Below are 82,416 nucleotides of genomic sequence, written 5' to 3'. Positions count from 1 at the left end.
CCCTTGGCCATCGTGATCAGGTCCGGCTCGAAGCCGAAATGCTGGTGTGCGAACCATTCGCCGGTGCGGCCGAACCCGCCGATCACTTCGTCGGCGACGAGCAGGATGTCGTACTTGCGGCAGATCCGCTCGATTTCCGGCCAGTACGTCGACGGCGGGAAGATCACGCCGCCCGCGCCCTGGAACGGCTCGCCGATGAACGCCGCGACGTTCTCCGCGCCGAGTTCGAGGATCTTCGCTTCGAGCTGCTGCGCGCGTGCGAGGCCGAATGCGTCGGGCGTCTCGCCCGGCTGCGCTTCGCCGAAGAAATACGGCTGGTCGATGTGCACGATGTGCTCGACCTTCGACGGCATCTGCTCGTGCATGTAGCCCATCCCGCCGAGCGTGCCGCCGGCGATCGTCGAGCCGTGATAGCCGTTCTTGCGCGAGATCACGTATTTCTTCTGCGGCTTGCCCTGCACGCGCCAGTACTGATGCACGAGCCGCAGCACGGTGTCGTTGCCTTCCGAGCCGCTGTTGCAATAGAAGAAGTGGTTGAAACCCGCGGGTGTCACCTCGGCGAGCATCGCCGACAGCTCGATCACCGGCGGGTGCGTGGTCTTGAAGAACGTGTTGTAGAACGGCAGTTCCTGCAACTGGCGATACGCGGCGTCCGCGAGCTCCTTGCGGCCGTAGCCGACGTTCACGCACCAGAGCCCGGCCATCCCGTCGATCACCTTGTTGCCGTCCGAGTCCCACAGGTAGACGCCGTCGGCCTTCACGATCACGCGGCTGCCCGCGCGATTCAGCGCGCCCATGTCGGAAAACGGGTGGATGTGGTGCGCGGCGTCGAGCGCGCGGTATTCGGCGCTCGAGCGTGCCTGCGTTGCGCGCGGCGCGGCGGCCGCGGCGGTCGGCGAGGCCGGCTGGATCCAGGCAGATTCGTTGCGGTAGGTCATGTTTCCTCCGTATTTCGGTAGTGCGTTGTGCGCGCGCTTATACGTGCAGCAGCAGATGGCGGCGTTCCCACGAGCTGATCACGCGGAAGAACGCTTCGTATTCGGTTTCCTTCAGCGCGAAATACGCCTTCAGGAACTTGTGACCGAGAATCTCGCCCAGCGGCTCGCACGCGGCCATCAGCGTGAGGCCTTCCTCGAGGTTGCGCGGCAACTGGTACGGCAGGCTGTAGCCGTCGCTCACCAGCGGCTCGGTCGGCTCCAGGCGCTGCGTCATCCCGAGATAGCCGGCCGCGAGCGTGGCCGCCAGCGCGAGGTACGGGTTGCAGTCGACGCCCGGGATCCGGTTCTCGATGCGGCGCGCGGCCGGGCCCGAGTGCGGGATGCGGAAGCCGACCGTGCGGTTGTCGTAGCCCCACTGCACGTTGATCGGCGCGGCCATGAAGCGCGACAGCCGGCGATACGAGTTGATGTACGGCGCGAAGATCGGCATCAGCGCGGGCGTGTATTTCTGCAGGCCGGCGAGGTAGTTGTAGAACACCGACGTCGCGCCGCCGGTTTCCGGCGACGTGAACAGGTTGCGGCCCGTTTCCTCGTCGACGATGCTCTGGTGCACGTGCATCGCGGAGCCCGGCTCGTTTTCCATCGGCTTGGCCATGAACGTCGCGTACATGTTGTGACGCAGCGCGGCCTCGCGCACCGTGCGCTTGAACAGGAACACCTGGTCGGCCAGCGACAGCGCGTCGCCGTGCATGAAGTTGATCTCCATCTGCGCGGCGCCGACTTCGTGGATCAGCGTGTCGATGTCGAGGTTCTGCGCTTCGCAGTACTCGTAGATGTCCTCGAACAGCGGATCGAATTCGTTGACGGCCTCGATCGAATACGACTGGCGGCCCGTCTCCGGGCGGCCCGTGCGGCCGACCGGCGGACGCAGCGGCAGATCGGGGTCCTTGTTCATGTCGACCAGGTAGAACTCGAGCTCCGGTGCGACGACCGGTTTCCAGCCCTTCGCCTTGTACAGGTCGAGCACGCGGCGCAGCACGTAGCGCGGCGAGATCTCGACCGGCGAGCCGTCGAAGTGCACGCAGTCGTGAATCACCTGCGCGGTCGGATCGACGGCCCACGGGATCAGGCGGATCGTCGACGTGTCGGGCACGCAGACCATGTCGGGATCGGTCACGCCGGTGAGCGAACCGTCTTCCGGATAGTCGCCGGTGACGGTCTGCACCATCACCGCCTGCGGCAGGCGCATCGATTCGCCGGACGTGAACTTGTTGCGCGGCGTGATCTTGCCGCGCGCGATGCCGGCCATGTCGGGAATGATCGCTTCGATCTCGGTGATCCGGTGCTGCTTCAGAAAGTCTTCGATGTCTTGCATGTCTGTTCTCGTTATGTGGGTCGGTGCGCTCAGGCGAGCGCGGCGGCGGCCGTGGCGCGCGTGCGGGCATTGCGGCGGGCGCGGCACGCGTCGCCGAACGCGCGGAAGATCGCGCTCGACAGCGGGTCCTGTGCATGCCGCCATTCCGGATGCCATTGCACGGCGAGGGCGAACGCCGGGGCATCGACGACGCTGACGGCCTCGATCAGGCCGTCCGGCGCGACGGCCTCGACGGCGAGGCCGGAGCCGAGTTGCGCGATGCCCTGCTTGTGCAGCGAGTTCACGTGCACGTCGTCGCGGCCGCCGGCGAGCGTGTGCAGCATGCCGCCCGGCGTCAGCCGCACCGTGTGCGCGGGGCCGTATTGCGTGTCCATCGGTGCGTCGTCGTCCTCGCGGTGATCGGCGAGGCCCGGCACGTCGTGCACGCGCTGATGCAGCGTGCCGCCGCAGACGACGTTCAGCTCCTGGAAGCCGCGGCATACGGCAAGCACGGGCACGCCTGCGGCGATCGCCGCGCGCAGCAGCGGCAGCGTGGTCGCATCGCGCGCAGGGTCGTGCTTCGTGCCGGGCGCGCTCGGCTCGCCGCCGTACAGGTGCGGCTCGACGTTCGAATAGCTGCCGGTAAACAGCAGCCCGTCGACCGTATCGAGCATGTCGTCGACCGACTGGCGATCGCCGAGCGCGGGCAACACCATGGCGAGCGCATGCGCGCCGTCGACGATCGCGGCGACGTACTTGTCGCCGACCGTATGCGACGCGTGTGCGCCGATCTGCGTGAAGTCGGCGGTGATGCCGACGAGGGGTTTCCTTTCCATGACGTCAATCAGTTGTCCGTAGGGCTGTCGCGTGCATCGTGCGGATGACGGCAAAACGCAGGCGCGACACGACCCCGCAGCCTGGCGAAAAGCGCAAGGCCGCTGATGAATGGGCGCAACGGGACGGTGTGGCGATCCGCGCTGCGCGCGACGGTCAGGCCGTCGTTCGTCTCATTGCGCGCGCTGCAGCAACGAATGCGCGAACGCGTTCCGTCACCGCGCAGACGATGCGCGTCGACGAACCGGCAACAGAAACGAACGACGAGAAAAGGGGAGAGGCGCTATGGCAGCAGCGACGCGACTTCGTCGGTATCGACGGCCACGAATGCGCGTGCGGAAACAGCGTTGTGACGCCGAACGGAACGACGGGACAGAATGGTGTAGATCGACAGGTGCAGCAGGCGAGGACTATGCCAGCCGCAACTGCCATCGGAAGCGGGAGCAGCGCTGCGCAAACTTCGCACATCGCCTCGATCCCACCTCACCAGAGGGCCACGGACTCTCACGATTACACTCGACTGGTTTGTTGAAAGTATTGAACACCTGATCGTTTTGGCGCGCTGGGCGTTTAAAATAATCGAGGTGCCGGACCTGCGTCATTTACATTGATCGGCATCAATCTGGTGTTGCGATAACGTTTTCTGCTGCCGATGAATGGCCAATGACGCTGACCTGAGAGCCAGCATATACGAGCCAAAAACGGCGTCAAATGTTTTTTGAGACTCGTATGTCAGGGCTTTCCCGAGCACTTCGAACAAAATATTCGTAAACGGAATGATGCGCGGGGTGTTCATTATTTCGAACACCTTGCAGGGTTTTCCCCTCTGATGCGCGGGATAAAGTGATTAGAATATTCAACGGCTACCTAATGCGTCGTTTCACTTTTTCACCGCACTACTATCGTGTCCGAAACCGAATCGATGTCCACCGAAGTCGCCGAGCGCCTGCGTTTCGTGCGCAACAAGCATGGCCTGTCGCAGCGCGAACTCGCGAAGCGGGCCGGCGTGACCAACGGCACGATCTCGCTGATCGAACAGGGCCGCGTGAGCCCGTCGGTCGGCTCGCTGAAGAAGCTGCTCGAATGCATCCCGATGAGTCTTGCGGAATTCTTTACGTTCGAGCTGGTTGAATCGCGCTCGATCGTGTCGCGCCGCGACGAGATGCCGAACCTCGGCAACGATGCGCTCGCATTCCATCTCGTCGGCGCGGGCGTGAAGGATCGCAACATGTGCATCATGCGCGAGGTCTATCAGCCGCTTGCCGATACCGGCCCCGAGATGCTCGTGCATGCGGGACACGAGGGCGGCATCGTCGTATCGGGCCGGCTCGAGCTGACCGTCGACGGCGCGACCTGGCTGCTCGACCCCGGAGACGGCTACTACTTCGAAAGCCGTTTGCCACACCGTTTTCGCAATCCCAGCGCGGAACGGCTCTGCGAGGTCGTGTCGGCCAATTCGCCGGCGACCTTCTGACCGCGCATCCCCGCATTCGCCGCCGGCAGGTTTGCCGTTGCGCGGCATGCCGCAGCGCGAATGCCACAACCATTGAGGCATCCTGAATGAACAAGTTGACTTTGGCTGACTGGCAAAACAAGGCGGCGTCGCTCGAGATCGAAGGGCGCGCATTCATCGACGGCGCGTCGCGCGACGCGCATGGCGGCAAGACGTTCGACTGCGTGAGCCCGATCGACGGTCGCGTGCTCGCGAAGGTGGCCGATTGCGGCGAAGCCGAGGTGAACGCAGCGGTCGCCGCCGCGCGCCGCGCATTCGATGCGGGCGTATGGGCCGGGCTCAACCCGCGCGCACGCAAGGCCGTGCTGCTGCGCTGGGCCGCGCTGATGCGCGAACACCTCGACGAGCTGTCGCTGCTCGAAACGCTCGACGCGGGCAAGCCGATCGGCGACACCACGACGGTCGACGTGCCGGGCGCCGCGTACTGCGTCGAATGGTTCGCCGAGGCGATCGACAAGGTCGGCGGCGAGGTCGCGCCGGCCGATCATCATCTCGTCGGTCTCGTCACGCGCGAGCCGGTCGGCGTGGTGGCCGCCGTCGTGCCGTGGAACTTCCCGATCCTGATGGCCGCGTGGAAATTCGGCCCGGCGCTCGCGGCCGGCAACAGCGTCGTGCTGAAGCCGTCGGAGAAATCGCCGCTGACCGCGATCCGCGTCGCGCAGCTCGCGTACGAGGCCGGCATCCCGGCCGGCGTGTTCAACGTCGTGCCCGGCGCGGGCGAACCGGGCAAGCTGCTCGCGCTACACCGGGACGTCGACTGCATCGCGTTCACCGGCTCCACGGCGGTCGGCAAGCTGATCATGCAGTACGCGGCGCAGTCGAACCTGAAGCGCGCGTGGCTCGAACTCGGCGGCAAGTCGCCGAACATCGTGCTGCCCGATTGCCCGGATCTCGACCGCGCGGCGCAAACGGCGGCCGGCGCGATCTTCTACAACATGGGCGAGATGTGCACGGCCGGCTCGCGGCTGCTCGTGCATCGCGACATCAAGGATGCGTTCATCGAGAAGCTGGTCGCGGCCGCGCGTGCGTACGTGCCCGGCAATCCGCTCGATCCGTCGGTGTCGATGGGCGCGATCGTCGACGGGATCCAGCTCGAGCGCGTGCTCGGCTATATCGATGCGGGGCGTAGCGAAGGCCGGCTCGTCACGGGTGGTGCGCGGGTGAAGCAGGAGACGGGCGGCTTCTACGTCGAGCCGACGGTGTTCGAGGTGAAGGCCGATGCGAAGATCGCGCGCGAGGAGATTTTCGGGCCGGTGCTGTCGGTGATCGTGTTCGACGACGTCGATGAAGCGGTACGGATTGCGAACGATACCGAGTACGGGCTCGCGGCGGCCGTGTGGACGTCGAACCTGACCACCGCGCACGACGTGTCGCGCCGGCTGCGGGCGGGCACGGTATGGGTGAACTGCTACGACGAGGGCGGCGACATGAACTTCCCGTTCGGCGGCTACAAGCAGTCGGGCAATGGCCGCGACAAGTCGCTGCATGCGCTCGAGAAGTACACGGAACTGAAGTCGACGCTGATCCGGCTGCGCTGACGCGATGCCGGGCGCGGGCGCGGCGCCGTCCGGCGGTGCGCCCGCAGCCGTCGGCGCGCGTTACGCGGCGCGCAGCGCGGGATGGAAGCCGGCGGCCTCGATGATCGACTGCACGCGCTCGGCGCCATGCGCCGAGTCGACCTTGACGATCTTCGCGGCGACGTCGATGTCGAGCTTCGCGGCGGGGTCGGCGGCCGTCACCGCGCGCGTGATCGCGTTGGCGCAGCCGCCGCAGGTCATGTCCTGGACTTCGAATTCCATCGTGTTCTCCCGGGTTGATGGTTGAAGAATGCGCACAGGATGAAGCTTGCCATGCTGGGAAGGTCAAGCGCCTCCCGCAGCGATGTGCCGTATTAGCTATTTGTAATGCTGAAGTCTGATGAATTGCCATCCGCTTGCGTGCGTCAGTCCGAATTTTTCCCGATTGACGGCTGCGCATTATGGAAGAAATCCGGCGGAGCCTTGCGCGGCAATGCGCGCGTAACGCCGACGCCGCACGATCCCCATGAGCCAAGTAAGGGTACTTCGCGGTGAAAATGCGAATCGATCTTACTATCGATTCCCTTCGATATTTCCGTTCATTACGCACATGACCCGTTTCGCTATCGGTTTCGCACTGGCCCTGCTGGGCGCCTCGGCAACGTCCGCATTCGCTGCCGACGACGTCGTCAACCTGACGTTGAAGGACCACAAGTTTTCGCCCGATGGCGTGACGATCCCCGCCGGCAAGAAAGTGAAGTTCGTCGTGAAGAACCTCGACACGACGCCCGCGGAATTCGAGAGCGACGACTTCAAGGCGGAGAAGGTCGTGCCGGCCGGCAAGTCGGTCGAAATCCTGGTCGGGCCGCTGAAGGCCGGGACCTACGAGTTCCACGACGAGTATCATGAAGCGCAGTCGAAGACGCACCTGACCGTCAAGTAAGCCGATACCGATATGCTGTCTACTGCCCTGATCGTCTTTCGTGAAGTGCTCGAGGCCGCGCTGGTGGTCTCGATCGTGATGGCCGCCACCAAGGGCGTGCCGCGGCGCGGCTGGTGGGTGGGCGGCGGGCTGGTCGGCGGCGTGGTCGGCGCCGGGCTGATCGCGGCGTTCGCCGACGTGATCTCGCAATGGGCGTCCGGCATGGGCCAGGAAGTCTTCAACGCGGGCGTGATGTTCGTCGCGACGCTGATGCTCGCGTGGCACTGCATCTGGATGAGCCGCCACGGCCGCGAAATGGCGCTGCACATGGGCCAGGTCGGCCGCGCGGTCGCGGCCGGCAGCCGGCCGCTGACGGGGCTGGCCATCGTGGTCGGCGTCGCGGTGCTGCGCGAGGGCTCCGAGGCCGTGCTGTTCCTGTACGGCATCGCGGCGGGCGATCCGGGGCAGACGCCGCAGATGATTGCCGGCGGGCTGCTCGGCGTGCTCGGCGGTGCGGGGCTCGGCTACGCGATGTATGCGGGCCTGCTGCAGATTCCGTTGAAGCGGCTGTTCTCCGTCACCAACGGGCTGATCGTGCTGCTCGCGGCGGGCATGGCGAGCCAGTGCGTCGGCTTCCTGCTGGCGGCCGGCCTCGTGCCGTCATGGGGCGATGCGATCTGGGACACGTCGTGGCTGCTCAAGGAGTCGAGCATCGTCGGCAAGGCGCTGCATACGCTGATCGGCTATACCGCGCGTCCGGCGGGCATCCAGATCGCCGCGTACGTCGCGACGCTGGTGACGATCGTCGTGCTGGCACGGGTTGTCGGCCGGCCGCAGCAGGCGATGAGGCCGCCGCACGCCGCTGCGTGAGTATTCCGGGTTTCAATGCACAAGGGGCGTCATGGACGCCCCTTGTTGCATGTGCAGTGCGCGCCGCAACCCGAGCGGCCCCTGCGATGGCGGCCGAGGATGCGCGCGGTTGCGGTGGGTCAGCTGTGGTTGTCGATCCACGCGCGCGCCCATTCGAGTCCCGCATCGCGCGCGTCGTCTTCGGTGTCGAACACGCCGAGCACGCCGGACGCCTCGACGAGCCGGTTGTTCTGCGTGATCGTGCCGCTTGCCGCGAAGCGCTCGGGCTGCATGATCTCGTCCTGCTGCAGGATCGCGTGGCCCCAGATCTGGTAGCCGTGGTAGGTCTGCGCTTCCATTATCGAGTCACCTCCGCGGAGCGGCCGTGCGCGCCGACTTGCAGCACGTTGCCGTCCGGCGTGTATTGACGCGGGATATCGCAGAAGGTGAGCGCAGGCGTCGCGTCCGGTGCGGCTGGCTGCATCACCGTGAGACGCCCCGGCGCCGGGTGCGCGACAGGGCGCGGGGCGGCCCGCGTTTCGGTCGCGGCTGCGGCCGGCCGGTGCGAGCCGGCCTTCACGGCCTGCGCGACGCGGCGCTTGTGCGGTTTCGCGGCGGCTTTCGGCGTGGCGCTCGCGTGCTTCTCCGCGCTCTTGCCGGTGCGCGCGTCGGCGCTGGGGCGGGCGGCTGGCGTACGGGCATCCGGCGTACGGGCATCCGGCGTACGGGCATCCGGCGTACGGGCGTCTGGCGTACGGGGCGCAGGCTGCCGCGCCTCGGGCGGGTTCCAGACCTCGACATAGTGCTCGGCGGCCCAGCCGGCCGACGCGAAGGTCAGCGCCAGCAATCCGCATCCAAACAGTTTTACCATTGTCTCTCCGTCATATTCGTTGCGGCGCGCGTCCGGTGTATGCCGTGCATGTGCATTCGGGGAAGCCGGCTCAGGAGAACACCTCGAGCCCATGTTTCTCGACGATCTGCAGCATGCGCGCAGCGATGCCGCTGGGCCGCTTGTCACCCTGTTCCCATTGACGGATCGTCGATGTCGTGGTGTTCAGGTAGAGCGCGAACACGCTCTGGCTGACGTTGACCGACTTGCGGATGCGGGCGATCGCTTCCGGATCGAATTGCGGCGCGGCTTCGATGCAGAGATCGTCGTATTCCCGCATCGTCTTCTTGTCGATCAGGTTGGCGCGATAAAGCCCCGACGCGGCGCTGTGGATCGCCTCCGTCGCGTCGCTCTTGAATCGACTCTTAGCCATTGCAAATCTCCACCCACTCTTTCAGGGCAACCAGCGTCGCGATGTCGCTGTCGGTGTGTCGGCCGACATCCGCGGCGAGCTTTCTGAAGGCGCGCAGTTCGCGTGCGTCGATGTTGTCGCGGTCGCATTTTGCGAACTGGAACACGAACACCCACGTGTGCCCGACCTTGCCCAGCACGATCCCGCGCTGCCGATTCCCGTCGAGGCGCTTCTTCCAGACGTTCCCGCCGAGATCGATGCCCTGGCCGCGGGCCAGTTCCCGCGCCGCGCGGCAGAGCTCGCCATCGGCGATTCCCGCTTTCCCGGCTGCCTTGTGAAACCACTTCGTCTTGAAGACGCGTCGTACGGAAGCAGACATGTCGAGCCGGTCGAGTTAGCACAGGATTATATACCACTACGTGGTACATATTTCGACCTGGCCGAATGGCCGGCTGCACGCCGATACGACGTCCGGACGGCCCGACGACGGCCCGTCCGGCCAGGCAGCCTTACTCGACCGTCACCGATTTCGCGAGGTTGCGCGGCTTGTCGACGTCGGTGCCGCGCGCACACGCGGTGTGATACGCGAGCAGCTGCAGCGGCACGACGTGCAGGATCGGCGACAGTTGCCCGTAGTGTTCCGGCATCCGGATCACGTGCAGGCCGTCGTCGTTGACGATCTGCGTGTCGGCGTCGGCGAATACGTACAGCTCGCCGCCGCGCGCGCGCACTTCCTGCATGTTCGACTTCAGCTTCTCGAGCAGCGTGTCGTTCGGCGCGACCGTGACGACCGGCATCGCTTCCGTGACGAGCGCGAGCGGCCCGTGCTTCAGTTCGCCGGCCGGATAGGCCTCGGCGTGGATGTACGAGATTTCCTTCAGCTTCAGCGCGCCTTCGAGCGCGATCGGGTAGTGCAGCCCGCGGCCGAGGAACAGCGCGTTTTCCTTGCGCGCGAATTCCTCCGCCCACGCGATGATCTGCGGCTCGAGCGCGAGCACGCTGTTCAGCGCGGTCGGCAGGTGGCGCAGCTCCTTCAGGAATTGCGCTTCCTGCGCGGCATCGACGTGCCCGCGCAGCTTGCCGAGCGTCGCGGCCAGCACGAACAGCGCGACGAGCTGCGTCGTGAACGCCTTCGTCGACGCGACGCCGATCTCGGTGCCTGCGTGCGTCAGGAACTGCATCTCGGTCAGGCGCACCATCGCGCTCGTCGCGACGTTGCACACCGCGAGCGTATGCGTGTGGCCGAGCGACTGCGCGTGCTTGAGCGCCGCGAGCGTGTCGGCCGTCTCGCCCGATTGCGAAATCACGAGCACGAGCTGGCGCGGGTTCGGCACCGACTCGCGGTAGCGGTATTCGCTGGCGATCTCGACCTGGGTCGGGATCTTCGCGATCGATTCGAGCCAGTACTTCGCGGTGAGGCCCGAGTAGTAGCTGGTGCCGCACGCGAGGATCAGCAGGCTGTCGATGTCCGCGAACGCGGCGGGGGCCGCATCGCCGAACAGCGTCGCGTCGAAGGCTTCCGTCTGCGGCACGGTGTCGCCGATCGCGCGCGGCTGCTCGAAGATTTCCTTCTGCATGAAGTGACGATAGGGCCCAAGCTCGACCGCGCCGCCGTATGCGCTGACCACGCGGATCTCGCGCTGCACGGTGGCGCCGTGACGGTCGACGATCGTCACGCCATCGAGCGACAGCTCGCACACGTCGCCTTCCTCGAGGAACGTGAAGCGGTCGGTGCTGCCCGCGAGCGCGAGCGCATCGGACGCGAGGAAGTTCTCGCCGTCGCCGTGACCGACGACGAGCGGCGAGCCTTGGCGCGCACCGACGACGGTGTGCGGCTGGTCCTTGTGGATCACGGCGATCGCATACGCGCCGTGCAATTGCTGCACGGCTTCGCGCACGGCTGCGAACAGGTCGCCGCGGTACAGGCTGTGCACGAGGTGCGCGATTACTTCGGTGTCGGTCTGCGACACGAATTCGTAGCCCTTCGCACGCAGCGCTTCGCGCAGCGGCTCGAAGTTCTCGATGATGCCGTTGTGAACGAGCGCGAGCGCGTTCGACGAGAAGATCGGGTGCGCGTTGTGCGTGACGGGCGCGCCGTGGGTCGCCCAGCGCGTGTGCGCGACGCCCGTCATGCCTTCGAAGTGCGACTCGCGCACCTGTTCGTCGAGATCGGCGACGCGCGCGACGCTGCGCGCGCGCTTCGGTGCGCCCGGTTCGAGCACGGCGACGCCGCACGAATCGTAGCCACGGTATTCGAGGCGCCGCAATCCTTCGATCAGCACCGGAACGATATTACGCTGCGCAACTGCGCCGACAATGCCGCACATGAAAATCTACCCTCTATGTGGAAATGGGCGCCGCGCGGCGCCCGCATGATGTTAATTTTTCTTCTTGACCGGGCGGACGTAGCCGCTCTTCGCGGTCTGCGTCTTCTCGTTCAATGCGAGGACGCCTTCGGCGACGTCCTTCCAGATCGTCGTGCCGGCCGCGATCGTCACGCCGCGCCCGACGCGCACCGGCGCGACGAGCTGCGTGTCGGAGCCGATGAACACGTCGTCCTCGATCACGGTGCGGAACTTGTTCGCGCCGTCGTAGTTGCAGGTGATCGTGCCCGCGCCGATGTTCACGCGCGCGCCGATGTCGGCGTCGCCGATGTACGTGAGGTGATTCGCCTTCGAGCCGTGGCCGATCACCGCGTTCTTCACCTCGACGAAGTTGCCGACGTGCGCTTCGTCCGCGAGCTGCGCGCCCGGGCGCAGCCGCGCGTACGGGCCGATCACGGTGTTGGCGCCGAGCTCGGCGCCGTCGATGTGCGTGAACGCGTCGATGCGCGTGCCCGCGCCGATCGACGCGTTGCGGATCACGCAGTTCGCGCCGATCGTCACGTTGTCGGCGAGCGTCACGTTGCCTTCGAACACGCAGTTCACGTCGATCGACACGTCGCGGCCGCAGCGCAGCGTGCCGCGCACGTCGACGCGGGCCGGATCGGCGAGCGTGACGCCGTCGACGAGCAGCGCATCGGCGACGTTGCGCTGATGGATGCGCTCGAGCTCCGCGAGCTGCGTCTTGCTGTTCACGCCGAGCGTTTCCCACTCTTCGTCGGGCTGCGCCGTGACGACCTCGAAGCCGGCCTCGATCGCGAGCTCGACGACGTCCGTCAGGTAGTACTCGCCCTGCGCGTTCTCGTTCTTCAGCGCACCGAGCCACATCGACAGCTGGGCCGTCGGCGTGACGATGATGCCGGTGTTGATCTCGGCGATCCGCAGCTCTTCCGGCGACGCATCCTTCTGCTCGACGATGCGCGTGACGAAGCCGGACGCGTCGCGCACGATGCGGCCGTACCCGGTCGGATCGTCGAGCGTGACGGTCAGAATCCCGTAGCGGCCCTCGCGCGCGGCGTCGACGAGACGCCGCAGCGTGGAGGCACGCGTGAGCGGCACGTCGCCGTACAGCACGAGTGTCGGTTGGGCGGGATCGAGGAGCGGCAACGCCTGGCGCACCGCGTGGCCGGTGCCGAGCTGTTCGGCCTGCACCGCGAACTGGACGTCGGGCGCGGCGACCGCGGCCTGGACCTGCTCGGCGCCATGACCGACGACGACGACGAGCCGGGACGGCTGCAGCGTGCGCGCGGTGTCGATGACGTGGGAGAGGAGCGGCCTGCCGGCCAGGGGGTGAAGCACTTTCGGCAGCGCGGAACGCATGCGCTTGCCGGTGCCTGCCGCCAAAATCACGATATTCATGGCGCCAGCTTGTCTGAGGAGTTTGAAGCCGTCCATTTTAGCATGCGGCCCCTGGCGTTCCGGGCGTGTCGCGGCGCGGCGACACTGCCGAAAAGGGGCTCGCTTCGCCCCGTTCCGGCCGGCGTTCGGGCCCTGCTTACAGATCGTCGAACTGGACGATCGAGATCGGTCGGGCCGCGCCGGGCTTCGCGGCGCCGGGCGCGCCCGCGTCGTCGCCCGATCCGCACGGCTCCTCGTCGAACGCGATGTCGCCCAGCGGATCGGCCTGGCCTGTCGCGCGCAGCGACGCGAACGGGAACTGGGTCGTATCCATCAGGTGCGACGGCACGACGTTCGACAGCGCGCTGAACATGTTGTCGACGCGGCCCGGGAAGCGCTTGTCCCATTCGCGGATCAGCGCCTTCATTTCCGCGCGCTTCAGGTTCGGCTGGCTGCCGCACAGGTTGCACGGGATGATCGGGAATTCGCGCAGCTCCGCGTATTTCTCGAGATCGGTTTCCTTCACGTACGCGAGCGGCCGGATCACGACGTTCTTGCCGTCGTCCGACTGCAGCTTCGGCGGCATCCCCTTCAGCTTGCCGCCGTAGAACATGTTGAGCAGCAGCGTCTGCAGGATGTCGTCGCGGTGGTGGCCGAGCGCGATCTTGGTCGCGCCGAGCTCGCCCGCCACGCGATACAGGATCCCGCGGCGCAGCCGCGAGCACAGCGAGCAGGTCGTCTTGCCTTCCGGCACGAGCCGCTTGACGATGCTGTAGGTGTCCTGGTTCTCGATGTGGAACGGCACGCCGACCTGCGTCAGGTACTCGGGCAGCACGTGCTCGGGGAAGCCCGGCTGCTTCTGGTCGAGGTTGACCGCGACGATGTCGAAGTCGATCGGCGCGCGCTCGCGCAGGCGCAGCAGCACGTCGAGCATCGCGTAGCTGTCCTTGCCGCCCGACAGGCACACCATCACCTTGTCGCCCTGCTCGATCATGTTGTAGTCGCCGATCGCCTGGCCGACCTGGCGCACGATCCGCTTGAACAGCTTGTTGTTCTCGTACGCTTCCTTCTGCTCGCGGCGCGTCAGCGCGCGGCGGCCGGTGTCGGCGACGGTGGCTTCGATGGCGACGCCATCGGCCGCCGTGTCATTCATGTGGGGGGCGTTCATTGGCGCTCCTCGTCCTTGATGCGAAAGACTTCGACGCCGACGGCGTCGCAGTCCGGATAGGCGTCCGGTTTCTCGGTACAGACGCGTACCGCGCGCACGGTGTCGTGCGCCAGCAGGTGCGCGGCGATCGAATCGCACAGCGTTTCCTGCAGATGGATGTGGCCGCGCGCCAGGCTCTGCGCGACGCTCTGTTTCATCAGGTCGTAATCGACGACTTCATGCAGCCGGTCGTCGACGGGGGTGGACAGCGCGAGCGGTACGAACAGGTCGATGTTGATGACGACGCGCTGCTCGCCGCGCTTCTCGTGTTCGAAGGCACCGATGTTGATGTGCACCTCGTAGTCGCGCAGGTAGAGCCTGCGGCAATCCGCGAGGCGGGGGTGCAGGAGAGCGGAAAACATGGTCGTCCCAGTCAAATTGGCGTGCGCGCACGCAAAGCGGTGCGGGCGGCGGTGATCAGGCCGCGCGCCCGCGCGGTTCATTCATTCGGGCCGGCGGCAGGCGGCACGAGGTGCTCGCCGCCGTCGACGGTCAGCGTCGCGCCCGTCACGCCGGGCGCGCTCGCGAGATAGCAGGCCGCCGCCGCGATGTCGTCCGCGTGCGGCGCGTGGCCGCGCACGAGCGCCGCGACGCGCACCTTCGGTGCGAGCGCCAGCGCCAGCGCGGATGTCGCGCGGTTCAGCGCGGCCTGCATCAGCGCGTGCGACAGCTGCGCTGGTGCAGGATGAAACAGGGCCTGATCCAGTACGTGGATCGCGCACGCACGCAGCGTTTCGTCGTCGCGCGCGGCGTCGGGGGTCGCGTCGGCGAGCGCGCGGGCCAGCGCGAGCGGCGCCGTCACGTTGCGCGCGAGTGCGGCCGCGAGCGACGCGCCGTCGACCGTGTGCGCGTCGTCGGCGCCGGCGCACGCGCTCACGAACACGGCGCACGCGGGCCGGCCCAGCGCCGCGCGGCATGCTCCGACGAGCGCGGCCGCATCGGCTTCCAGGGCCAGATCGGCGTCGAGCACGGCCGCGCGGCGGCCCAGCGCGGCGACGTCGGCGACGACAGCATCGGCGGCCGCACGCGGCGTGCCGGGGCTGCACTGCAGTGCGACGTCCCAGCCGCGCCGCGCGAACGCCGTCGCGAGTGCCCGACCGATCGGCGCGGCATCGGCCGCGCTGTCCAGTGCACCTGCGACGAGCGCGACGCGCGGGGGAGACGTGTCCGGCGAATCGGCTGAAACGGTCATTTACAATGCCGGGATGAACCCGAAAGCTCACGAACCCGCTAGTTTACCTGCTCCCGGCCCTGACGCGCTCGCGCAGTCCGAAACCCTTGCCGCGCAATTGCGCGACGAGATCGCGGCGGCAGGCGGCTGGCTGCCGTTCGACCGCTTCATGGAGCGCGCGCTATACGCGCCCGGCCTCGGCTATTACAGCGGCGGCGCGCGCAAGTTCGGGCGCCGCGCCGACGACGGCAGCGACTTCGTGACGGCCCCCGAGCTGTCGCCGCTGTTCGCGCAGACGCTCGCGAATGCCGTCGCGCAGGCGCTCGCGGCGAGCGGCACGCGCAGCGTGATGGAATTCGGCGCGGGCACCGGCAAGCTCGCGGCCGGCCTGCTCGCGGCGCTCGACGCACTCGGCGTCGAACTCGACGAATACCGGATCGTCGATCTTTCGGGCGAACTGCGCGAGCGGCAGCGCGACACGATCGCGGCCGCTGCGCCGGCGCTGGCGGACAAGGTGCGCTGGCTCGACGCGCTGCCCGTGCGTTTCGACGGCGTCGTGATCGGCAACGAGGTGCTCGACGCGATGCCGGTGCGGCTGTTCACGAAGGCGGGCGGTGCGTGGCTCGAGCGCGGCGTCGCGCTCGACGCGCGGCACGCGTTCGTGTTCGACGACCGGCCCGCCGGGCCGGCCGGCGTGCCGCCGGTGCTCGCGATGCTCGACGTCGACGACGGTTACCTGACCGAGACGCACGAAGCCGCGCTGGCGTTCACGCGCACCGTGTGCACGATGCTCGGGCGCGGCGCGGTGCTGCTCGTCGACTACGGCTTTCCCGCGCACGAGTACTACCACCCGCAGCGCGATCGCGGCACGCTCATGTGCCACTACCGGCATCACGCGCACGACGACCCGTTCCTTTACCCGGGCCTGCAGGACATCACCGCGCACGTCGAATTCACCGGCATCTACGACGCGGGCGTCGGCACCGGCGCGGATCTGCTCGGCTACACGTCGCAGGCGCGCTTTCTGCTGAACGCGGGCATCACCGACGCGCTGGGCGCGCTCGATCCGTCCGATATCCACAGCTTCCTGCCGGCCGCGAACGCGGTGCAGAAGCTGATCTCGGAGGCCGAGATGGGCGAGCTGTTCAAGGTGATCGCGTTCTCGCGCGGCATCGACGGCACGCTCGATGCGTTCGCGCGCGGCGACCGCTCGCACACGCTCTGATCGGGAGCCCCGCATGCTGCGCTGGCTGATGATGTCGTTCGTCGCGGTGATGATCCTGTCGCGCTGCTGGCCGTGGCTCGGCAAGCTCGGCGTCGGGCGGATGCCGGGCGACGTCACGCTGACGCTTGGCGGGCGGCGTTATCCGTTCCCGTTCATGTCGACGCTGGTGCTGACGATGCTGGTGTCGATGGTGGCGCGGCTGCTCTGAGCCGCATCGAAGCAGGCGGCGCGTCGCGGGCAGGCCGCGGCGCGCGCGTGACGGTGCGGCGCGTTACAGTTCGATTTCGCCGAGGATCCGGTGCGCGAGCGCCTTGGCCTCGTCGAACGCCTCTTCCTCGCTTGGGCTCGTGCTGTGGACGTCGTAGCGCATGTTCTCCGTCTCGTCGCCGTCGTCCCGGGCGAGGATCACGTAGCCCTGGAACTGCCCGTTGCCGGCGTGCTGCGTATGCGCCTTGGCCGTGTAGATGCCTTTGGTGAACGTGTTCGTGTCCATCGTGCCTCTCCCGCAAAAGGACACTTCATCGTAGCACTGCGGCGCAGCATGTACAGCGCCGCTAATCGGCGACGGATCAGTGCGCCATCATCATCATTGCGTCACCGTTCGAGCAGCGCGACGACTTCGTCGAGCGTCGGCGCGTGCGCGCCCGTGTGCCGGCACGCGGCAGCGCCCGCGGCGAGCGCGAACGCGAGATGCTCGGGCCACGCGCGTTGCGGCGCGGCCATCAGGCTGAACAGCATGCCGCCGATCGATGCGTCGCCGGCGCCGACGGTGTCGACCACCTCGACGCGCGGCGGGCTGGCTTCGTGCACGCCGCCGTCCGCGTAGAGCGTCGCCGCCTGCGCGCCGCGCGTGACGAACACGGCTGCCCGCGGGTTCAGCGCGCGCACGGCTGCGACCGCGTCCGTGCCGTCGCCGCCGAACAGGTGGCGCAGGTCCTCGTCGGACACCTTGATCAGGTCGGCGAGGCTCGCCATCTTCTCGAGCGTGGGCCGGTACGCGGCCGTCATCAGGTTCCGGTAATTCGGATCGAAGCTGATCTTCACGCCGCGCGCGTGCAGGTCGGCCGCGAGCGCGACGAGCGTGCCCGCGAGCGGCTCGCGCACGAGGCTGATGCAGCCGAAATGCGCCCATTTCACGTGCTCGGTCCAGCCGGCCGGCAGGCGCGCCGGGTCGAATGCAAGGTCCGCGCTTGCTTCGCCGATGAAGAAATACGCGGGCGGCCGCGTCTCGTGGACGATCGCGAGCAGCGGTGCGCGCGGCACGCGCTGCAGGAAGCGCAGGTCGAGCCCGGCCGCTTCGCTGGTGCGCCACAGAACGTCGGAGAAACAGTCTTCGCCGATCGCGCCCGCTAGCGCGCTCGGCAAGCCGAGCCGCGCGACCGCGCGCGCGACGTTCCAGCCGGCGCCGCCCGGCACCGACGTCCATTGCGCGTCGCCCGCGCGCACCATGTCGGTCAGGATGTCGCCCGCCGACACGAAAGCCGGAAACGCGCCGCCGCTCATTGCGTCGACTCGCTGCGTGCGCCCATGCGCGCGAGGGTCGCGAGCACGTCGTAGCATGCGCCCATCGTGTGATAGTCGGTCTTGCCGGCCGGGCTCTTCTCGTCGCTGTACTTGCGGTTGTCGCACGTGAGGATCCGGTACCACGCGCCGTAGCGGTGATCGACGAAATGCGCCCAGCTGTAGCGCCAGATCTCGTCGTACCAGTCCCAGAAGCGTTCGCTGCCGGTGCGCGCGCCGAGCATCGCGGCGGCCGCGAAGGTTTCCGCCTGCACCCAGAAATACTTGTTGTGGTCGCAGATCGTGAAGTCGGGGCCGAAGCCGTAGCACAGGCCGCCGTGATCGGTGTCCCACGCGTGCGTGAGCGCCGCGTCGAACAACTCCGCCGCGCGCGGCACGAGCCAGTCGAGCGGGCGATGCCGCTCGAGGATCAGCAGCAGCTTCGCCCATTCGGTCTGATGGCCGGGCTGGAAGCCCCACGGACGGAAGATGTTCGAGCTGTCTTCCTTGTTGTAGTCCCAGTCGACCGACCAGTCCGCGTGGTAGTGCTCCCACACGAGGCCGCCCGACAGCGCGGCCTGGCGCTGCGTGATGTGGGTCGCGAGCTTTTCCGCGCGGTCGAGGTAGGTGACGTGCCCGGTCGCCTCGTAGGCTGCGAGCAGCGCTTCCGTCATGTGCATGTTCGCGTTCTGGCCGCGGTACGACGACACGATCCAGTTGGGTGTCGCGTCGTCCGCGTAGAGGCCCGCCGCCGCATCCCAGAAGCGGTGTTCGGCGAGCTCGTAGGTCGACGCGATCAGCGCGCGCGCTTCGTCGATGCCGGCCATCGTCGCGTGCGCGGCGGCCAGCAGCACGAACGCGAGCCCGTAGCAGTGGCGCGTGCCGTCGAGCGTCGCGCGCTTCGCGCCGTCGCGCCAGTCCAGTTCCCAGTCGTAGCCCTTCAGTTCGTCGTCCCAGTGCGCGTCGCGCAGGAAGCGCAGCCCGTGGCGCGCGTAGTCGAGATCGCGCGGATCGCCGAAATGGCGGTACGCCATCGCGTAGTTGAAGACGAACCGGCAGCTGCTGACCAGGTGCCGCGACGTACGGTTGTAGACGCTGCCGTCGTCGCGGAAGTAGTGGTGGAAGCCGCCCGTCGGATCGAACGCGTTCGCCGCGTAGAAGCGCAGCGTGTCCTCGACGTGCGACAGCAGGAACGACGGATCGCGGAAGCTCGCGACGAACGGCGCCGCTTGCGCGTGGGCGGCCGGCGCGGCCGTGCGGGATTGGACCGGGGGCATGTTCATGATTCGGTGACCGTGGCGGTATCGAGTGCCGGCGCGCCGGCGGGCTGGCTGCTGGCCCGCACGATCAGCTCGACGGGCAGGGAGAGCTCGGTGCGCTCGGGCGCTTCCGCGAGCAGCAGTTCGACGCCGCGGCGGCCGAGCGCTTCCTTGTCGACGGCGAGCGTCGTGAGCGGCGGATTCGCATGCGCGGCGGCCGGGATGTCGTCGAAGCCGACGATCGCGATGTCTTCCGGAATCCGCACGCCGCGCGCGATGCACACGCGCTGCGCGGCCAGTGCGGCCGCGTCGTTGTACGCGAATACGGCGTCGGGGCGCGGGCCCGGCGCGTCGAGCAGGCGCTGCATCGCACGCGCGGCGCCCGTGTCGGGGTCGAGCCCGGCGTCGATCGTCACTTCGTAGGCCGGGTCGAACAGCCGGCCGGCCTCGAAGAACGCGCGCCGGTAGCCGATGGCCCGCTGCGCGATGCTGTAGTGCGCGGCCGAGCCGCCGATGAACGCGATCCGCGAGCGGCCGATGGCGAGCAGGTGGCGCATCGCGAGCGCCGCGCCCGTCGCGTTGTCGACGTTCACCGAGCGCAGGCCGGGCGCCCACAGGTCGATCAGCACGAGCGGGCGGCCGGTCGCGGCGAGCGCCTCGATCGTCTCGGGCTCGATGAAGCCGGCCACCGCGATCGCGTCGGGCGCGTGCGGCCGCATCTGGCGCAGCACGTCGTCGTTCGGGCCGACCGTGAGCAGCGTCGGCACGATGCCGCGCTCGCGGCACGCGTCCTCGACGCCGTGCAGCACGTGCGAGAAGAACGGGCTGGCGGGAAAGCGGTTGTGCTGGCGGTGCAGCAGGAAGGTGAGCCGGCGGATCCGGGGCCGCAACTGGGCCGGGTCGTAGCCGAGCCGTTGCGCGATCTCGACGATGCGCGCCCGCGTGGCCTCGGACAGGCCCGGCTGGTTTTTCAGCGCGCGCGAAACGGTGCCGATCGAGACCTCTGCCGCCCGCGCTACGTCGCGAATGGTGGTGCCCATCGTTCGGGGTCCGGTTTGTTTAGGGTGACGGCGATTGTATAGTAAAAACCAGCGCGTAATTCGGGCCGGATAACCGGGGAATACCCGAAAATAGCGGGCTTTTAGGCGCTAATCTGCGAAAACATCGTTACTAAAAATACTAAACAAAACGCGAAAAAGGCAAGGTTGTCGCGAGGAGGCGCCGTCGGTCGTTCAGGCCGTCGCCCGCGGCGGTCCGCCGCGATCGCGCAGCGCCGCGCGGCCCTCGTCGAGATCGACGACCGCGAGCCCGCCCGGCTGCTGCTTCGCGCGCCGTTTCGCGAGCGCCGCGACCGATGCGATCTCGTCGCTGCCGTAGCGCATCGCGCGGTGCGCGCCGGCCGGCACGCCGACCGCGCCGATCGCCATCGTGACGAAGCCGAAGAACGCGGGATTGCCGTGGCGGTCCTCGCCGCTCAGCCCGCCCGCATGCCGGTCGGCCTGCGTGTAGAAGCGTTGCGCGCCGTCGTTGAAGCGCGCGATCGCGTCGACCGCGCGTACGTGCCAGTCGTCGCGCTGAAACAGCACGAGGAAATCGTCGCCGCCCACGTGCCCGAGGAAGTCGCGCTGCGGATCGCACACGCCGGCCAGCACCGTCGCCGCGAACTTCAGCACTTCGTCGCCCTGCCAGTAGCCGTACTGGTCGTTGAACGGCTTGAACTGGTTCAGGTCGACGTAGCACGCGTGGAAGCCGGCGTCGTGCGCCAGCAGGCGGTCGATATGCGCGCTGATCGGGATGTTGCCGGGCAGGAACGTCAACGGATTCGCGTAACGCGCGGCCTCGATGCGCATTTCGGTCACCGCCCGCACGAGGCTCTCGCCGGTGCCGAGCCCGACGTAGCGGCCGTGTTCGGTGATCACGAAGCCGTCCGCGAGATAGCGCTGGTCGTGGCTCGCGAGCAGCAGCGCGAGCTGCTCGACCGTCGTCGCGTTGTCGATCATCAGCGGCGCGTCGTTCGCGAACTGCAGGCACGGCTTTTTGCCGAACACCTCGCGGTGATACGGCAGCGCGAAGCGGTCGATGAAGCCGCGCCGGTTCACGAGGGCGACGGGCCGCCCGCGTTCGACGAGCGCGAGCGCGTGCAGCTCGGGCATCCGGTTGAAGAGGTCGAGTGCGTCGTTGCTGGTGGCGTCGCGTGGCAGCGCGGGCGCGGCGACCAGCATCTTCGCGGCGATCGTGCCGGCCGGCCGCGCGGTGCGCGTCGCGCCGGGAAACACCGCGATGTGCGGCGTGCCGATCGCGTCGCGTGCGGCCGGCGCGACGACCGGCGACGGCCGTGCTTCGGGCCGGCCGAGCAGGAAACCCTGCACGCAGCGGATTCCCATGTCGCGCACGACGATCAGGTCGCATTCGTTCTCGATCCCTTCCGCGATCAGCTCCGCGCCGCTGGCCTGCGCGAAGCGCTGGATTGCACGGACCGCTTCGAACTTCAGCGGATCGTGCGCGATGTCGTGGATGAAGAAGCGGTCGATCTTCACGACGTCGGGGCGCAGGCGTAGCCACAGGCTCATGCTGGCATTCGCGGTGCCGTAGTCGTCGAGCGCGAGCTGGATGCCCGTGTCGCGCAGCGACGCGACGGCCGGCTCGATGCGCGCGACGTCCGGCATCGCGATCTGCTCGGTCAGCTCGATCACGATGCGCTCGGCGCCGATTCGCGCGCGGCCGAGCAGCAGCCGTACGCGGTCGCGATCCTGCGCGAGCTGCAGGATCGTGTTCGCGCTGAAGTTGAGGAACAGCTTGCCGCCGCAGTCGAGCGCCGCGAACGCGTCGAGGCAGGTGAGCGCGGCCGCCTGCTCGAGCGCGACCGTCGTGCCGTCGCGGGCGGCCTGCGCGAACAGGGCGGCGGGCGACTCGAGATCGGCGCCGCGCGGGCCGCGGATCAACCCTTCGTAACCGACGACCAGGCCCGAACCGAGATCGACGATCGGCTGGAACACGGCGGCGAGCCCGCGTTCGGCGATCAGGCGTGCGGTCGGGGTGGCGGTAGAGTCGGAATGGGGCGCGGACATGGGCAGGGCGGCCGAAGCGACGGGACGCCAGACTTTAACGGCAGCGCGCGCGAAGAATTGAATGAAGATTTTGTGACGACGGGGTGATGTGGGTCCGTGCGAGCGTTTGATAGTGGCGCGGCAACGCGAACGGCGAACGGCGAACGGCGAACGGCACACGGCGAACGGCACACGGCACACGGCACACGGCGAACAGCGAACGGCAGAAGGCAGAAGGCAGAAGGCAGAAGGCAGAAGGCAGAAGGCCGAAGGCAGAAGGCAGAAGGCAGAAGGCAGAACGCCACAAGCCCAAGGGCGCGGCCGGCCACAGCCGCGACGCACTCGTCAGATCAGCGCTTGCCCGCGTTCAGCGCTCCGCGCCGGCGGGCGGCCCCGACCGCGCCATCCTGGCCGTCCTGCTCGCCGCTCAGGTCGCGCGCGCCCCAGCGCTGCGCGAGCGCCGCGCACGCCATCAGCTGGATCTGATGGAACAGCATCAGCGGCAGCACGATCGCGCCGACCGCCTGCGCGGAGAAGATCACCTTCGCCATCGGCACGCCGGCCGCGAGGCTCTTCTTCGACCCGCAGAAGATGATCGTGATCTGGTCGGCCCGGTTGAAGCCGAGCCGCTTGCTGACGACGGTGGTCAGCACCAGCGCGATCACGAGCAGCACGATGTTGACGACCAGCAGGCCGCCGAGCGCGCGCGCCGGAATCTGGTGCCACAACCCCTGGTTCACGGCCTCGCTGAACGCGACGTAGACGACGAGCAGGATCGAGCCCTGATCGACGAAGCGCAGCACGCCGCGATTGCGCTCGATCCAGCCGCCGATCACGGGCCGCAGCAACTGGCCGGCGATGAACGGCACGAGCAGCTGCATCACGATGCTGCCGACGGTGCTCCACGGCGAGGCGGCCGCGCCCGGCTGCGACGTGATCATCAGCCCGACGAGCGCCGGCGTCACGAAGATGCCGAGCAGGCTCGACGCGGACGCGGCGCACACGGCGGCCGGCACGTTGCCTTTCGCCATCGACGTGAACGCGATCGACGACTGGACCGTCGACGGCAGCGTGCACAGGAACAGCACGCCGGCATACAGCGCCGGCGTGACGAGCGGCTGCAGCACGGGTTTCAGCACGAGGCCGAGCACGGGGAACAGCGCGAACGTGCTGAGCAGCACGACCGCATGCAGCCGCCAATGCGTCGCGCCCGCGATGACGGCTTCGCGCGACAGCTTCGCGCCGTGCAGGAAGAACAGCAGGCCGACGGCGATGTTGGTCGCCCAGTTGAACGCATGGGCGGCCGGGCCGCGACACGGCAGCACGCTTGCGAGCACGACGGTGCCGACGAGCGCGAGCGTGAAGTTGTCGGGAAGGAAACGGGGACGGGCCATCTGGAACTCGATTCGGAAACGGTGCGCGCGCACCGCGCGCGCGAATGGCGTTATTGTCCGGGCGGATCATTCAATACACAAATTCATTGTGCGAATCGATTGATGAACGAGATGCATGTCGGGGTGCGCCTTCGCACACGCCACCGCGGCGCATGACGGCGGAAGAATGTTCTGCCACAAACGCCCCCGGAAGTGAAAAAACCTAGCAGTAACATGGTGTTACACCGATGCCGGCGACCTAACACTTTTTGGCTCGACACCGTTTCGGACCGCTCATAAATTACTGCTGAAAGGCTTGCGTTGGCCGGGAGCAGTCGGTAGCGCGCCGCAACAGGCAATGAATGTGATGACGGAACGGGTGAAACTGAAGGTCGGACGATGGGTGGCAGGCGCGCTGTGTGCGTTGCTGATGCCGCTCGCGCTCGCACAGCCGCCGCACGGCGGCGGTCTTGCGTACGGCGGCCACGGCTTCGGCAGCCACGGTTTCGGCGCCCACGGTTTCGGCGGTGGCGACATGCACGCGTACGGCCAGCCGGCCGGCGGTGCGCCGGTCTGGCGCCGCGCGGCGCCGTCGGGCGGCGCCCGTGCCGGCGGCGTGAACGGCTACGGTTCGCGCTGGGGCCTGCGCCCGACGCCGTCCTACGGCCACTACGCCGCACAAAGCCCGTATCGCCCGATCAGCGCCGATTCGCGCCAGATGCCGCGCCCGTCGGGCGGCGGCGGCAACGTGCCGCTGCGCGCCGGCTCGATCCGTGCCGACGTCGCGCGCTACAACGAGGAGCGCGGCGGCCGCCCGCTGCCGCCGCCCCGCGCGCAGGAAGAGCCTGCACACTCGCCGTTTTTCTCCCCGTTCTACCGAAACTGAGCGCCCGCGCGCTCGTCCCCCCGCCGGCTGATGCGAATTCACCACAGTCGCGCATAGATTTCCGCTGATTTTCCCGCCGCATTGCGCTATCTTTCGCGCCCGGCGCGCGCACGCCAGGCGGCCGTCCCGCCGCGTGCCCGCATCGCGCGGGGCCGCCGCGCCGCGTCGGCCCATGCATGAATTCCGCGAAGTTAAGGCTGCCGCTATACCCGCAATAAGTGTGCGCAATTTTGACCGGACCAATGATCCGTAAAGATGGCTGCGCCCCATACGACGCTAGCACTCGGCTCCAAACAACAACGCTCGCGCCACTTATCGACTATCCGACAAAACCTGGAGATCCCATGAAAGCATTCGCCCGCCGTGCGTCCCGCACGTCCGTCAAGCTGATCGCCGCAGCCGCCTGCGTGGCGGCAGCCGCACCCGTCTACGCGCAGTCGAGCGTTTCGCTCTACGGTCAGGTGGACGAATGGGTCGGCGCGACCAAGTTCCCGGGCGGCGATCGCGCATGGAACGTGAGCGGCGGCGGGATGTCGACGTCGTACTGGGGCATGCACGGTGCCGAGGATCTGGGCGGCGGCTACAAGGCGATCTTCACGCTGGAGAGCTTCTTCCGCGCACAGAACGGCCAGTACGGCCGCTTCCAGGGCGACACGTTCTTCGCGCGCAACGCATACGTCGGCATCAGCGCGCCGTTCGGCACGGTGACGGCGGGGCGTCTGACGACGCATCTGTTCCTGTCGACGATCCTGTTCAACCCGTTCTACGACTCGTACACCTTCTCGCCGATGGTGTACCACGTGTTCCTCGGCCTCGGCACGTTTCCGACCTATCCGAGCGACCAGGGCGCGGTCGGCGATTCGGGCTGGAACAACGCGCTGTCCTACACGTCGCCTTCGTTCGGCGGCCTGAATTTCGGCGCGATGTACGCGCTCGGCAACCAGGCCGGCGACAACCGCTCGAAGAAGTGGAGCGCGCAGTTCAACTACGCGAACGGTGCGTTCGCGGCGACTGCCGTCTACCAGTACGTGAACTTCAACAACGGTCCGCAGGATCTGAGCGCGCTCGTGACCGGCATGAAGAGCCAGGGCATCGGCCTGGTCGGCGCGACCTACGACCTGAAGTACGTGAAGCTGTTCGGCCAGTACATGTATACGAAGAATGACCAGGTCGCGGGCAGCTGGCACGTGAACACCGCGCAGGGCGGCGTGTCGGTGCCGCTCGGCGTCGGCAACGCGATGGCGTCGTACGCGTATTCGCGCGACGCGGGCGGCCTCGACCAGACGCGCCAGACCTGGGCCGTCGGCTACGACTATCCGCTGTCCAAGCGCACGGACGTCTACGCCGCCTACATGAACGACCACATCAGCGGCCTGTCGAGCGGCAACACGTTCGGCGCAGGCATCCGCGCGAAGTTCTGACGATTCGGTCGGGGGACGCGCGAGCCTTTCGCGCATTCGTCCGACAGTTGACCCCCCATCGGCGCCGCCATTTGCGGCGCCGTTTTGCGTTTGTTGACGTTTTTGTTTCCTCGCCTTTGTTACCCTATCTCGTAATTGCATGATTCCCAGGAATTGCGAGCTAGTTCGATGGATACCCTCGTCAGCATGAATGTGTTTCGCTACGTCGTCGAAGTGGGCAGCTTCGTCGGCGCGGCCGAGCGCATGCAGATGTCGGCCGCGATGGCGAGCAAGCACGTGATGCATCTCGAGCAGCAGCTCGGCGCGCGGCTGCTGCATCGCACGACACGACGTGTCGCGCCGACCGAGGCGGGACGCGAATACTATGAGCGCCTCGTGCAGGCGCTGTCGGAACTCGACGAAGCCGGACAGGCGGTCGGCGCCGCGAGCGTCGTGCCGCAGGGCCGCTTGCGCGTGACGTCGCTGTCCGCGTTCGGATTGCGGCACGTGATGCAGGCGGTCACCGAGTACGCGGGCCGCTTCCCCGACGTGACCGTCGACATGACGCTGTCCGATCGCGTGGTCGACCTCATCGAGGAAGGCTACGACGTCGCGGTCCGCGCGGCCCCGAACGGCTTGAAGTCGTCGTCGCTGGTCGCGCGGCAGATCGCGACCGCGCACATCCTGCTGGTCGCGTCGCCCGAGTATCTCGGGAAGCACGGCACGCCGCAGACGATCGCCGATCTCGCGCACCACAATTACCTGCGGCGCGATTCGAATTCGACGATGCTCGATTCGCTCGTGATCGACGCGGCCGCCGCGTCGCGCGTGAACCTGAGCGGCAACCTGATCGTGAACCATCTCGAAGGGCTGCGCGCGGCCGTGCTCGCGGGCGCGGGCATCGCGCTGCTCGGCACCGAGGTGGTCGGCGACGACATCGAATCGGGCCGGCTCGTGCCGGTGCTGCTCGACGCCGTGCCGCCGCACGAGGCGCCGATCTACGCGGTGTACGCGAGCCGCCGCCACGTGTCCGCGAAGGTGCGTTCGTTCGTCGACTTCCTCGCCGCGCGTTTCGAAGGCGAGTCGCTGTGCCCGTCGATCGAGGCGCGCCTGCGCGTGCTGCCGATCACGCGGATCAAGCGCGCGGGCTGACCGGTGCGGGCCGCCTGCGTGCGGACGTGAAAAAAGCGCGAGCCGTTGCGGTTCGCGCTTTTTCGTTTGGTGAGACCCCGTGCTCGGCGGCGGAGCGGCCCGCCGCCGCGTGCGTCACCGCGGGATCCCGAGCCGCGCCTTCGCGTCGTCGTATTCGCGCTTGAGCCGCTCGACGAGCGCGCCGACGCTCGGCAGGTCGTCCATCAGGCCGACGCCCTGGCCCGCGCCCCAGATGTCCTTCCACGCCTTCGCCTTGTCGCCGCCGAAATTCATCTTCGACTTGTCGGATTCCGGCAGCGCGTCCGGATCGAGGCCGGCTTTCTCGATGCTCTCGCGGATGTAGTTGCCGTGCACGCCCGTGAAGAGGTTCGTATAGATGATGTCGGACGATTTCGCGTTGACGATCGCGTGCTTGTAGTCCTCGACCGCGTGCGCTTCCTGCGTCGCGATGAAGCGCGTGCCCATGTACGCGAAGTCGGCGCCCATCGCCTGCGCGGCGAGGATCGAGCCGCCGTTCGCGATTGCGCCGGACAGCACGATCGGGCCGTCGAACATCTTGCGCACTTCGCCGACGAGCGCGAACGGCGAGGTCGTGCCCGCGTGGCCGCCGGCGCCGGCCGCCACCAGGATCAGCCCGTCGACGCCGGCCTCGAGCGCCTTCTGCGCGTGGCGCAGGTTGATCACGTCGTGCAGCACGATGCCGCCGTAGCTGTGCACCGCGTCGACGATCTCGCGCGCCGGCGCGCGCAGGCTCGTGATGAAGATCGGCACCTTGTGCTCGACGCACACGCGCACGTCATGCTCGAGCCGTACGTTGGACTGGTGGACGATCTGGTTGACCGCGATCGGGCCGATCACCGCGTCCGGGTGCTTCGCCTTGTGGTCGGCGAGCTCGGACTGGATCTGCGTGAGCCACTCGTCCAGCAGTTCGGCCGGACGGGCGTTGAGCGCGGGAAATGACCCGACGATACCCGCCTTGCATTGCGCGAGCACGAGTTCGGGGTAGCTGACGATGAACATCGGCGACGCGATGACGGGCAGCGTCAGATTCTGCAGGACGGCGGGCAATGCCATGGGGTGTCTCCAGTCTCGAGGGGCGGCCGGACGCGGCGCGGTCGCGCCGACGCCGGCTTCATGCTTGGCGATCGAACGGTGTGTCGAGTGTACCTGTACGACGGTGTGTCGATATTAATACGAACGGTCGTGCGATTCTACGCGAGCTTAGCAAAATGCGCGGCATGGCGACAATCGAGGGAGTGTTCTGTTTCTACGTTTTCGGGCATCTGCCGCGCGCTGAATCCGGGCCGGCGCTCCTACAATGATCGCCATAACAGACCAACGAGAAACACATCATGTCGTTTGAGGCGTTTGCACCGTTTCGCGTGACAGTGCAGGACACGGAAATCTTTGGTGTCAAAGGTGGCGCGGGGCCGCCGCTTCTGCTGCTGCACGGCCATCCGCAGACCCACATGATCTGGCATCGCGTCGCCGCGACGCTGGCCAGCCATTTCACCGTGATCGCGACCGACTTGCGCGGCTACGGCGCGTCGGGCAAGCCGCCGAGCGACGCGCAGCACGCGCGTTATTCGAAACGCGCGATGGCGGCCGACCAGGTCGCCGTGATGCGGCATTTCGGCTTCGAGCAATTCCACGTGTGCGCGCACGATCGCGGCGCGCGCGTCGCGCACCGGCTCGCGCTCGATCACCCGGCGGCCGTCGAGCGGATGATGCTGCTCGACATCGCGCCGACGCTCGCGATGTACGAGAAAACCGATCGCGCGTTCGCGACCGCGTATTTCCACTGGTTCTTCCTGATCCAGCCGGAGCCGCTGCCCGAATCGCTGATCGAAGGCCGTACCGACGCGTACATCGAGCGCGTGATGGGCAACCGTTCGGCCGGCCTCGCGCCGTTCGCGCCGGAAGCGCTCGCCGCCTATCGCGCCGCGCTCGCGCAGCCGGGCGCCGTGCATGCGATGTGCGAGGACTACCGCGCTTCGGCGACGATCGATCTCGAACACGACCGCGCGGATCTCGAGCGCGGCAACAAGGTCGCGTGTCCGCTGCGCGTGCTGTGGGGCGCTAACGGGATCGTCGGCCGGTGCTTCGATCCGCTCGACGAATGGCGGCGGGTCGCGCGCGACGTCAGCGGCCGCGCGCTCGAGTGCGGGCACTACATTCCGGAAGAAGCGCCCGACGAGCTGGTCGACGAGCTGCTCGCGTTCTTCGAGGCGCGCGACGCGGCTGCGTAAACGGCGCCGGTGGAGCCTCGGTGGAACCCGGCGGAACCCGGCGGAACTCAGGCGGAACCTCGGCGGAACCTCGGCGCCGCGCGTCCGGCGTTCAGCGGTGCGCGGCGTCGTCTCCGGCGAGCGGCGGCAGGCGGCGCGGCACGGGCGTCGATTTCACGATCGCCGTGCTCGTTTCCGCACGCTCGGTCACCTTCGCGAGGATGTCGTCGAGCTGTTCGATCGTGCGCAGGTAGAGCCGGCAGATGAAACAGTCGTCGCCGGTCACCTTGTCGCATTCGACGAATTCCGGAATCCGCCGCAATACCTCCTCGACCAGATGCAGCTGCCCCGGCAGCGGCTTCACGCGGACGATCGCCTGCAGCGTGTAGCCGAGCGCGCGCGGGTCGAGCTCGACGGTGAAGCCGGCGATCACGCCTTGCGCTTCGAGCCGCCGCACGCGGTCCGCCGTGGCGGGCGCCGACAGCCCGATCTGGCGCGCCAGCTCGCTGGTCGCGACGCGGGCATCCTCGGCGAGTGCGGCAAGGATCGCGCGGTCGGTCGCGTCAAGCGACGCGACGGCGGGCGGGGAAAGGCGTTTCGGCATGATCGCTTTGCTTTCGAAGGTGAATCGGCTGTTTCGCTTCAGTTTAGCCGTGGAAGCGCGGAAGGCAAGTTTCTAGAATCGAAGTCATCTTCTCTCGTCGAACGGAGTCCATGATGGCCTCGAACGAAACCCGCCGCGGCGCCGCCGAGATGGTCGTCGCGATGATGATGTCCGGCACGATCGGCTGGCTGGTGATGTCGTCGCAGCAGCCGCTCACCAATGTCGTGTTCTTCCGCTGCCTGTTCGGTGCGGCGACGCTCGCGATCGTCTGCGCGGCGCTCGGCTTCCTGCGCCGCGCGCTGTTCTCGCCGCGCATGCTCGCGCTCGCGACGCTCGGCAGCGTCGCGATCGTCGCGAACTGGCTGCTGCTGTTCGCCGCCTATTCGCGCGCGTCGATCTCGATGGCGACCGCCGTCTACAACACGCAGCCGTTCATGCTCGTCGCGCTGGGCGCGATCGTGTTCCGCGAACGGATCGGCGCGTCGACGATCGCGTGGCTCGCGCTCGCCTTCGTCGGGCTCGTGTGCGTGGTGCGCGTCGAGCCCGCCGTGCTCGCGGTGCCCGGCGAATACCTCGAAGGCGTCGCGCTGTCGCTCGGCGCGGCGTTCCTGTACGCCGTGTCGTCGATCGTCACGAAGCACCTGAAGGGCACGCCGCCGCATCTGCTCGCGCTGCTGCAGGCCGGCCTCGGCATCGTGCTGCTCGCGCCGTTCGCGCAGTTCGGCACGTTGCCCGCGACGCCCGTGCAGTGGCTCGATCTCGTCGTGCTCGGTGTCGTGAACACGGGGCTGATGTACGTGCTGCTGTACGGCGCGATCCAGAAGCTGCCGGTCGCGATGACGGGCGCGCTGTCGTTCGTCTATCCGGTCGTCGCGATCATCGTCGATCGCGTCGCGTTCGGGCAGACGCTTGCGTGGACGCAGGTGTTCGGCGCGCTCCTGATCCTGCTCGCGGCGGCCGGCGTGAACCTCGGCTGGCGCATCGTGCCCGCGCGTCGCGCGGCGGTGCGGAACTGAAACGCGCGTTTGGTTTGCCGCTACGATTCATCACGGTGCGCTGCCACGGCTCGTGCGGACGGTGCGTCGCGGCTGCCGCGGGGCATCGAAGAATGCGCGCGCAGGCGGCCTGCGCGCGTGCGTGAGAAACGCTGTAAGAAGTTGTAGGGAAACACCCGATGCGACGCTGCAGCGTCGCTCGTATGATTCGGGCTGTGACGTTGATCACGTTCACAGGATTCCGATCTCGATGCCGTTCGCCCGCGAGGCTGAACGGCTTTTTTTTGTGCGCCGCTTTTATGTGCCGCTGCCCGCGAGCAGTCGCCGGCGCGCATCGAGACGCGCGAGCAGCATGCGCCTCGCGTCGTCGTCCGACGTGCGCCACCCCTTGATTTCGTCGCGCGTGCGCAGGCAGCCCGCGCACCAGTCGGTACGCGGGTCGATCCTGCATACGTCCGTGCACGGCGACGCGACCGTGCCGACCATTACCGGTGCGTCGCTCATGCGTCGTTGCGCTGCGCGATGTCCGCGATCGGCGCGCCCGTCAGCGACACGAGTTCGTCCGGCGACAGGTTGAACACCGCGTGCGGATGGCCGGCGGCCGCCCACAGGCTGTCGAGCCCGAGCAGGTCGGCGTCGATCAGCGTGACCGGTTCGACCAGATGGCCGATCGGGCACACGCCGCCGATCGCATAGCCGGTGTTGTCGCGCACGAACTTCGCATCCGCGCGGCCGACCGCACCGACCTGGGCGGCGACTTTCTTCTCGTCGACACGGTTCACCCCGCTCGCGACGACGAGCACCGGCGCGCCGTCCGACTCACGGCGAAACAGGATCGACTTCGCGATCTGCGCGACCGAGCAGCCGAGCCCGGCCGCGGCCTCGGCCGAGGTCTTGCCGGTTTCGGCGAGCATCACGATGCCTTTCGCATGGCCGCGCTCGCGCAGCAGCAGCGCGACGCGTCGCGCGGAATCGGGGAGAGAGTCGAATGAAGCAGGTGTCGTCATGAGGTCGATCCGTGAAAGTCGGTGTCAGACGCAGCTCGCCGCGTCGGCCGCGCTCTGGGCCTTGGCGAGCAGCGCGCGACCGGCGCGCGACACGTTCGCGCGGCCGATCGCGTTCGAGATGAAGTCGCCGGCGGCGACGACCTGTGCGAGATCGATGCCGGTCTCGATGCCGAGGCCCTGCATCAGGTACAGCACGTCCTCGGTCGCGACGTTGCCGGTCGCGCCCTTCGCATACGGGCAGCCGCCGAGGCCGGCCACCGATGCGTGGAAGATCTCGATCCCTTCGAACAGCGCCGCATAGATGTTCGCGAGCGCCTGGCCGTAGGTGTCGTGGAAGTGGCCCGACAGCCGTTCGCGCGGGAACACGCGCGTGACGGCGGACAGCACTTCGCGCGTGCGCTTCGGCGTGCCGACGCCGATCGTGTCGGCGATGTCGATCTCGTCGCAGCCGAGCGCGGCGAACCGTTCGACGACGTCGACCACCGATGCGACGGGCACCTCGCCCTGGTACGGGCAGCCGAGCGTGCACGACACGCTGCCGCGCAGCCGCACGCCGGCATCCTTCGCGGCCTTCGCGACCGGCTCGAAGCGCGCGATGCTCTCGGCGATGCTGCAGTTGATGTTCCGCTGCGAGAACGCTTCGCTCGCCGCACCGAAGATCACCACTTCGTCGGCGCGCGCGGCGAGCGCGTTCTCGACACCCTTCAGGTTCGGCGTGAGCACCGAATAGACGGTGCCCGCGCGACGCTCGATGCCGGCCATCACGTCGGCGCCGTCGGCCATCTGCGGCACCCATTTCGGCGACACGAACGACGCGGCCTCGATATTGCGGAAGCCGGCTTGCGACAGGCGATCGACGAGCGCGATCTTCACATCGGTCGGCACGAAGGTCTTTTCATTCTGCAGCCCGTCGCGCGGGCCGACTTCGACGATCTTGACGGCGGTGGGGAATGTCATGGTTGTCTCCGGTGTCATGTAGGGCGAATTCAGTAGCCGCGCGCGTAGTCGACGACACCGCCGACGCGCTCGCCGCGCGCCAGCGCGCGGATCTTGCCGGCGATCTGTTCGACGGCTTCGTCGCGCAGCGTCTCGGCGGAGCTGTGCGGGGTGATCGTGATGCGCGGTGCGTGCCAGAACGGATGCTCGGCCGGCAGCGGCTCGTGCCGGAACACGTCGAGCGTCGCGGCGGCGAGCTGGCCGCTCGCGAGCGCGTCGAGCAGGTCGGCTTCGACGAGATGCGCGCCGCGCGCGACGTTGATGACGTACGCACCCGGTGCGAGCCGCGCGAAGGTGCGCGCCGACAGGATGCCATCGGTATCGGCCGTGCTCGGCAGCAGATTCACGAGCACCTTCGCGCCGTCGATGCACGCGTCGAGCGCGCCGTCGCCCGCGAAGGTTTCGATCCCGTCGAGCTGCTTCGGGCTGCGGCTGTAGCCGCGCACCGGCAGGCCGAGCGCCGCGAGCCCCTGCGCGACCTGCGCGCCGAGCACGCCGAGGCCGAGCACGGCGACGGTGAAGCCCGCACGCGGATGCGGCGCAAGTGGCTGCCAGCGGCGCTCGCGCTGCAGCGTTTCGTATTCGTCGAAGCGGCGCAGGTAGCGCAGCACGGCATGCGCGACGTATTCGATCATCTGCTGCGCCATGCCGGAATCCTCGAGGCGCACCAGCGGCACGTCGCGCGGCAGCGTGCCGGGATGGTCGCGCTCGAGCGCGAGCAGCGCGTCGACGCCCGCGCCGAGGTTGAAGATCGCGCGCAATCCGTCGCGCGGCGTGAAGAACTCGCGCGGCGCGCGCCATACCAGCGCGTAATCGGCGGGGGCGGTGTCGCCCGGCTGCCACGCGCGCAACTCGGCTTCGGGCAATGCGTGCGCGATCGCGTCGCGCCACGCGGCGGCTTCCTGGTGCGGCGAATGGAACAGGATCTTCATGCGCTTACTTCGCGAACAGCTGGCCGATGTCGGCGAATGCCTTGAACTCCAGTGCATTGCCGCACGGATCGAGGAAGAACATGGTTGCCTGCTCGCCGACCTCGCCCTTGAAGCGGATGTGCGGCTCGATCACGAAGCGCGTGTGCGCGGCCCGCAGTTTTTCGGCGAGCGCATGCCACTCGTCCATCGACAGCACGACGCCGAAGTGGCGCACGGGCACGTCATCGCCATCGACCGGATTGACCGCGCTGGCGCCGGTCTGGTCCGGCGCGAGGTGCGCGACGAGCTGGTGCCCGAAGAAGTCGAAGTCGACCCAGTGCTCGGAGCTGCGGCCTTCGGGGCATCCGAGCAGGCCGCCGTAGAACGCGCGCGCGTCGACGAGGCTCGACACGGGAAAGGCGAGATGGAAAGGGCGCAGCGCGCCGGCGGGCGTAGCGGACATCGGGCGTCTCCTGTCGATCGGCACCGGCGCGGCAGCGCCCGGCCCGATCCGATGCGTGGCAAGCGGGAAGCCCACATTCTACGGTCTCGCGGCGCGTTGCGCCGTCATGCCGCCGCAGCAGCGCCACACGGGCCCGGCGCGCGGCGGCCCGTGCAAAAGCAAAGCACAAAAAATTGGTTCGGCGGCCGTGCGCGGCGCGCCACAATCGAAGCTCGTCTCCAATCGTCACCAAGCAACGCAAGCGAGGGCAATCATGCGCGCATGCAGCAAATCGGCGTGGCCGCCGCGGCTCGTGACCGTTCCGGGCCTGCACGGCAGCGAAGGCGCTCACTGGCAGACCTGGCTGGAGCGGCAATTCCCGCGCGCGCTGCGGGTCGAGCAGGCCGACTGGGATGCGCCCGACCTCGCGGGCTGGGCGCAGTCCGTCCGTGCGCTGCTCGAGCGCGAGCGCGGCCCGTTCGTGCTCGCCGCGCACAGCTTCGGCTGCCTCGCGGCCGCGCATGCGCTCGCGCAATGGCCGCAGGTGGCCGATGTCGCGGGCGTGCTGCTCGTCGCCCCCGCCAGTCCGAAGAAATTCACGTTCGCCGGGCCGTTCGACGCGCGCCGGCTTGCGGTGCCGTCGATCGTGATCGGCAGCGAAACCGATCCGTGGATGCCGCTCGCCGATGCGCGCACGCTCGCGCACCAGCTCGGCAGCGCGTTCGTGAACCTCGGCGATGCGGGACACATCAATACCGCGGCCGGCTTCGGGCCCTGGCCGCGCGCCAAATACTTCGTCGACACGCTGGTGCATTGCGCGGCGCCGCTGCGCTTTCGCGAAGCGGACGAAAACTTCGACGCCACGCTCGTCGATCGCGCGCTCGCATACGCGATCTGATGCCGGGCCGATACCGATCTGACCGGGCTGCGCCTGGTTGCGGCTGCGCGCGGTCGCGGCCGACACGTTGCCCGAGAACATCCGCACGAAACCGTTCGGGCCATACACCGGGAACGCGTACCTGCCGTTCGTCGCCGTCAGGTCGAAGCCCGCATGCAGCACGCGGCGCCCGCTGACTGTGCGACGGTGTGCAGGAAACGGCGGCGGCTGGATGACGTCATGTTATTTCACGTCGGTTCTGCGATCGGGGGACAGGGACGGGGCTGGAACGCGGATCAGTGCGGCGACGACGCGACGCCGGGCGCGGCCGCGGCCGGCGCGGACTTCGCGTCGTCGTCATCGGGCGGGTAGTGAATGACGGGCGGTGCGAGCGGTGCGGCATCGGACGCGGCGGCGTTCGCGCCTGCATCGTTGTTGAACGCGCTCGCGGAGCCGGACGGTGCGTGGGCCTGTTGCGACGCGTCGGCCGGGTGCGCGTCGTGCGATGCGTCGTCGCTGCAGGCGGCGGTGACGACAGCGGCACACAGTACGACGGCGAGGGCAACGCGATGCATGACTTCTCTCCAGGCAGGGTGATGGGAAACGTTTCCGAGTATGCCGATGCCGTGCGACGTTTCAGTGAATCGTTTGCGACCTCGACGTGATCGCAAAATGCTTTCGCAAACCTGACCAATCGCTTTCGCGCGCGGCGCCGGTATCGCGGGCGCAATTTTCCCGCGGATGCAGATGCCGCACGCATTTACACGCGTGTGCAATGCGGCGAATGGGCGCTGCGATGCGCGCACCGTGCGCGGCACCGCGGCCGAAATCGGTAATCGGCGGCCGATGTATCGAAAGGCCGCGCCGGACACCGGTGTTTCTTGCCGCTTCGACAGCCGCGCGTCAGCCATGCGCCAGCGTAGCGCCATAAGCCGCAACACAGGCTCGGATGCCGGCCGCTTGCCGTCCCCCATTGGCAGCGGCACCGCGCGCGGCACCGGAATTGCTCGTTGCGCCGATATGCATGCCGTTCCGCGCGGTGATCCGGGCACGGGCGGCACATCTGCGTCCCTCAACCATGCAGCGAGCGGAACTCATGTCCAGCGATCGACCCATTCCCCCATCCGCCGAGCCCGCGCGCGACGCCGTTGCGTCGCCGCCCGGGCGCGGCCATCCAGCGGCGCTGCCGTTGTCGCACGATACGCCGTCGAGTGCCGCGCGGCGCCGTTTCCTGCAATCCGCGGCGGCGGCCGCGACGGTGAGCGCGGCGCCGCACGTTCATGCGCAGGCGCCCGCGGCATCGCCTGCGGCTGCCCCGCACCGCGACGCGGTACCGGCGCAGCCTGTGCGCCTCGACATCAACGGGCGCGAATACGCGTTGCACCTCGAACCGCGCGTCACGCTGCTCGATGCGCTGCGCGAATACGCGGGGCTCACGGGCACGAAGAAGGGCTGCGACCGCGGACAGTGCGGCGCATGCACGGTGCTCGTCGACGGGCGGCGCATCAACGCATGCCTGACCCTCGCCGTGATGCACGAGGGCCAGCGGATCACGACCGTCGAAGGGCTGGCGCGCGATGGCGTGCCGAGCGCGATGCAGCGTGCGTTCGTCGATCACGATGCATTCCAGTGCGGCTATTGCACGTCCGGCCAGCTGTGTTCCGCAACGGCGCTGCTCGACGAATTCGCGGCCGGTGCGGCGAGCGCCGCGACCGCCGACGTGCGGCATCGTCCCGCGCAACTGTCGGACGACGAGATTCGCGAACGCATGAGCGGCAACCTGTGTCGCTGCGGTGCGTACCCGAACATCGTCGCCGCGGTGCGCGCCGCGCACGCGACCCGCAGCTAGGCGCAGGAGGGCACCGCAATGGAAGCGATCTCCTACGAACGCGCCGCCGACGTCGCGGGTGCCGTGCGCGCGGCGCAGCGCCCGGGCGCCGCTTTCATCGGCGGCGGCACGAACCTGCTGGACCTGATGAAGGGCGGCGTCGCGCGGCCCGTCGCGCTCATCGACATCACGCGCATCGCGGGCCTCGACGCGGTCGATGCGCTCCCCGGCGGCGGGCTGCGCATCGGTGCGCTGGTGCGTAACAGCGATGCCGCCGATCATCCGCGCGTCCGCGCGGACTATCCGCTGCTGTCGCAGGCGCTGCTCGCCGGCGCGTCCGCGCAATTGCGCAACATGGCGACCGTCGGCGGCAACCTGATGCAACGCACGCGCTGCCCGTATTTCTACGATCCCGCGTTCACGCAATGCAACAAGCGCGAGCCGGGCAGCGGCTGTGCGGCGATCGGCGGCCATAACCGGATGCACGCGATTCTCGGCGCGAGTGCGCAGTGCGTGGCGGTGAACCCGTCGGACATGAGCGTCGCGCTCGCGGCCCTCGATGCCGTCGTGCAGGTGAGCGGCCCGCGCGGCACACGGCAGATTCCGTTCGCGTCGTTTCACCGGCTGCCGGGCGAGCGGCCCGATCTCGACACGACGCTCGAACCGGGCGAACTGATCACCGCGGTGGACTTGCCGCCGCCGCGCTTTGCCGACCATGCGCACTATCTGAAGGTGCGCGATCGCGCGAGCTACGCGTTCGCGCTGGTGGCCGTGGCGGCGGCGTTGCGCATGGAAGGCGCGCGTGTGGCGGATGCGCGGATCGCGCTCGGCGGCGTCGCGCACAAGCCGTGGCGTGCGACGGCCGCGGAACGGCATCTCGCGGGCCGCGCGCCGACCGATGCGGCGATTCGCGAGGCCGCCGCGCTTGCGTTGCACGATGCGCGGCCGCTCGACGGCAATGGATTCAAGGTCGCGCTCGCGCAGCGCGCGATCGTCCGCGCGGTGAAAACGGCCGCGGGCACGACGGGAGAGACGGCATGAACACGGTGACCGGACAGCCGCTCGATCGTGTCGACGGCGTACTGAAGGTGACGGGCGGCGCGCGCTATGCGGCCGAATTCGCCGATGCGCGGCTCGCGCATGCGGTGCTCGTCACGAGCACGGTCGCATCGGCGCGCATCGAATCGATCGACACGGCGCGCGCACGCGCGATGCCCGGCGTGCTGCTCGTGATGACTTACGAGAATGCGATCCGGCTGCCCCACGGCGGCCGCCCGCCGCTGTCGCCGCCCGCCGGGCGCCGGCTCACGCTGCTGCAGGAGGACGTGGTGCGCTACAACAACGAGCCCGTCGCGGTCGTCGTCGCCGAAACGCTCGAACAGGCGACCGACGCCGCGAATGCCGTGCACGTGCGCTATCGCGAGCAGCACGCCGCACTGGATTTCGCGCGCGAGAAGGGCGGCGCGCGCGTGCCGCCCAAGCAGCAGGGGCGTGAGATGGACACGCTGCGCGGCGACGTCGAGGCAGGCGTGCGCGACGGCGCGGTGCGCATCGACGCAACCTACACGACGCCGATGCAGCACCACAACCCGATCGAGCCGCACGCGACGATGGCCCGCTGGGATGGCCCGACGCTCACGCTGCACGATGCGACGCAGGGCGTGTCGGGTTCGAAAACGGCGGTGGCCGCGGTGTTCGGCATCGCGCCGGAACGGGTACGCGTGATTTCGCCGTTCCTCGGCGGCGGCTTCGGCTGCAAGGGATCGTCGTGGTCGCACGTGTCGCTGTGCGCGATGGCGGCGAAGCAGGTGGGGCGCCCGGTGCGGCTCGTGCTGACGCGGCCGCAGATGTTCGGCCCGGTCGGCGGGCGGCCGTTCACCGAGCAGCGCGTGATGCTGGCCGCCCGCCGCGACGGCACGCTGACGGCGATGCGCCACGACTCGATCGTCACCACGTCGACGTTCGAGGACTGGACGGAAACGTGCGGGATGCCGGCGCGGATGATGTATGCGGTGCCGAACCTGGCGACCACGCACCGGATCGTCGCGCTGAACGTCGGCACGCCGACGTTCATGCGCGCGCCCGGTGAAGCGTCCGGTTCGTTCGCGCTCGAATCGGCGATGGACGAACTCGCGTGGCGGCTCGGCATCGACCCGGTCGCGCTGCGGCTCGCGAATTATGCGGAGGTCGACCCGGAGGACGGCAAGCCGTGGTCGAGCAACAAGCTGCGCGAGTGCTACCGCGTCGGCGCGCAGCGCTTCGGCTGGTCGCGGCGCACCGCCGCGCCGCGCACGATGCGCGACGGCGATACGCTGATCGGCCTCGGCATGGCGGCCGCGACGTATCCGGCGAACCGCAGCGAGGCATCGGCGCGCGCGCGCATTCTTGCCGACGGCACGGCCGAAGTCGCGTCGGGCACGCAGGATATCGGTACGGGCACCTACACGGTGATGACGCAGGTCGCCGCCGACGCGCTGGGCTTCGCGCCGCAGAACGTGCGCTTCGTGCTCGGCGATTCGAGCCTGCCGGCTGCGCCGGTATCGGGCGGCTCGCAGTCGGCCGCGAGCGTCGCGCCGGCCGTGCGCGAGGCCGCGTCGCAGGCGCGCGCGAAACTGGTCGCGCTGGCGATCGCCGATCCGGGGTCGCCGTTGCACGGCGCCGCGATGGACGACGTGTCGGTCGAGAGCGGCTGGGTCGTGCATCGCGGCAAGCCGTCGCGGCGCGATCCGGCCGCCGCGGTGATCGCACGCGCGGGCGGCCGGCCGATCGAAGCGCAGGCGACGACGAAGCCGGGCGACGAGAAGTCGCGCTACGCGTCGCATTCGTTCGGCGCGGTGTTCGCCGAAGTGCACGTCGATGCCGAGCTCGGCACGATCCGCGTGCCGCGCATCGTCGGCGCGTACAGCGTCGGCAGCCTGCTGAATGCGAAGACCGCACGCAGCCAGTTGATCGGCGGGATGGTCTGGGGGCTCGGCACCGCGCTCGAGGAGGGCTCGTTTCTGGACGTGCGGCATGGCCGCTTCACGAACGCGAACCTCGCGGAATATCACGTGCCCGTGAACGCGGATATCGGCGATCTCGACGTGAGCTTCGTCGACGAACGCGACACGAACTTCAATCCGCTCGGCATTCGCGGCATCGGCGAGATCGGGATCACCGGCGTGCCGGCCGCGATCGCCAATGCGGTTTATCACGCGACGGGCGTGCGCGTGCGCGACCTGCCGATCACGCTCGACAAGGTGGCGATGCTCGCGCGCGCCTGAGCGCGCGTCAGCGGCGCGGGGTCCTGCGCCGCACTTCGCTGCGCAGCCAGTCGAGCCACGTGCGGATCGCCGCTTCGTGCGGATGACCGGGGCGCCACACCACGTAATGCGCGTACACGTCGGTCACGCGCACCGTCGAGATGCGCACGAGCGTGCCGGCCGCGAGTTCGGGCTCGATCAGCGAACGGCGCGCGAGCGCGACGCCGCGACCTTTCAGCGTCGCGTCGATCAGCGCGTTCGCATCGGTGAAGCGCGGTGCGCGCGAGGACTCGGTGAGGTCGAGCCGCGCGGCCTGGAACCACGGCTCCCACGGCTGCGCGGGATGGCGCAGCAGCGTCGCGCGCACGAGATCGGCGGGCGTGCGCGGCGCGATCCCGTCGCGATTGCGGTACGCGGGGCTCGCGACCGGGAAGACCGTCTCGTTCATCAGCTTCTCGGCGACGACGCCGGGCCACGTGCCGGGCCCGTAGCGCAGCGCGACGTCGATGCGGTCGCGCTTGCGCAGCGGCGCGAGCGCCGCGTCCGGATGCAGCACGATCGCGATGTGCGGATGCGCGGCCGCGAAACGCGGCAGGCGCGGCACGAGCCAGCGCTCGGCGACGCTCGGCAGCACGCTCACGTTCAGCGTGACGTCGCAGGTGCGCGGACGATTGCGCGCGGCAAGCGTCGGCTCGAATGCGCGTTCGAGCACGCTCAGGCCCTGACGCACCTGCAGCACGAGTGCGTGCGCGGCATGCGTGGGCGCGGCGCCGTTGCGCTCGCGCGTGAACAACGGATAGCCGAGCTGCGCTTCGAGCGTGCGGATGTGCTGGCTGACCGCGCCTTGCGTGAGCGCGAGTTCGTCGGCGGCACGCGTGAAGCTCTGCAGCCGCACGGCGGCTTCGAACGCTCGCAGCGTCTGCAGCGGGGGGAGATGGATGCGTCGCATCTGGCATTAGTATCACTCATGCCCGAGCACGACAATTCATCGTTTGTGGCGAGGGCCGCTGCGTTCCTACACTCGGTTCCGTCTTCCAACAGGCCCGTGGGGCAACGCCATCATGAACGCATATCGACTCTATCTTTCGCCGGGCGCATGTTCGCTCGCCGCCCACATCGCACTCGAGGAAACCGGCGCGCCGTTCGACGTCGAGATCGTCTCCGTGCGCGAGCAGCAGAACCTCGACGCACGCTATCTCGCGATCAACCCGAAGGGGCGCGTGCCGGTGCTCGCGATTCCGGGCGAGCCGCGCGTGCTGACCGAAACGCCCGCGATCCTCACGTATCTCGCGCGGCGGTATCCGGACGCGCAGCTGCTGCCGCTCGGCGATGCGCTGCGCGAGGCGCGCTGCCATGAATGGCTCGCGTGGCTGGTCGGCTGGGTACACGGCGTCGGCTACGGCACGTTGTGGCGGCCGGGGCGCTTCATCGGCGATCCGGCGCTGCACGGCGCGATCAGCGAGCATGGGCGCGGGCTGATCGATGCGGCGAACGCGACGATCGAAGCTGCGCTCGCTGACGGCCGCACATGGGCCGAGCCGGGCGGCCATTCGATCGTCGATCCGTTCCTGCTCGTGCTGTATCGCTGGGGCGTCGCGATCGGGTTCGACATGACGAAGCATCCCGCATGGAGCGCGCATGCGCGGCGCGAGGCCGAACGGCCGGCCGCGCGGCGCGCGCTCGCGCGGGAGGCGGTGTGACGGGGCGACCGGCTGACGATGCATGAACGCCGCGGCCGGCGGCTGCCGCGACGTTCGCGCAGCCCGTGCGGTCGCTATCGGACATTCGCTATCGCGCAAAGAGCGGATAGGTCGCGCCCGCGATCAACGCAGTCGCGAGCCAGACCACGCTCCACGAACTCACGGCAAGCAGTGGCGGAATTGCGAGCGGCGTCGCGAACAGCCCGAGATACACGATCGTGTTGGCCATCCCGAGCGCGGTGCCCGCGTGGTCGGCGCCCGCGAGCGTCGCGAGTTCGGTGTACGCGACGCCGTGCCATGCCGACACGCAGATGCCGGCGAACACCAGGATCGCGACGATCGCGGCAAGCGGCACGTGCGGGCTGCCGGCCGTGGCGGCCGCGAGCAGTGCGAACGAGCCGGCCGCCACGCATACGGAGCCGCGCAGGTACGCGCGCCGGTTGCCGTGCCGGTCGGTATGGCGACCGCTCCATACGCGCATCGCCATCGCGCCGAGTTTCAGCGTGACCATCGCCATGCTGATGCCCGCGAGGCCGAGCCGGCCGAAATCGTGCAGGAACACGGTCGCGAACGTGAGCACCGCGAACTGCGGCGCGCACAGCGCACCGATGCCGAGCACGATGCGCCAGACGGCGCCGCTTGCCAGCGGATTGCGTGCGGGATTGCGTGCGTGCCGCGCCGGCGGTTGCGGTGCGACAGCGCGGTTCGCGGCGACGCGCACGGGCTGCGCTGCGGCCGACGCGGCAGGCGGCTCGTGCAGCCAGCGCCACGTCAGCGCGGCCGATCCGGCGCACAGCAGCATCAGCGCGCCATACACCGCGGCGAAGCCCGCATGCGACGCGAGCGACGGCAGCAGCGCCGCGCCGACGCCGCCGCCGAGCGGCACGGCCGTCTGGCGGATGCTCATCGCGAGCCCGCGTTCGCGTTCGCCGAACCAGCGCATCACCGCGCGTCCGCTCGACCCGTTCACGCTGCCGCCGAGCAGGCCGACGCAGCACATCGCGGCGACGATGCGCACGAGCGGCGGCACGGCATCCGCGGTCGGGACGATCGTGGCGACCATCAGCGCCAGCATCGCGGCGGTTGCGACGAGGCCGGTAAGCAGCACGCGGCGGTCGCCGAAGCGGTCGGCGGCCATCCCCCACGGCAGCTCGGACAGCGCGACGCCGAAGCCGAGCGCGCCCAGCACGAGGCCGAGCGCACCGTTGTCGAGGTGATAGGCCGAGCGCATCCAGACGGCCGTGGTCGGGATGCCGGCCGCGGCGGCGGAAAAGCTCATGTTCGCGGCGACGCCGGCCGCGAGCACGCGCCAGCGATGGGCCGGGCCGCGCGCATTGCGGGCGGTCGGGGACGGGGAGTCGAGGCAGGAGGTGTCCATGGCGACGGAGTCCGGTGGAAATTGACATCGCCAGTGTGGCGACCTACATTCATCCTGAAAATCGGAAAGTTTTTGATGAATCGTTCGATAAAACGGGATGATCGAGATGTCCGGACAACACCATGCCCACGGCGCCGCAGCGCCTGACGCCGCGCTGCGCCGGCCGAACTTCGACGTGGCGGCGTTGCGCAGCCTGGTTGCGGGCGTGGATCTCGGGAGCTTCGCGAGGGCGGCCGATCGGGTTGCGCGTTCGTCGTCGGCGGTCAGCGCGCAGATTCGCAAGCTCGAGGAGCAGGCCGGCACGCCGCTGTTCGTGAAGGCGGGGCGCGGGCTCGCGCTGACCGACGCCGGCGACGCGATGCTGCGCTATGCGCGGCGGATGATCGAGTTGAACGACGAGGCGGCCGCGGCCGTGCGCGGCGTGAATCTGGACGGCTGGGTGCGGGTCGGCCTGCAGGAGGATTTCGGCGAGGCGATCCTGCCCGACGTGCTCGGGCGTTTCGCGCGTGCGCATCCGAAGGTGAGGATCGAGGCGCGCGTCGCACGCAATGCCGACCTGCTCGACCGGCTCGACGCGAACCAGCTCGACCTCGCGCTCGTGTGGGGCGACCCGGCGTCCGCGGCGCTGATCTCGCGGGCCGGTGTCGACAGCGACGTGATCGCGCAGGTGCCGATGCAATGGATCGCGGCGGTGAGCGCGGGCAGCTTCGACATGCCGGACCGCGGCGGCCACGCGGATGCGGCGGACGACCGCGACGCGGGCATGCGTGCCGTGCGTGTGTCGGGCGAGCCGCTGCCGCTCGTCGTGTTCGACCGCCCGTGCCGGTTCTTCGGCGCGGCGACCGACGCGCTCGATCGCGCGGGCATGCCGTGGCGCGTCGCGTTCACGACGCCGAGCCTGGCCGGACTGTGGGCCGCGGCGTCGGCCGGCCTCGGGCTGACGGTGCGCTCGCACTACGGGCTGCCGGCGTCGGTGCGGGTGATCGATGCGGCGTCGTTCGGGCTGCCGGCGCTGCCCAGCCTGCCGCTGATGCTGCTGCGGCGCACGTCGTCGATCACGCCGAGCGTCGAGCGGCTCGCGCGGATCGTCACGCAGGCGGTGCAGGACGCGACGGTGGGGACCGTTGCGGCTTGATTCCGGGGCCGCAAGCGCGGCGAATCCGCGATCGGCTGGACGTTCGGTCTATTGGAGCAATCGGGCGAATGTCGTAAAAATAGTGGGTCACTCAATGGAGCCCATCATGCAAGTTGCCACCGTTCCCGAAGCCACGCTCGATCTCCAGCGCCTTCTCGATGCCGCGATTGCCGGCGAACGCGTCGTGATCACGCAGGCCGGCAAGCAGTCGGTCAGGCTCGTACCGCTCGAGCCGATTCATCAGTTTGGTGCCCTCAAGGGAGAGATATGGATTGCCGACGATTTCGATGCGCCGCTGTCCGCCGAAGAGCTGGCTGAGTTCGAAGGGAAATAATGCGGTTGCTGGTCGATACACACATCTTTCTCTGGATGTGGGGCGATGATCCGAAACTGAGCGTTCGCGCGCGCAGACTGATCACCGCTGCCGATACCGTGTTCATCAGCAGCGCGAGCATCTGGGAAGTCGCGATCAAGGCCGGGAAGGGAAAGCTGGACGTCGATGTGGACCGGCTGGTCGCCCAACTGAAGACCAGCAAGTACCGCGAGCTGCCGGTTCGGGCCACGCACGGCGCTGCCGTGCGTCATCTGCCGCATCATCATGGCGACCCGTTCGACCGGCTGCTCGTCGCGCAGGCGTGGTGCGAACCGTTGCTGCTCGTTACGGCCGACAGCCACCTTGCGCAGTATCGCGAGTCCCGAATCGTGACAGTCTGAAACAGTTTCGGGAGCGAAGCGCTAGGCCGTCGCGCTAGCCGGTGCCGATGCGTCGAGTGCGGCGCAGAGTCGGGCGAGCCTGTCCCGCAACGCATCGCTCGCCGGCACGAACGGCAGCCGCAGTCCATCCTCGCACCATCCCTGCGCAGCCAGCACCGCCTTCACCGGCGCCGGGTTCGGCTCCGCGAACAGCGCGGCAACCAGCGGCTGCAGTGCGACCGACAGCCGTCGCGCATCGGCCAGCCGATCGTCGCGCAGCAGCGCATGGATACGCACGTGCCATTCCGGCAGCACGTGCGCGCTGCTCGCGATCGCACCGTGCGCGCCGGCGCACAGCGCGGCGAAGTTCTGGTTGTCGTCGCCGGACAGGATCGCGAGCGGCGTGTCGTGCACGAGCCGGCTCATCCGCTCGAGCGTGCCGCCGCATTCCTTGATGCCCGCGACGCGCGAATCGCACGCGAGCGCCTGCAGCGTTTCCAGTTCGACGTTCACGCCGGTGCGGTACGGGATGTTGTAGACGAGCACCGGCAAATCGGCCGCATCGACGATCGCCTCGACGTGGCGGCGAATGCCGTCCTGCGTCGGCCGCACGTAGACGGGCGGCGTGACGAGCAGCCCGTCGGGCCGCAGCGCGGCCAGTTCGCGCGCACGCGCGGCCGCGACATGCGTCGCGCTCGCGGTGAGCCCGACGACGATCGGCAGCGCGGGCACCGCGTCGCGCAGCGTCGCGAACACGGCGTCCTGTTCGCGGGCGTCGAGCAGCACGCCTTCACCGGTCGTCGCGCCCGCGACGAAGCCCGCGATGCCCGCGGCCGCATAGTGACGGGCGAGTCGCGCGAGTGCGCCGTGATCGACTTCGCCGTGGTGGAACGGCGTGATGAGCGGCAGCCAGATACCTTCGAAACGTGTGTGCATGCAAAACCTCATGGTGGAAACGGAGTGGGAAGGAACCGTTCCGCCGGCGGAGTGCCGGATCGAGGCGTGCGAGCAAGGAGAAAGAAAACGACCTGCGGGCATCCCGTCCGGCATTCGCCTGACGGGACGCGACGTCCCCGTCAGTCGAGGCGTCGTTTTTTGAGTTTCAGCCCGGCCGCGCGCGCACCTGCCGCGACGGCGGCGAGGATCGGGAGCGAACGCAGGGCAGCGGACATGGATGGACCGGGAAAAAGGGCTGAGCGGGGATCTTAACACCGGATCCGGTGCATGCGCGAGCGGCGCGCGCCGCTTAGCAGGATTCGAGATTTGCTTTGCACGACAGATTGGAAAGCGCGCCGCGCCCGGCCGCTAGAATGCCTGCTTACGTTTCGATGACAGCGCGTACGCGTGCCGTCACGCACATTCACCACCACTGGAAACGGGGCATATCGCGATGGCAAGCATCAAGGGGATCGGCCGCTGGCTGCACACGGGCACGGCGGCGGCGCTGGTCGTGGCGGCGACGGCCGCGCACGCGGACACGTCGATCCTGAACGTGTCGTACGACGTGACGCGCGAGCTGTACAAGGACATCAACACGAGCTTTGCCGCCGCCTACAAGCAGCAGACCGGCGAAACGGTGACGATCAAGCAGTCGCACGGCGCGTCGAGCGCACAGGCGCTGTCGGTGCTGCAGGGCCTGCAGGCCGACGTCGTCACGATGAACCAGCCGAACGACATCGACCTGCTCGCCGAGCGCGGCCAGCTGCTGCCGAAGGACTGGCGCGCGCGCTTTCCCGACAACAGCTCGCCGTACTCGACGACGATGGTGTTCCTCGTGCGCAAGGGCAACCCGAAGGCGATCAAGGACTGGAGCGATCTCGCGAAGCCGGGCGTGCAGGTGATCATCGCGAACCCGAAGACATCGGGTAACGGCCGCTATGCGTATCTTGCCGCGTGGGGCTACCAGAAGCAGAAGGGTGCGACCGACCAGCAGGCGCTCGACTTCGAGAAGGCGATCTTCCGCAACGTGCCGGTGCTCGACTCCGGCGGCCGCGGCGCGACGACGACCTTCACGCAGCGCGGCATCGGCGACGTGCTCGTCACGTTCGAGAACGAAGTCGCGCTGATGGACACGGGCGCGTCGGGCGCGGAATTCGACGCCGTGTATCCGTCGGCGAGCATTCTCGCGGAGCCGCCGGTGGCCGTGGTCGACAAGGTCGCCGACAAGAAGGGCACGCGCAAGGTCGCGCAGGCGTATCTCGACTACCTGTACACGCCGCAGGCGCAGGAGCTCATCGCGCAGCACCATCTGCGCCCGCGCGACGCGAACGTGCTGAAGAAGCATGCGGCGGAGTTCAAGCCGCTGAAGACGTTCAGCGTCGAGCAGGTTTTCGGCAGCTGGGCGAACGCGCAGAAGACCCACTTCGCCGATGGCGGCACGTTCGACCGCGTGATCGTCGACCGGAAGTAAGCGCCAGGCGCCCCACGCCTGCGCGTGCGGGCCGGACGATCCCGAAGCCGGCCGCTGACGCGGCCGGTTTCTTTCAACGCTGCGCCGCCGATGACGGCTACGCATCGGCGCGCATTCCCGGCCGCCGTCGCGCGTGCTACGCTCATCGCCTCCCTGCTTCAGGCATCGCGCGATGAATGTCGATCCGTCCTCCCCGGCTGCCCGTGGCCGCGGCCGCAAGATCTGGTCGGGCACCCGCCCCGTGATCGCATACGGGATGCCGCCGCTCGGCTGGCGCGACCTCTATCACCGCGCGCTGACGGTGAGCTGGCCCGTGTTCTTCCTGTCGCTCGCGGTGCTGTTCCTGCTGCTCAACGGCGGCTTCGCGGCGCTCTACCTGCTCGGCCATGCGCCGATCGCGAACCAGTCGCCGGCCGGGTTCGGCGGTGCGTTCTTCTTCAGCGTCGAGACGCTCGCCACCGTCGGCTATGGCGACATGCATCCGCAGACCGTCTACGCGCACCTCGTCGCGACGTTCGAGATCTTCATCGGGATGTCGGGCATCGCGATGGCGACCGGCCTCGTGTTCGCGCGGTTTTCGCGGCCGCAGGCGAAGATCCTGTTCGCGCGCTACGCGATCGTGCGGCCGCTGAACGGGCGGATGACGCTGATGGTGCGCGCCGCGAATGCGCGCCAGAACGTGATCGCCGAAGCGCAGGCGAAGCTGCGGCTGATGCGTGTCGAAGGCACGCACGAGGGCTATACGCTGCGCAAGATCCACGACCTGCCGCTCGTGCGCAGCGAGCATCCGATTTTCCTGCTCGGCTGGAACCTGATGCACGTGATCGACGACACGAGCCCGCTGTTCGGCGAGACGCCCGAATCGCTCGCCGCGCGCGACGCGTCGCTGCTGATCACGATCGAAGGCTCCGACGAGACGACCTCGCAGGTCATGCAGGCACGCCACTCATGGGCGCATGCGGAGATCCGCTGGGGCCACCGTTATGTCGACCTGATGCACGATGAAGGCGGCATCACGCACATCGACTACACGCATTTTCACGAGATCGTGCCGGTCGATGCCGATACCGACGAACGCGGTTCGCCGGGCGCGGTGGTCGACGCCGGCGCGGCGGCGCAGGCGAGCGGGCCCGCGGCATGACGCTGGCGCCGGGCACGGCGGCGCGCCGGCAATCGGGCGCGACTGCCGCACCCGAATGCCGCGCGATTCACGCGTCACGCATGCAGCAGGCGCGCCGCTTCGCGGTGCTCGACGGCGAGCGCGCGGCGATAGCCGTCGCGGTCCTCGGCGCGCGCGACATAGTCGCCGAGCACGCCTTCGTGCGGCAGCAGGTGCGCGTCGAACGCGATCTTCAGCGTGCTGGCGAGCAGCAGGTCGGCCGCGGTGAAGCGGTCGCCGACGAGCCAGCGGCTATGGGCAAGCGTCTGCGCGAGCGCACGCTGCACGCGCGTGATGTTGCCCCAGCCGAACGCGACCGGATTGCCCGACGCGCCGGTGAATTTCTCGGCCATCGCGGGCTCGAGGCAGCTGGGCGTGAAGAACATCCACTGCAGGAAGCGGCCGCGCAGCGGGTCGTCGGGCGCGATGCCGAGCTTGGCGCCCGGACAGCAATCGGCGAGATAGAGCAGCACGGCGCCGGATTCGGCGAACGGTTCGCTGCCGTCGTCGAGCGCGGGCAGCTTGGCCATCGGATTGACCTGGACGAACGCGTCGCTGCCCTGTTCATGCGACCGCAGATCGATCGGCACGAGCTCGTAGACGGCGCCGATTTCCTCCAGCATCCACAGCGCCCGGAATGCCCGGGTTTTCGGCCAGTAGTAGAGCTTCATCGCGCCTCCGCGTCTGATGTGCGTGTCGGTTCGGTGGATGCTCAAGCGTACCCGAGCGGGCGAGGTTCGGACAGAGGGGCGAACGGCAGGGCGAAGGCGCGGCAGGGCAAGTGGATGGACCGCGAATCGCGCGCAAAGCCAGTCTGCACGGTATGTCATAGCGAAACTAGTTATAAGTCAACTAGTCATGAATCATCCGCTTGGGGCTGCGCGAAGCGAGCCGCTCTACCGTGTCCCGCCGACGTTGCCATCGTGTCGCAATCGAGCGCACGAGCAATCGGCGAAGCCCGTCGATCTGCCACGAAACGCGGAAGCCGGGCCGCCGCACACTCGGCTCCCCGATCATCGAAGTCGAACCCGAAGCGACGCGATCGCGCGCGGTCAATCACGCGCTGCGATCATGCGCCGAATGCCGATTCGATTGCATACGGACAAGGGCCACGAATGGCGAACGACGATCGCACCAGAATCATTCCCAGAAGAACCCCGGAGTCCGCGGCGATGCGTGCCGACCTCAAGCGGACGATGGCCATCACCGCGCGGCTCAACCGCCTGAGCTTCGGCGATGCGGATGAAGTCCGTCGATTGTTCGGTGAACTGATCGGCAAGCCGGTGGACGACGGGTTTCTGTTGATCCCGCCGTTCTACGCGACAGGCGGCGCCGATACCCGGATCGGTCGCAACGTCTTCGTCAACCAGAATTGCACGTTCTACGATCTCGGCGGCCTCGACATCGGCGACGACGTGATGATCGGGCCGAACGTCAGTCTCATCACGTCGGGGCATCCGGTCGAACCTTCGCGCCGGCGCGACTTCGTCGTGGCCCGGCCGATCGTGATCGGAACAAACGCGTGGATCGGCGCGGGCGCGACGATCGTCGGCGGTGTGACGGTCGGCGAGAATTCGGTGATCGCCGCGGGCTCCGTCGTGACCCGCGACGTTCCGCCCGATACGCTCGTCGGCGGCAACCCGGCGCGGGTCATCCGGTCGATTGCGGAGTGACGGCGTTCGCGGCGGCCGCCTCGCTTGATCGGCCGTTGCAGGGCGGATGTGGACAACCGGCCTTGCCGCTCAATCGAAATGCTGTGAATCCGAATGGTGAGCGCCTGCCCGGAGGCAGAATCGGCGGGGCGTTCCGGCGTCGGGTGAGCATCATGGGCAGGCGCGGAAATCGACCCGGCCGATGCGCCGGCAGCGAATCCCTGCGCAATGTCGGTTGTGGATAACCCGGCATCGAAACCACTCGACACGCTGCGCGTTCGACAGGTGAGAGTAACCGTATGCAGCCGGATACGAGGCAGGGGTGTGGACAACTGGCTCGCACAACGACGAAAAACGCTGTGCTTTCGGACGGTGAGTGCTGATGTCCGATTGCCCGCGGGGCTTGTTCCGCGCGGCTTTCCGCGCGTGGCGCGAGAATTCGGAGCGCCGCGCATTCTAACGGCTCGTGCGGCTTCGCGATAGGTTTGGGCGGATGTCGTGGTGTGGATATCCGGTCCCGAACGCGACTCGATGCGCCGTGTATTTCAGCGGTGAGCGTAAGTGCCTGCTCGAACCGAGCGTCCGCTTCCTCTACGTTCGCACCGCGCGAAGCGCCGCGCATTCTAACCGCAGTCGCGAATGCGTGTTCCGTCCGATGGGGATATTCGGCTTCCGAAGCGACTCGGCACGCTGTGCATTTCATGGGTGAGTGTGAACGCATGTTCGGCCGGGAGCCCGCTCCAGCGCGGCTGACGGTGGGATTCGCGACGCATCGGGCCGCTCGACGTGCGTGCCTGTCCACGCTCGAATCGGCCCGTCTTGTTCGATCGAGCGCTTGATGCTCACCATTGAAATGCACAGCATTTCGAGTGGATGTGGAGGGGGCGATCCATCCCCCGCAATCGGCGCGCTCTGCAACCGGATGCCAGCGCTCACCATTCAAATTCACAGCATTTCGAGTTGCCGTGGATCGGGCTATCCACACCTAGATCGGCATCGTCCTGAGATCGCGTGCGACAGCTCACCATTCAAATTCACAGCATTTCGAGTTGCCGCGGATCGGGCTATCCACACCTAGATCGGCATCGTACTGAGATCGCGTGCGACAGCTCACCATCGAAATTCACAGCGTTTGGAGTTGCTCTCGATCGAGCTATCCACAAGCTGATCGGCCTGCGTGCGCGTGCTAACGCGCTCACCGCGAAATTCATCGGCGTTTCCAGCGTTTGCGGGTGGGAGATGTCGGGTCCAGGTGCCATACGCATTGTGGACGAGAGGCGCCCCGGATACGCACATGAACGTCGAGAGCGAGCACCGTCTCGACGAAACGGGGATGAATCCATGTGGATATCTGCCGCCCACATTCAGTCGGCGCGCTGTGAATGTCGACGGTGAGCGCCGCCGTCCCGAGCGAACTGCGTACCGATTGCGGTGTGGACATCCCGGCCCCGACGCCAGTCGAAACCCTGTGCAACCGAAAGGTGAGGGCCGCGCACCCGATCGCCCGTGCAGCGCGAAGATGTGGACATCCCGCCCCTCAGACCAATCGGAACGCTGTGCATTTCTTCGGTGAGTGCGCGTGCCATCCGCCGCTCAAACCCTTGCCACACGGGGCGCCAGCGCCCACAGCGCTGCGCGTCGGCTGCCCGCGGCACATCATCGCCGTTGCGAGATCATCCGCCGCCGGCCCGGACACGTCATCAACCGCCCGCCAACACCCCGCGCGAAAACTCTCTCAAATTCCGCGCAAAACCTCCGCAGTTTTTCTCGCTATCGCGCCGCCCGAGCAAGATGAGAAAAAACTTTCTCGCGTCTCCGCGAAAAAATAGAGCCATCGAGTTGCTACCGGGCCGGTGTCGTCCGACGCCCCCGCGCAGCCCAGAACAGCACAATCCGGAGACATCCCCATGACCGCTCGCCTGCCCGTCGATGGCACGCCCGCACTATCCGATTACCGTCTGACCGACAACCTGACCGCCACGCGCGGCCGGATCTTCCTGACCGGCACGCAGGCGCTGGTTCGCCTGCTGCTGATGCAGCGCGCGTCCGACATCGCACGGGGGCTGAACACTGCCGGCTTCGTCAGCGGCTATCGCGGCTCGCCGCTCGGGATGGTCGACCAGCAGCTGTGGAAGGCGAAGAAACTGCTCGACGGCAGCGGCGTGCGCTTCCTGCCCGCGATCAACGAGGAACTCGGCGGCACCGCGGTGCTCGGCACGCAGCGCGTCGAGGCCGACCCGGAGCGCACCGTCGATGGCGTGTACGCGATGTGGTACGGCAAGGGCCCGGGCGTCGACCGCGCGGGCGACGCGCTCAAGCACGGCAACGCATACGGCTCGTCGCCGCACGGCGGCGTGCTGGTAGTGGCGGGCGACGATCACGGCTGCGTGTCGTCGTCGATGCCGCACCAGAGCGACTTCGCGATGATCGCGTGGCACATGCCGGTCGTGAACCCGTCGAACATCGCCGACATGCTCGAATTCGGCCTGTACGGCTGGGCGCTGTCGCGCTACTCGGGCGCGTGGGTCGGTTTCAAGGCGATCTCGGAAACGGTCGAGTCGGGCTCCACCGTCGATCTCGACGCGCTGCAGACGCACTGGCCGGCGCCGGCCGGTTTCACGCCGCCCGCGGGCGGCCTGCACAACCGCTGGCCGGACCTGCCGAGCCTCACGATCGAGGCGCGCCTCGCCGCGAAGCTCGATGCGGTGCGCCATTTCGCGCGCACCAACAGCATCGACAAGTGGATCGCGCCGAGCACGCACGCGAACGTCGGCATCGTCACCTGCGGCAAGGCTCACCTCGACCTGATGGAAGCGCTGCGCCGCCTCGACCTGACGGTCGACGATCTCGACGCGGCCGGCGTGCGGATCTACAAGGTCGGCCTGTCGTATCCGCTCGAAATGACGCGCATCGAGACCTTCGTCGACGGGCTCGCCGAAGTGCTGGTGATCGAGGAGAAGGGCCCCGTCATCGAGCAGCAGATCAAGGACTACCTGTACAACCGCGCCGACGGCGCGCGCCCGCGCGTACTCGGCAAGCACGACGCGGCCGGCGCGTGCCTGCTGTCCGAACTCGGCGAACTGCGTCCGTCGCGGATCCTGCCGGTGTTCGCGGAATGGCTCGCGCGGCACAAGCCGGCGCTCGACCGCCGCGAGCGCGTCGTCGATCTCGTCGCGCCGCAGATCCTGTCGAACGAAGCGGACGCGGTGAAGCGCACGCCGTACTTCTGCTCGGGCTGCCCGCACAACACGTCGACGAAGGTGCCGGAAGGCTCGATCGCGCAGGCCGGCATCGGCTGCCACTTCATGGCGTCGTGGATGGAGCGCGATACCACCGGCCTGATCCAGATGGGCGGCGAGGGCGTCGACTGGGCCGCGCACGCGATGTTCACGAACACGAAGCACGTGTTCCAGAACCTCGGCGACGGCACCTACTTCCACTCGGGCATCCTCGCGATCCGCCAGGCGGTCGCCGCGAAAGCGAACATCACGTACAAGATCCTCTACAACGACGCGGTCGCGATGACGGGCGGCCAGCCGGTCGACGGCAGCATCTCGGTGCCCCAGATCGCGCGGCAGGTCGAGGCGGAAGGCGTGTCGCGCTTCGTCGTCGTGTCGGACGAACCGCAGAAGTACGACGGCCATCACGGGCAGTTCCCGACCGGCACGACGTTCCATCACCGCAGCGAACTCGACGCAGTGCAGCGCGAATTGCGCGAGACGCCGGGCGTCACCGTACTGATCTACGACCAGACCTGCGCGGCCGAGAAGCGCCGGCGCCGCAAGAAAGGCGAATTCCCCGACCCGGACAAGCGCCTGTTCATCAACGACGCGGTGTGCGAAGGCTGCGGCGACTGCGGCGTGCAGTCGAACTGCCTGTCGGTCGAGCCGCTCGAGACGCCGCTCGGTCGCAAGCGCCGCATCGATCAGTCGTCGTGCAACAAGGACTATTCGTGCGTGAACGGCTTCTGCCCGAGCTTCGTGACGGTCGAAGGCGCGGCGCTGAAGAAGGCGGCCGGCGCGGCGTTCGACGAAGCGGCGCTCGCCGCGCGCGTCGACGCACTGCCGGTGCCGGCGACCCATCTCGACGCGGCGCCGTACGACATGCTCGTGACGGGCGTGGGCGGCACGGGCGTCGTGACGGTCGGCGCGCTGATCAGCATGGCCGCGCACCTCGAAGGCAAGAGCGCGTCGGTGCTCGACTTCATGGGCTTCGCGCAGAAGGGCGGCTCGGTGCTGTCGTTCGTGCGGATCGCATCGAGCGACCGCTGGCTGAACCAGGTGCGCATCGACACGCAGCAGGCCGACGTGCTGCTCGCGTGCGACATGGTCGTCGGCGCGAGCGCCGAGGCGCTGCAGACGGTGCGCCACGGGCGGTCGCGGATCGTCGTCAACACGCACCGGATCCCGAACGCGTCGTTCGTGCAGAACCCCGACGCGAACCTGCATGCGGACGCGCTGCTCGAGAAGATGCAGCACGCGGCCGGCGACGGCTACCTGTCGAGCTGCGACGCGCAGGCGCTCGCCGCGAAATTCCTCGGCGATTCGATCGGCGCGAACATCCTGATGCTCGGCTACGCATGGCAGCTCGGCCTCGTGCCGGTGTCGCTCGCGGCGATGATGCGCGCGATCGAGCTGAACAACGTCGCGGTGCCGATGAACAAGCTCGCGTTCTCGATCGGCCGGATGGCGGCTGGCGACGCGGCGGGCCTCGACGCATTGTGGAATGCGCGTCACGCGGTCGCCGCGCAGGCCGCGCCGCAGACGCTCGCCGAGCTGATCGCCGATCGCGAGGCGCGTCTCGATGCGTACGGCGGCGCGCGTTACGTCGAACGCTACCGTGCGCTCGTGAACACGGCGCGCGCGAAAGGCGACGACGCGCTGACGCGTGCGGTCGCGACGACCTTCTACCGGCTGCTCGCGGTGAAGGACGAATACGAGGTCGCGCGACTTTACGCGGACGGCACGTTCCGCACCGCGCTCGAAGCGCAGTTCGAAGGCGTGCCGGGGCAGGACTATCGCGTGAAGTTCAACCTCGCACCGCCGACGATCGCAAAGGCCGGCAGCGACGGCAGCGCGCCGAAGAAACGCGTGTTCGGCCAGTGGATGTGGCCGGTGCTCGGCACGCTGGCGCGCGTGCGCAGCCTGCGCGGCACGTGGCTCGATCCGTTCGGCCGTACGGCCGAGCGCAGGATGGAGCGTGCGCTCGCGGACGACTACGCGACGACGCTCACGCGCGCGCTCGCCGTGACGAACGCCGGCAATGCGGCGCAGGTCGCGCAACTGGCCGACCTGCACGCCCGCGTGCGCGGCTTCGGTCACGTGAAGGTGCGCAACCTCGCCGGCGTGAAGCGCGCGGAGCGCGAACTCGCACTCCAGCTCGGCATCGACGCGGCGACCAGCGCGGCCGTCCAGCACGCGCTCGACGAGATGAAGGGCGCCGGGATGCTGAAGGGGATCCCGGTCGTCGTCGCGAAGTAACGCGAACGGGAGTGGATGTGAAAACGGCGATGCTCGTGCGAGCGTCGCCGTTTTTTTATGGTCCTCGGTGGCTGCGCGCAGGCCGCAGCCGGCCCGTCAAACAATGCCTTTCTTGCGCGTAGACAGCGCGGTTTCCGACAGGTCGATCTCGCGGATCAGCTTGGTCAGCGTCTCGTCCGAAATCTTGCTTTCGCTGCGCAGCCGGTACAGCACCGACCGTTCCGCGCGCACGGCCGCGATGCGCATCTGCAACTCCATCGTTTCGGCCTGCTTCGCTTCCGCGCGCGGCGTCGGGCCGTCCTCGGCGAGCGCGGCGAGGCGGCGGCGATACTGGTCCATCACGCGCGCGGAGATGTCCGCGCAGCGGGCGGCGCCCGACTCGTCGAGATCGACCGAGATCGCGTCGTGCGACGAATCGATCGCGCGGATCGCGGCCTGCGCGGCGGCCGCGCGGGCGGTGCGCTCTTCGTCGGCGAGCGGGTTGCGCGTCGAGCGCACGCCGCGCAGCAGCAGCGGCAGGCCGATCACCGCGACGATCAGCGAGCCGAGAATCACGGCCGACGCGACGAAGATCGCGGTGTCGCGCCCGGGCAGCGGCGCGCCGTCGGACAGCGCGACGGGAATCGACAGCACGCCCGCGAGCGTGACCGCGCCGCGCACGCCGCCGACCGTCATCACCGCGATCGTGCGGATGCCGGCCATCGTGCCCGCGAGGCCCTGGCGCGCGGCGCGGCGACTCGCGAACCAGCGCAGCAGCCACACCCACGTGAAGCGGATCGCATACAGCGCGAGCATCATCGCGCACACGTTGAAGATCATGCGACCGACCAGCGCGTCGCTGGTATGGTGCGCGTCGACGAGCGCGCGGCCGATGATGTGCGGCAACTGCAGCCCGAGCATGATGAACACCATGCCGTTGAACACGAACTCGATCATCGCCCACGTGCTTTCGGCCCGCACGCGCGACGCGACCGTGCTTTTGCGCGAGAAGCTCGTGTAATTCATCATCATCCCGGCCGACACGGCCGCGAGCACGCCCGACAGGTCGAGGTGCTCGGCGAACAGGTAGGCCGCGAACGGCACTAGCAGCGTCATCACGATGCCGGGGGCCGGGTCGCCCTCCTGCTCGGCATTCAGGAAGCGCGTCGACAGCGCGCTGAACACCCACGACACGATCGCGCCCGTCGCGAGCCCGCCGGCCGCGACGATCACGAACGTGACGGACGCTGCGCGCAGCGAGAACACGCCCGTCAGCGCGGCCGCGATCGCGAACTTCAGCGCGACGAGGCCCGACGCGTCGTTCATCAGCGCCTCGCCTTCGAGGATGTGCATCAGTTGCGGCGGGATGCGACCCTTGCCGGCGATCCCGGACAGCGCGACCGCATCGGTCGGCGACAGCACGGCCGCGAGCGCGAACGCGATCGGCAGCGGCAACTCGGGTATCAGCCAGTGCGCGAAGTAGCCGACTGCGAGTACCGTCATGAACACGAGCCCGAACGCGAGCATCAGGATCGCGCGGCGCTGCAGGTACAGCTCGCGTTTCGGAATCCGCCAGCCGTCCGCGAACAGCAGCGGCGGGATGAACAGCAGCATGAAGATTTCGGGATCGAACGTGACGTGCAGGTTGAACTTCGGCCACGCGAGCATCGCGCCGAATGCGATCTGCATCAGCGGCAGCGGCAGTTGCAACGGCAGGAGGCGCGTGACGGCGCCGGACAGCGCGACGGTGAGCAGCAGGATCAGGACGGTGAAGACGATTTCCATCGATACGGCAGGCGTGGAGAATGAAACGACCGTACGGAGTGTAGCGTGACGGCGTGATGGGTGCGCTCGAGTGCGCCGGTGCGTGTGCACGGAAACGGTGCGTCGCCGCTGCGCCACCATGGTGCGACAGGGCTGCGCGCGAGGGCGGTGCACGCATTCATGCCTTGCACGGAGCTTGCTTGATGCTTGTCTGCCGTCCGGCATGGGCCGGGCAACCGAGGGTTACACCATGACATTGCGTGCGCCGTTTCGTTCGTCAGCCGCATTCGACTGCATCACGAGGAGGAAGGTATGACGATCGAGCAACAGGAGCGTCCGGCCGTAGCGTCGCCGTACCGTTTCGAGCGGGAAATGAGTTCCGGTCTCGAACGTCTGGCGACGCAGTATCGCGACCTGACGCTCTCGACCGTGTTCCAGCCGATCTTCAGCCTGTCGCATCAGCGCGCGGTGGGCTACGAGGCGCTGTTGCGCGCGCATGACGGGCTCGACCGCGCGGTATCGCCGCTCGACGTGTTCGGCGAGGCCGCGCGCCGCGACGAGCTGATGCAGCTGGACCGGCTCGCGCAGGCGCTGCATCTCGAGAACTTTGGGCTGCTCGGCGCCGAGCGCGAGTGGCTGTTCCTGAACGTGCATCCCGAGGTGCTGACCGATCCGTTCCAGGCCGCCGCGCTGCTCGCGAACCTGAAGCGGCTCGGCATGCCGCCGCGCCGCGTCGTGCTCGAAGTGCTCGAACAGCGCGCGGACGACGTCGAGCGGCTCGCCGACGCCGTGCGCGAATTCCGCGCGCAGGGCTTCCTGATCGCGCTCGACGATTTCGGCGCGGGGCATTCGAACCTCGAGCGGATCTGGCAGCTGAATCCGGACATCGTGAAGCTCGACCGGATCATGCTGTCCCACGCGGCGCACCGCACCGGGCTCACCGCGATCCTGCACGGGCTCGTCACGCTGCTGCACGAGGCCGGCAAGCTCGTGCTCGTCGAAGGGATCGAGACCGAGCACGACGCGCAGATCGCGCTGTCGTGCGAGGCCGATTTCGTGCAGGGCTACTACTTCGGCCGCCCGGCGCCGGGCCTGCCCGACAGCGCGGCGGCGACCGGCTGCATCGGCGAGCTGACCGAGCGCTTCCGTGTGCAGAGCGAAGCGCGCGAGCGGCGCGACACGCAGCGGCTCGCGCCGTACCTGCGCGCGTTCGAGCGCGCGGCCGAGCGGCTGACGGCCGGCGAGCCGCTCGACGAGGTGTGCTGGAATTTCCTCGCGCTCGACGATGCGGCGCGCTGCTTTCTGCTCGACGCGCGGGGCCGCCAGGCGGGCCGCAACGTCGTGCTGCGCGCGGACCGCGCGCTCGCCGAGGCGCGCTTCTCGCCGCTCGCGGATGCGCAGGGGGCAAACTGGCTGCGCCGGCCGTATTTCCGCACGGCGATCGCCGAGCCGGGGCGCGTGCAGGTGACGCGCCCGTACCTGTCGATCAACGAGGCGCAGCCGTGCGTGACGCTGTCGGTGGCCATGCGGATCGGCGATGCGCAGCACGTGCTGTGCGGCGATATCGACTGGGGCGACGACGAAACGCACGCCGGTTAGCGCGACGCGCGTGCCGTTGCGATCCCCCGGTGTGCTCCTCCGACAATGGCGCGATCGCGGCCGTCGTGACCGCGATCGCGCTGTCCCGGCGGCCGCCGTGGCGGCGAACGAGAGGAAAGGACCGATGTCGCCGACCATCCTCGCGCGGGTCATGATCGTGACCCGCGCGCCCGCCTGCGTCCATACGCCGTTCTCGATCGGCATGCCGACACCCAGGCGCTGCTCGCGCCCGGGATCGTCGACGTGATGCGGCAGCAGCGCGCGCGTGCATGCGCGGATGTTCCGGGTCGCGCCCGATGCCGCGGTGACGGCGCTGTCCGCGCTGGCCGGCGTGTGGCGCGTGCGGCGCCGCTGACGCGTGCTTTGCCCGGCATGCTGGCGCCGTTCCCGCCGCTCGGCTAGGATGCGCGAATTCTCCTGACGATTCGCGAGCCGCCGATGAACCGAACCGCCGCTTCCTCCGTCCTCCTCGAAGTAATCGCCACGACCGTCGGCGACGCGCAGGCCGCCGCCCGCGCGGGCGCCGACCGGCTCGAACTCGTCACCGCGATTAGCGAAGGCGGGCTCACGCCGAGCATCGGCCTGATCGAGGCCGTCGTGGCCGCCGTGCCGATTCCCGTCAACGTGATCGTGCGCCCGCACAGCCGCGCGTTCGTCTACGACGCCGACGACCTGCGCGCGATCGAGCGCGACGTGCGTGCGGCCGTCGCGGCAGGCGCGAACGGCGTCGTGTTCGGCGCGCTCGATGCGCGCGGCGACGTCGATCTCGACGCGCTCGCGCGGATCGCGGCCGCCGCGAACGGGCGCGACCTGACGTTCCATCGCGCGTTCGACGTGTCGCGCGATCTGAATGCCGCATTCGACGCGCTGCTGCGCGTGCCGGCCGTCACGTCGGTGCTGACCTCCGGCGGCCATCCGTCGGTGCTCGACGCGGCCGCGACGATCACGCGCATGGTGCGGCAGGCAGCCGGCTCGACGTGCACGGTGCTGGCCGGCTCCGGGCTCACCGTCGATACGGTCGGCGATTTCGTGCTGGCCACCGGCGTACGTGCGGTGCATTTCGGCTCGGGCGTGCGGCCGCGCGGCCAGGTGCTGGCGCCCATCGACGAACAGCAGGTCGAACGCGTGCGTGCGGCACTCGATGGCGCGGCGGCGCGCGCGTGACGTGCACGCGCTCGACGCGCGTGACGTGCACGGCGATCCGGTTCAGACGGCCGGATGAACAAAAAGCCGGAGCAAGCCCCGGCTTTTTCGTCTGCACGCGGTACGCGATTCGCAATGCACCCGCTTACGCGTTCTCCGCCAGCGCGTCCGCCTGGCTCGCGCGAATCCCGAGACGCTCGAACAGCGCGCGGTCGCGCTGCGTCTGCGGGTTGCTCGTGGTCAGCAGCTGGTCGCCGTAGAACATCGAGTTCGCGCCCGCGAGGAAGCACATCGCCTGCATCGCGTCGTCGAGCTGCTCGCGGCCGGCCGACAGGCGCACGACGGCCTTCGGCATCGTGATCCGCGCAACGGCGATCGTGCGCACGAACTCGAACGGGTCGAGCGGCGCGGTGCCTTCGAGCGGCGTGCCTTCGATCGCGACGAGGTTGTTGATCGGCACCGATTCCGGATACGGGTTCAGGTTCGCGAGCTGCGAGATCAGGCCCGCGCGTTCGCGGCGCGATTCGCCCATCCCGATGATGCCGCCGCAGCACACGTTGATGCCCGCGTCGCGCACGCGGTCGAGCGTGTCGAGGCGATCCTGGTACGTGCGCGTCGAGATCACCTGGCCGTAGAACTCCGGCGACGTGTCGAGGTTGTGGTTGTAGTAGTCGAGGCCCGCGTCGGCGAGCTGCTGCGCCTGTTCGTCCTCGAGCATGCCGAGCGTCATGCAGGTCTCGAGCCCGAGCTCCTTCACGCCGCGCACCATTTCGGTCAGCGCGGGCATGTGGCGCTCCTTCGGGTTGCGCCAGGCAGCGCCCATGCAGAAGCGGCTCGCGCCGTTCGCCTTCGCCGCGCGCGCGGCGTCGAGCACCGTGTCGACGTCCATCAGCTTCTCGGCCTTCAGGCCCGTGTCGTGATGCGACGACTGCGAGCAGTAGCCGCAATCTTCCTCGCAGCCGCCCGTCTTGATCGACAGCAGCGTCGACAGCTGCACCGCGTTCGCGTCGAAGTGCTCGCGATGCACCTGCTGCGCGCGGAACATCAGGTCGTTGAACGGCAGCTCGAACAGCGCGACGACGTCGGCGACGCGCCAGCGCTGCGGCGTCGGGGCGGCCACGGGGATCGCGTCGGATTGCACGGCGGCGGTCTGGGCTTGGGTCATGGTGGTTTCCTGTCGTGGATGCTTGGATGGGGGCGTCAGTGCTGCACGGTGCGCAGCGTATCGACGAGCGCGGCGATGTCGAGCATCGCCGCGGCGGATTCGGGGGCGGCCGGCGCCAAGTGCGCGATGCGGCCGAGCAGCGGCGCGCGGTGCTCGCGCGCGAGCCAGTCGCGGATCGTCGCGACGTTCTCGTCGGCGTACGACATGGCCGGATCGATGTGGTTCGCGACCCAGCCCGCGAGCGTGAGCCCGCGCTGGCGAATCGCATCGGCGGTCAGCAGCGCGTGGCTGATGCAGCCGAGCCGCATGCCGACGACGAGCACGACGGGCAGGCCGAGCGCGACCGCGAGATCGGCCGTGTCCTGCGTGTCGTTGAGCGGCACGCGGAAGCCGCCGACGCCTTCGACGACGACGACGTCCGCACGCGTCAGCGCTTCGCGGTGGCTCGCGACGATCGTGTCGAGGTCGAGCGTCACGCCTTCCTGCGCGGCGACGATGTGCGGGGCCGCGGGCGCCTTCAGCAGGAACGGTGTGCGCAGCTCGGGCGGCAGCACCACGTTCGCGGCTGCGTCGAGCTGGTCCGCGTCTTCGTTGCGCCACACGCCGTCGCGCTCGTATGCGCCGGCCGCGACGGGCTTCAGCGCGGCCGCGCGCAAGCCGTGGCGCGCGAAGCCGTGCAGCATCGCCGCCGATACGAAGGTCTTGCCGATTTCCGTGTCGGTGCCGGTGACGAAAAGGGAAAGGGGTGCGTTCATGCTGCGTGCTCGCTGGCTTCGGTCAGTGCGGCTTCGAGCCGCGCGAGATCGTCGAACGAATGCGCGGCCGACAGCGAGATGCGCAGCCGCGACGTGCCGGCCGGCACCGTCGGCGGCCGGATCGCGGGCACCCACAGGCCGTGCGCGTCCAGCGCGCGCATCGCCGCGAGCGTCGCGTCGTTGCTGCCGATCACGAGCGGCTGCACGGCGGTGTGCGAATCGACCGGCTGCCAGCGCGTCGTGCGCAGCAGCGCGCGCGTGCGCTCGATCAGCGCGGCCAGATGCGTGCGCCGCGCGTCGCCTTCGTCGCCGCCGATCACCTTCAGGCTCGCCGATACCGCGTGCGCGACGGCCGGCGGCGCGGCCGTCGTGAAGATGTAGCTGCGCGCGCGCTGGATCATCCATTCGATCACCGTCTCGTGCGCGACGACGAATGCGCCCGCGACGCCGGCGGCCTTGCCGAGCGTGCCGACGTACACGAGGTTCGGCGAGCGCAGCGCGGCGGCCGCGAGCGCGCCGCGCCCCTGCGGGCCGAGCACGCCGAAGCCGTGCGCGTCGTCGACGACGAGCCATGCGCCGTGCCGTTCGGCCAGCGCGACGAGTTCGGCGAGCGGCGCGACGTCGCCGTCCATGCTGAACACGGTATCGCTGACGATCAGCTTCGTTTCGGCATCCGATGCATCGAGCAGCGCGGCGAGCGCGGTCGTGTCCGCATGCGGATAGACCTGCACGTTCGCACGCGACAGCCGGATCCCGTCGATCAGCGATGCATGGTTCAGCGCGTCGGAAAAGATCGTCGCGTGCTTGCCGGTGAGCGCCGTCATCGCGGCGAGGTTCGCCATGTAGCCGGTGCTGAAGTACAGCGCGCGCGGCGCGTCGGAGAAGCCGCCGCAGAACGCCGCGAGCTCGTCCTCGAGCGTCGCGTGCGCGCGTGAATGGCCGCCGAGCAGATGCGAGCCGCCGCTGCCGGAGCCGTAGCGCTGCGCGCCTTCGGCGAACGCGGCAACGAGTGCCGGATGCGCGGCGAGGCCGAGGTAGTCGTTGCTCGCGAAGCCGATGATGTCGCGGCCGTCGACGCGCATGTGCGCGTCGCACGCGGTGTCGGCGGTGCGGCGCACGCGGCGCAGCCCTTGCGCGTCGAGTTCGGCGAGGCCGCGCTGCAGCGTGTCGAGCAGGGTGGTGGCGGTCATGCGGCCTCCGCGAGCGTCGCGTCGAGCGTGTCGCGCGTGCGTTGCGCGAGCCACGCGATGTCGTCGTCGCTCATCACGTACGGCGGCATCAGGTACACGGTCGTGCCGATCGGGCGCAGCAGCAGTTCGCGTTCGAGCGCCCGTTCGAAGAAGCGTCGCGAGAAGCCGCGTGCCGCCTCGCCGTCGAGCGCGACGTCGAACGCGAACAGCGTGCCGCGTTCGCGCAGGTGGCGCACCTGCGGGTGCGCGTCGAGCGGCGCGAGTGCGGCGCGCATCGCCGCCGACTTGCGCGCGTTCGCGGCGAGCACGTCGTCGCGAGCGAACAGGTCGAGCGTCGCGACGGCCGCGCGGCACGCGAGCGGGTTGCCGGTGTACGAATGCGAGTGCAGGAAGCCGCGCGTCGTGTCGTCGTCGTAGAACGCCGCGAACACGTCGTCGCGCGTGAGCACGAGCGACAGCGGCAGATAACCGCCGCTGATGCCCTTCGACAGGCACAGGAAATCGGGCCAGACGCCGGCCTGCTCGCATGCGAAAAAGGTGCCGGAGCGGCCGCAGCCGACCGCGATTTCGTCGGCGATCAGGTGCACGCCGAATTCGTCGCACAGCGCGCGCAGCCCGCGCACGTAGGACGGATCGTGCATCGCCATGCCGGCCGCGCACTGCACGAGCGGTTCGACGATCAGCGCGGCGATTCGGTCGGCGCGTTCGGCGAACAGGCGCCTTACGTCGTCGAGCGCGCGGCCCGCCACATCCGCGGCCGTCTCGCCCGGCAGCGCGCCGCGCGCGTCGGGCGACGCGACCACGTGCGCATGGCGGATCAGCGGGTCGTACGCGTCCTTGAACAGCGCGACGTCGGTCACGCCGAGCGCGCCGATGGTCTCGCCGTGATAGCTGTTCGCGACGCACACGAACTCGCGCTTGTCCGCGCGCCCGCGGTTGCGCCACGTGTGGAAGCTCATCTTCAGCGCGATCTCGACGGCCGACGCGCCGTCGGACGCGAAGAACGCATGCCCGAGCGTGCGCGCGGTGAGCGCGTGCAGCCGCTCGGCGAGCTCGATCGCCGGCTCGTGCGTGCAGCCGGCGAGCATCGCGTGCTCGAGCGTGTCGAGCTGGTCCTTCAGCGCTGCGTTGATGTCCGGGTTCGCATGGCCGAACAGGTTCACCCACCACGAGCTGATCGCGTCGAAGTAGCGGCGCCCGTCGCGGTCGTATAGCCATACGCCCGCGCCGCGCGCGACGGAAATGAGCGGCAGGCGCTCGTGGTGCTTCATCTGGGTGCAGGGATGCCAGACCGCGCGCAGGCTGCGCGCGACCCAGTCGTCGGTGGCTGGCGTACTCAAGGCAACTCCGGGGGGGTAAAACGGCGGCGCGTATCGCGTGCGATACCGCGCGGCGGCAGACCAAAACGCGCTGAGATTAGCGTGTTCCGGCGCCCGTTGCACTACCGGTTACAAACGCCGCAGGGCCTTGCCGGGCGGGAGTTCGACGCAGATCGTGGGCGCTCGGGACGGTACGCGCCAGATATCCCGAAATGACCGCAGATGACGACGTTCGAGTGACACCCCTCGACAGAAAAAATCGTGGGGCGGGCGGCTCGCCAGCGGTGAAAAATCGGGGCGGGAAGGGAAAATGGAGAACGAAGCGGCGCGACATGCGTGCCGTGATGGATGAGGGGTGTGCTGAATCAGGTACCACAGCCGCTCGGGAAAGGGCTTGAGGCTGGCTTGCGCAAGTCGGCGCAGACGGCTCGCGGGTGGCTCAAATGTAAAACACCCGGCGCACGCGAACGTCATCGCGACTTCAAAGCGAGCATTCGCGAAACGGAGCAAAGAAAGGGAGGAGAGACGCAGAAAAACGCGCGCTGAACGCGCGTCGCGCCCCGTATCAGCGCGCAGCCAGCGCGTCGTTGTGCTGCGGATTGCCGTCGCCGTTGTCGGCCGTCTGCGTCGCACTCGCGTTCCACACGACACGCTCGTTGACCGCATACAGCCGGCAGGTGCCCGCGCCCTGCTTCGTGCAGTTGTCGAGCGCGAGCGCCATCGGGTCGTCGCCGCCTTCGGCCCACGACCACGCGCCTTCGGCCGACACCGCGAACGCGCGGCTCGGATGCTGGCTCAGGAAGCGGCGATAGCCTTCGCGGCCGGCCTCGTCGAGGAACGGTACCGCGTCGACCGCATCGATCGATGCGTAGCCGGTCGCATTCGGCTCATGCGGGTTCGCAACCGCGTAGCGTACCGACGTCGGCAGGTTCAGCTCGGCGAGGAACGCATGCACGGCCGGCCACCACACGGGCACGCCGTCGCGATCGACGATCAGCCGGTGCGCATCGTCCTTGTAGCGACCGTAATCGATGAATTGCGCCTGCGTGCCGTGCGACACGTACGCGTCGTGCATCTGCGCGACGAGCGCCGGCGTCCACACCGAATCGTTGTCGCCGTACAGCCACAGCGAACGCACGGCCGTATGCGCGCCGTACTGGTCGAACGCGTCGACCAGATTGCGCTGCCAGCCGTCGCAGAGATCCTGGCGCAGCCCGCCGGAGAAGTTGATGATGCCGCGCACGCCAGGCGCCGCTTCGGTGCCGTACGCGACCGACGCGAGACCGCCGTGCGACGTGCCCGCGACGACGATGCGCGACGGGTCGATGTACGACTGGCGAGACATGTAGCGGACCGTCGCGGCGACGTCGGAAGCCTGCGCGAGGCCGTTCTTCTCGACGTTGCAGCCTTCCTGCTGGTACGTGCCGCCCGAACCGGCGAAGCCCTGACGGTTCGGCGCGATGACCGCATAGCCGCGGCGCACGAATTCGCGCGCGAACGCGACCGGGCGGCTGCGCGGCTGCAGATGCAGGTCGCCCGTGTTCTTGCCATGGTTGAAGACGACGAGCGGGAACGGGCCGGGGCCGTTCGGCTTGAACAGCGTGGCCTCGAGCATCACGGAGCCCGACGCATCGGCGGGAATGCTGATGATCTGTTCGTTGAGGTTCGCGGCGACCTGCGGCAGGCCCGAGTCGCCGTAGTCGAAGTGCTCGGCATGGGCGAGCGATCCGTTCGCCGCGGATGCGTCGGCATGGGCGCTCGGCAGCGTACCGGCCTGAGCGGCCGACAGCGCGCAGGCCGCCATCCATCCCATCACTACCTTGCTGAACGCCATTCGTAAGCCCTGCCATGCAACTTGACCGATCCGAGGGCCATCGTAGCCCGACAAATTCAGGTTGTGCAATGCAGGAATTACCCGGCGTCTGACACAGCAACTATTTGTCAGCGCTCACTTACTTCACCGTCGACATAGCGCCAGAAACCCTGCTCGTCGCGCTCGAAACGGCTCGTTTCATGAAGCCGGTATGCGCGCCCGCCAACCTTGTAGCGGGCCACGAATTCAACCTCCGCGTGCCGTTCGTCGAGCGGCGCGTGCCGCTTGACGGCGAGGCCGAGCCAGCGCGGCGCGTCGGGCGCATTGGGGTCGGCGTCGAGATCGGCCGGGCAGGTGCGCGCGGCCCAGGTCGCGCGCAGGTAGTCGGTCGCGCCGAGCACGTACGCGCTGTACCGCGAACGCATCAATTCGAGCGCGGTGGGCGCGGCTTCGCCGCCGTCGATGAAGCGGCCGCAGCAGGCCGCATAGCGCGGAGGCGGGGCTTTGCCGGCAGGAGCAGGCGACGCGCCGCCGCACGGGCACGCGTCAGGTCGGTTCAAAGTCATGCGAATCGTGAATTAACGACGCCGGGTTGTGAATGTAACTCACCAGCTCAGCTCGACGCCGTCGTACTGGAAGAATCGGCCGTTGGCCTGCGATATGTCCGCGCCGGCTTCGGCGATCACGCGGCGCATGCCGGCCACGCTCGTTTCCGGATCGATCGCGGCCTGCGAGCCGCCCATGTCGGTGCGCACCCAGCCGGGATGCAGCGCGATGCATGCGGCGTGGCGCGTCTGCAGCGATGCGATGCGCAGCACGTCGTTCAGCGCGGCCTTGCTCGCGCGATACAGCCAGCCGGTCGTGCCGGTCGCCTCGGCGATGCTGCCCATCCGGCTCGATATGACGGCCAGCACGCCGCGCGCGTCCTCGACGAGCGGCAGCAGGATCGGCAGCAACTGCATCGGCCCGCGCACGTTCGTATGCATGACCGCGTCGAAGTCCTCGGCGGCGATCGTTTCGACCCCTTCGGTGCGCGGCCCGTAGACGCCGGACACGACGACCGCCGCGTCGAGCCGTTCGCCGTCGAGCTTCCAGCCGAGCGCCGCGATCTGTTCCGGCTGCGCGATGTCGAGCGCATGCGCGTGCGCGCCGAGTTCGCGCAGCGCGGCGAGCGACGCGTCGTCGCGCGCGGTGGCGATCACGGTCCAGCCGTCGCGCCGGTATTGCCGGACGAATTCGCGTCCGAGGCCGCGCGACGCGCCGACGATCAGTACGGTTTTCATGTTCGCCGCTCCTTTTCGTTGCACCGCCGAGGCGGCGGTGCCGGTGTCAGATCAGTTCCTGCCGCGAGGGGATCGCCGCGCGCCGGCATGTCGCGTTGTCAGCCGGAAGCAGCGCATCGCGCCGCGCCGGCGTTCGCGCCGGTTACTTCGCGTCGTCGCACGGCTTCAGCGTAGCGGCCACGGCCTGCGCGACGCCGTCGAGCTGTGCGGCGTCCGCCGCGACCATGTCGTTGTCCGGCGCGTGCTGGCCGCGTGCGGTCAGCGCCGCCACGCAGCGCCTGTAGGTTGCGTCGAGCGCGTCGAAGTTCGACACGGACATCCCGAGGTTGCGCATCCGGCCGTCGTGTACGCCGTATACGAGCCCGTGCACGGTGAGCGACTGGCCGCGCGCCCATGCGTCGTTGACGATCGTCGTGCGGCACACGTTGACGACCTGCTCGATCGAATTCAGCTCGATCAGGCGGCGATAGCGCGCTTCGCCGACCGGCCATTCGTCGAGCAGGGCCGCATGGCGCTCGCGCACGTCCTGCACGTGATGCAGCCAGTTGTCGGCCAGGCCGACGCGCCGGTTGTGCAGCGCCGCGTTCACGCCCGAGCAGCCGTAGTGGCCGACGACCATGATGTGCTTCACGCGCAGGATGTCCACCGCGAACTGGATCACCGACAGGCAGTTCAGGTCGCTGTGCACGACGACGTTCGCGATGTTACGGTGAACGAACACTTCGCCCGGCGGCAGGCCGATGATCTGGTTCGCGGGCACGCGCGAATCCGAGCAGCCGATCCACAGATATTCCGGCGCCTGCTGATCGGCCAGACGCGCGAAGAAATCCGGATCGTCGGCGAGCTGGCGCTTGACCCAGGCGTCGTTGTTGTCGAACAGGTGTGAAAGCGGATTGTCTTGGGTATTCATCGGTGTGGATTCCGTTGGCGGAAATCGGGTCGATAACGGGTTCGAGGTACTCGGGGCGTCAGGCGGCGCGCTGCGCGTCGCCTTCGGCGTCATGGGCGTGCGTCGCGTCGAAGCGCGCGGGATAGCGCACTTGAAACCGGATCGACGCGTCGTACGGGTAAAAATCGGGCAACTCGCCCTGCAGCAGCTTGTCCTTGCTCGCCTGCCACAGCGCGGGTTCGAAAAAGTCCGCGTGATGCTTCATGAATACCGCGCGCACGCGCGGGTCGCCGAGCAGGAACGGTCCGTAGGTTTCCGGAAAGATGTCGTGCGGGCCGACGGTATACCACGGTTCGTCGGAAAGCTCGTCTTCCTCGTGGCGCGGCGGCGGCACGCGCCGCACGTTGCAGTCGGTCAGGTATTCGATTTCGTCGTAGTCGTAGAACACGACGCGGCCGTGGCGCGTGACGCCGAAATTCTTGTACAGCATGTCGCCCGGGAAGATGTTGGCCTTCATCAATTCCTTCACCGCGTTGCCGTATTCCTTCACGCCGTGCTCGATGTCGGCGTCGCTGCCGTTCTGCAGGTACAGGTTCAGCGGCGTCATCCGGCGCTCGATGTACAGGTGCTTGATCACGAGATTGCCGTCCTCGTATTCGAGCAGCGACGGCACTTCCTTCTCCAGTTCGCGCACGAGCGCGTGGTCGAGCCGCGCGAGCGGCAGCGCGACGCTCGAATACTCGAGCGTGTCGGCCATCCGCCCGAGGCGGTCGTGGCGCTTCACGAGCTGGTACTTCTCCATGATCTGCGCGCGCGTCGTTTCCTTCGGCGGCGGGAAGTGATCCTTGATGATCTTGAACACGTACGGGAACGACGGCAGCGTGAACACGAGCATCACGAGGCCCTTGATCCCGGGCGCGATGATGAAGCGGTCGCTCGAATGCGACAGATGGTGCAGCAGGTCGCGGTAGAACAGGTTCTTGCCCTGCTTCTGCAGCCCGACCGACGTGTAGATCTCGGCCTTCGGCTTGCCCGGCATGATCGTGCAGAGGAAGTCGACGTACGCGGACGGCACGCCCATGTCGACGAGGAAATACGAGTGCGAGAAGCTGAAGATGATCTGCAGCTGGTCGCGGCGCAGCAGCACGGTGTCGAGCGCGAGCACGCCCGGGCGCACGTGGCGGATCGGCACCGCGAACGGCACCACGCGATCGGCGTTGATGATGCGGCCGACGATGTACGCGCTCTTGTTGCGGAAGAACAGCGACGACAGCACGTGGATCTGGAAATTCGGCGCTTCTTCGAACTGGCCGAATTCGTCGGTGATCGCCTGCATCACGCAGCCGACGTCGCGCGCGAGATCCTCGAACGGCGGCTCCAGCTGGAAATTCGTGACGATGCGCTCGAGCGTGGCCGCGAGCCCGTCGGCGGCCGGGTAGTACGCGCGATAGGTCGGCTTCGCGGCCGGTTCGTCGTTCTCGAGATACTCGGTCGAGATCGCGGGCCGCACGAAGATGAAATCGTTGCTGAAATACGAGCGGTGCAGGATCTTGCAGCACACCGAATTGAAGAACGTTTCCGCGCATTCGGGCTGCCGATGCGACGTGAGCAGGCCGATGTAGTGCAGCTTGATCTGCTGCCAGACCTCGTTGTCGATGTCTTCCGCGACGTATTCGTCCTGCAGCACTTCGACGCATTCCTGCACGCGATCGTCGTATGACGTGATCCGCTCGCGCGCGAGCCGCTGCAGTCCGTGCCAGTCGCCGCGCTCGAACAGCGCCTTCGCGTCGACCGCCGCTTCGCGGAAGATCCGGTAATGGCGATCGAAGTTTTCGAGCATCGTCTGCGCGACGTCGAAACCGATCTGCGACGACAGCAGTTTGGGGAAGTGATTCATTGCGTGCAGGCTCGTTCAAGAGGGGCTGTAAGCAGTCGCCATTTTAGCGCCCAAGTCGGCGATTCAAAGACTTTCGCGGTGCGGTACCGAGCGTCGTCAACGCGCAGGTTGTTCGACGTTCAGTGCCGTTCGGTGCATCTTCGCGTAAAGATACGGGTACGGAACCGATTCTGGCACGAACTTTTTTTGACCGGTGAGCGGGCGCCCGGCACGCGTTTCGCGCGACGGCGATAGAATCGACGCGATGCTTGGCGCGGCGCTTTCGCCGCCGTACCGGCGACCGTACTGCAACGATAACGACGAGACACCCCACCGATGAACGCACTGGAACACCAACTCGACTATCCCTTCGCCGACACGCTGCCCGCCGCGGGCGACACGTTCGAGGTCGCGCCCGGCGTGTGCTGGCTGCGCATGCCGCTGCCGTTCTCGCTCGACCACATCAACCTGTGGCTGCTGCGCGACGAGATCGACGGGCAGGCCGGCTGGACGGTCGTCGACTGCGGGATCTCGTCCGACGCGATCCGCACGCACTGGGAACAGATCTTCGACCGGCATCTCGACGGGCTGCCGGTGCTGCGCGTGCTGGTCACGCACTGCCATCCCGATCACTTCGGTCTCGCGAACTGGCTGTGCGAAGGTGGCGACAAGGGCCGCTGGAACGTGCGGCTGTGGATGACGCTCGGCGAGTACATGTTCGGCTGCCTGATGGCGGCCGGCAACGGCTCGAACGCGGGCGGCGCGGCCGCGGCCGATCACTTCGCGCGTCACGGGCTGACCGATCCCGTCGCGCTCGACAAGCTGCGCAGCCGTCGCAGCTACTACGCGGATCTCGTGCCGGCCGTGCCGCCGCGCTACCGGCGCCTGCGCGAAGGCGATACGGTGAAGATCGGCGCACGCACGTGGCGCGTCGTCACCGGCTACGGCCATTCGCCCGAGCATTGCGCGCTCTACAGCGAAGCGGACGGCGTGCTGATCTCCGGCGACATGGTGCTGCCGCGCATCTCGACGAACGTGTCCGTGTTCGATCTCGAACCGGAAGCGAACCCGCTCGCGCTCTATCTGGAATCGCTCGGCCGCTACGAGACGATGGCGCCCGACACGCTCGTGCTGCCGTCGCACGGCAAGCCGTTCCGCGGTGTGCGCACGCGCATCGCGCAACTGCGCGCCCACCACGACGCGCGGCTCGACGAAGTGCGCGTCGCGTGCGCGGAGAAGCCAGCGAGCGCGGCCGACATCGTGCCGATCATGTTCCGCCGCCGCGAGCTCGACATTCATCAGATGACGTTCGCGCTTGGCGAGGCGCTTGCGCACCTGAACCTGCTGTGGCTCGCGGGGGAGCTCGTGCGCGAGCAGGGCGACGACGGCGTGCTGCGGTTCGCACGGGCCTGAGTTTTCCTGTTGCGGGAGCGGGTACAGGTCGTTCATCATTGCCGCTTCCGCACCGATACGCCTCATCAGCCATGCTACGCAATGTCGGTCTCTCCGACCTCATCACGCTGTCGGCCATCCGGACACTGGCCGACCCGAAATCCTTCGAACGCGGTCAAGCTTACTATCGCGACGGCGTCGTTTCGCGGTTGACCGAACGCGATGGCGAGCTGTCGGCGACCGTGCGCGGCACGTATCGCTATCACGTCGCATTCGCGGTGGGCGACGACGATACGCTGGACTATGCGTGCAATTGCCCGGTCGGCGACGAAGGCGCGTTCTGCAAGCATGCGGTGGCGGTCGCGTTGTCATGGCTGGAGAACCGCGGCGAAACGGCGTTTCCCGACGAGGCGCCCGAGCCGGCGCGGCCGAGGCGCACGCGCAAGACGCACGCGGAGCTGATTCGCGATCATCTGGAGGCGCTCGACGAGCACGCGTTGCGACGCTGGTTGCTCGACGCGGCCGAGCGCGACCGGTCGTTGCGCGACAGGCTGCTGTTTGACGCGCGCGCCGCAAACGCCGACGACATCGCGAGCCTGCGCGCTGCCGTCAGGCAAATGGCCCGCGTGTCGCGGCCGCTGGGCTGGGACGAAGCGCACATTTTTGGAGAAGGGCTGTTTGAACTCGCCGACATGCTGCGCCGACAACTGGCGGGCGCTCATGCCGCGCAGGTCGTCGAGCTGGCCGAGCTGGCGATAGCCGACGCGGAAGCGAGCCTCGAACAGATCGACGACTCGGACGGCAGCGTCGCGCCCGGAATCGGCGAACTGGCCGCTCTGCATCTCGATGCGTGCATTCAGACACGGCCGGATCCGGTGAAGCTGGCCGACCGGCTGTTTCGCCTGCAGGCCGAAGGCCAGTGGGATACGTTCCGCGATGTGCTGCCGGCCTATGCGGAGGTGCTGGGCAACGCCGGATTGAGCCGTTATCGAGAGCGGGTCGAGGAGAGTTGGGCCGTGCTGCCCGCGCGGCCGGCGAACAAGCGCGACGAGTACGCACATGACACGGTGCGCCACAATCTGGAACATGCGATGGAGACGCTCGCGAAACATGACGGCGACGTCGACGCGCTGATACGCATCTGGTCGAAGGATCTGTCGGCGTCGTACCGGTACGCGCAGATCGCGGAATTGTGCGCGGCGCACCGGCGTTTCGACGAGGCGCTGGCGTGGGCCGAACGCGGGATGCGGGAAATGAAGGATGGGTGGGACGATCGCCTGCTGGGCTTCTGCATCGACGAGTATGTGCGTCGGCGAGCGTTCGATCGGGCGGATGAACTTGCGTGGCAGCGCTTCGCGCACCATCCGACGGCTGACGCATTCCGTGCATTGGTGAAGGTCGCGAAGGCGACCGGCCGAATCGATGCGGTGAAAATGCGCGCGATATCGCATCTGCATGAGCTTATCCGCGAGCGGGAAAAGACCGGACGTTCTGGCGCGGGCGCGCGGCGCTGGGAGCCGTCGCCGCGTACCGAACTGGTGAAGCTCCTGCTCGCGGAGCGGGACGTCGACGCCGCGTGGGACGCGTTTCAGGGCGGTCCGGTCGAGTCTCTCCTATGGCCGACGATGGCCGCGGTGCGCGCGAAGACCGATCCGGAGGATGCGATCGCGCTGTATCACCGCTATCTGCCGGTCGCGCTCGACCATGGCGCGGGCAGTGCGCGGTACGACGAGGCGTTCGGTGTGGTGAGAGAGATTCGTGCGCTGCGGGTTGCACATCGTCAGCAGGCGGTATTCGACGCGGAACTCGAAGAGATTCGCAAGGCCTACCGTGCGAAGCGCAACTTCATCAAGCTGCTCGCGAAGCTCGACGCGTGATCCGGACGGGATGAAAGGAGGGTATCGACATGAACATCGATCTGCAGGCCATCGACGACGCCGTGCTCGCGCTCCTTTATCTGACGCTGCACGACGGCAATCGTGCGTGGAAAAGCTTCGATTGGCACGCGTTGAATCGATTGCATGAGCGCGGGCTGATCGGCGATCCGGTCAACAAGGCGAAATCCGTGGTCTTGACCGACGAAGGCTTGCGAGCATCGGAGCGGCTCTTCGCTCGGCTGTTTGGCGCATCGGCCGATACGCGGACGGACGAGCAATCGTAATCTTCACTCACGCCCGGGTCGGCGTGGCAGCAGCCATGCGCCCTCCGAAAATGTGTGACCCCCTTCGCGCGCGGCGTGCACTGCACGGCACGCCGGCGAAAACACTTTTGGGAATGGTTGGTGGTTTACTTTGGCTGGCGTCCGGTATGAGGAATGCGCGCGTAATGCAGCAAGCGCGGCGCGGAGCGGCAAGCGACGGGCGAGGGCGCCGTCGCTTGCGCGCCACGTCACGCGCCGCGTCCGGCGCGCATCGACAGCGCTTGCGCGAGGGTCCTGCCGTCAGCGCCCAGCGGCCGGTCGAGTGCCGCCTGCCGGATCTCGTCGGCTTTCCGTTCATCACCGGTCCGTGCCGCGAGCAGGCTTTCTGCCAAGGCCGCGGACAGGCACGCGGCGTCGAGCCGTCGCGCAATTTCCGCATGACGTTTCGCTTCGTCGATGTGGCCTTCGTGGATGCAGACCACCGCCAGGCCGCCATGTGCGTCTGCGAAGCCGCGATCCAGCGCCGCCGCGCGTTCGAATCGGGTGCGCGCGGCATCCGGAGCGCCATCGAACAGGTGGCTCCACGCGGCGGCGGCCCAAGCACCCGCATGGACGTTCAGTATGTTCGCCGCATGGTCCAGCAATTCGCGGGCGGCTGCGAAACGCCGCTCCGACAGTTCGACGAGACCCAGGCCGAGCGTCGCGCGCGCGCTGTCGGGGTTAAGCGCGAGCGCACGCCGAAACAGCTCGCGTGCCGGGCAACGGACGCGGCCGCTTCACGCTCAAGTTCAGATGCTACGTTCATGCGTTTTATGGAGACGCAAGGCTCGCAACCGATTGGTGGGTTGATGGCAAACGCGGCAATCCAAGCTACGGGAAACACCGCATATGCAGCGGCCATTGCTGATGCGGCGGGGCCACTCGATGCGCTGTGGGCACCGACTGGAGGACGTTTCAATTCAGTCGCGAGTGTGCGTCGCGGGCAGCCTGTACTCGAGAATGTGGGCCCATCGGCGACTTTGGCCCGTATCGAGTCGAGATTGGGAACTTCGTCCAGAGAGGTTGGCTTTATCGTTGATTCCGCTTCCGGAAACATACTAACGGCCGCGAGGCAACCTTATGGTCAATCAACTGCAAGTTTCAAGTTTGGGCCGGAGCAATGGGCACTGGCGGAAGGGAACTGGATTACTCACAATCATCCGAGTGGTCTGACGCTGGGAATCGAAGATCTTGCAGGTGCGGTGTCATCCGGTGCACGTGGAATTCGCGCTTCGACGGCAGTCGGCACATATGAATTAGCTTTTGACCGATCGTTTGGTGCTGCGTATCGTGGCGATTACGCTGGGGCATATGGATTTTTACACGCCCAGACGAACGAAATCGGAAACGGCATCATAGCGGATATCCGATCTGGGGCGATGGTGGTTCCGCAGGAACTGCAAGGAGCACAGCGTCGAGGGTTCCTGGCGGACGAAATGTGGATCCGTTTTTCGTCCCAAACGCCTAACCTTAAGTACAATTTTTATCCAAGGTGATATCAATGAATCGCAAACTTCCTGGAAATCTGGAAGCGGCAGCAAAAAGTGGCCTTGAATTGCTCGATGAGAAAGGTAGGAGAGAAGTATCCATAATTGCGGTTTTCAATCCACACATGAGATATGAAACTGACTTTATGGCGGTGATTGGGAAAGGATTGGGGATTGTTGATCGGAAGAATATTGATTTGCTGCGTGATATTGAAAAAAATCATTCCGATCAGCTTCATTTTTTGGAGCTGCAAGATGGAGGGATTGACACCGAGGCGGCTATGAGAATCGTCATGGCAGCTATTTCGCGAGAAGCGTTAAAAAAGGTCTAGTTGTCGCTTGCCGAGCAGTGGCGATTGTCGCGCATTGTAGTGCGCTAACTTTGGTGCAATCGCGGCGGACACGATGGCCAGCGCGAAGCAATCGAAGATCACGGCGCAAGGCACGAATCCGAATGCGCCGGGATGGCGGCCGGCATCGTCGTGGTTCAACTACGACGTCAATGGCAACCTGAAATCGACGTACGACGACGGCGGAAACCAGCCGGGCAACGGACGGGCCTTTACATACTGGACGGACCTGAGAGGGCAGGTACAGCGGCGAGACGAACTGGTCAACGTGCGGGTAGATGGCAACGGGAGAATCGTCGGGGCGGCGGGGGATCGCAAGCACAACTACTACTATCTGAACGGCAACCGCCGTGCGATTGCCATCGCCGCCGTATTCGAACAGTGATTCGGTCTGCATACCCAGACACGGAACACCCACACCCAAGCCTCGGTTTCAATGTCGATGGGCTGTACATTGGACGTACCCTCAAGTGAAGCAGATGAATACGACCATTGACCAATTTTTCAAGCTCGCGGCACATGCGGAATTCATAGCTGAGAATGCTATGGACCAACCACTTGAGCCAGCTTTAGAGGTTGTGCTGCGTTTTGTGCAGAATCATCTTGATCAACGTTTCGAGTTCGTAAATGCATTCCTCGACGTGCTCCGCGACCCAGAGAAAGGGCCGCCGGAGTTAGTCGAATATTGCATGCACGAGTTGAAATGGCCTGAGGTGCGTGAGGCTATTCAAGCTTGGCTAGATAGCGAACGTAGTGAACGGGTGCGCCACATTCTTCGCAAGCAGTTGCTCGCATTTGACGAAAATTGGAATGACGCGAACTTCTATGATCGCTTCAAGCCGTAGAGAAAGCGCCCGCGAAAGCGGGCGTTGTTGCATCTACGCTCGATATGTCAGAAAAGTCGTCCCGCGACGTGTTGCCGCTCGTCGTCTTCGAAGTGCATTGTGCGGATTCCGCCGATCGCGCGACGCAGCCAGTCGTCGGCAATGACTCGATGTTCGTCGTTCGTGACAGCTGCCGTGGACGCGCGCAATTGCCGAATTCCGGGTCCGGCCATCGCGGTGCACCGAGCAGTACACGTACGATGCCAGGTTGGTGCGTGCGGGCGGTGGGGGAGTTTATTGCCGATCCGCTTATCGAAGTGGGGAGGCAGTATCGGGATCTGGCTACTGCGGCGACGGGAGCAACAGGCGGTTGGCGCAGTTCGTTTGCACAGCAGATCTCGGATGGTAGCTATGGCGAGGCCGTGCTGATCGAACTTGGCACGGTGGCTGGGGCGGTACCAATGGCTGGGGCTGCGCTCAAGGGGCTCGGATGGGCCGCGCCGGCGGCAGGTCCGATGGTTGATGCGTATGCGGCGAGAACCGGCATGGTGCTCAATGCCGTACCGAAGAGTATTGGCAATGTCGGAAGGACTAGCACAGCGAATTACTTGTCGCGGTTCAGCCCTACCGAGTTGGACGCTCTGCGGACTGCTGGGCTCTCTGACGTTGAGATTGCGCGCCATGTCGAGCTGAGTGGTGATGTGCATCTCTTCCGTGGCACCTCGCCTGGTTGGGTCGGGTCACTCGGTGCGCAGGCCACAGCCGTTTCGGCGACCACTGATCCGTCCATTGCGACGGTGTTCGCTCTTGAGGCGCGTGGTCAAGCAGGCCAGGCGGTGGTTCAGTTCGGCCCGCGGTCAAGCATCGGCACTTTCGATTTGGGTAACTGGATGGCTGCACAAGAGCGCGAGGTTGGTGTCCTAATGAGCTCCAAAGACTTCGCAGCAAGAGCGCCTAGTTTTGTTCCGGTGGACACTGCTCGCCAAGTGCTAGGCGAATTGGGCATGCCGAAGTTACCGTACACCGTGGCAAGTCCGAGCGCTCGCAGCATGCTGCTCGATGCAGTGCCGAAGATGACGCCCGAGCAAGTTGCTGAATTCATTCAACGAATCAACAAGACAGGTCTGCGATGAACAGCGTTGAATTTTACGTACGAAATGTGCTGACTAGCCCTGCGGGGGAAACGCTGGTGATCGGCGTTCCGAACAACGGAGAAGCGCTCGCGCTGGGTGCTCGATTTGGGGTTAGGTACGAGGTCAGTCGCGACGATGTCATGAGCGGCACTCCGAACCCCGTGCGTTTGAATAGCGTCGACATCGATTTGGTGGTCGAGAAAATTGACGTGATGCGCCAGAACGTGCAGCAGGTATCCCACGGCGTGACGGCTGCGCTCTCGTTATCTGGCTCCGGCCTAGAGCACGTAACGGTAGGGTGTTTCCTGCGCACGAAAGAGCAGTAGTCAGTGGATGTGCTGTTGTGCATCGAGCCGTCACTGGGCCGGCCCCCGTCGGAAGCCTCGTTGTAGACAATGTGCAGACCGCCAGTCTCGGGAAGCGGATTCCGTTGCGTTGCGCACTCAACAGGCAATTGCCGGGGCAACGATCAGATACTGCCGGTCCGGGCTTCGTAGCGGGTTCGTGGCGCCGGAGATTCCGTACAGCGGCAATGCGGCGCTGTGCTGGTACGAATACGACGCGCTGAACCGCTTCACTGTGACGATGGGCAGCTTGTCCGGCGAGCGTCCGGTCGATCCGAACGACGCCAGCGTGTCGATCGTGCCAGGCCGTGCTGGCGGCGAGGGTGTACGGCTCGGCTACAACGCGGCGGGCGAGCGGGTGTTGGCAGTTTATGCAAAGGACGGCCGCACCGAGCAGTACACGTACGATGCGAACGGCTATCTGGAGACGCAGTCCATCAACGGCGTGGGGGCGCAGGCGCGTACCAATGACCTGCTGGGGCGGGCAATCCGGGTGGTGGAGCGACGTCCGGACAATGGGCAGGTCGTGTCGGACGTCACGCGCTCATGGGATGCGGACAGCATCCTGCTGTCGGAGCGAGACCGGGTGGCGGGCAACACGACGACCTATACGCGGATGGCGGACGGCACGGTCGCGAGGGTCGACGTGAAGCCGGATGACGTGAAGGGTACCCGCAGCTCATTCGTGTACGAATACGAGTGGTGGGACGGTGCGAAACAATCGAAGATCACGGCGCAAGGCGCGAATCAGAATGCGCCGGGATGGCGGCCGGCATCGTCGTGGTTCAACTACGACGTCAATGGCAACCTGAAGTCGACGTACGACGTCGGGAATCAGGGCAACGACGGCATTGATCAGATTGACTACGTGAAGGAACTGGCCGGCAAGCTGCAGAAAGGGAACGATAGTCAGTTCAAGGTATTCACGCCGGTGGGGACGGCGGATTTCGACGAAAGCTTCATGACGATCAACGGGGTGTACCCGGGCACGAGTCCAGGAGTGTGGACGGTGCGGGACGGCGATTCGTTGAAGTCGATCGCATCGGCGTTGTGGGGTGACGAGACGCTGTGGTACGTGCTGGCGGACGCGAACGGGCTGAAGAGCACGGACGAGCTGAAGGCCGGGCGGCTGCTGACGGTGCCGAACAAGGTAACGAACGTGCACAACACGGCGAGCACATTCAAGCCGTATGGCCCGGGCAAGGCGATCGGGAATACGCAGCCGACGTTGCCGGATCCGCCGCCGCCGCCGGGTCGTGGAGGCGGGTGCGGCGGGTTCCTGCCGGTGATTGCGATTGTGGTGGCGGTGGTTGCGACGGTGTTCACGGCGGGGGCATTGACCGCGCCGGCGGGGGCGTCGTTCAGCGCGATGATGTCGGCGGGCGGCACAGCGCTGACTGGCGGGGCGGGTCTGGCGGGGGCGGGTGCGGCAGCAGTCGGCGGAGCGGTGGGGGCTGCATCGGCGCAAGGGGTGATGATCGCGGGCGGTGCGCAGAACGGATTCGACTGGAAGGGCGTGGCGCTGGGGGCGGTTGGCGCAGGCGTGACGGCGGGGGCGGGCGGCGCGCTGGGCGCGGTGAACAACGTGCAGACGGCGGTGGCGCTGGGTGCGGCGCGATCGGTGGCGACGCAGGGCATTGGCGTGGCGACGGGATTGCAGCATAGTTTCGACTGGAAGGGCGTGGCGGCCAGTGCGATTGCGTCGGGGGTAGGATTCGAGGCAGGACGAGTAATCGGTTCGTCGGTATCCGGTATGCGTCCGGATGTGGGGCGGTTCATAACAAGGGCGGGCTCAGGCGCGGCCGCAGGTCTGGCGAGTACGGTGGTGCGGGGCGGGAGTCTGGGGCGCAATGTCGGGGCGATCGCGATCGATGCGGTGGCGTCGTCGGTTGGCAATATGGTGGTGGACCAGATAGCGGACCGGCCAACCTCGACCGAATTGCGCACTCAGCAAGCGATCGCGGCGATGAACGGGCAGATCCTGCCAGGTGGCGCAGGCTCCGCCGGGACGGGCTTCGTACCCGCCAATGCGTCGTATATCCGGTTCGAAAACAGTCCGCAAGCCAGCGCGCCAATGGCACTGGCGAATTACGACTCGCCTGCGGGCATTCAACAAGCGAGGGCACAGCGCATTGCTGAGCTGCAATTGCTTGCAGAGCAACCTCTCGACCAGGGATTCTCTGGGGTACAGGTTCTGATCGAAGGTGTCGGGTCGACTGGCGGGCCGGTCCTTCAGCCGGCCGCTGAGCTGGGCACGATTCGAAATCTGAACTGGTTCGAGAGCCAGTTGGCCTTTAATCCGGTCGCGCAGGCAGCGCAAGGTTTTGTTGACCAAGGGCTAACGCTGGCGAGCGGCGCTTGGAACGTCGTGTCGCATCCGGTGAATACGGTAGCCAGGATCGGCGGGCACTACGCGAACGCCTATGAAGCTGGCAACCTTGGCGGCACGATTCTGCGCGACGCAAGCGGTATCGCAGCCGGTGTGGTGAAGGGCGCGCTCAGTCCGATTGATGCGCTGTATCGCCAAAACGAGGCGGGCGGAGCTTACCGACTCGGCGGGTCCATGATGGATGCGGCTCTCTCGGCGGCAACCCCCGGTGCCGTGAGCGCAGCAACCCGTTTAGGCGGAGCAGGACTTGAACGTGGTGTAGCGATCTTTGGACCGACGTTCGATAGGGCCGCAAACAGCTTCTTGGCGAACAGGGGCATGTTGCTACATTCCGCGCCTGAAAACGTATTCCAGACCGGGGCTCGACAGGTCCTTGATCCGAACTCGATGAAGAGCTGGGATGCTGCGGAGAGCGCTTACGATGCCATTCGTGCGAGTAATACAGATGTTCTGGCAATTTCTAAGAACACCGGAATTTCTGAAGTAAAAATTGCGCGAATCAAAGATCATGTATTCTTCAATAATCACACGCTTGACTCAGGCGTGCGACGGTTTGATGCTGATCCTGATATTGTGAACGCTTGGGATCGGCTAAAGACCGGAGATTGGGTGGGATCCGATCTCGATTTATTGCAGCACGAGCGTTTCGAATCTAGATTCGAGGCGTTCTATAAGTCTGATTATCGGACGGCTCATGATGCAGCCATTCGATCTGGTCGTACTTGGATGCCGGAGTAAAGATATGGCTTTCTATGTGAAGATTGAGAAAATTGACGAAACCGAACTTATTGCCAAATATCGATTTGGAGATGCTGGAGAAAAGTATGGTGAGTTCGAAATTGATAAAAAAACGGGTGAAGTTCATTTGCTTGCCGGCCTGGATGGAGACCGGGGGCATATATTTAATCGTGCGGCGGTCAAAATCATGCGTGAGTGGAAGCTGGGGAGATTGCCGAGTATGACTGAATGGGCTTCTTAAGTAGTCAAGCCTCTATCGTTTTCAGCGCGACATTTTGCATAAAATCGATCCATATCATCGTTTATTTACGCGTCCTCGTTTCTCCCCCGGCCGGGGAAAAACGATCTCCCTCTTCAATTCTTGCCCGGGCGGCCTCAAATCTGAACTGCAACACTCTCGCCAGCCGGTAAAGTCCGCGAATGGCAAAGAGCACGTACCAACAACTGCAACCTGAAGAACGTATGCGAATCGATTTCTGGCGGGACGAGGGATTGAGCTTGCGGGCGATCGCCCGCAAGCTCAATCGTGCACCCTCGACGTTGAGTCGCGAGTTGGCCCGCAACGCGCAGACCAACGGTCTGTACTGCCCACGTGTAGCCCAAGCGTCTCGCAACGCCCGACGGCAAGCCGCCCGACCGCCGTTGAAGCTCGCACGCGATTCGGTTCTTTGGGGGTGTCGTTTGCCAGCGCTTGCGCGAATGCCAGTGGTCGCCTCAGGAGATTGCCGCTACCCTGAAGCGCACCTTCCCCGACGATCCGAGTCTGCACGTGTCCCACGAAACGATTTACAACGCCATCTACGCCCAGCCTCGCGGTGAGTTGCGCCGCGAACTGATTGCCTGCCTGCGCCAGCACCGCAACAAACGCCTGCCGCGATCGCGCGGCACCGATCGGCGAGGGGCGATTCCCGACATGGTCAGCATTCACGTGCGACCGCCCGAGATCAACGACCGCCTCATG

80 protein-coding genes and 2 pseudogenes are annotated in these 82,416 nt (G+C 67.4%); 38 read left to right on the top strand and 44 right to left on the bottom strand.

The features are described from left to right. From O1Q03_RS27100 to O1Q03_RS27085, 4 genes are all read right to left on the bottom strand, one after another. Positions 1-938, bottom strand: a 938-nt coding sequence (locus O1Q03_RS27100) for an aminotransferase (protein WP_269507109.1), incomplete at its 3' end; no start/stop codon positions are given. Positions 939-975: 37 nt separating this feature from the next. Beyond that, positions 976-2,313 carry a glutamine synthetase family protein gene (locus tag O1Q03_RS27095; protein WP_269507108.1) on the bottom strand — a complete coding sequence of 446 codons (1,338 nt, stop codon included), beginning with the start codon at positions 2,311-2,313 and terminating at the stop codon, positions 976-978. Between the two features lie 29 nt (positions 2,314-2,342). Beyond that, complete coding sequence (locus O1Q03_RS27090) at positions 2,343-3,128, bottom strand: gamma-glutamyl-gamma-aminobutyrate hydrolase family protein (RefSeq protein ID WP_269507107.1); 786 nt, start codon at positions 3,126-3,128, stop codon at positions 2,343-2,345. A 281-nt stretch (positions 3,129-3,409) separates the two neighbouring features. Further along, the gene (locus O1Q03_RS27085; protein WP_006402789.1) at positions 3,410-3,592 is read right to left on the bottom strand and encodes a hypothetical protein; all 183 of its coding nucleotides are present in this window, start codon (positions 3,590-3,592) and stop codon (positions 3,410-3,412) included. A gap of 456 nt (positions 3,593-4,048) precedes the next feature. On the opposite strand from O1Q03_RS27085, the gene O1Q03_RS27080 reads away from it, so the two are divergent. Together O1Q03_RS27080 and O1Q03_RS27075 are read left to right on the top strand one after the other, a co-directional pair. Next, entirely contained in the window at positions 4,049-4,600 is a 552-nt protein-coding gene (locus O1Q03_RS27080) for a cupin domain-containing protein (RefSeq protein WP_269507106.1), read from the top strand. Positions 4,601-4,686: 86 nt separating this feature from the next. Continuing rightward, the gene (locus tag O1Q03_RS27075; protein ID WP_269507104.1) at positions 4,687-6,177 is read left to right on the top strand and encodes an aldehyde dehydrogenase; all 1,491 of its coding nucleotides are present in this window, start codon (positions 4,687-4,689) and stop codon (positions 6,175-6,177) included. Between the two features lie 60 nt (positions 6,178-6,237). On the opposite strand, the gene O1Q03_RS27070 is transcribed toward O1Q03_RS27075, so the two are convergent. Beyond that, complete coding sequence (locus tag O1Q03_RS27070; protein WP_269507103.1) at positions 6,238-6,438, bottom strand: heavy-metal-associated domain-containing protein; 201 nt, start codon at positions 6,436-6,438, stop codon at positions 6,238-6,240. A 328-nt stretch (positions 6,439-6,766) separates the two neighbouring features. Between O1Q03_RS27070 and O1Q03_RS27065 the strand changes: the two genes are divergently transcribed. Both O1Q03_RS27065 and O1Q03_RS27060 read left to right on the top strand, forming a co-directional pair. After that, entirely contained in the window at positions 6,767-7,099 is a 333-nt protein-coding gene (locus O1Q03_RS27065) for a cupredoxin domain-containing protein (protein WP_269507102.1), read from the top strand. A gap of 12 nt (positions 7,100-7,111) precedes the next feature. Continuing rightward, entirely contained in the window at positions 7,112-7,948 is an 837-nt protein-coding gene (locus O1Q03_RS27060) for an FTR1 family iron permease (protein WP_269507101.1), read from the top strand. A 119-nt stretch (positions 7,949-8,067) separates the two neighbouring features. Here the strand turns inward: O1Q03_RS27060 and O1Q03_RS27055 are convergent, their stop codons facing one another. From O1Q03_RS27055 to O1Q03_RS27015, 9 genes are all read right to left on the bottom strand, one after another. Further along, positions 8,068-8,286: a hypothetical protein gene (locus O1Q03_RS27055; RefSeq protein ID WP_006477594.1), complete on the bottom strand. Its 219-nt coding sequence runs from the start codon at positions 8,284-8,286 to the stop codon at positions 8,068-8,070. Next, on the bottom strand, positions 8,286-8,798 hold the full coding sequence (locus O1Q03_RS27050; RefSeq protein ID WP_269507100.1) for a hypothetical protein: 513 nt from the start codon (positions 8,796-8,798) through the stop codon (positions 8,286-8,288). The genes O1Q03_RS27055 and O1Q03_RS27050 overlap by 1 nt, the downstream gene beginning before the upstream one ends. 70 nt (positions 8,799-8,868) lie before the next feature. Further along, the gene (locus O1Q03_RS27045; RefSeq protein ID WP_269507099.1) at positions 8,869-9,189 is read right to left on the bottom strand and encodes a helix-turn-helix domain-containing protein; all 321 of its coding nucleotides are present in this window, start codon (positions 9,187-9,189) and stop codon (positions 8,869-8,871) included. After that, entirely contained in the window at positions 9,182-9,547 is a 366-nt protein-coding gene (locus O1Q03_RS27040) for a type II toxin-antitoxin system RelE/ParE family toxin (RefSeq protein WP_269507098.1), read from the bottom strand. The genes O1Q03_RS27045 and O1Q03_RS27040 overlap by 8 nt, the downstream gene beginning before the upstream one ends. A gap of 130 nt (positions 9,548-9,677) precedes the next feature. Continuing rightward, entirely contained in the window at positions 9,678-11,495 is a 1,818-nt protein-coding gene (gene glmS / locus O1Q03_RS27035) for a glutamine--fructose-6-phosphate transaminase (isomerizing) (RefSeq protein ID WP_269507097.1), read from the bottom strand. A 51-nt stretch (positions 11,496-11,546) separates the two neighbouring features. After that, positions 11,547-12,908 (bottom strand): bifunctional UDP-N-acetylglucosamine diphosphorylase/glucosamine-1-phosphate N-acetyltransferase GlmU, encoded by a 1,362-nt coding sequence (gene glmU / locus O1Q03_RS27030; protein WP_269507096.1) that lies wholly within the window; start codon positions 12,906-12,908, stop codon positions 11,547-11,549. Between the two features lie 136 nt (positions 12,909-13,044). Further along, positions 13,045-14,055, bottom strand: coding sequence for a tRNA 2-thiocytidine(32) synthetase TtcA (gene ttcA / locus O1Q03_RS27025; protein WP_269507095.1), 1,011 nt, complete (start codon positions 14,053-14,055; stop codon positions 13,045-13,047). Further along, positions 14,052-14,456: a dihydroneopterin aldolase gene (locus O1Q03_RS27020; RefSeq protein ID WP_269507114.1), complete on the bottom strand. Its 405-nt coding sequence runs from the start codon at positions 14,454-14,456 to the stop codon at positions 14,052-14,054. The genes ttcA and O1Q03_RS27020 overlap by 4 nt, the downstream gene beginning before the upstream one ends. A gap of 77 nt (positions 14,457-14,533) precedes the next feature. Further along, positions 14,534-15,286: an SDR family oxidoreductase gene (locus O1Q03_RS27015; protein ID WP_269507094.1), complete on the bottom strand. Its 753-nt coding sequence runs from the start codon at positions 15,284-15,286 to the stop codon at positions 14,534-14,536. A 13-nt stretch (positions 15,287-15,299) separates the two neighbouring features. Here O1Q03_RS27015 and O1Q03_RS27010 point away from each other — a divergent pair, with 13 nt between their 5' ends. Next, positions 15,300-16,490, top strand: coding sequence for a class I SAM-dependent methyltransferase (locus tag O1Q03_RS27010; protein ID WP_269507093.1), 1,191 nt, complete (start codon positions 15,300-15,302; stop codon positions 16,488-16,490). 13 nt (positions 16,491-16,503) lie between these two features. Beyond that, positions 16,504-16,698 carry a DUF2905 domain-containing protein gene (locus O1Q03_RS27005; RefSeq protein ID WP_269507091.1) on the top strand — a complete coding sequence of 65 codons (195 nt, stop codon included), beginning with the start codon at positions 16,504-16,506 and terminating at the stop codon, positions 16,696-16,698. Between the two features lie 63 nt (positions 16,699-16,761). Here O1Q03_RS27005 and O1Q03_RS27000 read toward each other — a convergent pair whose 3' ends face one another. The 6 genes from O1Q03_RS27000 to O1Q03_RS26975 form a co-directional block, all read right to left on the bottom strand. After that, positions 16,762-16,983 carry a hypothetical protein gene (locus tag O1Q03_RS27000; protein ID WP_096508285.1) on the bottom strand — a complete coding sequence of 74 codons (222 nt, stop codon included), beginning with the start codon at positions 16,981-16,983 and terminating at the stop codon, positions 16,762-16,764. 101 nt (positions 16,984-17,084) lie between these two features. Next, positions 17,085-17,993, bottom strand: coding sequence for a carbohydrate kinase family protein (locus O1Q03_RS26995; RefSeq protein WP_269507089.1), 909 nt, complete (start codon positions 17,991-17,993; stop codon positions 17,085-17,087). Further along, positions 17,990-19,273 carry an AGE family epimerase/isomerase gene (locus O1Q03_RS26990; RefSeq protein WP_269507088.1) on the bottom strand — a complete coding sequence of 428 codons (1,284 nt, stop codon included), beginning with the start codon at positions 19,271-19,273 and terminating at the stop codon, positions 17,990-17,992. Before O1Q03_RS26990 ends, O1Q03_RS26995 begins: the two co-directional genes overlap by 4 nt. After that, the gene (locus tag O1Q03_RS26985) at positions 19,270-20,289 is read right to left on the bottom strand and encodes a LacI family DNA-binding transcriptional regulator (RefSeq protein WP_269507086.1); all 1,020 of its coding nucleotides are present in this window, start codon (positions 20,287-20,289) and stop codon (positions 19,270-19,272) included. The genes O1Q03_RS26990 and O1Q03_RS26985 overlap by 4 nt, the downstream gene beginning before the upstream one ends. A gap of 192 nt (positions 20,290-20,481) precedes the next feature. Then, complete coding sequence (locus O1Q03_RS26980; RefSeq protein WP_269507085.1) at positions 20,482-22,317, bottom strand: phosphodiesterase; 1,836 nt, start codon at positions 22,315-22,317, stop codon at positions 20,482-20,484. 329 nt (positions 22,318-22,646) lie between these two features. Next, positions 22,647-23,690, bottom strand: coding sequence for a bile acid:sodium symporter family protein (locus O1Q03_RS26975; protein WP_269507083.1), 1,044 nt, complete (start codon positions 23,688-23,690; stop codon positions 22,647-22,649). A gap of 346 nt (positions 23,691-24,036) precedes the next feature. Here O1Q03_RS26975 and O1Q03_RS26970 point away from each other — a divergent pair, with 346 nt between their 5' ends. The 3 genes from O1Q03_RS26970 to O1Q03_RS26960 all read left to right on the top strand — a co-directional run bounded on the left by O1Q03_RS26970 (position 24,037) and on the right by O1Q03_RS26960 (position 27,107). After that, complete coding sequence (locus O1Q03_RS26970; protein ID WP_269507113.1) at positions 24,037-24,555, top strand: peptide-binding protein; 519 nt, start codon at positions 24,037-24,039, stop codon at positions 24,553-24,555. A gap of 344 nt (positions 24,556-24,899) precedes the next feature. Next, positions 24,900-25,976 (top strand): porin, encoded by a 1,077-nt coding sequence (locus tag O1Q03_RS26965; RefSeq protein WP_269507082.1) that lies wholly within the window; start codon positions 24,900-24,902, stop codon positions 25,974-25,976. A 168-nt stretch (positions 25,977-26,144) separates the two neighbouring features. Beyond that, the gene (locus O1Q03_RS26960; protein WP_269507081.1) at positions 26,145-27,107 is read left to right on the top strand and encodes a LysR family transcriptional regulator; all 963 of its coding nucleotides are present in this window, start codon (positions 26,145-26,147) and stop codon (positions 27,105-27,107) included. A gap of 114 nt (positions 27,108-27,221) precedes the next feature. Here O1Q03_RS26960 and O1Q03_RS26955 read toward each other — a convergent pair whose 3' ends face one another. Beyond that, complete coding sequence (locus tag O1Q03_RS26955; protein WP_269507080.1) at positions 27,222-28,181, bottom strand: NAD(P)H-dependent flavin oxidoreductase; 960 nt, start codon at positions 28,179-28,181, stop codon at positions 27,222-27,224. A gap of 278 nt (positions 28,182-28,459) precedes the next feature. On the opposite strand from O1Q03_RS26955, the gene O1Q03_RS26950 reads away from it, so the two are divergent. Beyond that, entirely contained in the window at positions 28,460-29,356 is an 897-nt protein-coding gene (locus O1Q03_RS26950; RefSeq protein WP_269507079.1) for an alpha/beta fold hydrolase, read from the top strand. A 91-nt stretch (positions 29,357-29,447) separates the two neighbouring features. Here the strand turns inward: O1Q03_RS26950 and O1Q03_RS26945 are convergent, their stop codons facing one another. Beyond that, positions 29,448-29,939, bottom strand: coding sequence for an Lrp/AsnC family transcriptional regulator (locus tag O1Q03_RS26945; RefSeq protein ID WP_269507078.1), 492 nt, complete (start codon positions 29,937-29,939; stop codon positions 29,448-29,450). A 113-nt stretch (positions 29,940-30,052) separates the two neighbouring features. On the opposite strand from O1Q03_RS26945, the gene O1Q03_RS26940 reads away from it, so the two are divergent. Beyond that, on the top strand, positions 30,053-30,955 hold the full coding sequence (locus O1Q03_RS26940; protein ID WP_269507077.1) for a DMT family transporter: 903 nt from the start codon (positions 30,053-30,055) through the stop codon (positions 30,953-30,955). A gap of 276 nt (positions 30,956-31,231) precedes the next feature. Here the strand turns inward: O1Q03_RS26940 and O1Q03_RS26935 are convergent, their stop codons facing one another. From O1Q03_RS26935 to O1Q03_RS26915, 5 genes are read right to left on the bottom strand one after another with little or no spacing between them, the layout of a single operon-like run. After that, entirely contained in the window at positions 31,232-31,438 is a 207-nt protein-coding gene (locus O1Q03_RS26935) for a DUF1289 domain-containing protein (protein WP_269507076.1), read from the bottom strand. After that, positions 31,435-31,941 (bottom strand): YbaK/EbsC family protein, encoded by a 507-nt coding sequence (locus O1Q03_RS26930; protein WP_269507075.1) that lies wholly within the window; start codon positions 31,939-31,941, stop codon positions 31,435-31,437. Before O1Q03_RS26930 ends, O1Q03_RS26935 begins: the two co-directional genes overlap by 4 nt. Positions 31,942-31,965: 24 nt before the next feature. Further along, entirely contained in the window at positions 31,966-32,898 is a 933-nt protein-coding gene (locus tag O1Q03_RS26925) for a hydroxymethylglutaryl-CoA lyase (RefSeq protein ID WP_269507074.1), read from the bottom strand. A 29-nt stretch (positions 32,899-32,927) separates the two neighbouring features. Further along, the gene (locus O1Q03_RS26920) at positions 32,928-33,869 is read right to left on the bottom strand and encodes a 2-hydroxyacid dehydrogenase (RefSeq protein WP_269507072.1); all 942 of its coding nucleotides are present in this window, start codon (positions 33,867-33,869) and stop codon (positions 32,928-32,930) included. A 4-nt stretch (positions 33,870-33,873) separates the two neighbouring features. After that, positions 33,874-34,311, bottom strand: a complete 438-nt coding sequence (locus O1Q03_RS26915) for a VOC family protein (protein WP_269507071.1) — start codon at positions 34,309-34,311, stop codon at positions 33,874-33,876. A 253-nt stretch (positions 34,312-34,564) separates the two neighbouring features. Between O1Q03_RS26915 and O1Q03_RS26910 the strand changes: the two genes are divergently transcribed. Beyond that, complete coding sequence (locus tag O1Q03_RS26910; protein ID WP_269507070.1) at positions 34,565-35,188, top strand: RBBP9/YdeN family alpha/beta hydrolase; 624 nt, start codon at positions 34,565-34,567, stop codon at positions 35,186-35,188. Between the two features lie 24 nt (positions 35,189-35,212). On the opposite strand, the pseudogene O1Q03_RS26905 reads toward O1Q03_RS26910, so the two are convergent. Both O1Q03_RS26905 and O1Q03_RS26900 read right to left on the bottom strand, forming a co-directional pair. Next, positions 35,213-35,374, bottom strand: a pseudogene (locus tag O1Q03_RS26905) (phospholipase domain-containing protein); the annotation flags it as partial. An 89-nt stretch (positions 35,375-35,463) separates the two neighbouring features. Next, positions 35,464-35,742: a hypothetical protein gene (locus O1Q03_RS26900; RefSeq protein ID WP_269507069.1), complete on the bottom strand. Its 279-nt coding sequence runs from the start codon at positions 35,740-35,742 to the stop codon at positions 35,464-35,466. A gap of 521 nt (positions 35,743-36,263) precedes the next feature. On the opposite strand from O1Q03_RS26900, the gene O1Q03_RS26895 reads away from it, so the two are divergent. The 3 genes from O1Q03_RS26895 to O1Q03_RS26885 are packed head-to-tail and all read left to right on the top strand — an operon-like array spanning position 36,264 to position 40,258. Next, the gene (locus O1Q03_RS26895) at positions 36,264-37,016 is read left to right on the top strand and encodes a (2Fe-2S)-binding protein (RefSeq protein ID WP_269507068.1); all 753 of its coding nucleotides are present in this window, start codon (positions 36,264-36,266) and stop codon (positions 37,014-37,016) included. 18 nt (positions 37,017-37,034) lie between these two features. Then, positions 37,035-38,036, top strand: coding sequence for an FAD binding domain-containing protein (locus tag O1Q03_RS26890; RefSeq protein ID WP_269507066.1), 1,002 nt, complete (start codon positions 37,035-37,037; stop codon positions 38,034-38,036). Then, positions 38,033-40,258: a xanthine dehydrogenase family protein molybdopterin-binding subunit gene (locus tag O1Q03_RS26885; protein WP_269507065.1), complete on the top strand. Its 2,226-nt coding sequence runs from the start codon at positions 38,033-38,035 to the stop codon at positions 40,256-40,258. The genes O1Q03_RS26890 and O1Q03_RS26885 overlap by 4 nt, the downstream gene beginning before the upstream one ends. A gap of 7 nt (positions 40,259-40,265) precedes the next feature. Here the strand turns inward: O1Q03_RS26885 and O1Q03_RS26880 are convergent, their stop codons facing one another. Then, positions 40,266-41,186, bottom strand: a complete 921-nt coding sequence (locus O1Q03_RS26880) for a LysR substrate-binding domain-containing protein (protein WP_269507064.1) — start codon at positions 41,184-41,186, stop codon at positions 40,266-40,268. Between the two features lie 112 nt (positions 41,187-41,298). Between O1Q03_RS26880 and O1Q03_RS26875 the strand changes: the two genes are divergently transcribed. Beyond that, positions 41,299-41,937 carry a glutathione S-transferase family protein gene (locus O1Q03_RS26875; RefSeq protein WP_269507063.1) on the top strand — a complete coding sequence of 213 codons (639 nt, stop codon included), beginning with the start codon at positions 41,299-41,301 and terminating at the stop codon, positions 41,935-41,937. 88 nt (positions 41,938-42,025) lie between these two features. On the opposite strand, the gene O1Q03_RS26870 is transcribed toward O1Q03_RS26875, so the two are convergent. Then, positions 42,026-43,315 carry an MFS transporter gene (locus O1Q03_RS26870; RefSeq protein ID WP_269507062.1) on the bottom strand — a complete coding sequence of 430 codons (1,290 nt, stop codon included), beginning with the start codon at positions 43,313-43,315 and terminating at the stop codon, positions 42,026-42,028. Positions 43,316-43,421: 106 nt separating this feature from the next. On the opposite strand from O1Q03_RS26870, the gene O1Q03_RS26865 reads away from it, so the two are divergent. The 3 genes from O1Q03_RS26865 (at position 43,422) to O1Q03_RS26855 (ending at position 45,164) form a co-directional block, all read left to right on the top strand. After that, positions 43,422-44,450 (top strand): LysR substrate-binding domain-containing protein, encoded by a 1,029-nt coding sequence (locus O1Q03_RS26865; RefSeq protein WP_269507112.1) that lies wholly within the window; start codon positions 43,422-43,424, stop codon positions 44,448-44,450. A 106-nt stretch (positions 44,451-44,556) separates the two neighbouring features. Next, on the top strand, positions 44,557-44,784 hold the full coding sequence (locus tag O1Q03_RS26860) for a type II toxin-antitoxin system Phd/YefM family antitoxin (protein ID WP_442865855.1): 228 nt from the start codon (positions 44,557-44,559) through the stop codon (positions 44,782-44,784). Continuing rightward, on the top strand, positions 44,784-45,164 hold the full coding sequence (locus O1Q03_RS26855) for a type II toxin-antitoxin system VapC family toxin (protein WP_269507060.1): 381 nt from the start codon (positions 44,784-44,786) through the stop codon (positions 45,162-45,164). The genes O1Q03_RS26860 and O1Q03_RS26855 overlap by 1 nt, the downstream gene beginning before the upstream one ends. A gap of 21 nt (positions 45,165-45,185) precedes the next feature. Here O1Q03_RS26855 and dapA read toward each other — a convergent pair whose 3' ends face one another. Continuing rightward, complete coding sequence (dapA, locus tag O1Q03_RS26850) at positions 45,186-46,079, bottom strand: 4-hydroxy-tetrahydrodipicolinate synthase (protein WP_269507059.1); 894 nt, start codon at positions 46,077-46,079, stop codon at positions 45,186-45,188. A gap of 454 nt (positions 46,080-46,533) precedes the next feature. Here dapA and O1Q03_RS26845 point away from each other — a divergent pair, with 454 nt between their 5' ends. Next, entirely contained in the window at positions 46,534-47,553 is a 1,020-nt protein-coding gene (locus O1Q03_RS26845; RefSeq protein ID WP_269507058.1) for a sulfate ABC transporter substrate-binding protein, read from the top strand. Positions 47,554-47,725: 172 nt separating this feature from the next. Further along, a complete protein-coding gene (locus tag O1Q03_RS26840; RefSeq protein WP_269507057.1) occupies positions 47,726-48,694 on the top strand; it encodes an ion channel in 969 nt (322 codons plus the stop codon). Positions 48,695-48,768: 74 nt separating this feature from the next. On the opposite strand, the gene O1Q03_RS26835 is transcribed toward O1Q03_RS26840, so the two are convergent. Then, positions 48,769-49,383, bottom strand: coding sequence for a glutathione S-transferase family protein (locus O1Q03_RS26835; RefSeq protein ID WP_269507056.1), 615 nt, complete (start codon positions 49,381-49,383; stop codon positions 48,769-48,771). Positions 49,384-49,827: 444 nt separating this feature from the next. On the opposite strand from O1Q03_RS26835, the gene O1Q03_RS26830 reads away from it, so the two are divergent. Together O1Q03_RS26830 and O1Q03_RS26825 are read left to right on the top strand one after the other, a co-directional pair. Beyond that, positions 49,828-50,385 carry a sugar O-acetyltransferase gene (locus O1Q03_RS26830; RefSeq protein ID WP_269507110.1) on the top strand — a complete coding sequence of 186 codons (558 nt, stop codon included), beginning with the start codon at positions 49,828-49,830 and terminating at the stop codon, positions 50,383-50,385. A 1,886-nt stretch (positions 50,386-52,271) separates the two neighbouring features. After that, positions 52,272-55,844: an indolepyruvate ferredoxin oxidoreductase family protein gene (locus O1Q03_RS26825; RefSeq protein WP_269507055.1), complete on the top strand. Its 3,573-nt coding sequence runs from the start codon at positions 52,272-52,274 to the stop codon at positions 55,842-55,844. A 96-nt stretch (positions 55,845-55,940) separates the two neighbouring features. On the opposite strand, the gene O1Q03_RS26820 is transcribed toward O1Q03_RS26825, so the two are convergent. Continuing rightward, positions 55,941-57,608, bottom strand: coding sequence for a Na+/H+ antiporter (locus O1Q03_RS26820; RefSeq protein ID WP_269507054.1), 1,668 nt, complete (start codon positions 57,606-57,608; stop codon positions 55,941-55,943). 291 nt (positions 57,609-57,899) lie between these two features. Here O1Q03_RS26820 and O1Q03_RS26815 point away from each other — a divergent pair, with 291 nt between their 5' ends. From O1Q03_RS26815 to O1Q03_RS26805, 3 genes are all read left to right on the top strand, one after another. Next, positions 57,900-59,186 carry a sensor domain-containing phosphodiesterase gene (locus O1Q03_RS26815; protein WP_269507053.1) on the top strand — a complete coding sequence of 429 codons (1,287 nt, stop codon included), beginning with the start codon at positions 57,900-57,902 and terminating at the stop codon, positions 59,184-59,186. Between the two features lie 124 nt (positions 59,187-59,310). Beyond that, positions 59,311-59,433 (top strand): hypothetical protein, encoded by a 123-nt coding sequence (locus tag O1Q03_RS26810; RefSeq protein WP_269507052.1) that lies wholly within the window; start codon positions 59,311-59,313, stop codon positions 59,431-59,433. Between the two features lie 191 nt (positions 59,434-59,624). Continuing rightward, the gene (locus O1Q03_RS26805; protein ID WP_269507051.1) at positions 59,625-60,350 is read left to right on the top strand and encodes a copper homeostasis protein CutC; all 726 of its coding nucleotides are present in this window, start codon (positions 59,625-59,627) and stop codon (positions 60,348-60,350) included. Between the two features lie 124 nt (positions 60,351-60,474). On the opposite strand, the gene bioB is transcribed toward O1Q03_RS26805, so the two are convergent. The 9 genes from bioB to aceK all read right to left on the bottom strand — a co-directional run bounded on the left by bioB (position 60,475) and on the right by aceK (position 70,640). Continuing rightward, complete coding sequence (bioB, locus tag O1Q03_RS26800) at positions 60,475-61,494, bottom strand: biotin synthase BioB (protein WP_269507050.1); 1,020 nt, start codon at positions 61,492-61,494, stop codon at positions 60,475-60,477. A 35-nt stretch (positions 61,495-61,529) separates the two neighbouring features. Continuing rightward, the gene (gene bioD, locus O1Q03_RS26795) at positions 61,530-62,249 is read right to left on the bottom strand and encodes a dethiobiotin synthase (protein WP_269507049.1); all 720 of its coding nucleotides are present in this window, start codon (positions 62,247-62,249) and stop codon (positions 61,530-61,532) included. Continuing rightward, entirely contained in the window at positions 62,246-63,439 is a 1,194-nt protein-coding gene (gene bioF / locus O1Q03_RS26790; RefSeq protein WP_269507048.1) for an 8-amino-7-oxononanoate synthase, read from the bottom strand. Before bioF ends, bioD begins: the two co-directional genes overlap by 4 nt. Further along, on the bottom strand, positions 63,436-64,779 hold the full coding sequence (gene bioA / locus O1Q03_RS26785) for an adenosylmethionine--8-amino-7-oxononanoate transaminase (protein ID WP_269507047.1): 1,344 nt from the start codon (positions 64,777-64,779) through the stop codon (positions 63,436-63,438). Before bioA ends, bioF begins: the two co-directional genes overlap by 4 nt. 544 nt (positions 64,780-65,323) lie before the next feature. Further along, positions 65,324-66,592: a dienelactone hydrolase family protein gene (locus O1Q03_RS26780; RefSeq protein WP_269507046.1), complete on the bottom strand. Its 1,269-nt coding sequence runs from the start codon at positions 66,590-66,592 to the stop codon at positions 65,324-65,326. A 107-nt stretch (positions 66,593-66,699) separates the two neighbouring features. Then, positions 66,700-67,137 (bottom strand): YchJ family protein, encoded by a 438-nt coding sequence (locus O1Q03_RS26775; protein WP_269507045.1) that lies wholly within the window; start codon positions 67,135-67,137, stop codon positions 66,700-66,702. 39 nt (positions 67,138-67,176) lie between these two features. Further along, entirely contained in the window at positions 67,177-67,854 is a 678-nt protein-coding gene (locus tag O1Q03_RS26770) for an SDR family oxidoreductase (RefSeq protein ID WP_269507044.1), read from the bottom strand. 142 nt (positions 67,855-67,996) lie between these two features. Then, on the bottom strand, positions 67,997-68,764 hold the full coding sequence (gene can, locus O1Q03_RS26765; RefSeq protein ID WP_269507043.1) for a carbonate dehydratase: 768 nt from the start codon (positions 68,762-68,764) through the stop codon (positions 67,997-67,999). 58 nt (positions 68,765-68,822) lie between these two features. After that, a complete protein-coding gene (gene aceK, locus O1Q03_RS26760; protein WP_269507042.1) occupies positions 68,823-70,640 on the bottom strand; it encodes a bifunctional isocitrate dehydrogenase kinase/phosphatase in 1,818 nt (605 codons plus the stop codon). Positions 70,641-70,955: 315 nt separating this feature from the next. Here aceK and O1Q03_RS26755 point away from each other — a divergent pair, with 315 nt between their 5' ends. From O1Q03_RS26755 to O1Q03_RS26745, 3 genes are all read left to right on the top strand, one after another. After that, complete coding sequence (locus O1Q03_RS26755) at positions 70,956-72,032, top strand: MBL fold metallo-hydrolase (RefSeq protein WP_269507041.1); 1,077 nt, start codon at positions 70,956-70,958, stop codon at positions 72,030-72,032. A gap of 71 nt (positions 72,033-72,103) precedes the next feature. Next, on the top strand, positions 72,104-73,888 hold the full coding sequence (locus tag O1Q03_RS26750) for an SWIM zinc finger family protein (protein WP_269507040.1): 1,785 nt from the start codon (positions 72,104-72,106) through the stop codon (positions 73,886-73,888). A gap of 29 nt (positions 73,889-73,917) precedes the next feature. After that, on the top strand, positions 73,918-74,172 hold the full coding sequence (locus O1Q03_RS26745) for a DUF6429 family protein (protein ID WP_269507039.1): 255 nt from the start codon (positions 73,918-73,920) through the stop codon (positions 74,170-74,172). Between the two features lie 227 nt (positions 74,173-74,399). Here O1Q03_RS26745 and O1Q03_RS26740 read toward each other — a convergent pair whose 3' ends face one another. Then, positions 74,400-74,897, bottom strand: a complete 498-nt coding sequence (locus O1Q03_RS26740) for a tetratricopeptide repeat protein (RefSeq protein ID WP_442865857.1) — start codon at positions 74,895-74,897, stop codon at positions 74,400-74,402. On the opposite strand from O1Q03_RS26740, the gene O1Q03_RS26735 reads away from it, so the two are divergent. The 9 genes and pseudogenes from O1Q03_RS26735 to O1Q03_RS26695 all read left to right on the top strand — a co-directional run. After that, the gene (locus tag O1Q03_RS26735) at positions 74,784-75,686 is read left to right on the top strand and encodes a hypothetical protein (protein ID WP_269507037.1); all 903 of its coding nucleotides are present in this window, start codon (positions 74,784-74,786) and stop codon (positions 75,684-75,686) included. The two genes, O1Q03_RS26740 and O1Q03_RS26735, sit on opposite strands and share 114 nt — an antisense overlap. A gap of 5 nt (positions 75,687-75,691) precedes the next feature. Then, positions 75,692-76,009: a hypothetical protein gene (locus O1Q03_RS26730; RefSeq protein WP_269507036.1), complete on the top strand. Its 318-nt coding sequence runs from the start codon at positions 75,692-75,694 to the stop codon at positions 76,007-76,009. A 73-nt stretch (positions 76,010-76,082) separates the two neighbouring features. After that, positions 76,083-76,412 carry a hypothetical protein gene (locus tag O1Q03_RS26725; RefSeq protein ID WP_269507035.1) on the top strand — a complete coding sequence of 110 codons (330 nt, stop codon included), beginning with the start codon at positions 76,083-76,085 and terminating at the stop codon, positions 76,410-76,412. A gap of 94 nt (positions 76,413-76,506) precedes the next feature. Next, the gene (locus tag O1Q03_RS26720; RefSeq protein ID WP_269507034.1) at positions 76,507-76,872 is read left to right on the top strand and encodes a hypothetical protein; all 366 of its coding nucleotides are present in this window, start codon (positions 76,507-76,509) and stop codon (positions 76,870-76,872) included. A 44-nt stretch (positions 76,873-76,916) separates the two neighbouring features. Continuing rightward, positions 76,917-77,984 (top strand): hypothetical protein, encoded by a 1,068-nt coding sequence (locus tag O1Q03_RS26715; protein WP_269507033.1) that lies wholly within the window; start codon positions 76,917-76,919, stop codon positions 77,982-77,984. Next, entirely contained in the window at positions 77,981-78,310 is a 330-nt protein-coding gene (locus O1Q03_RS26710; protein ID WP_269507032.1) for a hypothetical protein, read from the top strand. The genes O1Q03_RS26715 and O1Q03_RS26710 overlap by 4 nt, the downstream gene beginning before the upstream one ends. A gap of 109 nt (positions 78,311-78,419) precedes the next feature. Beyond that, positions 78,420-81,455, top strand: coding sequence for a LysM peptidoglycan-binding domain-containing protein (locus O1Q03_RS26705; RefSeq protein WP_269507031.1), 3,036 nt, complete (start codon positions 78,420-78,422; stop codon positions 81,453-81,455). Positions 81,456-81,459: 4 nt separating this feature from the next. Continuing rightward, positions 81,460-81,696 carry a hypothetical protein gene (locus O1Q03_RS26700; RefSeq protein WP_269507030.1) on the top strand — a complete coding sequence of 79 codons (237 nt, stop codon included), beginning with the start codon at positions 81,460-81,462 and terminating at the stop codon, positions 81,694-81,696. 179 nt (positions 81,697-81,875) lie between these two features. Then, positions 81,876-82,416: pseudogene (locus tag O1Q03_RS26695) on the top strand (IS30 family transposase); the annotation flags it as partial.

The organism is Burkholderia sp. IMCC1007, assembly GCF_027257875.1.
GTDB lineage: Bacteria > Pseudomonadota > Gammaproteobacteria > Burkholderiales > Burkholderiaceae > Burkholderia.
Note: the sequence above shows the minus strand (reverse complement) of the source record. Positions and strands in the feature narration are given on the sequence as shown.

What these genes read in the sequence shown, in the direction of transcription:
- O1Q03_RS27095 (WP_269507108.1), bottom strand. Translation starts at nt 2,313, where the DNA reads ATGCAAGACATCGAAGACTTTCTGAAGCAGCACCGGATCACCGAGATC.
- O1Q03_RS27090 (WP_269507107.1), bottom strand. Translation starts at nt 3,128, where the DNA reads ATGGAAAGGAAACCCCTCGTCGGCATCACCGCCGACTTCACGCAGATC.
- O1Q03_RS27080 (WP_269507106.1), top strand. Translation starts at nt 4,049, where the DNA reads ATGTCCACCGAAGTCGCCGAGCGCCTGCGTTTCGTGCGCAACAAGCAT.
- O1Q03_RS27075 (WP_269507104.1), top strand. Translation starts at nt 4,687, where the DNA reads ATGAACAAGTTGACTTTGGCTGACTGGCAAAACAAGGCGGCGTCGCTC.
- O1Q03_RS27070 (WP_269507103.1), bottom strand. Translation starts at nt 6,438, where the DNA reads ATGGAATTCGAAGTCCAGGACATGACCTGCGGCGGCTGCGCCAACGCG.
- O1Q03_RS27065 (WP_269507102.1), top strand. Translation starts at nt 6,767, where the DNA reads ATGACCCGTTTCGCTATCGGTTTCGCACTGGCCCTGCTGGGCGCCTCG.
- O1Q03_RS27060 (WP_269507101.1), top strand. Translation starts at nt 7,112, where the DNA reads ATGCTGTCTACTGCCCTGATCGTCTTTCGTGAAGTGCTCGAGGCCGCG.
- O1Q03_RS27055 (WP_006477594.1), bottom strand. Translation starts at nt 8,286, where the DNA reads ATGGAAGCGCAGACCTACCACGGCTACCAGATCTGGGGCCACGCGATC.
- O1Q03_RS27050 (WP_269507100.1), bottom strand. Translation starts at nt 8,798, where the DNA reads ATGGTAAAACTGTTTGGATGCGGATTGCTGGCGCTGACCTTCGCGTCG.
- O1Q03_RS27045 (WP_269507099.1), bottom strand. Translation starts at nt 9,189, where the DNA reads ATGGCTAAGAGTCGATTCAAGAGCGACGCGACGGAGGCGATCCACAGC.
- O1Q03_RS27040 (WP_269507098.1), bottom strand. Translation starts at nt 9,547, where the DNA reads ATGTCTGCTTCCGTACGACGCGTCTTCAAGACGAAGTGGTTTCACAAG.
- glmS (WP_269507097.1), bottom strand. Translation starts at nt 11,495, where the DNA reads ATGTGCGGCATTGTCGGCGCAGTTGCGCAGCGTAATATCGTTCCGGTG.
- glmU (WP_269507096.1), bottom strand. Translation starts at nt 12,908, where the DNA reads ATGAATATCGTGATTTTGGCGGCAGGCACCGGCAAGCGCATGCGTTCC.
- ttcA (WP_269507095.1), bottom strand. Translation starts at nt 14,055, where the DNA reads ATGAACGCCCCCCACATGAATGACACGGCGGCCGATGGCGTCGCCATC.
- O1Q03_RS27020 (WP_269507114.1), bottom strand. Translation starts at nt 14,456, where the DNA reads ATGTTTTCCGCTCTCCTGCACCCCCGCCTCGCGGATTGCCGCAGGCTC.
- O1Q03_RS27015 (WP_269507094.1), bottom strand. Translation starts at nt 15,286, where the DNA reads ATGACCGTTTCAGCCGATTCGCCGGACACGTCTCCCCCGCGCGTCGCG.
- O1Q03_RS27010 (WP_269507093.1), top strand. Translation starts at nt 15,300, where the DNA reads ATGAACCCGAAAGCTCACGAACCCGCTAGTTTACCTGCTCCCGGCCCT.
- O1Q03_RS27005 (WP_269507091.1), top strand. Translation starts at nt 16,504, where the DNA reads ATGCTGCGCTGGCTGATGATGTCGTTCGTCGCGGTGATGATCCTGTCG.
- O1Q03_RS27000 (WP_096508285.1), bottom strand. Translation starts at nt 16,983, where the DNA reads ATGGACACGAACACGTTCACCAAAGGCATCTACACGGCCAAGGCGCAT.
- O1Q03_RS26995 (WP_269507089.1), bottom strand. Translation starts at nt 17,993, where the DNA reads ATGAGCGGCGGCGCGTTTCCGGCTTTCGTGTCGGCGGGCGACATCCTG.
- O1Q03_RS26990 (WP_269507088.1), bottom strand. Translation starts at nt 19,273, where the DNA reads ATGAACATGCCCCCGGTCCAATCCCGCACGGCCGCGCCGGCCGCCCAC.
- O1Q03_RS26985 (WP_269507086.1), bottom strand. Translation starts at nt 20,289, where the DNA reads ATGGGCACCACCATTCGCGACGTAGCGCGGGCGGCAGAGGTCTCGATC.
- O1Q03_RS26980 (WP_269507085.1), bottom strand. Translation starts at nt 22,317, where the DNA reads ATGTCCGCGCCCCATTCCGACTCTACCGCCACCCCGACCGCACGCCTG.
- O1Q03_RS26975 (WP_269507083.1), bottom strand. Translation starts at nt 23,690, where the DNA reads ATGGCCCGTCCCCGTTTCCTTCCCGACAACTTCACGCTCGCGCTCGTC.
- O1Q03_RS26970 (WP_269507113.1), top strand. Translation starts at nt 24,037, where the DNA reads ATGACGGAACGGGTGAAACTGAAGGTCGGACGATGGGTGGCAGGCGCG.
- O1Q03_RS26965 (WP_269507082.1), top strand. Translation starts at nt 24,900, where the DNA reads ATGAAAGCATTCGCCCGCCGTGCGTCCCGCACGTCCGTCAAGCTGATC.
- O1Q03_RS26960 (WP_269507081.1), top strand. Translation starts at nt 26,145, where the DNA reads ATGGATACCCTCGTCAGCATGAATGTGTTTCGCTACGTCGTCGAAGTG.
- O1Q03_RS26955 (WP_269507080.1), bottom strand. Translation starts at nt 28,181, where the DNA reads ATGGCATTGCCCGCCGTCCTGCAGAATCTGACGCTGCCCGTCATCGCG.
- O1Q03_RS26950 (WP_269507079.1), top strand. Translation starts at nt 28,460, where the DNA reads ATGTCGTTTGAGGCGTTTGCACCGTTTCGCGTGACAGTGCAGGACACG.
- O1Q03_RS26945 (WP_269507078.1), bottom strand. Translation starts at nt 29,939, where the DNA reads ATGCCGAAACGCCTTTCCCCGCCCGCCGTCGCGTCGCTTGACGCGACC.
- O1Q03_RS26940 (WP_269507077.1), top strand. Translation starts at nt 30,053, where the DNA reads ATGGCCTCGAACGAAACCCGCCGCGGCGCCGCCGAGATGGTCGTCGCG.
- O1Q03_RS26935 (WP_269507076.1), bottom strand. Translation starts at nt 31,438, where the DNA reads ATGAGCGACGCACCGGTAATGGTCGGCACGGTCGCGTCGCCGTGCACG.
- O1Q03_RS26930 (WP_269507075.1), bottom strand. Translation starts at nt 31,941, where the DNA reads ATGACGACACCTGCTTCATTCGACTCTCTCCCCGATTCCGCGCGACGC.
- O1Q03_RS26925 (WP_269507074.1), bottom strand. Translation starts at nt 32,898, where the DNA reads ATGACATTCCCCACCGCCGTCAAGATCGTCGAAGTCGGCCCGCGCGAC.
- O1Q03_RS26920 (WP_269507072.1), bottom strand. Translation starts at nt 33,869, where the DNA reads ATGAAGATCCTGTTCCATTCGCCGCACCAGGAAGCCGCCGCGTGGCGC.
- O1Q03_RS26915 (WP_269507071.1), bottom strand. Translation starts at nt 34,311, where the DNA reads ATGTCCGCTACGCCCGCCGGCGCGCTGCGCCCTTTCCATCTCGCCTTT.
- O1Q03_RS26910 (WP_269507070.1), top strand. Translation starts at nt 34,565, where the DNA reads ATGCGCGCATGCAGCAAATCGGCGTGGCCGCCGCGGCTCGTGACCGTT.
- O1Q03_RS26900 (WP_269507069.1), bottom strand. Translation starts at nt 35,742, where the DNA reads ATGCATCGCGTTGCCCTCGCCGTCGTACTGTGTGCCGCTGTCGTCACC.
- O1Q03_RS26895 (WP_269507068.1), top strand. Translation starts at nt 36,264, where the DNA reads ATGTCCAGCGATCGACCCATTCCCCCATCCGCCGAGCCCGCGCGCGAC.
- O1Q03_RS26890 (WP_269507066.1), top strand. Translation starts at nt 37,035, where the DNA reads ATGGAAGCGATCTCCTACGAACGCGCCGCCGACGTCGCGGGTGCCGTG.
- O1Q03_RS26885 (WP_269507065.1), top strand. Translation starts at nt 38,033, where the DNA reads ATGAACACGGTGACCGGACAGCCGCTCGATCGTGTCGACGGCGTACTG.
- O1Q03_RS26880 (WP_269507064.1), bottom strand. Translation starts at nt 41,186, where the DNA reads ATGCGACGCATCCATCTCCCCCCGCTGCAGACGCTGCGAGCGTTCGAA.
- O1Q03_RS26875 (WP_269507063.1), top strand. Translation starts at nt 41,299, where the DNA reads ATGAACGCATATCGACTCTATCTTTCGCCGGGCGCATGTTCGCTCGCC.
- O1Q03_RS26870 (WP_269507062.1), bottom strand. Translation starts at nt 43,315, where the DNA reads ATGGACACCTCCTGCCTCGACTCCCCGTCCCCGACCGCCCGCAATGCG.
- O1Q03_RS26865 (WP_269507112.1), top strand. Translation starts at nt 43,422, where the DNA reads ATGTCCGGACAACACCATGCCCACGGCGCCGCAGCGCCTGACGCCGCG.
- O1Q03_RS26860 (WP_442865855.1), top strand. Translation starts at nt 44,557, where the DNA reads ATGCAAGTTGCCACCGTTCCCGAAGCCACGCTCGATCTCCAGCGCCTT.
- O1Q03_RS26855 (WP_269507060.1), top strand. Translation starts at nt 44,784, where the DNA reads ATGCGGTTGCTGGTCGATACACACATCTTTCTCTGGATGTGGGGCGAT.
- dapA (WP_269507059.1), bottom strand. Translation starts at nt 46,079, where the DNA reads ATGCACACACGTTTCGAAGGTATCTGGCTGCCGCTCATCACGCCGTTC.
- O1Q03_RS26845 (WP_269507058.1), top strand. Translation starts at nt 46,534, where the DNA reads ATGGCAAGCATCAAGGGGATCGGCCGCTGGCTGCACACGGGCACGGCG.
- O1Q03_RS26840 (WP_269507057.1), top strand. Translation starts at nt 47,726, where the DNA reads ATGAATGTCGATCCGTCCTCCCCGGCTGCCCGTGGCCGCGGCCGCAAG.
- O1Q03_RS26835 (WP_269507056.1), bottom strand. Translation starts at nt 49,383, where the DNA reads ATGAAGCTCTACTACTGGCCGAAAACCCGGGCATTCCGGGCGCTGTGG.
- O1Q03_RS26830 (WP_269507110.1), top strand. Translation starts at nt 49,828, where the DNA reads ATGGCGAACGACGATCGCACCAGAATCATTCCCAGAAGAACCCCGGAG.
- O1Q03_RS26825 (WP_269507055.1), top strand. Translation starts at nt 52,272, where the DNA reads ATGACCGCTCGCCTGCCCGTCGATGGCACGCCCGCACTATCCGATTAC.
- O1Q03_RS26820 (WP_269507054.1), bottom strand. Translation starts at nt 57,608, where the DNA reads ATGGAAATCGTCTTCACCGTCCTGATCCTGCTGCTCACCGTCGCGCTG.
- O1Q03_RS26815 (WP_269507053.1), top strand. Translation starts at nt 57,900, where the DNA reads ATGACGATCGAGCAACAGGAGCGTCCGGCCGTAGCGTCGCCGTACCGT.
- O1Q03_RS26810 (WP_269507052.1), top strand. Translation starts at nt 59,311, where the DNA reads ATGTCGCCGACCATCCTCGCGCGGGTCATGATCGTGACCCGCGCGCCC.
- O1Q03_RS26805 (WP_269507051.1), top strand. Translation starts at nt 59,625, where the DNA reads ATGAACCGAACCGCCGCTTCCTCCGTCCTCCTCGAAGTAATCGCCACG.
- bioB (WP_269507050.1), bottom strand. Translation starts at nt 61,494, where the DNA reads ATGACCCAAGCCCAGACCGCCGCCGTGCAATCCGACGCGATCCCCGTG.
- bioD (WP_269507049.1), bottom strand. Translation starts at nt 62,249, where the DNA reads ATGAACGCACCCCTTTCCCTTTTCGTCACCGGCACCGACACGGAAATC.
- bioF (WP_269507048.1), bottom strand. Translation starts at nt 63,439, where the DNA reads ATGACCGCCACCACCCTGCTCGACACGCTGCAGCGCGGCCTCGCCGAA.
- O1Q03_RS26780 (WP_269507046.1), bottom strand. Translation starts at nt 66,592, where the DNA reads ATGGCGTTCAGCAAGGTAGTGATGGGATGGATGGCGGCCTGCGCGCTG.
- O1Q03_RS26775 (WP_269507045.1), bottom strand. Translation starts at nt 67,137, where the DNA reads ATGACTTTGAACCGACCTGACGCGTGCCCGTGCGGCGGCGCGTCGCCT.
- O1Q03_RS26770 (WP_269507044.1), bottom strand. Translation starts at nt 67,854, where the DNA reads ATGAAAACCGTACTGATCGTCGGCGCGTCGCGCGGCCTCGGACGCGAA.
- can (WP_269507043.1), bottom strand. Translation starts at nt 68,764, where the DNA reads ATGAATACCCAAGACAATCCGCTTTCACACCTGTTCGACAACAACGAC.
- aceK (WP_269507042.1), bottom strand. Translation starts at nt 70,640, where the DNA reads ATGAATCACTTCCCCAAACTGCTGTCGTCGCAGATCGGTTTCGACGTC.
- O1Q03_RS26755 (WP_269507041.1), top strand. Translation starts at nt 70,956, where the DNA reads ATGAACGCACTGGAACACCAACTCGACTATCCCTTCGCCGACACGCTG.
- O1Q03_RS26750 (WP_269507040.1), top strand. Translation starts at nt 72,104, where the DNA reads ATGCTACGCAATGTCGGTCTCTCCGACCTCATCACGCTGTCGGCCATC.
- O1Q03_RS26745 (WP_269507039.1), top strand. Translation starts at nt 73,918, where the DNA reads ATGAACATCGATCTGCAGGCCATCGACGACGCCGTGCTCGCGCTCCTT.
- O1Q03_RS26735 (WP_269507037.1), top strand. Translation starts at nt 74,784, where the DNA reads ATGGTCCAGCAATTCGCGGGCGGCTGCGAAACGCCGCTCCGACAGTTC.
- O1Q03_RS26730 (WP_269507036.1), top strand. Translation starts at nt 75,692, where the DNA reads ATGAATCGCAAACTTCCTGGAAATCTGGAAGCGGCAGCAAAAAGTGGC.
- O1Q03_RS26725 (WP_269507035.1), top strand. Translation starts at nt 76,083, where the DNA reads ATGGCCAGCGCGAAGCAATCGAAGATCACGGCGCAAGGCACGAATCCG.
- O1Q03_RS26720 (WP_269507034.1), top strand. Translation starts at nt 76,507, where the DNA reads ATGAATACGACCATTGACCAATTTTTCAAGCTCGCGGCACATGCGGAA.
- O1Q03_RS26715 (WP_269507033.1), top strand. Translation starts at nt 76,917, where the DNA reads ATGTCAGAAAAGTCGTCCCGCGACGTGTTGCCGCTCGTCGTCTTCGAA.
- O1Q03_RS26710 (WP_269507032.1), top strand. Translation starts at nt 77,981, where the DNA reads ATGAACAGCGTTGAATTTTACGTACGAAATGTGCTGACTAGCCCTGCG.
- O1Q03_RS26700 (WP_269507030.1), top strand. Translation starts at nt 81,460, where the DNA reads ATGGCTTTCTATGTGAAGATTGAGAAAATTGACGAAACCGAACTTATT.